The following is a 115,343-nucleotide window of genomic DNA, read 5'->3' on the forward strand; positions in this document are numbered from 1 at the left end:
AGTGAGCGAATACGTCGTTTCCGCCTTCAACTTCGATAAATCCAAAACCTTTTTCTGCGTTAAACCATTTTACTGTACCTTGTGTCATTTAAATGACCTCCATTATTCGTATTAATAAGATCATAATTCCTCAAAAAAGAAAAAAATTCACATATTACAAAAAGTATTAAATAAAACACGAATACTCTTTGTAATAGGTGAATTTATTAATGTATTGTAATCCGTCTTATTAACCATAGTATATAACAAATATTTAGTAATGTCCAGTACAGAGTTTACTAAGTGAAATATCTTACAACGGATTGCTGTTATCATTTAATGTTCTTTATCAAAAAGAGACCATAAAGTGATGGTCTCTTTACCTATGCACTCGTTTGATTAACATACTACCTCTTTGAACTATCGGTAGAATTTTTCAGTTCTAATTTTTATTAACTTCCCGATCATTTAATGGCTGTACTGGTCGATGATTATCTGGGAAGATTTGCTGGAATGCTTGTATCTGTTCTTTTGACATTTCAATTGGCTGTTCAAAAACGATCCATTTTACCTCTTCTGTACAAGGAGGTGTCGTTAAGGATCCTGCATAATGGAAAGACATTTGATTTTCAGGTAACAAAGCCTGTAAATCAATTAGATAGTCTTCCGAATTTCCTTCTTTGGTTTCTTCCGCTGGTAATCCACCCCAAACAGATGCAAGAATTTCATTTTCCTTTCCTTCCTGAATCATCAATCCAAGGACAGCCAGGTTTCCATTCTTATCACTATGTACTAAATGTAGCTCCATCTCATAACTTTGACCATTAAACTGATGCTCACTTGGCGTATGGAAATGGAATTGTAAAAGCTTATATTCATTTCCCTCAACAATCATGCTGTTGCTTTCTGTTGTGGCATTAGCCTGTACGGTATGACCGTTGTTTATGAGTGTAAAATTGGTTGGCTTATAGTTAATCTGATTTTCTGTTAATTTTTTATCTACTTTCACTTGGGAAAATTCCAGATTAATCGGTGATTGTTCGTCTCCGTTAACACATGCTAAGTTTTCACCGTTTAGTTCACCCCAGTATTCAGGTCCCGTAACATCATCATAAGACCATTCCTTTTGTTCCGTACTAGCTTTTTCATCTTCTTTTGGTTCAATAGTTTCTGTAGATTGTTCCGCACACGCTGCAAGAGACAAGTTTAAAAATACAGCTAAAGATAAATATCCGAGTTTTTTCATTAGTAAAACCTCCTTTTTCAATACATTATCTAGGTTACTAAAAATCTGATGAGGAATCGCAGAAATATACTTAAAATTAGAAATTCAGTAAATAAATACTATCACTTTATCCATATAAAGCATCATAAAAAACTTAATATTCAACCAATTTATAATACATTTTGTGCATACTCTACAGTTTCATTTAAAAAAGGTAAAATGATATTGAAAATACAAAAAAACATTAAAAGATATGAGGGATTCCTATGAACGCATATTTTCTATTGGCAGTTGCCATTGTTAGTGAAGTGTTTGGAAGTACAATGCTTAAAGCGTCAAGCGGCTTCAAAAAATTATTACCTGTCATTGGAATAGCTATTGGTTATGCCATCGCTTTTTATGCTTTATCGTTATCACTAAAGACACTTCCTCTTGGGTTGGCATATGCGATCTGGTCTGGAGTAGGGACAGCTTTAACTGCATTAATCGGAATTATCATTTTTAAAGAGGGCTGGAACAGCAAAAAGCTTTTAGGATTAGGGTTAATTATTGGAGGCGTTGTTATTTTGAATATTGGCTAACCCTACTATCTTAAAGAAAAGAGGATAAAAATATGAAAGCATACTTTTTATTAACAATATCAATAATTTGCGAGGTATTCGCTACAACGATGCTAAAAATATCAGATGGTTTCACATTACCTTTACCCTCAGCAGCAGTCGTTCTCGGATATGGACTTTCATTCCTTTTTCTAGGGTTAACTTTGAAAACATTACCCTTAAGCTTGACCTATGCAATATGGGCTGGAGTCGGAACCTTATTAACACTCTTTGTAAGTGTTGTATTATGGGATGAAGTTCTAAGTATCCTTAAAGTAACTGGCATAATATTAATTATAGGCGGAGTCGCAGTATTAAACGCCGCATCCAATAACAAAGCGGCAGAACCAACAAACTAAGGCACAGCCGCTTTAATCTCAATCCTAAAAGCACATTTATGCAATTTATAATATTTTCATATAAACCCCTATTATCCCCATTCCTATCAAAGTCCAAAGTAAGACTTTAAACGTTGACGATTTGATTAATGCCGGGAATAAAATTTCCGATACAGTAACCATAAAAATGATTCCTAAAGTTAAGCCAATTAAGATGGTATTGATTGACTGGTGTACAAATCCTAAAAAATCACCAATAAAGACGCCTAGAGTAACTGGTATCGATACAATAAAGGTAATTAAAAATACAATAAAAAGATTCATTCGCGTTCCTGCCAAAATCAAAGGGGTAAACAAAATAATACCTTCGGGGATACTATGGAATAACAATGTCTGCAACAATGCCATTGTAAATTCAGAATCTTGATTCGCCCCTAAAATAATTCCCATTGGTATATTGTGAATCGATAGACTGAATATTAATAATAAACTTGTACGAATATACAAATTATCTTTTTCAATATTTTTTTTACTTTCGTTACTATGTACACTATTATGCAATACTGCAAAAATAATCATCCCGAATGTAAACCCTAAAAACGTACTTGCCCAGCCGCCTAATTCAACTGCCTCCGGAAAAATTTCAAAACTAATTAAGCCAAAAATTATACCTGCACAGAGCCCGTAAAAAATATCTACTCTCTGATGCAGTCCTTTGAAAAGCCATGCTATTAGACCACCAATAAATAAGCCTAAAAAAGTACATAAAAAACCTAATAACCACATGCCGTATTATCACCTTTCCATCAGTATAATAAGTGGTATGGTTTATCAGGGTGATTTATGAAAAATCCTTAAAATAAATACTTATTCATACTGAAAAAAGCGAATCCTCTATGGAAACGCTCCTTCAAAAAATAAAAATTATGCAATCAGACTTCGGCATGCTTCTGCACATTTAAAACAAGCCTCCGCACATTTTTGGCAGTGTTCATGATGGTGATTTTTACATTCATTACCGCATGCTTCACAAATTTGCGCACATACTTGGGCCAGTTCAGAAATAAATGGTGTTCCTCTACTGATTGCCTGTTCAAAGTAAGCACAAATATCTGCACACTCTCTATCAAGACGAATACAGCCCACCATCATTTTTACATCTTCTTCTTTCAAACAAGCATCATAACAATGATTGCAAGCAGCCATGCATTCATAAAGTGCCTCTATTACTGACTGATAATGTTCATGTGTCATTAACTTTGCCTCCTTTAACTTATTATTTACTCTGATACCCCGCCATTGCATCCTAAAACATACTTTTAACCAAGCACCTATATACTAAAATTAATTTATATCACCTAAATAAGTTGCAGCTTTCTCCCCGTTAAAATAAGAAATCAACTGGGGTTTCATTGCTTGCGGGTATAATCTAAAGTTCAATAATTCCTTAATCGGTAACCATTCTGTACCTAATTGTCCATTGTCGGGGTTACTTCCGCTATCAAAGGTATCCTGATGTACTCGACACAAAAACATAAATTCCGTTTGCTGTGCATGAGCATGTCTAGCAGAGAATTCATGGTTTTTTCCAATGTATTCACGTACAAAGATCAACTCTCCAATTTCCACTTTGGCACCTATTTCTTCCATGCACTCTCTTTCTAATGCTTGATGCAGATTTTCACCATGCTCTTGACCACCGCCCGGTAAAGTATAGTATGTACTATTATTTTCCTGTAATTTTATAGCTAATAACTTCCCGTCCTTTACGATAACTGCTTTTGCTGAATTTCTTATTTCCATTTTCATTACTCCCCCTTACTACTTAGTTCTAATAATGAACTCCCACCTCAACATTTTACTGTATTTTACAATTTTTACACTAAAAAAAGCGAAAGGTCCATATAAACCCTTTCGCCCCACTCTATTATTCAAACGGCCAGCTAGGCAGCATACAGCGCAGTTTTTTATCGTTGCGTTTCCCGAGTACATAATCAGCTTGCATAATTGTATGAATTTCCCGCGTTCCTTCATATATAACAGGTGCTTTTGAATTTCGCAAATAGCGAGCTACTGGATACTCATCGGAATAACCATATGCCCCATGAATTTGTACAGCGTCATCTGCTGCTTTATTTGCAAAATCACATGCTTGCCATTTTGCGAGAGAAGTCTCACGGGTATTCCGCACGCCTTTGTTTTTCAGCTCACCAACCCTGTATACAAGAAGTTTACTCATTTCATAGCCTGCTTCCATCTTTGCAAGCATTTGACCGACTAACTGATGCTCACCGATTGGCTTTCCAAAAGTTTCACGTTCCTTGCAGTACTTCACACTGGCCTCGATACAAGCCTGAATTAGACCAACTGCACCTGCTGCTACAGTAAAGCGTCCATTATCAAGGGCGGACATGGCAATTTTAAACCCTTCCCCTTCTTCACCTAATAAATTGGCAACCGGAATTTTCACATCATCAAAAAACAGCTCGCCTGTATTGCCTGCCCGAATGCCGTACTTTCCTTTAATCGCCTTTGAGCTAAAGCCAGCCCATTCCCGCTCCACGATAAAAGCGGAAATACCGTGATGCGCCTTTTCCTTGTCTGTATACGCAAAAACGATGAAGTGATCCGCAATATCACATAAAGAAATCCATGTTTTTTGCCCATTCAAAATATAATAGTCCCCGTCCCGTTTGGCAAAGGAGTTCATCGCAGCCACATCAGACCCTGCACCAGGTTCTGTTAAGCCAAATGCACCAATTTTCTCACCCTTTGCCTGGGGTATTAAATATTTTTCCTTTTGGGTATTTGTTCCCCATTGCATAAGCGTCATGCTGTTGAGACCTGTATGCACAGAAACAGCCGTACGAAAAGCTGTATCCCCCCGCTCCAACTCTTCACATACTATCGCAAGCGAGTTATAATCCATTCCAGCCCCGCCGTATTTTTCAGGAACACAAACTCCCATCAGCCCAAGCTCAGCTAGACGCTCCCATACTTTAGGATCAAATCCACCATTTATATCCCAATCTGCAATATATGGGATAATTTCATTGTCGACAAATTGCCGCACTGTTTTACGTAAAAGTGTTTGCTCTTCAGTAAACTCGAAGTTCATAAAATCACTCCTACCATTTAACAATCATTGAAGAACGATGTGATGTTTCTTTAATGTCGACACCACGCTTTGCCATTTCCTTAATGAATTCACGGCCTGGTACTACTGATTCTGGAGCAATTACACCACGCTCTGTAATCATCCCATTGCCAACCATTTGCGCCACGACTGAAATTGTATTGGCTGTCGCACGTGCCATTGCCGTTACATTTTTCTCTAAATCTTTGCGTACTACCATTTCATACTCGTACGTAATTTGTTCTTCTGACTTTTCCCCTGAAATAATCGCACGCAACAATACAGCGTCCGTTTTCTTGCCTAAATCCAATTTTTTCTTCAATACTTCTTTTGTTACTTCTCGAACATTTACTTCCTGCCCACCAGCTTCTACAGTATTGTTTTTATCTAGGAAACCTAACTCGGCTAGTAATTTGAACTTTTCAGCATGACCTTTATAGCGGATTGTTTTGTATTCTAATGTCTTTACATTCGGGAAGGTTTTGTATAAAGTCGAAATTCCCCCCGATGTATAAAACGCCTCAAGTACACCAAACTCATCAAAGTAGATTGGCTCAATGCCTGTTAAAGATTCCACCTCAGCTAAAATGCCTTTTTGAATCATTTTAGATGGCTCTGTATAGTGGTCGAATACACCATCCAAAGAAAATACACGAGTATAATGCAGCGGTGGCTTCGGCTCTGTTGGAATGCCACCTACGTATAATTTGATTGAGTCTACCGTATCAAGCTTCGTTGCACCATATCCTGCTAGAATATTTACCATTCCGGGTGCTACTCCTAAATCCGGAATAATTGTCACACCTTTTTCAGCAGCCAAATTATTTAACTGAAAAATCGATTCAGTAATGCCGCCTATATGACCGCCTAAATCAACCGAATGAACCCCTACATCAATTGCAGCCTTTGCTACGCGTTCGTTGAATGTATAGAACAATGCATTAATAACTACATTTCCACGCCCCATTACCTCACGCAAATCTTCATCACAATCTGCGTCCAGCTGTACAACCTCTACTTTTTTTGTATTTAAAGTATCGACGAATTCTTTCGCATTTTCGATTGATAAATCTGCTAAATATACTGTTTCTACTTCTTTACTATCGACTAAATCGCGTGCAATTTCTTTCCCCATCAAACCAGCACCCAGCACTACTACTTTCATGTAAACATCCCCTTTGTTTGTATAGTCAATTACACTTCAGCATAATTGCGTTCTTTGACATCCTCCGGAAGCTATCTCATTCAGGAACTGCTTGAATGAAGATAAAGTAATATATGACGATTCGCGCTATGCGAAAAGTCACGCGTTATTATCGATTTGAGCACGTTGCAGCTTTCCACTGTAATCAACGTAAATGCTCTTCCATTCCGTATAGACATCAAGTGCGGCTTGCCCTGAATCACGATGTCCATTTCCAGTACCTTTAGTACCTCCAAACGGCAAGTGGATTTCAGCTCCTGTTGTTCCAGCATTTACATACACAATACCTGTATCAAGTAATTGCTGTGCTTTGAATATTTTATTTACATCCTGTGAGAATATTGAGCTTGATAAGCCAAACTTCACATTGTTGTTAACTTCAATTGCTTCTTCTAAACTACTAACCTCAATGATGCTAACGACAGGACCAAATATCTCCTCCTGTGCCAATATACTCGTTGCCTCCACATCGGTGAAAATCGTAGGTGCATAATAGTAGCCTTTCGCCAAGTCACCGTCAGTTAATATTTCTCCACCTATAAGTAAGTTTGCCCCTTGCTGCTTGCCTATTTGGACGTAATGGTTAATTTTTTCGAGTGCTGCCTTATTAATGACTGGTCCTATTTTGATTGTTGGATCCAGTCCGTCACCAATTGTCAGTTGCTTAGTTGCCTCCACAAGACGTTGCTCTAACTCCTGTTTTACATCTTTATGCACGATAACGCGGCTACATGCTGTACAACGCTGACCGGCCGTGCCAAACGCACTCCATAAAATGCCTTCCAATGCTAAGTCTAAGTTTGCATCATCCATCACGATGACTGCATTTTTCCCGCCCATTTCAAGCGATACTTTTTTCAAATGTTTTCCGCCAAGCTCCGCTACTTTGCTTCCTGTGGTTGTAGAGCCCGTAAAGGAAATAATGCGTATGTCCGGATGCTCAACCATTGCAGTACCGACTGTAGGTCCAGAGCCAAATACTACGTTTACAACGCCTGGCGGTAACCCTACCTCTTCAAAGATTTTAGCTAATTCATATGCCATAAAAGGCGTTTCGTTTGAAGGCTTCCATACAACCGTATTGCCTGCCACAAGAGCTGGGAAAGCCTTCCATGTTGCAATCGCAATAGGGAAATTCCACGGTGTAATCAGCCCCGCTACCCCAATTGGTGCACGCACACTCATCGCAAATTTATTTGGCAACTCCGAAGGAACAGTTTCACCAAACAAACGTCTCCCTTCAGCCGCCATATACAGTGCCATATCAATACCTTCCTGTACTTCGCCACGTGCTTCTTCGATTACTTTGCCCATCTCTTTTGTCAGCGTTTGTGCCAGATGTTCTTTTTTCTCTTTTAATTTAAATGCAATTTCATATAAATAATCGGCACGCTTTGGTGCTGGGACAAGTGCCCACTCTTTTTGTGCCTCTTTCGCCTTTTGTGCAGCTAATTCGACTTGAAATTTTGTCGAAAGTGGTATTGTTCCTAACTGTTCACCATTTGCAGGATTTATCACAGACATTGTTTGCAATGAAGTATCTTCCATCCACTCTCCACCAATAAAATTTAACAGTTTCATTACCCCACCTCACAAATTCTAGTTTTCCCTTTATATGATTCGACATTTTCTACTTTATACCCTTTTTTTCTACGAAAGAATATACATAAAATTCCGACAAATGCTAGGGTAGATGAATCAAAATGAGACAACCTATCAATCCCGTTAATTATTAATTTGCTTAAAAATTTGCCCAATATATTTCCGTTACTTTGAAACTTTTGAAACTTATAAGCGTATGTATGTTGTAAATAAATTTAGTTTATTAAGGGGATATGTATATGAAAAACCACGAAATTGATTATGTATTACATGGAGATGACATGCAGTTTGTAGAAGTAGAGCTCGACCCTCAGGAAACGGTTGTGGCTGAAGCAGGAAGTTTAATGATGATGGAAGATCAGATTCAAATGGAAACTGTATTTGGCGATGGATCTGCAAACCAAGGTTCTGGTCTTATGGGGAAATTACTAGGTGCAGGAAAACGATTAATCACAGGCGAAAGTTTGTTCATGACGATGTTTACGAACAATGGCTCCAGTAAACGTAAAGTTTATTTCGCCTCACCATATCCAGGTAAAATTATTCCAATGGATTTAAGCCAATTAGACGGCAAAATTATTTGTCAAAAGGATGCATTTTTAGCTGCAGCAAAAGGTGTTTCAGTAGGCGTAGAATTCCAGCGAAAATTAGGAACTGGCTTCTTCGGTGGAGAAGGTTTCATCATGCAGAAACTTGAAGGAGATGGGATGGCTTTCGTCCACGCAGGTGGAACGATTTATGAACGCAAACTTCAGCCAGGCGAAACATTGCGTATTGATACAGGATGTTTAGTTGCGATGACACAAGACGTCCGTTACGATATCGAAATGGTACGCGGTATTAAAACAGCGCTTTTCGGTGGAGAAGGTTTATTCTTCGCCACACTATCTGGTCCAGGAACAGTCTGGGTGCAGTCATTGCCATTTAGCCGTTTAGCTAGCCGCGTGTTCGCAGCTGCCCCAGTTTCTCAAGGCGGTGGCGGTAAAGATGCTGGAGAAGGCGGCATCGGCGGATTATTTGATATGTTCAATAAATAGCATAAACAAGGCATATTCTGAACCCTCTTTCAGAATATGCCCCAATTGCATTTAAAATGTTTGAATCGTTTTCCTAATTCACTCCATTTAAATTACTTAATATCACACCTCAAAATTCGACAAAAAGACGCCAAATTATTACAAATATTTGACGTCCATGGAATTATTATATAGATAGAATAAAAATTAAAACTAAAGCCAATACAATTCGATATACTGCAAAGGGTGTGAGCTTTACCTTGGAAATTAGCTTCAGAAAGAACTTTATCGAAATAAGGGCAAATATAAATGCGCTTATAAAGCCTACTGCATAAAAGGAAAAGTGATCGGCATTAATTTGATCCCAGTTTTTCACAAGTGACAAACCACTTGCCCCAGCCATTATTGGTACCGCCATAATAAATGTAAAATCTGCAGCTGTTTTATGATCTAGCCCAAGTAAGACGCCTCCTGAAATGGTCGATCCCGAACGCGAAAACCCTGGCCAAAGCGACAAACATTGAATAACCCCAATTTTGAAGGCTTTACTGTAAGATATATTGTCTAAAGAAGTAATTGCAGGTTTTTTAGGTCCAAATTTATCAGCAATAATCATAAATATTGCTCCGATTATCAGCCCAATGATTACTGTTTTAATGCTGAACAAATTTTCGTCTATAAAATCTTCAAATAACAGACCAAAAACTCCTGCTGGAATAATACCGATTAGCACATGCCCTAAATTAAACCGGGTCGATTGCTGCCCTTCCATTTTATATAGTCCGACTAAGCTCAAAATGCGTTTCCACATTACAAAAACTACTGCCAATATCGACCCTAGCTGAATTACAATTTTAAACGTATTGGCAGAACCCGACCCTAAAAATTCCTTCGTCTGCAGCCACATATCATCAACAATAATCATATGTCCTGTTGAAGAAACTGGCGCAAACTCAGTCATTCCTTCCACAAACCCTAAGATTAAAGCTTTTAATAGCTCTATCCATTCCATATACTTGCTCCTTTTACAAACGATTATTCGCTAAATTTCACATCAATTACCCATAGTTCGGATTGACTCCCTAAACGTGTAGGGGGCCCCCAGAATCCAAAGCCACTTGAGACAAGCGCATGCATTTGTTCCTTTTGACGATGACCATAATCCAATTCAAAGATACGTTCCGTTATGAAATGATTTGGCCACATCTGTCCTCGATGGGTATGTCCAGATACGTGAAAATCTACACCTAAATTAGCTGGCTCATCCAAATCCATTGGCGTATGATTCATAACAAACCAAGGAAGTTCCTGATTTTCTGGCTGTAGCTCATTTAATGCCAACCGATTCTTATTTGTTAAATCTTCACGTCCTGTTAAATAAAAACGATTATCCACCAAAATTGTTTCATCCATTAAAATACGAACATCCGATTCAGCCATTGCTTGTTTAAATTCAGGAATTTCATTGCCATAATACTCATGATTTCCCGGTACTCCATAAACACCATATGTTGCCTGAAGATTTTTCATCACTTCCCCCATGCCTTTATTAATAAAGCGCTGTGGACTGTCATCAACAAGATCTCCCGGTAATAGCACTAAATCCGGTTTTTGTTCATTGGAGAGCTTAACAAATTTTTCTAAATGTCCTGTCCCGGATAACAGACCGAGGTGGAAATCCGATGCCATAACAATGCGCATATCTTCTCCAGGCTTATTTATCTCAATAGTAGCATTCCGTACTACTGGAGAGTATGCAAAATATGTACCTGCAATCAATAAAATGACTAGTAAACCTACAACACCTGTTCCAACCATTTTCGTCGAAAGAGGTGAAAACTTAATTATCAGATTAGCTATAATACATAGAATCAGCCCATACTGCAAAAAGAACATCCAATAACTACCTAGTACTGTTAAAGGCGTCAATAATGGGTGGAGCTTTCCTATAAAATAACCGTAAGAAACAAAAAATAAAAATGTCCAATAAACTATTGGCCAGCGGAATTGCTGAATGGACAGTAGCCATGCCCTTAAATTCCAACCGAGATAAAACGTAATACCACTATATATTGCTATCGCCAAGATGCCGAATAATATTCGCATTATACTTAAACCCCTCACATATTTAATGTTGCTATTTTACTACATTTCAACATTTTAACGTTAGTAAAGAAGATTATTTGTATAAAAATCATTCCAAGCCTAGGCTTTTCTACTATATTTAATTATCTTCCAATATCGCTGTGAGCTGTTCTATATGTTACTTATTTCTTTTAAAATATTACTGAACTCTTCAAATATCCTTTCCATATTTTCTAATATCTCACCCTACTGCAAAAAAACTGCAGCAAGGTTTATCCCCTCACCGCAGTTTCTTCTGTTTATTTTTCTGTTTGAACACTAACCGTTACTTTAAAAAGATCTCCATCTACAGCTATTTCCAACTGCCCACCATGAAGGTCAACAATTGACTGTGCAATCGCAAGGCCTAGCCCCGAGCCTTCTGTATGACGCGATGTATCTGCACGTTTAAAGCGTTCAATTAATTGTGATGCCTCTTCATATAGCTCATACTTTGCAACATTTTTAACCGTTAACTCTGCGTTTCCGTCAACTAATTTTAAATTTACGTAAACGCGTGTACCTTCTAATGAATACTTACGAGCATTGACGATTAAATTATCGATTACACGCCACCACTTTTGCCCATCCACATAAGCATAGATTGGCTGCTCCGAAATATTTACACGTAAATCTAAATTTGCTGTCGCGAAATCTTCCCCATGCTCACCAGCCGCCTGCTGCAACAGTTGGGCTAAATCGATGCGCTGCTTGGAAATTTCTATATTGCCACTCGCCATTTTCGATACTTCAAACAAATCCTCTATCAATGTTTTTAAACGATTCGATTTTGCATCTAAAATTCCAATATACTTACTGCGTTCTTCCTCGGAAATCGATGGATTTTTCAGTAAATCCGTGTACGTAATAATAGAAGTTAACGGTGTACGCAGATCATGGCTTACATTCGTAATCAGTTCTGTTTTCATTTGTTCACTTTTAGCCTGCTCATTCATACTAGTACGAACACCTTCACGCAGACCATTTAAATTTCGTGCATGACTTGCTAATGGAGATTTCCCCTTCACTTTCAGATCCTTTGTTAAGCGTCCATTTGCCATATCTTCTGTATGCTTCATAATACGGTTTAGGTAGCCCATACGGCGCATGAAAATATAAAGTGTTGGCAAAAAGAACACTACAAATAAAAACATATAAAAGAAAAATACTCCTCCACTTGCTGTTGCCATCACAACTGCAAGTCCAAATCCTCCAAGGAACACAACAGTAAGTAAGATTAGCGACTGCATCCCTACAGATCGATTCTCAAACATTGATTTTGCAGCGTCTACTACTTGCGAAGAAAAAGTTTGAGGCCAAATTTTTTCTAAATCTCGCTCGTTCTTTAAACTTTCCACAATCGAAACTATCATAAAAATAACTGCGGCAATAAACACAAAACTGATTATTCCCGTTATGAATAAATCAATAATCTGACTATAACGACCGGTTATATAAACTTGTGACTGAATAGATCTTATAAACATCTCATTCGTAATAATCGCGAAGTAAGCAACAATAACCATTGCTACAATACGGATATCAATCGGTAAGCGTTCAAATTGATCACGCAGTGGGAATTTCCGGTTGAAGTGCTCCCGCGTTGGTTCTAAATAAGTCATTAATAATACAAAGCTAATAATTCCTGCAAGAACAATTCCATAATATATATATTTAATAATATTAAATGCTTTCTTGTCTGTTCCTAAATACGAGTTATCAAACCAGGATTTTGGAACCGTCACAACACCCGAAATACTTTTTAAATCCCGGTCAAGCGTATAACTGTCTCTAATAATACCTAGATTATCATGGTCCGAAAAATGAATCGTATAATTACTATTGAAATCTTTCCCTACATTATTAAACGTATTCTCAAAGACCGCCTGCTCATCGACATCGCCATTACGGTAAACTTCTCCCGTTTTTTCATCTGTAAATTCGTAAGCGAAGTGACTATATTGACTTAATGTATTTTTTCTTTCGCTGTTAATGTTTTTCAGCTCTTCTTGTATCGCTTTTTTCTTTATTGCGATTATTTTTGACTTTACATAGTCATCGTCTTCGAAATTTTTCCTAATATCCTCGATTTTTGAATCACGCTCTTGCTCAAGTACTTCAATAACATCCGAGTCTTGTGCTACCTCTATGTCACCTTTATATTGCTCTTTAATATTTTGAATTTGCTCCGCCAGGGAACCGTAATGTGTACGATAACTATAAATTTCTTCTTCCGAAACGGTTAAGGCTCCTTCAAAATCTTGTTCTGTCGGTACATTAAATAAGTTTTGTGAAAGCTCGGATACTAATCGTTCCGAATCACGCTTAAAATCTTGTGATTCATTAAATGTTTTCCCAAAATAACTACTACCACTTGTAAAAATTAAAATGACTGCGGTCGCCACCACAAACATAAGAAAAAGCTGGAGGTAAATTTTATTGTTCTTCATTCGTTATTCCTCCTAATGGAATGAACATCTACCCATCATTCAGCAAATGTTCTTTTTTATATTGATAAAAAATATAAAATCTGTTTGACTAAAGGGACAAACCGCCCTGTATAATAATCAAAAAAATACGTTCCGAGATAATAAAATCCGACTACCGCGCTCATTGCCCCAATACATGTAAAAACTTTACTTTTCAATTTTATACCCTAAGCCCCATACAACTTTTAAATAGCGGGGATTTTTAGGATCAGCTTCAATTTTTTCACGGATTTTACGGATATGGACTGCTACAATATTTTCAGCGTTGTATGCAGGTTCATTCCAAACCATTTCGTAAATTTCACTAATCGAAAAAACACGTCCTGCATTTTTTAATAATAGCTCGGTGATTTTATACTCCGTCGGCGTTAGTTTGACAGGCTCCCCGTCAACTCTTACTTCCCTTGCTGCCGCATCAAGCTCAAGTCCTTCGACTAGCGGAGTTGTTTCCCCAAGTCCAAGTGTTCCGAAATTGACATAGCGTCGAAGCTGAGATTTTACACGTGCCAACAATTCTAGCGGGTGGAAAGGTTTCGTAATGTAATCATCCGCCCCAACTGAAAGGCCGTGGATTTTATCTGTCTGTTCCGCCTTTGCACTAAGCATAATAATTGGAATATTACGCTCTGCACGAATTTTGAACGTTGCGGTAATTCCATCCATATTCGGCATCATCACGTCCAAAATTATACAATGCACTTCATTTTGTTTCAGCAGCTCGATTGCCTCATTCCCGTCTGCTGCCTTCAACACCCTATATCCTTCATTTTTTAAATAAATTTCTATACCGTCCCGTATATCCTGATCGTCATCAGTCACGAGCACCGTCAGTTGATCCATCCTACTCACCTCACAACTTTTTCTTATAACTTTATAATAAATGGAACTTCTTAACATCTACCTACTCAAAATCTGAAGAATTTCTTAAGATTATCTTTAGTCTTTGATCATACAGAAAAAAGCTACCTCTTATGAAGCAGCTTTTTTTGCACCTATTGTTAATACTACAATTCCACCTAATAATAAACCAACGCCAATCCAAGCTACAAATGTTAAATGCTCGCCTACTAAAAATACGCCAAGTAATGCTGCTGTTAAAGGTTCGGCCAAGCTTAATGTCACTGCAGCGGACGAACTGATTTTCTTTAATCCGCCTAAAAATAATATGTACGCCAAACTCGTTGCAGCAAGCGCCATAAATAGCATTGCCCAAAGGTTTACGCCTTCTGTTACCCAACTGAAACCATCCTTCGCTGCCAATGGCAATAAAAATAATGCGCAAAGTATAAAGGTCATCGCAACCGCGGGTAACGTTTCCTCGCGTTTCATCAGCTGCTTACTTACATTCGTATACAGGGCAAACATGAAGCCTGCTGCCAGCGCCAATGCAATTCCAACAGGGTTTATCGTTGTATCTCCCTGATTCATAAACAACAGTAAGCAGCCGACAATCGCCAACACGGTGGCAATTGCCCAAACAAGTGTTGGGCGTACTTTCCAAAAGGCCCATTCGATTATTCCTGCAAATACTGGTGAGCTTCCTATTGTCACAACAGTCCCTACCGCCACACCTGTAAAACGGACAGATGTGAAAAACAAGCTTTGAAATAAAGCAATCGCAATCGCAGCCAGAATAGTCCACTTCCATGACCATTGACGAAACGAAATTTTCTTCATAATAATAACTGCGATCAGTAAAACTCCCCCGCCAATTGCTGAACGAATACCAGCAACTGCGAATGAGGAAATACCTTCTGTTAAAAATGTTTGTGTCGTACCGACTGTCCCCCAAAGCATCGCAGCCAATAAAACAAATATGTACGGTAAAATATTCACTATTACACCCCGCTTTTATAACCATTATGCTATCATACGTTGAATAGCCAATCGAGATGAACTTTCTCTAAATTATATTTATAATAGAATTAACCCAAAATTAAAAGGAGGCATCATGATGTATAAATCAGTCGAACAAACTGCAAATGATATAGGCATGCCGGAGCACCAGATTCTACAATACATTTATGCTGGTCGTATTAAAGCAGTGCATGATGGTGAAAACTTTTTAATTAACAGTGCGCAATTTGAAACGTACCATCAGCAGCTTGAGCGAATAAAAGAGGAAATCGAGATTTGGAAAAACACTCCTATCCCAGAAGATGTGGATATTAAGGATGAGGACTAAAGAAAAATGCAAAATCTACTCTTAGAAAAGAGCCTCGGACATAAGCCAAAAACGCCATTTTTCTCCCTGAGAAAAATGGCGTTTTTTTGCTGGCGTAAAATATCCGTTTCTTAATAAGAGTCTTTTCCTTATCCAAGCTCTTTTCGTAATTTAATTTATCTAATTCTAAGAAGCTTACTTAACCAATTTATGTTAATATTAAGTATTATTTACATAAAAATAACTAGGTGGAATTCTAATTTACATTAAAAGCTCTATAAGGGGGATTGTAATGAGAAAGTTTTTATTAGGAGCAGTATGCTTTGCAGGTATACTGAGTGGATGCACTCAATCAAATACAGATCAGACTAAAGAGATACATGATTTAAAAAAACAAGTGGACCAGATGTCACTAGAAAATGAGGCTCTCAGAAAAACGATAACGGATGAAAGAGAAGCACTCGAGGTAGCAATGAATGAACAAGCAAACAGTGATTATTCAACTATTTCATCAAAAAATATCGAAAAGTATCCCCAGACTCTTTATAAGAAAAAAAGCTTAGATATTGATGAAGATGGTGAAGAGGAAATTATTGAATTGTACGTAAATGCAGGAAAAATGGAGAATGGATTATTCGCTTGGGACGATGGTCAGAACTGGTTGTTGTTAGTGCAAGATGGTGAAAATTCTTACCCGCTATTTGATGATTATATTCAACTAGGCTCCCTGGATTTTAGTACCGCAACTTTTGATGGAAAGCCGGGAATTGTGATGCATATGACGCAGCACAGTAATATCATTATCCAAAAAATCACTTACGATCAAAAGGTAAAGGGACTTCAAAAGGAAACCTTTTATAAAAAAGAGAATATGAACGATTATTATAATCCACCCGCTTCCTATGCTCTTTTTAAAGATGCTTATGAACTTATGGGCATAGCCTTTGAGAAAACGGTCCCAATACAAGAAGCCAGTGAAAATACCCTTCAGGACCCTCAGGAGATATGGTATATCATAGAGCCGGTCTTACAGGAATTTAGAAATGCTCAACATCTGTTCGAGCTAGCCTTTACCTTGAATCCTGAACTAAATGTTTCTTTAAACGGTCCCATTACCTTTCTTAACGAAATGATTATCAACACACCAACAGCCGTTCAAGTGGATCAGTTAAAAACGATTTATAGGATGATAAAAGAGAGTGAGATACAAGAGTTAATTATAGAAGAAAACAATCAACTACACCCATCTGTTAGAGACCTGTTTCAAAAATTTGATTCTACCCTTAATGTACAGCAGAGTTCGTAACAGCAACCTAAAGACACCATTGTTTCTAAAGAGGAACAATGGTGTCTTATACTTCATGGATAATATTTAATTCATTAAGTGAGATAGCTTCTCTTTTGTTAAATTGTTACTGTAAAACCTGCCCGTTTGCCAATAATCTCCGCATAATCTTCTACCATGACACTTGCTGTCGGATACATACCTGCTCCTGGTCCGATTACGGATAATGTGCCGATATAGTCTGTTTCCATCGTTACGGCATTAAAGACATCATCTACCGGATAAAGTGGATGTTCATTATTTACTAAGAGCGGTGCAACTTTTGCATGAATTGTACCATCTTCCAGCTTTTCAACTTCTGCCACATGACGGTATCGTAGCCCTTGCGCTTTCGCATCGGCTACTTGCTCGGCTGATATTGTATCAATGCCAATCACTTCTACATCTGCCCAGTTTGGTTGTTCTCCAAATGCTAAGCTTGATAAAATCATCAGCTTTTTAAAGGCATCTTGACCCGAAATATCATTAAATGGATCTGCTTCTGCATATCCTAATTGCTGTGCTTCATTTAATGCCTTTTCAAAGCTCCAGCCCTCCGCACGCATTTTCGTTAAGATGTAGTTTGTTGTTCCGTTCAAGATTCCCTGTACGCATCTTACTTCATTTACAAGCAGGATATTTTTCATCGTTTTTATAATAGGTACACCACCTGCTACAGTTGCCTCAAAGCCAATGAATACACCATTTAACTTTGCTAATGCTTCAAGCTCTTCGCCCCGTTTAGCAAGCATGACTTTATTTGCTGTAATGACATGACATTTAGCCTCAACAGCTCGTTTTAAGTAAGTGAATGCAGGTTCTTCATTTACAATCGCTTCAAATACAACTTGCAGGCCACTTTCCTCCAGTACGTTATCCATCGATTCGGTCATTAAATGCATCGTTCCCGGTACACGCTCGCGACTAGCATCAGTCACTAAAATCTTCGCGACCTCCAGTTCTACACCCAGCTTTTCGCGAAGCTCCTGCCTCTTCTCATTTAAAATATGGTAAATTCCCTGACCTACTGTGCCAAATCCTAAGATCGCTGCCTTGATTGTTGCCATTGCCTTTCTCCTCCAAATTCTTAACACATATATATTGACGAATAATTCAAATAATTTATCTTAAAGAAATTCTATCCTATATAATACATGAAAACAAGGAGAATCTCTCCTAGAAGGACATTTGTTTACTGTAAACGGTCAAATTTCATTTAAATTCTATTGTTTAATAGCTAAATTGGGTAAACAAAAACACTAGCAGAAATTCTCTGGCTAGTGTTTAAAGTTATTTTATACTGCTACATTTACGGAATTATATACGCGCAAACGATGCGCATTTAAAATTTTTGTCATAACAAGTTCTTCTTTTACGGAGTAATTTGGCACCGCATATGGACGTTGCACTAACTGGAACTCGCCGTATTTTAAAAACCATTCGCGTGCAGGAGTTAAAATATGTGCACTTCCATGAATGTTATACTCCTCATCCACTTCCTTTATGACATAGCCTGTTGTTTCTAGATTGTGAGTTTGTTCTGAGAAAGCACTATGCCCAAAAACCTTTTGCCACATGACATTTACATCCGCTAAAATTTGCTGAATTGCACAAGCGTTTATATATTCCTTTACTTCGTTTAATTCATAAATAATATAGGCTGCTACATTTTGTGCACTGTATACTTTCCCCATGTCGAACAACTCCTTTTCTTTCAATAATGCTGCAACATTATTTCAAATATTTTGGTTGGTAGTTTTATTATTCCAATTGTATTACTAGGTATTAACTTTGTCAATAAAACTTATATAAATAGTAGGGATTAATTTTCTAAAAATTGCTTAGCTTCTCGAATGGGAAAAGCTAAGCCTTTTTTAAAGTTTTATGCGTTTGTTTCTGCGCCTACTTCAGCCGCAACTTTCGCTAATGCCTGTTCTAAATCCGCGATAATATCTTCTGCTGCCTCTAAACCGATTGATAAGCGAATGAGCTCCTCTGAAACACCGGCTACTTTTAATTCTTCTGCAGATAATTGTTGGTGTGTTGTACTAGCAGGATGGATAATTAATGAACGGGCATCCCCAACGTTTGCTACATGCGAGAACAATTCCACGTTATCAATTACTTGGCGACCTGCTTCACGTCCGCCTTTAATGCCGAACGTAATAATCGATCCAAAGCCGTTTTTCAAATATTTCTTCGCCAAATCATGTGTTGCAAAATCTTCAAAGCCGTTGTAATTTACATATTCCACAAATGGGTGGTTTCTTAAATACTCTGCAACTTTTTGTGTATTTTCGTTATGTCGGACAATACGCAAATGAAGCGTTTCTAGTCCTTGTAGGAAATTAAATGCCGCGTCAGCAGATAATGTTGGACCAAAATCACGCAATAGTTGAACACGAAGCTTTGTCGCAAATGCAGCGCCTGCTGTGTCAATCCCGTAGCGTAGGCCATGGTAAGAAGTATCCGGTTCCGTAAATCCTGGATGTCTTCCTTGCGTCCAGTCGAATTTCCCGGCATCAACGACAATCCCGCCAATCGTCGTTCCATGACCGCCAATCCATTTTGTTGCAGAATGAATGACAACATCCGCGCCGAATTCAATCGGATTACTTCCATATGGGGAAGCAAATGTGCTGTCGATTAATAAAGGAAGACCATTGTCATGAGCGATGTTTGCTACCGCTTCAATATCCAGTACTTTCAAGCTTGGATTTCCGATAATTTCAGCAAAGATTGCTTTCGTCTTATCAGTAATTGCCGCTAGGAAATTTTCCGGATTTGATTCGTCTACAAACTTGACCGTAATGCCGTAGCGTGGCAATGTTGTTGCGAATAAATTGTATGTCCCTCCGTAAAGAGAACCTGCTGCGACAATTTCATCTCCTGCACCGGCTACATTTAAAATGGAGAATGCCACTGCTGCTGCGCCAGATGATAGCCCTACTGCAGCTGTGCCACCCTCAAGTAAAGCAACACGTTCTTCAAATGCCCCAACTGTCGGATTCATAATACGAGAATAAATATTGCCCGTTTCCTGTAATGCAAATAGACGTTGCGCATGAGCAGTGTCATTGAATGCATAGGCAGTTGTACGATATACGGGAACTGCAATTGCCCCCGTCACAGGATCTGGCTTTTGCCCCCCGTGCAATAATAAAGTTTCTGGTCTTAAATTCGTCACTCTAATAACCTCCTAAAAATTATTCGATGGTGAAATCGGTGTTTTTGAGGAGGATTTTTTAAATGAAAAAAACCCCCTTCAGTTAAGAAGAGGGTTTTGCGTATGAGCAAGTTTGCCTCCTCTTATCTTTCAAAATGACTGTCCATTTTGTAGGATGTAGCACCTTAGTCAGTTGATCACTCACTGGTTGCCGGGCATCTCAGGGCCTATTCCCTCCGCCGCTCTTGATAAGAGATATGTGATTTATGTTCCATCGTTGATTTTCAGTATAAAACAGAGTAATTCTATAAGTCAACCAAAAAATTAAAATTTTCTGATTTTAATTTTATTCTCAAAAATGGTTTATCTCCCTACACTAAAATAATTATACTCTTCTATACAATTTCTGCTTAAAACAAGATTTTTCTCAAGATATTTATTCACCAAATATTAACATTAATCATTTTTCGGAAGTGCTATAATCATAATTGTTAAAGGATTTCCCCTACAATTGGAAATAAAGAATACGTTTGACTTTTAGAAAAATGGGTATATTTTTTCTTATTAATTTATTATTTAACTAAAACTTTAAATGAAGTGAGGCGTTACGTATGGCAACAGAAGCGACAAGTAAACGAAATTTAAAACCTGTATGGATAGTTTTAGCGTTTGCAGCACTCATTACAATTGTTTTACTTCCAAATAGTGGTGGAGATCTTCCCGTTGTTGGACAACGAGCATTAGCTATTTTAGCATTTGCCGTTATATTATGGGTAACCGAAGCCGTAGCCTATCCGGTTAGTTCTGCAATGATTTTGGCATCCATCGCTGTTTTATTGGGTTTGGCTCCGAGTATGGAAGATCCTTCTGTACAAATGGGTACAAATGAAGCATTAAAATTAGCATTAGGTGGATTTAGTAGCTCCTCCGTTGCATTAGTCGGAGCCGCATTATTTTTAGCGGCAGCGATGCAAATTACAAACTTACATAAGCGTATTGCACTGTGGGTTTTATCGTTGGTTGGAACAAAAACGAAAGCATTAGTAGTTGGCGCAATTTTAGTAGCAATTGTATTAGCCTTTGTTGTACCAAGCGCGACCGCTCGTGCTGGTGCAGTTGTACCCATTCTATTAGGGGTTGTCGCTGCATTTGGTTTATCAAAAGAAAGTAGACTTGCGGCGTTGTTAGTTATTACCGCTACTCAAGCTGTTTCAATTTGGAATGTGGGGATTAAAACTGCTGCTGCGCAAAACTTAGTAGCACTTGGTTTTATTAACTCTGAATTTGGAGTCGATATTTCCTGGGGCAGGTGGTTTATGTATGCTGCGCCGTTTTCTATTATCATGTCATTTGTATTATTCTTCGTTATGATTAAATTAATAAAACCAGAAACGGATAATATCGCTGGCGGAAAAGAAATTATCGGTGTGCAATTACAAGAGCTAGGTCCATTAAAACGCAAAGAAATCACGTTAATCATTACATCTATTTTATTATTATTCTTCTGGTCTACAGAAGGAAAATTGCATCCATTTGATACAACAACAATCACCATATTGGCAATTGCCTTTTTACTGACACCTAAAATTGGTGTATTCAATTGGAAAGAAGCTTCTAGCCGTATTGATTGGGGTACATTGATTGTTTTTGCAGTTGGTATTTCACTCGGAACGACGCTTTTAAGTACAAAAGGTGCCGCATGGCTGTCCGATACGATTTTCGGTTCTCTTGGATTAGATACAATGCCTATTTTAGCTACCATTGCATTAGTTACTGTTTTCAACATTGTCATTCATTTAGGTTTTGCATCTGCGACGAGCTTGGCTTCCGCACTAATTCCCGTATTTATTGCATTGGCTATTAGTTTACCGATGCCTGTAGAAAACCAAATTGGATTTGTGTTAATCCAGCAATTTGTTATTTGTTTCGGATTCCTATTACCAGTAAGCGCGCCACAAAACATGCTTGCTTATGGTACAGGCGCATTTACAACAAAGGATTTTTTGAAGTCAGGTATTCCGCTAACAATCGTTGGCTATATTTTAATACTTCTTCTTAGTGCAACCTACTGGAAATGGATTGGGCTATTATAATCGACTTCACATAGAAAATTGACTAAAATAAGCTTAAAGGGATCGTTCCTTTAAGCTTTTCTAATACATACAAAGGGAGATGTTCATGTGGAAACGAGAGAATTGTTACGTAGTCACTCATCTGTTCGGAAATATACAGGTGAAGTAATTTCAAAAGATACGGTCATTGATTTAATCGAAACGGCCCAAATGGCAGCAAGCTCACACTTTGTTCAAGCATATAGTGTTATATGGGTAACGGATGAAGAAAAGAAAGCAAAATTAGGTGAGCTATCGAAGAATGAATTCCAATTCCAAACAGCTGGTGCCTCATTTCTATTTTGCGTAGACTTCAAGCGATTACAAGCAGCAGGTCAAAAGCACGGTGTTAACATCGTCACAGACTCAGCGGAAAACTTACTTGTAGGGGTTGCAGATGTTTCACTATTTGCTCAAAACTTCGTTGTTGCAGCAGAAGCAATGGGCTACGGTATTTGCTATATTGGCGGTGCACGTACAAATCCAAATGAGATTAGCGACCTATTCAACTTGCCGGAAAATGTATTCCCACTATTTGCAATGACAATCGGGACACCTACAAAACGAAACGAAACAAAACCACGTTTACCAGTAGATGCCGTGTTACACGAAAACAGCTATAACGTTGAAAAGTATGAAACTCTTTTAGATGAATACGATGCAACAATGGAAAGCTATTACGCAAGCCGTTCTTCCAATCAAAAAATAGCTACATGGACGAAGCAAATGGCTGACTATTTAATTGAACAAAAACGACCGCATATTAAGAATTTCTTAGCTTCTAAAGGATTTAACTGGAAGTAATAGAAAGTTTAAAGAGGCTGGAACAAAATCAAAAACATCATTTTTCTCTGAGAGAAAAATGATGTTTTTTTGCTGTACACACAATTGATTCCCATTCCGGGGACGCTTTCCACGGGCGTGGCCAGAGCCTGTAGCCTCAGGCATCACGCTACTCCCGCAGGAAGCTTTGCTTGTAGCGAAAGGTGATAGCCGTCAGCTACACTCGCCCCTCCAATCAATTTTATTAAATATCCATTTCTTAGTGAGGGTTTTCTTCTTATTCTATGAGATTTCTACTTATGTCCTACCCTCTTTTTATTTTTCTACAACGCTAACATTGGTTTCCATTATACTAGTGGATTTTTTCTCGTTAGTTCTTTCTATATAAGCATAATGGAAATTAATTTTATTGCCGCAGTTAATTCGATCTTTAATACCTAAGATTTTTATACTAAGTTTTGTTAAAATAATGTTACCTCTTTAATAAAAGGAAGGAATTAAAATGACCTCTAGCCTTGTAGCAAAATCCTTGGAACATCAACATTTAAAAACAGTGCGCAAACATTTATTGCAAATAATTGATATTAACACTGCACTAAGAGATCTCCACAATCAGATTGAATCACATATTAATAAAGAAAAATATGAAGCAATAACTGCTTATGTAAATCAATATATCTCCTATACACATATTTGGCAGATTAAATTTGTTTGCAATTTGGAAGACCCGGAAGTGGCCCTATTGCAAATTTTCCACTTACATTATATTCTCGAACGTGAACAAGGAGAGAAATTTGCGAAATTGCGTGAAATTTTAAAAGAACAAAACGAAAAATTCATGTCAATTACACTTTATTCGGATAATCATATTGAAGAACGTTATAAAAAAATGCTGCATTTTATTCAAGAGTATTAGATGCAGCAAATTGTTAAAAATATGTTTTACCTAAAGAATAAAGGAGCGTGCCGAAACTAACGGCATACTCCTTTATTTTTATTATAATCCTACAATCTGCAGTGCTTTTACAGGTTGGAAATCTTCCCCTGTTTTTGCATATGTCAGCACTACTTTATCGCCTTCCTGCAAGTAAATCGCAAAAGGTGCTGTTTCTGAGCTTACAATAAAGCTTTCACCAGTTTTTGTTAAGAACGATACAATTGTGAAATCCCCTACACGTTCTTTATAAACACGGACAACTTCTGATGCCAACTGTGCTTCCTCGGCATTCGAAGAGCCATCTACCGTACTTCCACCCCTGCTGAGGGCTGTTTTATATAGTCTTAGCGCTTCGTTAGGTGTTGTACCGAATGCTGAAATTTCCGGATTAGCCGCGGAAACGATGAAATAGTTTTGTAAGAAGCCATTTGCATCTAAAACAGCCGATAGCCAGCTTGCTTCTCCGTAAAAATTATAAAGAATCGGCATTTCACCGTTCCATTCTTTTTCGATGAATTTTTTCTCAATTATATCTAGAGCCCCTTGTGAATCCATGTAGGACTCTTCCAAATTCCCCGTATAATAAGTTGCTTCACCTGAACGTGCATGTGTTAATGCATAGCCAAGCATTGAATCAACGCCCTCTTTAGGACTAGTGAAATCAGTGAAATAATACATTTCTCCATCTTCCATAAAGATTGGGCTTACATTTGCTTCTGTACCTTCATCACTCGGTAATTTTACATCCTTTTTACCGACAAGACTATTCCAAAAGCCATGGACATAGTTTCCGTAGTAACTGTTCTGTAAGCTTACTGTCTCTGGAGATACTGCGCCATCAATAAATTCCGGAACATCCGCCGTCGCAATCATTTCAGATTGACCTGTTTTTGCATCGACAAGTACAATACCTTTTACGTCAAAGCCGTTACGCGCAGAAATAAATTCCCCAAATGATCGAATGTAATAAGGATGACCATCTTCGTCGATTTCCAATTGAGGATCACCGTAAAAAATCAACGTAGGATAATTTAATCGAATGTGGCGTTCCAGATTTTTATTAAAGTAGGCCGATGGAACATAGCTCATTTCCGATTTAATAAATTTCGGATTATCACTGGAATCCGTCGCACTCATTGTGAAATAACCTGGTGTCGTTTTTCCATTGAACCATTTAAATACACCGGAAAATTCCACAGGTGCAATATACACATACTTATCATTTACTTTTTGAATTTGTAAGCTTCCTAATTCATAGTAGCTTGTGTTTGGTACTTGACCAAAGGCTTTTTTCATTTTGTTTCTTACGAATTGTGGTGGCACACTCGCCGGTGTTTTCTTCTCATCAAACGGCGAAATTTCTGTTTGCTCTTTCATTTGAGCAGATTCATATTTCTCATCAGCATTAAAAAATGGTGCACTTACTAAATAGCCTATTCCGATTATCCCACCAAGCACGATAGCCGATTTTATTTTTTGTTCAACACCGACTGCAAATATTGCCCCTGCAATCGCCACTACGGGTAATACATATAAGAATATTGTCCAGCTCAGATCAATTTTAGATATATAAACCGTTAAAAACACAGAAATAAAACTTAAAATAAATGTTGTAATCGCTAGTATGGAAAATGTTTTTGTTGATAGCTCATTATTTTTAACTTGTTTTGTTAGCGGTACTAAAAGTAATGTTATTAAAAGTGAACCAATTGCCGTTATTAGCAATAACTGTCCCATATTACTCACCTCTCTCTGTTCTATTTACGAATAAGTAAAAAAAAAGATTCATAAACATTAGGAAAAATTCATTACAGTAATAAAAAAACTATATATTACGTTTTTTGTTTGGTAAATTATTCAATAAATAGATTTATATACTATAATACGAGTGTAGTGCTATTATTCATAATCATTATTGTTTTGCCCTTTTTAATATTCTTTTAGGAGGTAAATGGATGGCTCGTAAAATACTAATTATTTTGTTCTTTGGTCTAGGTCTTTATTACGTTTTTCTTTTTCAGACGATTGATAGTTCGTTGAAGATGGTATTTAAACTGTTGCCAATGCTTTTATTAATAGCGTTGGCGTATTTAACAAAAGCTCCTGTTAAATCCCGTTATTACTGGCTTATATTAATTGGATTAATCTTCTGCGCGATTGGTGATTATACATTACAATGGTTCATCATCGGGCTGAGCTTTTTCCTAACGGGACATATTTTTTATATTTTTGCTTTCCGTTCTGCGAATAAAGCAAAAACACCGCTTTATGTGAAAATTGTTTTAGGTTTATATGGAGCTGCCATGATGATTTGGATTGCGGGGAGTCTATTCCAAAAAGGGGATACGATTTTGGCAATTGCTGTAACGGCATATATTTTAGTTATTTTGACAATGGGCTGGACTTCGTTTCGCACAGGGAGTGCATTTGCAATTATCGGTGCATTCTTATTTATTGCGTCCGATTCCATTTTGGCAATCAACCGCTTTATGTTTGATGTTGCCTATGCACATGAGCTTATTATGTTCACTTATTACGCTGCCCAGTTTTTCTTGATGCTCAGCATTGCACAATACTTCAAAATTAGTTCAAAAACCGAAATAAAGAGTGTACAATAAAAGCAATATGTATTTAGGAGGTCTTTTTCATATGAAAGAAAAAGTAATTGAACGTTTAGTACGCTATGTAAAAATCGATACACAATCAGATTTCAACTCAGACACCACACCTTCTACAATGAAGCAGTTTGATTTATTAAATGTATTAAAGGACGAATTAGCGGAGATTGGCTTAACAGAGATTACATTAGATGAAAACGGCTACCTTTTCGCAACATTGGAATCAAACACAGATAAAGAAGTCCCGACGCTTGGCTTTTTAGCACATGTTGATACAACATCCGACTATACAGGGACAAATGTACAGCCACAGCGTATCGATAACTACGATGGTGAAGCAATTACATTGAAAAATGGCTTGGTGATGGAACCAGACTACTTCCCGAATTTAAAAAACTATGTAGGCCAAACATTAATTACGACAGATGGAAATACATTACTAGGTGCAGACGATAAAGCCGGCATCGCAGAAATTATGACGGCGATGGAATACTTAGTTAACAACCCTGAAATTAAGCACGGTAAAATTCGTGTTGCCTTCACACCTGACGAAGAAATCGGGCGTGGTCCACATAAGTTCGACGTGGAAAAGTTCGGCGCAGATTATGCCTATACAATGGACGGCGGACCTTTAGGAGAATTACAATACGAAAGCTTTAATGCTGCTGGTGTAAAAGTAACGACGAGCGGCACGAATATCCATCCAGGCTCAGCAAAAAATAAAATGGTCAACTCGATTACAATGGCCATCGAGTTCCAGAACGAAATGCCAAAAGATGCCGTTCCTGAAAAAACAGACGGCTACGAAGGCTTTATTCATTTAATGCACTTTAATGGTGGCATTGAAGAATCATCGATGTCATATATTATCCGTGACCATGACCGCGCAAAATTCGAAGAGAAAAAAGCGTATATGGCAAAAGTAGGGCAAGAGATGCAAGCAAAGTATGGCAAAGAGGCAATCACTGTAGCAATTGAAGACCAATACTACAATATGGGTGAAAAAATTGAGCCCGTAATGGAAATTGTCGATATCGTAAAAGATGCCTTTGCTAAATTCGATATTACTCCAATTGTAGAACCAATTCGTGGTGGTACAGATGGTTCGCAGCTATCATACATGGGCTTGCCAACGCCAAATATTTTTGCAGGTGGAGAAAATATGCACGGAAAATATGAATTCGTATCTGCAGAAACGATGGAAAAGGCTGCTGAAGTCATTATTGAAATCGTTCAGCTGTTTGAACAACGCAACTAAAATTAATGGAGCGATTGAATTCGCTCCATTTTTTGTACACTTAATAGACGGAAAATTATAACTATTCAGGTGGTGTGAAATGAAGGAGATATTCATTGGCATTTTAGCTTCATTATTTTTTGCTGTTACGTTTATTTTAAACCGTTCCATGGAACTGGAAGGGGGCAGCTGGCTTTGGAGCTCTTCCCTTCGTTACTTCTTTATGGTCCCCTTTTTAATAGCAATCGTGGCTATTCGAGGAAAAAATGGATTTCGTATTTTATCAACTGAAATGAAGGAAAGCCCCGTTGCATGGGTTGGATGGAGCTTTATAGGCTTTGTACTATTTTATGCCCCTCTTACATTTGCTGCTGCGTATGGACCCGGGTGGCTCGTATCGGGTACATGGCAATTTACCATTGTAGCTGGTCTACTTCTTGCACCACTTTTCCTTTCCACCATTGCCGGAAAGATAGTACGGGCAAAAATACCACTGATATCGTTAAGTATTTCGGGTATTATTTTAATCGGTATTTTTATGATACAAATTCCACAATCACAAACGGTTTCAACGAAAAGCCTTCTTCTTGGAACAATCCCTGTCATTATAGCAGCCTTTGCTTATCCACTTGGCAATCGAAAAATGATGGCACTTTGTGGCGGAAGAGTTGATCCATTCCAACGTGTGCTCGGTATGACAATTGCTTCTTTACCGATTTGGGTGCTACTCGCAGTTTATGCTTTCTTTACAGTTGGTTTACCATCTGCCAGTCAACTATACCAATCGCTTCTTGTGGCGGTATCATCCGGTGTAATTGCTACTGTATTATTCTTTATCGCTACTGACCGCGTACGACATGATCAAGGGAAACTTGCCGCTGTGGAAGCAACCCAATCCATCCAAGTACTCTTTGTTGTGATTGGTGAAATGATGTTGCTTAATGTCCCGTTACCAAAGCCACTCGCTTTAGCAGGTTTAACTGTCATCATCGTCGGATTGCTGTTACATAGTTATCATACAGTACTAGTAAATAGAAAAAGATTGCAGCTGAAAAACGAAAATGGGTAGCGACAGTTTTTGTCACTACCCATTTTTTATAATCCCCATTGCCATACGCCTGTCTGATCTTTATACATTTTAAATACATATTCCCCTACCCCTTCACGACCATATTGGTAGCGAATTTCTACTTCTGTGTCGGATAGATACGTAACACTGCGGTAAGATGCCTCTAAAAACAGCTCCCCTAAGCGATTGGCATGCGGAAATGCACTATCTTGGGCTGACAACCTTTCACTCATTGTTCCTTCTCCAAAAATCTGGTCATATAAATATAAATCGAAATATTGGTCCGGTGTATAGTCATTTGACAACTCAAAATAAATGGAATCCGTCTTATTTTGCTGTGCCAACCCTACTACTTCCCCATAAATTTTATGCACAGCGGTAATCGTTCCTGCCTGCAAAGTATTTTCAGCTGGGAAATGGTTTACTAAAAAATATTCTCGTGCATTTAATAATTGGTCATAGCCGCCTGCAATCGTATTGCCGTTTTCCTCATACAATGCCATTAGTTCCGATTGGACAGGCTTACCATTCACTGTTAGCTTGCCGTTCTGCAAAACGACCCGGTCTCCCGGCACAGCGATCACTTCATAGTAGGCATTTTCATAAATAGGCAAATGACTGCTCGTATTTGTCATCGTTCGAACAATATCGCCTGCTTTATATACAACTTCATCAAATAAATTAGATTTTCGTTCAATAACCGTATGATAAAGTTCCTCTTTCCCTGCAATTGAAAAGGAATCCTTATCGATATATTGTAAATCTGTTAATTCTTCAAGCACTGGTAGCTGTGCGAAAGCATCATAATCAATTGTTGAAAGTTGCTTTGATTTTTGAAGGGTAGCGATTTGCGCCAAATCATCAAGCGGATCATAAGGGACACCCCGCCCTTCATTTGCTGAATTTTGGGTAAAAGGAGCTGCTGTCATAAATAGGAATACCGCAACCGCTGCAACCGCTGCTGTCACCACTTGCACATGCCATGAACGCTTTGTCTTTGGTGTCGTTAAATCTTTTTTCACACGCTGTTTTATTCGGCTTTCCTGCAAGTTTGTATCACCCATCATGTCTTCCAGCTGCTTTTTAAATGGATCCATGCATCATCCCTCCATTTCCTCTTCGTTAAAAAACTCTTTTAATTGCTGCTTTGCTCGACGCAGACGCGTTTTCACCGTATTTTCATTAAGCTCTAAAAATAAGGCAATTTCCACAATCGACTGCTCGTTATAATAATATAAAATGAGTGGCTCACGGTATTTCAGTGGTAGCTGGAATAACTTTTGTTCGAGAGAAGCGAGCTGCTGTTTTTGTATAACTTCTTCATCTGCACCCTTTGTCTGTGCAAAAACCGTATCGAAGAAAACATCCTTTTTATGTTTCCACGAACGTAAATAGTCTTTTGCCCGGTTGGCAGTCATTTTAGTTAAATACGTTTTCAACGATGATTCGTTGCGAAATTGATCGCTCTTTTGATAGTATGTCAAAAATACTTCCTGTACGATATCCTCTGCGGTAGCCCAATTTTTCACGTACAAATATGCGATGCGCACTAAATAACGCGTATGCTCATCTAATATGGCGTCAAAATCTTTCATATTAGCTATTAACACCTTCTATCTTTCTATTTTCAGAACACCCCCTTTACATAAGAAGTGAACTGTTCATATGTTTTCTTTTCTGTTACCCCAAAACGATTTACTTCATAATTTGATTGCTCAATATTTGCATAGCCTTCATTTGTCGTAAAGCCGATCAATAGCCCGACTTCCTTCATCGCTTTAACCATCTCTTCATTATAATGACCGAACGGATACGCTAACGATGTCGCATTTTTAAGCGTCGCAACATTTCGTTTTAAGTCGTCTGCAATTTCAGAAGCCGACAGTTCAAGTGCTACACCAAGCCCTGTTTCACTATTGAGGCGATGCAAATCTTCTGTATGTGCTTCATAATAAAACACATCTGCTAATTGTTCCATCTCATATTCCGTAAAAAACTGAAGCGGTCCTTCACTATTAAAAACCTGCTCGCCTTCAAAACGATTCGTTCGAGAGGAGATAATATGCTGTACCGCTGTAAACCCATGTTTCTTTAAAATTGGGTAGGCATATTCCTTAGTCGATAATAAGCCATCATCAAAAGTAATAAGTACCGAATTGGTCGATAGAATCTGGCGACCTTCCAAATAATCATAAAGCTGTGCTGTTGTAATCGTTTCAAAATTCTCCTCGGCCAAAAAGACCATTTGCTGCTCAAATGATTCAACCGAAACAGTACTCACCTCTGTCACCATCTCATCTTGCGGTAAAATATGATGATACACTAAAACCGGAATACCTTCATCTATTTCAACTGATTGACTATGTATATAACCCGCACGCTCGCCAATTTTTAGAATAAACCAATCCCCTATTTCTCCCACTATCGGAAAGCGGAACCCTTGTGCAAGCTGGAGCATAACCGCGCTATCAAAGCTTGTTTCTTCATAGACAGCCACTCTTTCATCTGCCTTGACTGAACCTGTCACCTCTTTATTGACTAATGCTTGAATTTCCCGTTTTTCAACGGTTGCACTTCCCTTTTTTATAAATGCCGTTATTTTACCGAACCGCAATTCATAAAAAAGCTCATCTTCCCCTGCAATGGCAAAAGATGCACCTGGCTGCACAGTTCCAATTTCAACAAGCGCCTTCCCTTTCATATAAATTGGCTGTGCTTCTTCTATAAGAAGCACTTTTTCAAACAGATGTGTCGCTTGTTCAATTTGTAATTCATTATCCACTTGAACAACATCGTTTTCATTGGCGACAGCCCGTTCGATATTTTGACCAAAACTTTTATATTGAATTGCTATCAATAATACACAAGCAGCAAATACCCCTACAGTAATAACCTTTTTCATAATTTCCTCCGTTAGCTTTTCTTTTAAAGCAACGTACAGACGGAGAAATTCAAAATTAGTTTCAAAAAATTTTTATTTTTTTTTACAATAAAAATACCCGTATCAATTTGCTGATACGGGTAACGGGTCTTCCAAAAAGGAAGTAAACTAGATGAAAAAACAAAGGGTGAAAAACTCAGAGTCTGACACACAGTCAAACTTACATTCTAAATGAGGGGGTTTAGAATAATATTTTCTGAGCTAACTAGCTCCTGGAGAAAGCGGTTAGCTCAGACTTACTTGTACTGTATTACAAATAAGCTCTTGCTACATTTATAATGATAATGATTATCACTATCATTGTCAATATAATTCAAAAACTTTTTAAGTATTTCTAATAGAACGACGGTATTGGAACTGTTTCCATTGAAAATGAATAAAGCAACCTATACAAAATCCTAAAATCGCAATAAATGATGCGAGCGCGACCATAATTGTAAAGCTATAAGCGACGACCGGCATTTGAAAGACAAATCCTAATAATCCGCCTGCCAAACAAATGCTTGCAATCGTTGAGTTAAACTTTTGCTGAGCAACATCTTCCGGGATATAAGATTTCACATCTTTCGTTAAAAATAATTTGGCCAATCGCATAATCGGGTTAAATCCCGTAAAGATCCCAAGCAAATTTGCTACTAAAGGAATTGCCAAAAGCCAATATTGTCCCGTCACCCACGTTAATATGACGGAGAGAAAAATAGTCCACTGATTCACTCGAACTAACGGTCTAGGAATAGAAATAGGTTTTGCCATAAAAACCAACCTTTCTTATATGTTTAGTTTATCGTAGCGTTTTTCCACTCGTTTGTGAAGAGAAATGTTATAGTAAAGGTAAACAATTTTTAAGAAAAGGTGATTGAAATGCCTGCACTTTCATACGATCAAGTTCGTCAATTAAATTCTTACAGTATTTTTACGGAAGAACCAGACCGTCCATTATTTACATTGGCCAATCTTCATAAAGACTTTTATTTAACGGACTTTCGTAATTTAATGATGGGGATAACGAATGCTGCAACAGAAACTGCGGCCATTTCTCACTTTGGTCGTCGCTATGGCATGTTTGTGGCAATGCAGTTTTATATGCTGACAACTTATGATGAAATCTGGGATGGCAAGCCAGAAAATTTAAGATTCGCCATTGTTCAGGAATATGGGATACATACACTCGGTATGTATATCAACCCGAATGATTTTCGCTATGTGGAAGATGATGAGCGCGAGCGTGTGATGACGGATATTTTATATAAAACATCTGTTATTATTGGTCAATTACGTAAAACGACGTCGATTTCCCCACTTATTTTATGGGAGAACATCTTCGGGTATATGCTATGGCACTATCATACATTACTCGAGAATCCGGCACTTGCCGACCGTGCCTTTGAGGACTTAGAATTGCTTGAAGGTAAAGAGGTTTGGCGCTATTTCTCGGATAAATCCCTGTTTTTAAATTACACAGGCGGGAAAAGTCCTTCTGCACTAATTAATCAGCCAGTTAGGAAAAGCTGTTGCTTCTCGAAAGACATTCCGGGGCTAATCGCTTGCGGATTCTGCCCGATAAAATAATTTCCAATTTAAGTGTCGTTCAATAACGGCACTTTTTTAATTTAGGGTGTTGGAGCGTAGATGTTTTCTAATAAGTGAATTGCTTTTTCTAATAAAATCTGAAAAGTTCTAATAAATTTCTGAGTTGCTAATAAACTTTGCCTATGTGCTAATAAAGTGGTCAAAAGTTCAAATAAATACTAAGTACCTTCTAATAAACATTCCAAGTTTTCTAATAACCGCTTCAACTTTTCTAATATCCGTAGCAAGCACTCCCTCCTGCTTCTTCCAAACAAAAACGATGCTACATTTCATAGCATCGCTTCAAATCATTATTCATTTGCGCAATTTTTTAACGTCGTGGCAATTACTTTCACTCCATCAATTAATGCCTTTTCATCAAACGACATTTTCGGATGATGAAGACCCGGTCCAAGATTTGCACCGACACCAATCATCGTAGCCTTCAATTGTGGATTTTTTATCGTATAAAAGTGGAAGTCATCGCTACCCGGTGTGACGACGGCCTGGGCCAAACTTTGTTTTCCAAGCGCCTCAATAATTGAACGCTCTGCCAAAGCAGCCGCCTCCTTAGATACTTCTGCACCCGGTGTGACATCTAACCAGTCCGAAGCAACATCAATATCGAACATTTCTGCGATTTGCTTTAAACCTTTTTCCACATAGTTTTGCACTTTTGTCAGGACTTCATTTTTTTGAGCGCGCACATCAATCGAAAAGCTTGCATTGCCCGGAATAATATTCACACTTCCGCCATCCGCTACAATCTTCGTTAGCTTAGCGGAATACACTTCAAATGGATCAATATGAATATTTTTCAGCATGTGCTGAATCGCTACAATTACATCTATCGCATTTTTCCCTTGATGGGGACGAGCACCATGTGCATCAATTCCAGTAATTGTTCCGGATAAAAATGCAGCAGCCCCATGATAAATGGCCGGAGCAACTTTTCCTAAAGGGAGCTCTTCCATTGGACGTAAATGCACTCCAAATAAATGTGTTACATCTTCTATAACACCACGCTCAATCATTGCTAGCGCCCCACCACCTGTTTCTTCTGCAGGTTGGAAAATAAATCGAATTTTCTTCTTTAACGATTCATTCTTTAATGCATAGAGCGCCCCTAAAACGATTGATATATTTGCATCATGTCCACAAGAATGGTTCGCCTGCATCACGCCGTCTACTTCTTGCCAAAGTGCATCAATATCTGCACGAACCGCGACTGTCTCGTCACCTTGCCCGATTTCTGCGACAAGCCCTGTCACATCGTCAAACCTTTTATAGTTTACGCCCATCTCATCTAGTATTTCAGCTATTTTAGCTGTCGTATTATCTTCCTTCCAGCTTATTTCAGGATTTGCATGGAAATACTGAAACCAATCAAAAATCATTTGTTCCGTTGAATTTACTGCTAACATGAAACGCACCTCAAATATTATTTAGTATCCCTATTATACAGTACAAAATTTATATTCTACATTATTACTGCCCAATAAAGTGAAACTTCAACTGCCAAAGTTTCAAGAATCGCATAAAATTAAAAATGGCATCTATCCCAATTGCTTAATTGGATAGACACCGATAAGTTCTGAAAAAAGTATGCATATCAAAAATTATATTATAGGCTTGAGAAAAATCCATTTGGATATTGAGTACGCTCTTCATTTTCAGACACCTCTTGTTGCTCCGATGATTCGAAATCCATTTCTTCATCGAACAAATATGTCTCAAGCATTGATTTTAAAATTGTTGTCATCCACATCCACCTCTTTTAATTATTAGAATTTTTAGTTAATTTAAATAATATAATGGATTTTTAATAAAATCAACTATTATTAGCTGTTTATGCATAATTAGTATTAAATCCATCTTGTTTTGAGATAAATTAAAAGAGCGCCTGAATTTAGTATTCAAGCGCTCTTCCATATTTTAAGAAACCGCTACTTTTGATGTGGTCTCTTTATTTTTTGTCATCCATTGAATAACAAACATAATTCCAAAGGCAATCAAGCCTAATGTATCAGACATTGATTCTGGGTAAATCATTGCTAGACCTGCAGCCAATAAAACAATGCGTTCCATCCAATTTACCGGACGATACCAATAGCCGATAACCCCAACACCGATTGCAATCATACCCATTAATGCCGTAAATACTACCCAACCAATTTGCCAAACTGTTACGTCAATCATAAGCAATGCCGGTGAGAAAATGATCATATATGGAATAATGAAAGCTGCAATTGCCAGTTTAGCAGAGTTCACACCTGTACGAATCGGATCTCCACCTGAGATACCGGATGCTGCAAAGGCGGCGAGTGCGACTGGCGGTGTTATATCTGCGATAATTCCGAAATAGAATACGAAGAAATGCGCTGATAAAACTACAATAATTGGCGCTGCACTTGCTGGTACATCCGGTGCCAATAATGCAATAATAGCCGGAGCCGCAATTGTTGATGTAATAACATAGTTTGCTGTCGTCGGTGCACCCATACCTAAAATTAACGATGCAATCATTACGAAGAATAGCGTAATAATAATGCTGCCACCTGCCAGCTTAACTAAACTGTTTGCTAGTGATAGTCCTAATCCAGTCTTTACAACAACCCCTACAATGATACCCGCACATGCAGTTGCAGCTGCTACTGCCAATGCTGAACGTGCACCATCGACCAAACCGTCAACAATTTCCTTGAAACCGAATTTCACATCAGGATTAATAAACCCTACAATTATACATGCTAATATTCCGTAAAGTGCAGAATGAATAACTGGTACACCCGACATCATCAGAACAATGATTAACACGATTGGAACAAGTAAATAAATTTTCTTTAATACATTCGAACGGTCCGGCATCTCCTCATCCGTTAAACCGCGTAAGCCTAATCGTTTCGCTTCAAAATGCGTCATAATCCAGATACCAGCAAAGTATAAGACTGCCGGGATAGCAGCTGCTTTGGCGATATCCCAATACGTTACTCCACGGCCAATAAATTCAACCATTAAGAACGCGGCCGCTCCCATAATCGGAGGCATCAACTGACCACCTGTTGATGCTGAAGCTTCTACAGCACCGGCGAAGTTTTTATTGTACCCAAGACGTTTCATCATAGGGATTGTATACGCGCCCGACGTAACAACGTTTGCTACGGAGCTTCCTGAAATCGTCCCTTGCAATGCAGATGAGAATATCGCTACCTTCGCAGGACCCCCAACTAACTTTCCCGCAACTGAAATTGCCAAGTCATTGAAGTATTCCCCTACACCTGTTTTTACAAGAAACGCTCCGAATAAAAGGAACGCAAAAATAAACGTTGACGACACTGCCAATGGTGTACCTAAAATCCCATCTGTAGAGAAAAACATTAAATTAACAATGCTATCTAAGCTTTGACCACGGTGTGCCATAAATTCCGGCATATAAGGGCCATAAAATGCGTAAAGTAAAAACATTCCTGCAATAATGGCGATTGGTAATCCTACCGCTCGACGTGCCCCTTCCAATACTATAATAATTGCCAAAAGTCCCACTATGAAATCCAATGTTTCCAACTGTCCTAAACTTTGAACAAGTCGCTCATAATTCAATACCCAATAGCTACCTACAAAGATGGCAAAAAGCGCCAAAATGTAATCGTAAAATGGAATAGAGCTTTTTGATAGCTTACGACTTGCTGGGAATAATAAAAATACAAAGGTTAAGGCAAATCCTATATGCACTGTACGCTGAATTTGCGCTGGAAATTGTCCGAAAATGGCTGTATAAACTTGGAACAATGTAAATGCCAGCAAACCAAAATAGATGAAATGCTTCATTATATTTTGCGGGTTACGCTGATTCGATTCAATATCGTATTTTTCCAATAGCTGCTGTTGCTGTTCTAAAGTAAGTGCTTCATGTAGGTTTTCTGAATTTGCCGCCACTGTTTTATTAGTCATCCAATTCGACTCCTTTCATTTTGTCATATAAAGACAAGCTTTTAAGTTTTACTAAATAGGATTTCCCCGGTATTAAAAGCTCCTTTAAAGGTATAATTCTACCTTTATGCTGGAGATTCAATTTATAGTCGACATCCCCAATATGTAGCGTGAATTCTTTTAATTTAGCATCCGTATATTTAAGTTTATAGATGCCATTTTCGTAGTGAAGGGTTTGCCCTTCTTCTGCATAACTCGGCATTCCAATAGCCACATCCGAATACTCCATTGAAAGCAATTGAAATTCGTCTGTTGGAAGTGCTTGATAGCTCTCTTTTACATCTGTTAAGTGAATGGAATGCGTAAAGATCAAATGGAATACATCCTCATTTTTTAACGGCAAATAAAACGGCACCGGTTTTTCAGTTCGCGTTTCATAAAAAGTTAGGCTACGGTCAAAAGGAACAAACAAAAGAGCAATACCGAGCAAAGCAAGGATTATAAACAACCATTTTCTCATCTACATCCCTCGCTTCAAAACTCCTTTTACATTAAATAGGGGTATATATACAAAAGACCTCTGAAGCATTTTTTTGCAACAGAGGCCCTAGTTTCTCGTTACTACTTAACTTCGTCAAAGTATTTTTGAGCACCTGGGTGAACTTCAATACCGATTCCGTCTAAGCCTGTTTCAGCTTTAATGAACTCGCCTTTAGCATGACCAATTTTATCCGTGTTGTCATAAATAGCTTTAGTCATGGCATACACTAGTTCTTCCGAAAGGTCTTTATTAACTGCTAACATCGCACCTACTGATACAGCTGGAACGTCAGATTCCAAACCATATGTTCCTGAAGGGATCTTATCCACTGCATAATAAGGGTATTTCGCGATTAATTCTTTTGCTTTATCTGCTTCAACCGGTATAATAGTTACACCATTTGTTGCATTTAATGCTTCTACAGCACCGGTTGGGTAACCAGCTGTGATGAATGCTGCATCAATTTGACCTGATTGAATACCGTCAGTTGATTCACCGAAGTCTAAATTTTGCGCTTGGATATCATCTTTAATTGATAAGCCATGGATTTCTAATAATTGCTCAGCGTTTGCATAAGTACCTGAACCTGGTGCACCTACAGAAACTTTTTTACCTTTTAAGTCTGCAAATGATTTAATCCCTGAATCTGCTAATGTTACTAATTGAACTGTTTCCGGATATAAAGCACCTAATGCTACTACAGAGTCGATTTTTTGCCCTTCAAACATTAAAGTACCTTGTGTTGCATAGTATGCGATATCTGTCTGAACGAAGGCAATTTCTCCCTTGCCACCAGCTAACGCCGTCATATTAGCAGCAGAAGCCTGTGATACTTCCGCAGTTGTTTTTACCCCAGTCTCAGTTGTGATTAAGTCCGCAAATGTACCGCCTAATGGATAGTAAGTCCCTTGCGTACCACCTGTTAAAATACTTAAGTAATCAACACCATAATCTACCTCTGTATTTGAATCTCCAGTGTTAGAACCAGTATCCGTAGATGTCTCTTCATCATCACTGCCACAAGCAGCTAGCACTAACATAAATACACTTAGTACTAATACAAATAGCATATTTTTAGATTTGAACATAAAAATTCCCCCTTTACACCTAATATGGATACATTTTACATAGAATAATATTCAAAAGTCAATTAATATTTCAAAAGTCTCATTATTCCGATAATTATATTTTTCTAAAAAAACCGTAAAAATGCTGTTAAATGTAGTTTTTCACTCGAGGTATTTTTACTAATAAACTATTTCATGTTTATATTAAGTAAATTTGTCCCATAAAAAAATATCATGTACGAGTTGGCACATGATATATCTTTATATAGAATTTCAGATTATTTATTCGACGACCCCGCAAACTATACGGGCTCCCGAATTACCGGCTGGATCTGTTTTATAGTCATCTGCTTTTTCATGAATGACGACAGACGTGCCATCTTCATCAAATAAAGAATTTTTCTCACCTTTTTTTAGTGTGAAATCAGCTGTTATAAAGTTTAAATGTACTTCACCTGATTCATCCGCAGTTATATTCGGCAAATCACCAACATGTGGCCCTGAAGGATTCTCCACCCCATGCTTTTTATCGGTCGGATTAAAGTGTGCTCCCGCTGATTCGAATTTAGGAGGTTCACATTTACCAAACTCATGTAAATGGATTCCGTGGTCACCTGGAGGCAAACTGTTTAAAATAGCTGTTAGTTCCACTCCTTTAGTTGTCTCCGTAAAAACAATTTCACCAACTAACTTTTCATTCATATCATACATAATTGCCTTTGCCGACAATGCTTCAGGTGCACTTACAGGTATCTTTTCTTTTTGAAAGAAGTTACATCCGCCTAACATGAGTACACTTAAAAATAAGATTATAATTCGCACAATATCTCCTCCTTGAAGCTAGTATTTCAAAAAAGGAGGGTAAATATACAAAAAGCCACCCAAAAGTGAGTGGCTCATTCAGTATTAATCTAAAACTTTTATCGTTACTGTACGACGTCCCCATTCATAGGCATTGTTTAGGTTTGGGATAAATACATCGATTTTATTGCCTTTAATTGCTCCACCTGTATCGGCAGCAATGGCTTCACCATAACCTTCCACCCAAACCTTTGTCCCTAATGGTATAATGCGTGGGTCTACCGCTATTACTTTTAAATGGGGATTTGCACGTAAGTTTGTACCATTTGCGGTTGTGCCCGAACAGCCCTCACAATATGCAGTATATGCTGTTGCTTCAACAGTCATTGTTTTTCCTTCACTAGGTGCTTCACCTGAATATGTCGGCGTCTCTATTTCTGGCGGTGTCCAACTCTCTTCTCCTGATGCACTTTTAACTTCACTAGCCGCCACTTCCTCTTCCAAAGGTCCGGAAACAGCGAGTGTATCGCCCGCATAAATCATATTTGAATTGAGACCATTCCATTCCTGTAATTGGTCCACCGTAATATCATGTTCTAATGCAATTCTATATAATGTATCCCCTTGTTCAATTGTATATAGGGGATCTTCTATTGTAACATCCATTGTATCACCAACATATATTACATCATTCGGGTAATTATTAATTTCTTTTAAAGCGGCGACGGACGTCTCGAATTGTTGACTAATACTATAAAGCGTATCATCCGATTCAATTGTGTAAGCAGCTGCTCCATTTGTAAAAACTCCACTTGAAGCAATTACTCCAGCCAATAAAAATACTAATAGGTTTTTATGTCTCAAATCTTTTTTCCCTCCATATTCTTTGCAACTAAGTTTACTCATTTTCACCCTGCTCCAAATTTACCGCAAATACATTGCAATTTTATGTCGCTTCCATGAACCCTCCATTACAAGCATATTTCAGAGCTTTTGGATAATTATTACTAATATTGAAGGGAATTATACATAGAGTTATCATTTTTTTGTGGAGTAACAACAAAGATGAATATAGAAGTTGCCATTTTGTTTTCAAGCATGTTACAAATACTTCAATCAACTCAACATTTTTAAATTCCGTCGATAATAAAGAAAAGGAGGGGTTACTTTGGAAATCAGCTCTATGATGGCAGCTCAAGTTGCATCTTTACAGCAAACGGTGCAATTGAGCATTCTTGACAAAGCGATGAATACGGGGGCAGCCACTGTTGTTGAGATGATGGAATCACTACCCCAAGCTCAGACAGTTCCAGCAGCCCATCCTTATAAAGGACAATCGATTGACGTCCAAGTTTAGGCTGGAAAGAAAAAACGCTCTTGAATTTTTTTCAATGAGCGCTTTTTCTATTTTGCTTGCCATATTAATATATTTTTACATACCATTTGCTTATCTTTTATCTGTAAACATCATGTTAAAGTTTCATAAATTACTTTTATAAATTCATTTTTCGGGTATAACTAATAGTACAATTAAAGTATCAACTAAAAGGAGTGATTCTTATAGGAATCCATACGTTTTTTACAAGTTTAAATGATTTAGAACGCATCATTCGTTGTCCCGGTCGGTTTAAATTTGAAGAACATAACGTAGCGGCACATTCATGGAAGGTATCTCAGTATGCCATGTTTTTTGCAACATTGGAGGAACGTGCAGGCAGTAAAATTGACTGGAAATCTTTATATGAGAAAACAATCAATCATGATTTCGCTGAAGTATTTATTGGGGATATAAAAACACCAGTCAAGCATGCGAGTGTCGAGTTAAAACAAATGCTTGCCCATGTCGAAGAAAAAATGATGGAAAAGTTTATACTAGAAGAAATACCATCTGATTTGCAAGAAGTATTCTTTGACCGAATGAAAGAAGGTAAAGATCAGACGATAGAAGGTCGTTTACTTGAATTCTCTGATAAGCTTGATCAGTTTTATGAATCATTTTCAGAACTTAAGCGTGGAAACACCGATAAGGAATTTGTCTATATGTATGAAAGTGCGTTAAGTAAGCTCCTATTAATAAATTTACCGGTATCTGTTGCTTACTTCCGCAATGAAATTTTATCAGATGTTGTGACGGAAAAAACTGTGATTGATATTGCTTTATTAACAGAAAATATTCTACAGCAGCATACTGACTAACGACAGAAGGCTTCCGAATTATAAGGAAGGCTTTTTTTTTTTGGACTCACCACTCGAATTGTGTAATGAGGTAAATAGAGGAATGAATTTCCCTTATTTCGAAAATAAAATAAAAAATAGTAAAAATAAGGGAAGGGATTTCCGTTATTGACCTAAAAAACATAAAATTTCGGGATTTTATTTAAAATAACGGTAAAATGTTCCCTTATTTATTCAAAAATAAGCGCCATCATTCAAATAACGGTAAAATCTCCCCTTATTTAATGAGGGCATGTTCCCCACTAGTTCTTGGAAATGGTGAGGCTCTTTTTTTTTCTTTTTTGTAACGAATTCAATTTTGAAGGTACTATAATAATAAACCATCATTTTGTGAGGTGAACTGGGTGGATGCGCTAGAACAAATATACCGGGAGCTGCAACCGAAAATATACGCTTATTTTTATATTAAAACATCCAATTCAGCCATCGCTGAAGATCTTACACAGGATGTTTTTTACGAAGCAGCAAAATCGATCCATACATATCGCGGTGAAGCGGCACTATCGACATGGCTTTTTCATATTGCAAATAACTTATTAAAAAAGTATTACCGTAAAAAAAGTTATGAAAAGAGCTTAGCATCCAAAATAGAGGCACAACCTTCGATAACATTATTTACTACCGAACAAATTATTGAACTAAAAGATGAATCCAAACGGCTCCTGTCAAAGATTGAACAGCTCGGTCCTCCATTTAAGGATATTGTATTGCTTCGAATTATTGGTGAACTAAGTTTTAAGGAAATTGGTGAGCTGCTGGAGCTAAGCGAAAACTATGTACGTGTTAATTTTCACCGGCAAAAAATTAAGCTACAACGAGAGGAGGAATTGTTATGAATTCATGTAAAATTACCGAGGACTTATTGCCTTTATATGAAGAAAATCTTGTCCAGCCTGAAACAAAACAATGGATTGAGCAACATTTAGCCAGTTGTCCAACTTGCCAAAAGCTTACTTCCGCCACAATGGGAGAATTACCAGCGCTACCGTCACCTAAAAAGGCAGCTTCGAAAATGATAAAGCACACTCATTTAAAACTTACTGTTTATCAGCTTTTATTCGTCATTCTTTCTTTTGTCTTTGCCATAAACACTTCCTTATTAAATGAAAGCTTAACATTTATTTTGTCTTATTTTATTTTAGGGATTGTAACATTTTACTTTTATCGTCATACAATTCTTACACTATTGTTGGCATTCGTCCCTGTGTTTATTTGGTCAATTTATACGACAATCGATTCTTTCGGCTCCTATTCGAATTGGTATGCCAACCAAATCATATACCACTCCTCTACCCTTTCACTTTTATGGGAAATTACTTTGGGAGGTCTATTTACTGCTTTTATTCACACTATCTTTACTGTTCTGGGAATTCTCGTGGTCAAATTACTTATTCAAGCTTTTAAAAAGGAGGATGCGATATGAAAAAGTGGCTCTCAATTCTACTGGCCCTCGTTATTACAGGTTCCGTACTGTTCGGTTATAGCGAATTTAACGGCAATTTCATTTCAAAACAAATTGCTAAGTCTACGTTAAAGGCATACTTAACCGAACATTATCCAAATACCAGTTTTCGAGTAGAAAAAGGCTCCTTTAATTTTAAATTTAATACCTATGATTTTGATGTAACTTTCAACGAAGAACCTAATTATTGGAACTATACATTTGAAGTAGGTCCTAAATATGTACCAACTACGATTGAAGCTAAGATGATGCATTATGATTCAAGGGATGAAACAAAATCGAATGACTGGAGCGATCAAGGTTCACAATATGTAAAAAACTTATTAGAAACATTCCCGGTTGGTAACATATTTTACTCTATCGACGTCCCGAATCAATTTTCTCAAACGAAGTGGACTCCTACTGTAAATGTTATCGTTCCACCTTCGATTACAATGGAGTTTCCTTTATATAAAGGTGAAACAGAAGAGGAATTTATTAAAATTGTTCAAGAAATTCAATCTGTGTTAGACGCAGATAATATTAAGTATGATACTGTATTTATTTATATGGATGAAAAAATTGATAACCGTGACGGCAAAAAAGAGGGCTATGCATCCATTTATTATGAACGAAAGTACAATGTAGAGTTTCAGGCGAATGTACCCGTTACGATAGATGATATTCATTAAGACGGTTCAAATCATTTGACTTTTTTTATGAAACGTACTTTCTTGCACATAGCAAAAAGTTGTTATATTATATGAATAAGGCTACGTTGTACGTACGAATATTAAGTTTTAACCTTTATACTTATACAGGGAGTTTTACATCGATGTTGGAATGGCGTGCCTGGACTCTTTTGACTTCAGGATAGACAGGATAGCATTTGCGAACACCCACTTTGAGGAGTGGTGGTTTAAAACTTTCTATAATAACTACGGCAATGTGGCTGCTTACATAAGTAGCGTCATATCAAGGTTTATACAGCATCTTAACCAAATTGGTTGAGGTGCTTTTTTCATTTTATTTAAAAAATAAAAAAAGGCCTTATTAACCCAAAAATATTACATTTAATTTATGTCGCGTATCATCATCGATTAAATTGTAAAATTCCATGTGTTCACAGCCTTTTATGCATAATAAAAAGCCACACCCGATTGGTTGTGACTTCGAATATCACTTTACTTCTTCTATGGAAACAATGTGGTTTGTAAATATTAGTTCTGATTGCTCTTCTTTTCCATTATTTAAAACGAATCTTATATAACCATAATGAAAGTAACCGTCATCCTTTAAATACATTTCTTCAAATTCCTCAAGACTTGCTTTCATCTCTATCTTTTCACCATTACTTAATCGTAAAATTAAACTCATAACTATACCTCCATTCACAGTAATCATAATACAAATGGAAATTATTGTCGCTAATATATCTTAAATAATAAAAAGCCGTCAGCAAATAGGTCACATCAAGCATATTCTCATTTAATGCGAATATGCTTTTTTGTTTTCTTAACATGAAATAGGGTAAATATTTACAATTGATATTCATCTATGACAAAATTTATAAAATGACATCATTTTGGAGGAACCGATATGAAGAAAATTTTATGTATTGGCGAGCTATTAATCGACTTTTTTACAACTCAAACCGAGCAATCAATAATAGAAGCAACTACATTTGAAAAACAAGCAGGCGGAGCTCCAGCTAATGTCGCAACTGCTATTGCCAAGCTCGGGGGACAGGCGTATTTTTGCGGAAAAGTTGGTGACGATGCATTTGGTCACTTTCTGAAACAAACTTTAGAGCATGCAGGTGTTCATACAGACCAGCTTATATTTGATTCAACTACATCCACTACTTTAGCTTTCGTATCCAGACAGGCGGATGGCGAACGGGATTTTATCTTTAACCGAGGCGCTGATGAGTTGCTTCGCATTGAAGACCTCAATCTCCAACATTTAATGTCCATTGATATGATCCATTTCGGTTCAGCAACAGCTCTATTAAGTGAACCCTTTAGCAGAACTTACGAACAGTTAATGCAAACTTTATTATTACAAAATCATTTTATTTCATTCGATCCAAATTACCGTGCTGACTTATGGAAACACGATACTGAACAGTTTATTCAAAAATGCGAACCGTTTATCGAAGCAGCTTACTTCATTAAAATGAGTAATGAAGAATTAATGTTATTGTCCCGGGCAGAGAGCTTTGAACAAGCAATTGAATGGCTGAATCAGTTTACCGACAAAACAATTGCCATTACACAAGGAGCTGACGGGACATTCCTCGTACAAAACGGAAAAATAACAACTGTACCGGCAAATCCAGTAAACTGTATCGATTCAACAGGGGCTGGCGATGCTTTTGTTGGTGCCGTTTTATATGAGCTGAGTAAACGTGATGAAATGAACCTTTCTTTTAATGAGTGGGTGAACATTATTGGATTTGCCAACTTTGTCGCTTCAAAAGTTTGTGAAAAAGTCGGTGCAATTGATGCACTTTTAGCATTAGAAGACTTACAAAAATAAAGAAAAAGAAGGTATGCTAAAATTTTTTCCTTTAACATACCTTCTATACCAGCTAATTAGGAAGTATTATTTCTACTTTTGTTCCCTTCCCTAGCTTGCTCTCTATATTAAATTGCCCTTCATGACGTTTTACAATTTCCGTGACAATTGCCAAACCAAGACCACTGCTTTGGCTTGAGCGCGATGGGTCAACGCGGTAAAAACGTTCCTTTACCTTTTCCAGTGCTTCCTCAGGAATTCCAATGCCGTAATCCTGTATAACAACGATTATGGCATCGTCTTTTTTACTGCAGGTTACAATAATTTTCCCCTTATCTTCACTATATCGAATTGCATTTGACAATAAGTTATCCCACACTTGCTCAAATAATTGCTCATCAGCAAATACTTCAATTGGTTCCAGCTCATATACAAGCTCCATCTGCTTATCATCCAGCTTCCAGCGTTTTGAAAACAGACGTTCCTTTAATTGTTTTTCCAACGAATAACGCTTTTTTTCAATCGGCAGGTTTTTCTGATCCAATGAGCTCAACAGCAGCAACTGCTTTGTCAATGCTGAAAGACGCTTCGTTTCCTGCTCAATTATTTCTAAATACTGCACACGTTCTTCTTCAGTATTCTCCGCATCTTTCAAGACATTTGCGTACCCTTGAATATTAAGTAACGGCGATTGAAAATCATGCGATACATTGTTTATAAAATCCTTCTTAATCTGATCGTTTTCCGCTAAACGATTTGCCATCTTTTGAAACTGTGTTGCAAGTTGGCCGAGTTCATCGTTCCGATCAATTTCCAAATGAATATCATAGTCTTCCTGTGCAATTTGCTCGGTTGCTTCTTGCAGTTGTTTTAACGGTCTTACAAGCTGGCGTGCGAGTAAAATCATTGTCAAAAGAATTACAACTGCAGTAATAATAATAAAACTGACGAGTAATAAATGCATTTCAGAAAAGAGCGTTGCGTTAGCTGGCCGAATGAAAAATGCATAATTTTCATTATTAAGGCTAAAGGCCAACCCAACTGTATTTTGAATATCATTCGCAAAATGATCCATAAATAAAGAAGATCCTTTATACTCCTGAATTCCGTGATATACATTATCAGAACCAATAATATTCAGCATGTTATCGTTTAATTTGACCTTGTTGAAATTATTTCCGTATATTGACACACTTCCCGACTGATCAACCACTGCAATTTGATAGCCAAGCTTGGCAACCGCTTCAAAATAGGCTTCATAGCTTTCACTCGGCATCGTCGTTACAATATTTTTTACTTCCTGTGCTACCTCATAATTTTTAGCATCCGTATTCGGCCGAATTTGTGATTGATAAATTTGACCAATCAACAACATAGACATAGTAATACTTACAACAATTACGGCCAAAGTTACAACAATATATTGCTTATACAATGTTTTCATTTTAATTCCTCTATTTTATAGCCAATGCCTCGTACTGTTTGAATTTTTACGTGTGCATTTACTTCTTCCAATCGACTTCGTAAACGTTTAATATGGGTTGTCAGCGTGAAGTCATCCCCATCATAATCATAGCCCCATACTTGCTCCATAAGCTGGTCACGCGTAAACACCACTTCCGGCCTCGTAGTTAAAATGCTTAGCAGTTCAAATTCCTTTAAAGGTAATAATAATACTTGCTCCCCTACTTTAACTTCAAATGTCTGGCGGTCAATTAGCATATTAGAAATTTTTGTTTGACTACGTTCAAGTTTTTGAAAACGCCGTAAAATTGCACGCACTCTAAATAAAAGTTCTTTCGGTTCAAATGGCTTTACCATATAATCATCCGCACCTGCCAAAAAACCTTTTTCCTTATCTTCCAGCGTTGTCTTAGCGGTTAACATTAATACCGGAACACCAACTTCAGTTAAGCGCTTCGTCAAAGAAATGCCATCCATTTTCGGCATCATCACATCTACAATCGCCAAATCCACTAATTCCTGCTGTAAAATAGTCAATGCCTCTAAGCCATTACTCGCAAATAATGCTTCGTAGCCTTCTTTTTTCAGATGAATACCAATTAATTTCCGTATAAATCCATCATCATCTACAACTAAAATCCGCATTAATTACACCGCCTTCTTATACTAAAAAGAGACACCGAATTACTCGATGCCTCCCTTTTATCTATTACGCCTTACTTTTTGTCTTTTTCAAACGTTAAGATCAGCATTGGTAATAGCATACCACGTACTAGGAATGTATCAATAATAATCCCTACAGATACGATAAAGCCAAAGACGAACAAATCGGCAATCGGCATTGTCATTAATGCCGCAAAAGTTGCTGCTAAAATAATACCTGCTGATGAAATTACGCCACCCGTATTACGGATTGCAATTTCAAGCGCCTCTTTCACATTCATACGTTTGCGCTCTTCAAGGAATCGGGATACTAAAATAATATTGTAGTCGATTCCTAAAGCTACTAAGAATATGAAGGCATACACTGGTACTCGTGTACTGATGGCATCATATCCAAATAATGCATCAACTAAGAATATACCTAGTCCTAGTGCCGATAAATAAGACACTAAAATTGTTGCCATCATATAAATCGGCATTCTCCAAGATTTCGTTAATACGAATAACAGAACTAAAATTAAGATTGTTTCTAAAACAACAATTTTAATGATGTCATCGTTATTCACATTTCGCTCATCTACTAATTTTGCTGTCGTACCCGCAAAAAGTAATTCCCCATTAATACCAGCTGCAGCTAAATAATCTGCGCTGTTTTCACGCATATCTTCAAGCTTTTCAATCGCTTCTGGTGAATATGGACTTACATCAAATGCCATCGATAATTTCATTTTAGTTTCATCATCTGATACAGCAGATGTACGAACAGATGCAATATTTTCTTCTGTTGATAACGCTTCAGTTAAAGCTTGTTTTTGTTCCTCTGTTAATGGTTGCTCGCTTTCAACGAATAGTGAAGTCGGTGCAAGTTCCCCTTTATCAAAGCGCGACTCAACAATTTCATAACCAACACGTGACGGCAATTCTTCCGGGAATGATTTTACCGTATCATACTCATATTCTAAGTTGAGTACGTTAAACGAAGTAATTAACATGAAGATTAATACTAATCCACCTGATAGGTAAGGTTTGTTTACAACAAACTTTGCAATCGGTCCCCAAATACCATGTTTTACTTCTTTTGCTTGACCGTATTTCGGAACTTTTGGCCAGAATGCTTTACGTCCAAATAACGCAAATAACGCTGGCACTAATGTAATCGATCCAATCATGATCACAAATACAGCCGTACCAAAAATTGGTGCGAAGTTTTGATAGTCACGGAAGTCCGCGAAGAATAAAACAAGCATAGCTGCAAGCACTGTTCCACCTGCAAAGAATACCGGCTCACCAGTTGCACGCATTGCGTATTTCATTGCTTCATATTTATCTTCATAATGATTTAATTCTTCACGGTAACGTGAGAATACGAATAACGAATAATCGATTACAGCTGCAAATAATAAAATACTCATAATCGATGTTGTTGAATTATTAATTTCTAGACCAGCTGCACCCATTAAAGCAACCGACTGATTTACTACTTGATAAACAATCACCGTTGCAAGTAATGGAATAATTGCTAATAGCGGTGAACGATAAATAATAATTAATAAAACTAAAATAATTCCGATTGTCGCGAATAACAATTGTAAGTCTGCTTGCTCAAACAGCTTTACTGTATCTCCAGCAATCCCCGCAGGACCTGTAATATAAAACTGTGTATCTCCAGTTTTTTCAGCTGCTTCATTCCCAATTTCAGATGCAAAATCGTTAATTTCCGCATAATCAGCATTACCAAGACCTTTTTCCAACGTCATTGGCACGATCATTGTCGTTTTGTCTTCAGACGTGAAACCTGCTAAAGCTTGCGGCGGTAATTGCGAGATGTCGATAATTTGATCGATACCTTCAATATTTTCCGTAATCATTGCATTTAAAATCTCTTTTACACTGTCTACATTAATTTCCCCATCTTCATTATGGAAAACTAGTATACCTGGGGTACCTTCATCGTTCGGGAAGTACTCGCTTAATTTATTTTCAGCGATAATCGACTGTGCATCATCCGGCAGCGATTGGAAGTTTGATACTTTGTATTCACTTAGCATTGGACCGGCGCTTAAACCAATCATTAACACAAGCCATACAATAAGCGTAATCCATGCTCCGCGTTTCGTTGATACCCAATCTGTTATTGGCCTTAATAGCTTGTTCATTGTATTCCTCCTTTTTTCACACTTCTGCATTGTAAAACAACTATATGAACTCTATATAAACTCAAATGAATTTATCCTTTAGTTCGGAAGATATTACAAAGACCGAAATGTTGAATTAACAGCATTCCGGTCTTTGTAATATCTTGTATTTAGTTAGTTTATACAATATTTTGTTTTTTTATTAATATATATTCGACGAGCTGCTTTTTGTCGATTTTCCCGACGGCTGTTTTCGGTAATTCCTGCAGAAAATGAATTTGCTTCGGGACTTTGTAATTAGCCAGTTGTTCTTTACAATACTGGAAAAGTTGGTGTTGAAGCTGTTCTGAAGGATTTTCCACAATTATAAATGCCACAACACATTCGCCCCACTTTTCATTCGGAACACCAATAACTGATACCTCCTGTACTGCTTCATGGGCGATTAGGCATTGTTCGACTTCCTGGGGGTAAACATTTTCCCCCCCCGATATAATCATTTCTTTTTTCCGACCTACGATATAATAATCGCCGTCTTTATCAATTTTCGCCAAATCCCCTGTTTTTAACCAGCCCTCATCAAAAGTATTAGCCGTTGCTTCTTTATCATTCCAGTAATGTTTAAAAACATGACTGCCTTTTAAATATAGTTCGCCAACTTTACCTAGCGCGCATCGCTTTCCTTCCTTATCTATAATTTTCACTTCATTGAAAAGCATACTTTTTCCGATGGCTCCCTTTTTCTTCATTGCAACTTCTGCATCAATGAAAAAGTTATTCGGTCCTGCTTCCGTTAAACCGTATCCCTCTTTAAATAACAGCCCTTTCCTTTGAAAGCATTCATAAATTGGTTTTGGACAAGGTGCCCCTCCCGATAAAAATACTCTCACTGTAGGAAAATCGGATTTCTTAAAGTATTCGGTTTCAATCATAAGCTGATACATTGTCGGCACAAATAACGAGAGGGTTGTTTTATATTCATCCACCGCACGAACCGCTTTTTCCGGATCAAATTTTTGACCGATTATTACCATTCCACCTGCCAGAAGAATGGGTAATGCAAGTGCATTAATGCCGCCAGTATGAAAAAGAGGCATATAATTTAATGTACAATCTTTGTCATTTAACCCCCAACTAATGACAGTATTCATCGCATTCACAGTAACCGCTTCATACGAGAGTACAACACCTTTTGGTTTTCCTGTTGTTCCTCCGGTATAAATTATCATCCACGGTAGCTGCGGATCATCATGCCAGCTGTATGTAGGAGGCTCAACTAACTCCGAGCTACCGCATGTTAGGAGCTTGGCTGGCGAAAGCAGTTCTGCGCGGTCACTATGTGCATTATCAGCAATGAATAAAGCCGGCGTGCAATCGGATAAAACCGCCTGTAATTCTGATATAGATAACTTTGTATTTAATGGTACATAGATTAATTCGTTTAATCGGCAAGCAATTAAAATAGCAAAGCTTTCGATTGAATTTTCCATTAATGTTGCTACCCGATCCCCCTGCTGCAACTGCTGTTTGGAAAATATATTGCTCCACCAGCCTGCATGCTGCATCAGCTCTTTATACGTCCACGCTTCACCCGTTTCAATTTGAATTAAAGCTGTTTTATCGGGTGTTTGGGACGCTCGTTTTGCAATCCAAAAATCTAGCTGTTGCATAAGCCATCCCACCTTCTACATCATAATACCGCCATCAACTTGAAGAACATGACCTGTAATATAACTTGCCTCATCCGAAGCTAAAAATAAATACGCATTTGCGATATCTTCTGGTTTTCCTAAACGCTGCAGGCTTGTAATACCTTGCATTTGCTGTAATACCTTTTCCGGCATTTTTTCTACCATAGGCGTCGCTGTAAATCCAGGAGCTACAGCATTTACGTTGATTCCTTTGCGTCCAAGCTCCTTTGCCCACGTTTTCGTCATACCGATAATCGCTGCTTTAGTTGCAGCATAGTTTGTTTGACCAAAATTACCGTAAACCCCACTTACTGATGAAGTACTGATAATTTTGCCTGACCCTTGTGCAATCATATGCGGAGCTACCGACTGTGTGCAGTAATAAACCCCGTTTAGATTAATTTGAATCACTTTTTCAAAATCCTCTTCACTCATCTTTACAAGCGTTGCATCACGCGTAATACCCGCATTATTTACCAAGATATCGATTTTGCCAAAATGAGCAACAACTTGTTCAACCATTTGCTTAACTTCAGTCAGTTTGGAAACATCTACTGCAAAAAAGGCAACGTTTTCGCCTAAATCTGCTGCTATTTTTTCTCCCTGTTCTTTGTCGTAATCAACAACGGCCACTTTTGCTCCTTCTTTCAAAAAACGCTTTACGGCTGCATAGCCAATTCCTCCGGCACCGCCTGTAATGATTGCTACTTTATTTTCTAAACGCATTTCTCCACGACCCCTTTTACGATAAAATAAATGTTTCAATTGCATCTTTTGTTTCACCTAAACAATCAACTAGAGGTGAATGTCCACAGTTTGCTAGTTTCATGATTTGAGCACGGCCCTCAAAATCTTCAATAATTTCATTTGTCATTGCTTCAATCACTACAAAATCACGGTCACCGTATAAAATGAATATCGGTATTTGAATATCTTTCACTTGGTTTGTGCTTTCAGTCACTTCATTATCGACCGCACTTATATTAAATGTATTTAATGCATGGTACACATCTGCCAAATTGCGCTGTGTTAGCATATCATCCACATATTGTTCATAGCGTGCCTCATCCGGTTGATTGTGCGTATAAATCGCACTGTTCCAAACAAACTTTAGACCGTCACGATTTTTTGTATCATACATTTGCTGCATCGGTATTGTTTTGACAGGATCTTGCTCGATTTGTTCAATCGTCGTTAATCGATTTGAAAAATCCGGTGTACCATCTGCATTTGAACTATAAAACGGGTAGCCACGCGTAGATCCAGATGCGAATAGCACAAGCTTTTTACTGTAATCCGGATAATCCGCACAAAACTGCATCGCTACATTACCACCTGTTGACCAGCCAATGATTGTAAAATCCTTCAACCCGATTACATCAACAAAAAGCTTAATATCATCACTAAAATCTTTAATCGACGTAATCCGTTCATTATAGGTTGATCCCCCAAAGCCGCGCATATCCACCGCATAAATTGTGAATCGTTCATCCATTGATTCCATCAGTAAATCCCAATGCTTTGAACTTGTCATATTGCCATGCACTAATAAAACCAGTTCATCGCCACCTTCACGCTTACGATACGATAATGTTTCACCATTTGATAATTCCACTTTCGCCAAAACGTCCAGCTTATTCATATTAAGCCCCCCACTTTACTGTAATAGCACCCCATGCATAGCCTATACCTGCACTAACTAATGAAACAATTTGACCTTCCTGAAGCTTGCCTTCTTTTCGGGCAAGACAAAGCGATAAAATTTGATCGATTTGTCCAATATGACCGTAATGTGACAAATAGATTGAATTCCCTTCTAAAAGACCAAGCTCTTTTAATACATAATCATGTGCGGATTTTTTCATATGGAGCATCGCAACGTAATGTAAATTTTCTTGACTATATCCACTTTTCTGCAATGATTGACGAATTACCTTTAAAAAATTGCTTAATGATTTTTGTTCCAACCGAAGCTTCATGCCTTCTGGATCAAGTACATCCAATATAAAACGCCCTGCTTGAAGATGCTCAATTGTTAGCGGCTCCTTTGTACCGCCTACCGGGACCACAACATCCTCAGAAAATGAGCCGTCTGTAATAAGGGCTGCTTCAAGTACTTCATGCCCGCCCGCATTTTTTTGCAAAATCATTGCACCTGCACCTGCACCTAAATTGAACATAAAGCGAGTCCGCTCATTTTCATAATCGATGAAATCATGGTTCCGGTACCCCCCAGCTAATAGCACTGTCTTGATGGAATCATCCGATAACATTAAGCTTTTTGCCACTTTCATCGCCATAATCGCTGTACCACAACGAAGCTGCACATCAAAAGCCCATGCATTTACTGCACCTATTTCTTCCTGAATTTTTATGGCAGCTGTCCATAAAGGGTACTCTTTATGTTCTTCCCCAATATAGATCACAACATCAATCTCCTTGGCATCCACTTGCGCTTCGGCGAGGGCTTCCTTTGCTGCTTTCACACTCATTTCGACTGGATGATCATTCTGTCCGGCTACAACTTTTTCAATAATACCCATTTTCTTTTCAACAACCGCTACTGGAATATTTGCTTTCACTGCAATCTGAGCACCAGTCATTCTTCCTTCAGGTAAGTACATTCCTAGTCCTGTTATTCCTATCATCGCTGTATCTCCTTTTCACGAAGCTTTACAGATGCCTTTGTTTTTTGCCCTTTTTTCAGTTTCCATTCATGGTAGCGCAAAGAAACTGTACCTACGATGCCTCGAGGGAAGAAAATAACAGCTAAAATATATAAAATACCGAAGAAAATAATCCATCGTTCAAAAATCGGGTACTCTCTTGCAAGACCTGATAAGTAATGTTGGGCAAATTCAATGACCCCTGCACCAATAATTGGCCCAATTAATGTCCCAACTCCACCAATAATTGTCATCATCAGTGCATCCAGTGTAATATCCATCGTCATGACACTCGTATTTACGAATCGTAACGAAATAGCATAAAGCGACCCTGCCAAACTCGCAACTGCACCCGCTATTACTGAAGCAATAATTTTATACCCTAGCGTTTTATAGCCCAATGAACGAGTGCGTTGTTCATTTTCCCGAATCGCTACAAGCACTTTTCCAAATGGAGATGCAACAATACGTTTCAGTAAAATGAAAACTACAACTAAACAAATGAGCACAAGAAAGTAAAAATACAACCGCTCCCGAAACAATTCCGGAGCACGAAAGGTAAATCCATCATTTCCTTTCGTTACCGTACGCCATTTTTCAGCTAACACTAAAAACAAACCCGAAATGGCTAGAGTAAACATTGCATAAAAGTGACTTTTTAACCTTAATGTCAGTGCACCGCTAATCACACTAATAATGGCCGACAGTACAATCCCAACAACAATAGAAACAGCAAAGATTCCAATTGACGGACCGTAATCACTAAGCATAATCGCTGTCGTATAGGCGCCAATCCCAAAAAACATTGCATGACCAAATGAAATGATACCCGTGTAACCTAGTAAAATATCGTAACTCATTGCAAGTATTGCAAAAATACAAAACTGTGTTAATAAAATCGTCATTGTTCGAGAATCCAGTACAAACGGTAATACGGCCATGACCCCGACAACTATTGCATACACAACATTCACTTTTGATAATAATAATGGCTGTTTAATCATCGAATCACCCCTTCGCAACCGTAAATAAGCCTTGTGGACGGAAAATTAGTACACTTGCCATTAAAATCATATTGACTGCAACGGATAAAAACGGGACATAGTACGCCATGAAACTTCCAGCAAGCCCTACTAAAATTGCTGCCATTAACGAACCTTGGAAGCTCCCCATTCCGCCGATTACTACAACGATAAATCCTAAAATCGCATATTCCATTCCCATTTCCGCATATACAACCCCTGAATACGGAGCCATCAGCATTCCGCCCAACGCCGCCAATGCCGCACCACACATAAAGACAATTAAAAATACGCGTTTAATATTAATACCTAACGCCTGTGTCATTTCCCGATTCATAACACCAGCCCGAACGACCAGGCCTATTTTGGTACGATTTAAAATGAAATACAAAACCCCAAATAAAGCAAAGCCTACTACGATAATAAAAATCCGGTATTTAATAATTGTTAAATCGCCAATTTGCCAGCTGCCTGCCAAGTAAGAAGGAACTTTAACAGGGACACCATTTGGACCGAACACAACTTTAATCATTTCCTGGAGCACGAGCATAAATCCAAGTGTGATTAAAATTTGCTGTACGTGATTTCCATAAACTGGTTTAATAATGAGCTTTTCCGTAATAAATCCTAGAACAAGACCCGTAAGAATCGCGACAATAATTCCAACTAGAAAACTATTGCTCCATGCATAAGTAAAAACACCGGTATATGCGCCCCATACGAACAGTCCACCATGGGCAAAATTCAGCACATCCATCAAACCGAAAATAAGGGTTAATCCAGCAGCCAATAGGAAAATAAGCATTCCTGTTGCGAGCCCGTTAATTGTTAAACTGATTAATAATTCCATCTGATTCCCCTCCTTACCCTATACCTAAATATTTGCGTTTCAGCTGTTCGTCTTCGATTAAATTTTGCATTTCCCCTGACTGTACGGTCCGCCCGTCATCAATTAATGTGAATGTATCTCCGATTTTACTGGCCATCATGAAGTTCTGTTCGACTAGCACAATCGAAGTATGCTTTTTCATTTCCGTAATGGCCTCCATCACTTTCTCAATGACAATCGGTGCAAGGCCTTTTGATGGTTCATCGATTAAAAGCAGCTTGCTGTCATTGACAAACGCTCTTGCCATTGCAAGCATTTGCTTTTGACCACCTGATAAATTACCGCCCTGTTTTTTCCAGAATTTTTTTAAATCCGGGAATAACTCTAAAATGTATGTCTGCTTTTGCATTGTTGCATCGGTTTCTTTTCGGATTGCCACTTTCATATTTTCTTCTACTGTTAGCTGTCCGAAAATCCCTTGATCCTCAGGCACATAGCCAATTCCACTATTTGCGATATCATAGGGTGCCATTTTCGTAATATCTTTCCCATCGAAATGAATCGTACCTTTCGATGCAGGTGTTAAACCCATAATCGTCCGAAGTGTCGTCGTTTTCCCGGCACCGTTTCGCCCTAATAAAACAGATACTTCTCCCGCTTTCGCTTCAAAATCGATACCTTGCAAAATATGATATTGTGAAATAAACGTTTCCACACGCTCCAAGGTTAAAATATTAGTCATATGCAAGGCCTCCTAAATACGCTTGTTGTACCGTTTCATTGTTCATAATCTCTTCAGGTGTTCCATCAGCTAACAGTGCACCATTGAACAGCACCATAATCGAATCGGACAAATCGATAATCATATCCATTTTGTGCTCGATTAATAGAATCGTTTTATCACCGCGCTCCTTAATTGAACGAATAACATCTAAAATTGCAGGTACTTCTTCCAGTGACATGCCTGCTGTCGGCTCATCCAGTAATAAAATTTCAGTATCAAGTGCCAGTAACATACCTATTTCAAGCTTTCTTTTTTCGCCATGCGACAGCTGATTCGCTACTTGATGCATTTTGTCGGTTAATAGCACTTGTTCTAAAATTCCAATCGCTTCATTCGTAATCTCTTTATATTTCAGAAAGTGGTTGAGCATATGAAAGCGCACTTTCCGCTTTGACTGAACTGCAAGGCGTACGTTTTCCAGAACCGTTAAATTCGGAAATACATTCGTAATTTGAAATGATCGTCCTATACCTAAACGAGTTCGCTCAACAGAGGACTTTTTCCGAAGAGATAGTCCTTTAAAAAACACATCTCCTTCTGTTGGCTCCAGTTCACCACTGATCAAATTAAAGAAAGTTGTTTTTCCTGCACCATTAGGTCCAATAATGGATTTAAAATGCTTAGCTGACATTTCAAAGTTAATGTTATCTACCGCTTTATGCTCGCCAAACTTAATCGATAAATTCCTTGTTTTTATAATCGGTTCCATCATCTCACCCTCTCTTAGTTGATTTCCATTACGGGTCGGACGCTTTCCGCGGGCAAGAAACAAAGTCAAACTTGTTTGTCTTTGTTTCTTTGCGCCGAGGATGGTGGCAATTTATTGCGACCACCGCAGAAGCAACAACCACTTGGAAATGAAGGAAGTTTTTTAACTGCCTCCCCTCCATTCCATTTCGTATAAACTCCATGGAAACCCTTATAACAAAAGGCTGTCTTGAAAGTTCTTCACTTTTTAGACAGCCTCACTTATTTACTAATTTAAAATAGGAGGTTCGGTTTCTTCAGGAAGTAGTTCGCGTATTAATACCGGTACTGGATAATCAAATTCACTTACCTTTTCAAGTCGGATAGCGTACATCGTTTGCAATGCCTGGTGGTCTTCTTTACGGAATGTCATCGTTCCTTTTGGCGTTTCAAATGACATACCTTCCATTAAAGGAATGAGTGCATTTCCATCTGCATCCCCACCTGATTTTTTCAGTGCTTCTACAATCGCAACCGCCGCTGTAAATCCTCCAGGTGTGAACAAATCAGGTACCTCTCCGTTGAATCTTGCTTTATGCTCTTCTACTAACCAATCGTTCACTTCATTGTTTGGTAATGTATGGTGGTATACCGAGAATCCTTCCATACCTACTAAAGGTTCCATAAATTGAAGCGCAATAATGTCAGGTGCACCAGTTGAGATTTTAATCCCTTTTTCCTGTAGCTTTAAATCTGCAATCTGGTTCCAAGGAGAGTTAGCCCCTGCCCATACAACGAATAGAAACTCTGGTTTCGCTTCTATAATTTTTTGTAAATTGGACGTGAAGTCAGTTGCTGCTGGATCTGCATATTCTTCCAATACGATGTCAGCTCCTAATTTTTCAGCCGCTGCTTTAAACGCCGATACCCCATCCCAGCCGAATGAATAGTCAGGTGCAAATGTCGCGATTTTTACACCTTCTCCTGCAATTGCCGCTGCCGCTGCATAAGCATCCTGCGATGAATTTCGCGCTGTTCGAAAGATGTAAGGGTTAAACTCTGAACCTGTAATACTATCTGCTACTGCTGGTTCAACAATCATAATCTTTTCATACTCTTCTGCTAATGGAAGTACTGCCAATGTGTCACCTGAACTTGAAGAGCCGACTAAAAAATCTACCGCGTCATCTTCCAATAGCTTCGTTGCCTTTTGCACCGCTACTTCCGGCTTTGTTTCTGTATCTTCCCAAACGACTTCGATTTTACGTCCTTCCACTTCCATCGTGCCGTCTGTTGCATATTCAAGTCCTAATTCGAAGCCATTTCTCGTTTGCTTGCCGTACGATTCTAGTGCTCCTGTTAATGATGCAAGTACACCAACTTTAATCGGATCTGATGAAGCAGCCGTTTCTTTTGTACTGCTCTCACCTTGCTCAGCTGAAGTAGTTGTAGTTGATGAATCATCACTGTCTGCTGAATCACTGTTACATGCAACTAATAAGAAAACCGATAACACCGCAAAAATTAACCATAAACGCTTTTTCATTCAATGTCCCTCCCAGCAATATTTTCAGCATAGCTATCTGCTTAATCGTAATGTAACATCGCCAAGTTACAAATGAGTTACATTCAATAAACGGGATGGGAATAAAGGGGGAATTCCGTAGAGAATTTGAGTCGCTATGCCATTGCCCAACCTAAGAGATATCCAATAAACAGCGCATTGCTCTTCTAAAAATTAATTTGTTCTAATAAAAGTTGATATCTTCTAATAAAAATTAATTTGATCTAATATAATTTCGATTTTCTAATATATAGTTCGGTTGTGCTAATATCGCTTTGTATTGTTCTAAAATCGGTTCTCAATCTTCTAATACCGCTCCGCCTTTTTCTAATAACCGGCTCGTTTGTTCTAATAAAACGCTCTTCACGCCCCCTCCTCCTAAGCCCGCAAAATACCCCTCTTACTAACTCGCACTCGCTCCTGCCTTTCCAATAAAAAAAGCTATGTCGAAATTATATTTTCAACATAGCTCTCAATCTATTTACATTTTTAATACAAGTTCGTACAATTGCTCGGTCGGGTCCATCGGTGTAATTTTGTATTGTTCATCAAGTACATTTACACAGCGCTCATACTGTTTTAGTGCTTCTCGGCGATTCCCTAGATAATAATGAGCAAGCATTAACAATCGGTACCCCTCTTCATGACCGTCATCCAATGCAATAATGCGCTCTGCCCAACGAATGACTTTATCAAATTGCTGAAGCCGGACATAGTTTTGTGCGACACGCTCCAGAATTTTCAGTATTTGCTCATTGTAATGAGCCTGAATCGATCCAATCCACTCACGTTCAATATCCGAACAAAACTGACCATCCACCAACCTCATTGCAAGCTTTAGCCATTCATTTGAAAGCTTGGCTGTCTTTTCTTCCATTCCGCGCTGCGCATAATACGTAAAGTGCGCTACATCACTTTGAATCCAGCGATCCTCCAGTTTATATAAATGCTGGCGACGCGTTATAAAGTGGCTTTCCTCACGTGCAGAACGGGTCGGCTCCAACGTTTTTAGCATCGCATTAAAAACTACTTTAAAATCACGTTGCATCGCTTCTTCATCCTGTTGCCAAATTGCTTCACAAATTTGCTGGCGCGATACGAATTGCTCACGGTGAATATATAAATATAAAAACAGTTCCTTCGCTTTCATTCGTTTCCACTCTTTTTCTTGAATAACATTATAATCCCGTCGAATCTGGATAGGGCCGAATAAAGTCAGAGATAGCTCTGTACTGGGTGCATCCTGTATTTTTAATTGGCCAAATACGGGCACGTCATGCTGCAACTGTTTAGCGAGCTGTACAAATAAGATTAAATGCTGCGGTCCGAAAAGTGTTTTCTTCTCAATAAAAAACGGATAATCATTCACACATAAATTCCAGAAATGCAGATAGTTTTCAGATGCGTTTTGTTGATCATCCACTTTTGAAAAACAGTACGCAAGCCAAAAAGAACAGACCATTTGTCCATACGAATCTTCACTACGTTCATAATAGGATAAAGCTTGTTTTGCCGTATCGATTGCCTCTTCAAAATGACTATTTTCGGCCAACACTTTCGTTAATGCTGTCAGTAATAATGCAGACATCCAAAAGTCCTGTACTTTGTTTGTTTCCCTTAAACCGATTTGAGCATGGCGTTTCGCCTCAATGACATTACTGCGGTAATATAAAATGAGCCCCATATAACACTCGGCTTTAATACGCTTAACGTGTATTTGATTTAATAGCTCAAGTGTCTCATCAAAGCATGCTTTTGCACGCTCAAAATCTTTCATTTCCATATTTAAAAGTGCAAGCCCTTTACGTAGCTTTGTAAGTGCAAGCGTATATGGCATATCAACGAGCTCTTCTTTGCCACCTTCAATAATACGGCTATAGGCCTGTACATTTTCACCCATTAATATATCAATCAAAACGAGCAGTAGATCTGTCGTACGGTGTGCTTCCTCCCATTGAAACGGTTTCGAAACACGTGCATTTAACAACTCTTTCGCTATTTCCAATTGACCATGCCGTAAATAAAGCCGCGCATCTATATTATTAATACTTAACTGTAAATTTTGTGACTTACTCCAACGAAGAGCCTCTCCCGCTTTCCCTAAATTAATGAGGTTTTCCGTATATAGGCTATTAATAAGATGGCGTTCTGTATCGCTAATTTTAACTTCATTTAATAATGCAATAGCCTGCTGCAAGTGATGTTCCGCGAAAACTGGCTGAAGGGTATCTAAATAAATGTTGGCAAGACCAAATTGGGAGCGCATTAAAAATAATTGATCTTGCTGCAATTGGGCTTTTATAAAACATTCATTGTATGCATTTTTCGCCCTTTCATATTGTGCGCGGTACCGTTGACATTCCCCTTCATAATATAGAAGCTGATACGGCTTTTGATCAATTGAAAAATCTTTCAACCTTTCCAAAAGAAATTCAAATTGACCAGCTTCAATAAAGTGGGGAGCGAATTGCAATAATAATGTGATATAGTAATGTGGATTTTTTAGCTGTGCCGCATGTGTGACCGCCAGTACACCTAAATTTTGATAAGCATAATACTCGGCTGCCTGTTCATGAAACTCCTCATATAAGTCCGGGTAGTATTCACTCAACCGCTGCTGCAGGAATTGTTGGAACAATGCATGGAAACGATATTTTGTACCTCCTGCTAATGGTGTAATAAATGCAAGCTCATCTAATTTCGGCTTTACTTGTTCAATCCATTCAGGTCCATATAACTCTGTAATTACCTCAAGCGAAATAACTTGATGAATACCAAGCTTTAAAAGCTGAAGCTGAAGCTGCTCGTCTAGTTTGTCGAACACTTCTGCAGATAGATAGGCAAAAAAATTACCGACTGTTCCTTCTGCAATATCAACGAGCTGTTCGTGACTATACTTAGCCTTATAGCCAAGCAGCATAATTGCCATCGCCCAGCCTTCCGTCATCTGCATAATAAATTCACATTGTTCATCAGTTAATTGCCGTTCAAAAAAGGCCTCAAATAAATATTGAACATCATCTTCAGAAAATATAAACTCCTGCTCTAAACATTCGATTAACTGATTATTCATCCGAAGCGTTAATAAACAGCTCCACTCCGGCATTTTCCTCGTTGCGACAATAATATGAAGATTGCCAGGTAAATATTGAAGTATTTGATTCATAACATAATTAATCGGAAATACATGTGAGACATGGTGATAATCGTCCAGCACAATTAAAAATGGTTCTTTAATATCGTACAGCGCATTGGCAATTTGCTTTGAAAGCTGCAATAACTCTTCCATGTTATGAAACTTTACCGTGACATCCCATCCCTTTAGCTTTTCACCAAATGAAGGGAAGTGCTGCTGGATACTAAAAATGAAATGGCGTAAGAACGGAAATATTGAATCATCATCTGATGTTATTTGGTACCAGGCGCATTTTGTTTTTTGATCATTTATAAATTGACTAATAAGCGATGTTTTTCCATACCCTGCGCTACTATGTAAGATGGTACATTTTGCATGTGGCCAATCAGAAAGCTTTTTCATTAATTTTGCTCTTCTTAAATAGTTATTCGCCGGTGTCGGAGATATAAGTTTCGAGACAAAAATATGTTGCTCCATCCTTTCCACCCCATCTACAATTAATTACAAATATATTAACATAAAGCAGAAAAATATTCTTTTTAGTACAAAATTTTACACATAATAATTCTATACCAATAAGTTTATTAATAGAATGTGCTGAATATTATAGATGTTTAAGAAAAAAGCTATTTCTACGGATAGACTAGAATATTTTATCTAGAATTATTAATAAAATAAGTAAAGTTGCAGCAACAGTCATAAAGCTGATTAAAATATAACCAATGATACGGATGGGCTTTGGCATTTGCTTCATATTATAGGAGCTTGGTGTACCCATATGTTTTTGATTGTACTCATCTACATCATTAAATGGTTTTTTCTCCAATAAACTCACTCCATTTCTTTTTCTGTATCTACAGCTTTCAAGCAAAGAAAGTTTCAAAATCCCACTCCCTAAAATGTATGAAAATATGTATGAAAATATATTATTAAACATATTAATTTAAGATATGAAAGCGGAAACAGGCGCTGCAAATATATATTTAACAGCGTTTTATGAACCCCTATTCAATAAAAATACATAAATTTAAACTTTACTTAATTTTCTGAATAATGTATAGTTATAAAAAGGAGCTGATAATATGATCAACTACACTTATTTAGCGACAGATGACAATGACGTATCCTACTTATTCGAAGACAATAATGATTTCTTCGATTTAGACAGCTTTGATGACAATGATTTTTAAAGAACATCCATATGATTTGTGTTTGAATATATCGAAAAAGGATGTGGCGGACCATTAATTTCCCGCCACATCCTTTTTTATTTTACATATTGAATAAACCATTCGTCCTGGTGTTTCTTCATTGAAATGCCAATATAACCTTGTTGGAGAAGCTGTTGTTGAGCATTTGTCTCAATCATTGAAACAAATCGTTCTTCAGCCCATTGACGCTCTACTTCCAGCAGCTTTTTCATAAATACATAGCGCAATTTCCCACCGTACTTCAGCTTTAATGCAGCTATATGCATATTTTGTGAGAACTTGTCCTTCATACTCGCAATATTACCAGGCATCACTGTTGCACAGACAACATTATATTTTGCCGAATCTACTTGCTGCATAATAATGTCTGCCATTGTCCGTTGTAATCCAAAGCCTCTATATTGCGGATGTACATTTGAAATTTCCTGATAAAGCACCTTTTTGAGTTCGTCTTCTGTTTTTAAACCGATATCATACCCTAAATGTTCTTCGTCAATGACCGGTTCAAGCAATGCCCTAAATGCAATTAGTTTCCCTTCGACGAAAACCCCAATCATAAGGCCATTTCCCTTTAATATAAAGACTAATTCTCCTTCATCAAGCGGCTGTAAAATTGCTTTATCCGGCAATGCCTCTACAACTTGTTGCTGTAGGTCCATTAACTGAGGTATATAGGATTCATTTAGTAATTTCACTTTAAATTCATCTCTGCCTAAAAATCCTGTCGCAATCATTATCGCACCACACATTTTTCACGTGTCAGTTCAGCCAAAATAGCCTCATCCACATCCACGCCTAATCCTGCTCGTTCATTTAACTGGATAAACGGTACATTATATTGAAGGTTCCCAATATCTTTAGAAAACTTTAATGGTCCTGTTAATTCAACACTTGTAAATACTTTATTTGAAAATGCTACATGGAATCCTGCAGCTGATCCGACTGATGATTCAACCATTGAGCCGATTTGACATTCAATGCCTGCCATTTCCGCCATATGAGCAAGCTTCATTGCAGGATACATCCCGCCACACTTCATTAATTTTATATTTACTTTATCCGCAGCACGTTTTGCTATGATTTCCCGCATCTCTCGGACACCGCGTAATCCTTCATCAATCATGACAGGGATGGATGTTTTTGATTTAATTTCAACCATGCCATCAATATCATCAGCACGTACCGGCTGCTCCAGCCAATCAATTTTTAAATGTTCAAGTTCGCGTACTGCCTGCATTGTTGTTGAGCTATTTATCCACCCTTGGTTAACGTCCACTCGAATTGCAATATCGTTGCCGACTTTCTCACGGACCGCTTTAATACGCGCTACATCACTAGCTACATCACGACCTACTTTCATTTTGAATGAGTTATACCCTTCATTAACGCGCTCAGCTGCTTCAGTCGCCATCTTTTCAGGGGTACCGATACTTAGTACATGCGTAATTGGGAACTTTTCATAATAGCGGCCACCTGTTAATTGATACGCCGGCACACCCAGCTTCTTCCCTACTAAATCAAAGCACGCAATATCAATAGCTGCCTTTGCTGCTGGTGCACTATAAATCAATGCATCCATTTTGGCATGGACCTTTTCAAAATTCATCGGATTTCTCCCGATCATTGCAGGAGCTAATGTATTTTTTAATACTGCAAAAGTACCTTCCAATGTTTCACCCGTAACATGTTCATCTGGTACCGCTTCTCCCCAGCCTACTAATCCGCATTCTGTCGTCATCTTTACAATAATCGATGGCATATTTGGATATGTACCGTAGCTTACGATAAATGGTTCGATTAATGGTAATTCAATATTAAATAATTCAATGCTTTTAATTTTCAACATATATTTTCCTCCTATATATTCCTCGGTGTAATTGCATTTGAATTCGGCAAGTGTTTCAACACCTCATGAATGAAGTTAAAGCGGACGCTTAATTGTGAATTGCTCACCGATTTTCGCATAATCATTACCAGCTAAACGACTTATAGCAGCTAGCTCTTGTGGATCGATCCGGCCATTTTCATAGATACTTTCTTCTATATGATAATACACAACTTTTCCAATAATCAGGTCACAGCCTGGGTTATTTTCTCCCCCACCAAGCTCTAATGAGGTTTCTAATTCGCATTCGAAGCGAACTTTGGCCTCTTTTACTCCAGGAACACCGATTTTTGTACTTTCAACCAATGTCATCCCTGCGATCTCCACTTCACTTTCCTCTGGAGGTAAGCTCGCTGCCGTTTTATTTACCTTTTCAACATTGTCTGTATCGACTATATGCACAACAAATTGACGGTTGGCTAGAATGTTTCTTGCAGTATCCTTCATTTCCCCTTGCTTACGCTGAACGCTTACCGAAATCATCGGGGGATTTGAAGATACAATATTAAAAAAGCTAAACGGTGCTGCATTGACCACACCTTCTTCTGTTACCGAAGTCACAAAGGCAATTGGTCTCGGGATAATCGAACCAATTAAAAATTTATAATTTTCACGTTCTGATAATTGTTGGGGATCTATTTTTCTCATAATAATTTCGCCTCTTTTCTAATCACTATTTTGACTTTAGAGAACAGTTCGTGGCTCGTCAAATAATTTTATTTCTATTCAAAAAGAGTATCAGTATTTTTATACAAACTCATTTTCAGCATTATTTCGAACCGTTATTCAGTAAAATAATGTAAAAAACCACTAAGAAATCCGAAAAGTAACTACCTCCTTTGTTAAATTTATTTCTTTTTTAACCCAAAATCTTTAGCGAAACGTCCTATATTCTATCTTTTTCAAACTGTTATAAACAGTTGCATAATTAGTATCTATTATAAGAGAAAAGCTATTTGTTTTTAAATCCCCCCCTCTAAAACGTTGATTTATCAATGCATAAAGCCATTGGGTGTCTCCCCGTTGTGTATTAGTCACTGTTATAATATAAAATTTAAAAATTCAGCACCTAACATAACCAAAACAATTAGTAGAATTTTGATGCATAAGTTAGCTAATTTAGTTGTTTAATTAGAAGATTCATTAACTTACAATATTATCCTTCTCTCCAAGCCCGTTAGTAACCATCATTATTCTACAACTAACAAAACCTTGATTTATCAAGGTTATGATGTGTTTTTCCGCAGTAAAAATTATTGCATCAAGTACGATTTTACTACCGAAAAGAGAAATATATGTTTTTTCAAGATAATTTTATTTTATATATTTCACTTGCACAAAATAATAAATTAATGTTAAGTTTATGTACATGAACGTTCAAACATTTGACACATCTACTTTAAGTAGAAAATTATCGTAAAATCGATATTTTAATAGGTGTGAGGGGGAAATTATATGAAAAAAAATCGTTGGTTAATTGCAGCATCTGCCATTGCTATCCACCTTTCAATCGGTGGTGCGTATGCATATAGTGTGTATAAAAATCCAATCGCAACAGAACTCGGTTGGGATGCATCACAAATCACTATTGCTTTTACAATTATGATGGGACTAGCTGGTTTTGCTGCAGCATTATTTGGTAGCACAGTAGAAAAGTTAGGACCGAGAAAAGCAGCGATGGTTGCGGCGGTACTATTCGGTTTAGGACAAGGTGGCGCAGGTATTGCGATTGCTATGGATTCAGTTGTTTTATATTGGCTAACATACGGGTTACTAAGCGGTCTCGGGATGGGGATTGGTTATATTGCTCCGGTATCAACGCTTGTTAAATGGTTCCCTAATCGTCGTGGTTTAGCGACAGGGATGGCTGTATTAGGATTTGGATCTGGTGCATTAATCACCGCGCCAGTCGCTGCAAACTTAATGCAGGCTGTAGGGATTTCAAATACGTATTATATTTTAGGGATAAGTTATTTTCTATTAATGATTGCAGGGGCACTTTATATTGCTCCACCTAAACCAGGTGAAGTAGAAGACATGGTTGCTACAGGAAAAGCAAAATCACAAGAAATTGCACAAATGTCTGCTCGTGAAGCAGTTCGTACAAAGCAATTCTGGATGCTTTGGTCTATGCACTTAATTAACGTAACTTCTGGTTTAATGATGATTTCAGTAGCTTCTCCAATGGCACAGGAAATTGCTGGGCTGTCAGTAGCTGCTGCTGCAACTATGGTTGGTTTGATGGGACTATTTAATGGTGGTGGTCGCTTACTTTGGGCAGCTGGGTCAGATTATATCGGACGCTCCAATGTGTTTGTTATTTTCTTCACGATTCAGTTAATTGCTTTTATTACATTACCGTTTACGACAAACGCTATTCTATTGCAGGTATTCATATTCTTAGTAGTTAGTTGTTATGGCGGTGGTTTCTCGAACTTACCGGCATTCGCAAGTGATTTATTCGGCACGAAGCAACTTGGGGTTATTCATGGCTATTTATTAACTACATGGTCACTTGGTGGTATTTTTGGTCCGATTATCGTATCAACAATTCACGAAGCGACAAACAGTTATATTCCAGTATTCTATCTATTCAGCTTCTTAATCGCTATTTCATTAGGTATTTCTTTACTATTACGTTCTGATTTAAACAAATTGAAAAAACAGCGTGTAAAAGAAGAGGAACAAAGCAAACACAAAGGGAAACAGGGAGCAGCTGCTCATTCATAAGGGGTTTTAATAGAGATGATTCGGAAGTCACAAACTTCCGAATCATCTTTTTTTCATGGTATGATTGTTTCAATAAAACTCGAGCGAGGGATGAAATTGCTTTTTACAATTACGCTTTATTTACATATTTTAAGTGTCATCGTTGCTACTGGCCCACTGTTCGCAATTTTTCCCATATTAAAACGCATGGAAAAGGCACAAACCCAAGATCTTTCTAGCTATATTACAGCGTTGCAAGGTTTGCTAAGAGCTGTTGCAAACGGTGGACATTTCATTGTGCCAACCGGGTTAGTTTTAATTTACTTTAGTGGGTGGTCCTGGACATCCCCTTGGCTTATTGTGACGTATATCGTTATGGGCTTTTCTTTATATTTTATGGCCCTCGCTTTTAAGCCTGCCTTGAATTTTGCCAACAGTGCAGAGTTTAAAAAAGAACAGTTTATTCATATGATGAAAAGCGCTACATGGAAATATATCTTTTTAATGGGATTCTTTCTTTGGCTTATGGTCGCAAAACCTGACTTTTGGTGATATAGTCGGGTTTTTTCTCGTTTTTACGGGGATTACCTCTATTAATCTTGAAAATAAGAGTGGTACAATCACTAAAAAGATATGCTTTTTTAGGGAGGGATTTTCATAAATCGTCAACATATAAGTGTAATTTTAGGGGGAATTCTATTTTTAGCTGTTGCTATGGGTATTAGCCGCTTTGCTTTCACGCCGATTTTACCATTCATGCGGGTCGATGAAAATTTGTCCTTCACACAAGGCGGCTGGCTCGCTTCAAGCAATTATATTGGCTATTTTATCGGGGCATTATGGGCCGGCTTTATTTATAAATCAAAAAAGAACTTTCTAGTATTAAATGTTATCATGAATGTTACTTCGATTCTTTTAATGGGATTAATAGATTCATACATCATTTGGATCATGTTACGTTTTATCGCTGGCTTAACGAGCGGCTTTATCTTTGTTCTGACATTAAGCATCGTGATGGATTATTTGGCAGCTCATTTACTAACGCGCTGGAGTGGTTATTTATTTAGTGGGATCGGCATTGGCATTGCGTTATCGGGACTTTTAGTACCATTCTTTGAAACAAGTTTCCGCTGGCAAGGTTCTTGGCTTGGACTCGGTTTGTTATCCGCATTGTTTTTAGCGACGACACAATTTTTATGGCGTCATTTACAAGTACTTAATCACGTAAAGGCACCAAAATCCGAGGATAGCAATATTTGGCGCGGCTTCATGCCATGGCTGATTATTGCATATGGCTTAGAAGGATTGGGTTATATTATCACAGGGACTTTTCTTGTGGACATTATATATAATATCGAGGCACTTAGTGCATATGCAGGCTATAGTTGGGTATTGGCTGGACTGGCTGCCATTCCATCTGCACCGATTTGGATGAAATTGATGTCCCGTTTTTCAACGATTTCTATGCTGGCTTTAGCCTATGCATTGCAAATAATCGGTATCCTGCTTCCTGTTCTTTCACAATCTGTTTGGAGCGTATTGTTGTCGGCCATTTCATTTGGTTTTACATTTGTTGGACTCGTTACTATGTCAACAGCATACGCAAGACAGTTATATCCAAAGCAAAGTGCCTACGTTGTTTCCATACTGACAACCTTTTATGCCATCGGACAAATAATAGGTCCTGTTATTGCGGGTCGTTTGGAAACTTATTTCCTAACATATAAAGCACCCCTCCTTTTTGCTGGAGGAACAGTCACATTAGCTCTTATAATATTACTGGCCGGGTATTTTTATAGTAGGAAAAAGCCTGTACCCGTTGGTAATGAAATGGTGCAACCCTAGTATTATAAAAAATGAAATGAGATGAAATAGTGAAACGTATTCGCATATTTTATATTTCGATGTTACTAGTATTGAATGTATTAAGCGGATGCAGTCAAAATGCTGACTCAAAAGCAGATATATTTCAATATAAAAATTCATATGTAGGTGACAACAGTGCGGTTGGAAATATTGTAAATCAATTAAACCACAGCAATGAACTAAAACAAATTTCCCTTCATACGAAAGAACAGCCATATGGCATTACTTTGGAATATAACGATATAACTGCAAAAAATGCAGATAAAGAAATGAAGAAAACTATTATAGCGAATGCCACATATCTTTTTGCTTTAATCCAAAATGTAGATTGGGTTACATTCAAATTTTCGACTAATGAATTCACTGTAACAAAAACAGAAGTTCAACATTGGTACAATAATAATCTGGACGGCTTAGAAAATGAAGAAGACTTGAAGAATCTAATAAAAGATTATTTAAATTCTGAGGACTCCGTAAATTAATTTTTTAGTAAGTAATCAATACTTTAATAGGAAAGTTTAAATCTGGAGGCAAACTACATATAAGTGTGTCTTCAGATTTTTTCATAGCTTCGTTTTCCTTCAAGCTCCCCCTCCCTACTAATTTACCCAACCCAACATTAATGCTACGATACCGTTAATAACGTATTTCGGAGGCTTATTATGGAAGAAAAACTTTACTCAATTGGAGAAGTATCGAAATTGGCAAATATATCAATACAAACACTCCGTTACTATGATCAAATCGGTTTATTCAAACCTTCACATGTCGATCCTAAAACAAATTACCGGTACTATAAAGACGCACAACTATACTATTTGGACATTATTAAATCACTGAAATATATTGGGGTTTCTTTAGAAGAAATTAAAGCGGCACAAGCATTTACCCCTGCAGAGTTATTATCCTTTTTACAGCAGCAGGAAAACGTAATTGAAAAACAGATTAATCGTATGTATGAAATTAAGCAATCCTTATATAAAACAAAAAAACAGATGGAGGAGCAGCTTGCGATTGATATGCTTGATACGGTTTATTTTAAAAATGAAGAAACAAACCGTATTTTATCAATCCATACAAACGAGCTAACACCATACTATATACCGAACACATACTACAGTTCACTGATCAAAACACTGGAAGTCGAAAATAGTCTGTTGAGTAACCGATACGGATGTATTTATCCTTATCAGCCATATAATAGCTTGGATGAGCTACATTATAGTCATATATTTACTCCGCTTATTACAGACCGGTATATTACACACTTAACCGCTGATATGGAAGTTAAAACAATTCATGCAGGTCGTTATGTATGTATTGCTTTTATTTTCGAACAGGATACGTACCTCGTTCATTACCAAAAGTTATATCACTATATAGAAGAAAACGCATTAAATGTCGTACCCATCGTTTATGAAATTTTTATGCCCATTAATTACTCCCCTAATAAAGCAGACGAATTTATTGTGGAATTAAAAATAAAAATTAAGTAATTATTTTTTCACAATAATTTAAATCCGTTTTATTGACTCTATAGTTACTATAGGGTTTATGTTAGATAGTGCGGATTATATTACTAGAGTCATTTCAACTAAATAAGGAGCAACAACTATGAGAGAATATAAAGTAACGTTAGGGCTACTGTTATTAAACTTATTCATCGCTTTTTTAGGAATCGGTTTAGTTATTCCAGTACTCCCAACATTAATGAATGAACTGCAAATAAGCGGAACCGTTGTCGGATATTTAACTGCAGCGTTTGCTATTGCACAACTTATTGTTTCACCCCTCGCTGGTAAAGCGGTTGATAAATATGGACGTAAAATTATGATTGTCCTTGGATTGTTTATTTTCGGTATTTCGGAATTTTTATTCGGGTTAGGGAAAACAATCGAAGTATTATTTATTTCCCGTGTATTAGGCGGGATTAGTGCCGCATTTATTATGCCTGCTGTTACAGCCTTTATCGCTGATATTACTACAATGGAAACACGTCCGAAAGCACTTGGATATATGAGTGCAGCGATTAGCACAGGGTTTATTATTGGTCCTGGCATCGGCGGATTTTTAGCAGATTTCGGTACTCGTGTGCCCTTCTACTTTGCGGGAGCGCTCGGTACAACTGCTGCCATTCTATCGATTATTTTACTGCGCGAACCAGAGCGCAATGAAGCAAACACTGAAAATGCACCGAATCAAACATCTGGATTTAAACGTATTTTGGAGCCAATGTACTTAATTGCCTTTATATTAATTTTTGTCGCATCATTTGGACTTGCGGCATTTGAATCGTTCTTCAGCCTATTCGTTGATCATAAATTTGGTTTTACCCCTACAGATATCGCCGTCATCATTACAGGTGGCGCAATTGTTGGAGCTGTGGCACAAGTCGCATTGTTCGACCGTTTAGCACAAAAATGGGGCGAAATTAAACTGATTCGCTATAGCTTAATATTATCGGGAATTTTAGTGTTTTTAATGACCGTTGTCAGCTCGTATTTTGCGATTTTACTCGTTACTTGTATCGTATTTGTCGGATTTGATTTATTCCGCCCTGCGGTAACAAGCTATTTATCAAAAATTGCGGGCAACGAGCAAGGTTTCGTTGGCGGAATGAACTCTATGTTTACGAGTTTAGCGAATATTTTCGGTCCTATTTTAGGCGGCATGCTATTTGATATTGATGTTAACTACCCATATTACTTTGCAACTGTTGTCATCTTCTTTGGTATTCTGTTAACATTAATATGGAAGAAACCTGCATCGTATATGTAGATTTTTCGTCTTATGTAATTGATTTCTCTGTTTAAAAAGTAAAATTTGCTTAAGGAGGATTTCATCATGACAACAAAATCAGAACAACTTATTTCAACTACAGAAAAATTCGGGGCGCATAATTACCATCCGCTGCCTATCGTTATCGAAAAAGCAGAAGGTGCATGGGTAACAGACCCTGAAGGAAACCGCTACCTAGATATGCTTTCGGCGTATTCAGCCTTAAACCAAGGACATCGTCACCCTAAAATTATTCAAGCGTTAAAGGATCAGGCAGATGCGGTAACATTAACTTCCCGTGCATTCCATAGCGCGACTTTAGGAGAATGGTACGAGAAAATGTGCCAACTTACGGGAAAAAATATGGTGCTCCCGATGAACACTGGGGCTGAGGCCGTTGAAACAGCGATTAAAATGGCTCGTCGCTGGGGTTATGAAGTAAAAGATATCCCTGTAAATCAGGCCAAAATTATTGGCTGTAACGGCAATTTCCACGGCCGTACGATGGGTGCTGTATCGTTATCCTCAGAGGAAGAGTATAAACGCGGCTTCGGTCCTATGCTGGAAGGCTTTACTTTAGTTCCATACGGTGATATTGAAGCTTTAAGAGCTACCATTACTCCCGATACAGTAGCATTTATTATAGAGCCGATTCAGGGTGAAGCAGGTATCATCATCCCGACGGAAGGCTTTTTAAAAGCTGCCTATGAATTATGTAAAGCAAATAATGTTCTGTTTATAGCAGATGAAATTCAAACTGGTTTATCACGTACGGGAAAACTTTTTGCTTGTGAATGGGAAGACGTTATTCCAGATGTATATATTTTAGGTAAAGCCCTAGGCGGTGGTGTTTATCCAATTTCTGCAGTTGTTGCGAATGATGATATTCTTGGCGTATTCAATCCTGGCTCGCACGGCTCAACATTCGGTGGAAATCCATTAGCATGTGCAGTTTCCATAGCTGCAATCGATGTTCTGTTGGATGAAAAATTGACGGAGCGTTCACTGGAGCTTGGCAATTACTTTAAAGAGCAACTACAGGCAATTGACAATGCGGTGATAAGGGAAGTACGGGGGCGCGGTCTCTTCATTGGTGTGGAGCTTCATGAATCGGCTCGTCCATATTGCGAAATGCTTGCAGAACGAAAAGTGCTGTGCAAAGAAACACATGACACAGTGATCCGTTTCGCCCCACCTTTAATCATTTCAAAAGAAGATTTAGACTGGGCCATCGAGCAAATTAAAGCTGTATTCAGTGAATAAATAGGTTTTAAGGGCACTGTGAATGCATAGTGCCCCATTTTTATTTTTTTCTAAGGAGCGATTTATAATGAAATCACTTTATATTACCGGGTACCGTCCACATGAGCTTGGCATTTTTAACGACAAGCATCAAGGTGTCCCTATTATTAAAGCTGCATTGGAAAACCAATTACGAACACTTATAGAGGATGGACTGGAATGGGTTGTAATCAGCGGACAGCCAGGTGTTGAAACATGGGCGGCCGAGGTTGTACTGGAACTAAAAAAAGAATATGCCACACTCAAATACTCAATTATAACCCCTTTTTTAGAGCAAGAGAAAAACTGGAATGAGCATAAACAAGCAGCCTATATGCAAATGGTAAATAATGCTGATTTTGTGACTAGCGTGACGAAGCGTCCATATGAAGCACCTTGGCAGTTTATCGAAAAGGATAAATTCATCATTGATAATACCGATGCGACATTGCTCGTTTATGATGAAGAAAACGAAGGCTCCCCTAAATATGTGCTCCGACTCATTCAAAAGTATAAAGAACAGCATGATGAATATGAATTGTTCATGATCAATGCCTACGATTTGCAGATGGTGGCCGAGGAAATGCAGCAAGGTGATGATTGGTAAAGATTCTATTAATTTTCTAAATTGATTAAAGATTCAGATTATAAAACTCTCTTTTGCGGTATAATATATTAAAGGAACTTTTATATCGAATTTCAAGGAGGCGCAACATTATGAATCAATTATCAATGATTAACGAAACAACACCAGTAAATATCCCACACCATACATATAAGCGTGAATGTCGTTATATGAGAGGTATAAATATCCCCCTTGGAGATATAGAAAAGATATTAAGTAAATTAGATTACGATGCACATATTTATTTCGAATTCCATAATCTCGCCAAAGAAATTAAGCAAGGTACTTTATTAAATGGCTATGCCGGACTCGCAAGTGCTATTTCAGACTATTATAAGCGCGAAAGAAATACGGAAATTCCAGAGTTAACGAACGGACAAGATTTTTATGTAAAAATTGTTTAACTACTATAAGGGGCTGACTCCTAAATGTATAACACACATAGCAACGTCTAAAGTATCGAGCCTAATTGATGCTTTAGACGTTGTTTTACATTTATCCGAATTAAATAATTTTTCTAAAAATTAATGAAACAATCTATTGACAATCTAATTGATAAAGATTATCATTATCATTGTAAGGCAGACAAGTTAGTTAAAGCATATTTTCGATACTGTTCCCCCCAGTTCAGATTCGAAACTCATTAATCACTTTACTCATATTTTGAAAGGATCTTTATCTTTTCTCCTGAAAAAATGGCAAATCCCCTCACACGATTTGCCATTTTTTCATCTAAATTTGGGTATACATATATTAAAGGAGATGATTTAATTGGAATTCCGTATTGAAAAAGACACTTTAGGTGAAATTCGTGTACCGGCAGATAAAATTTGGGGTGCGCAAACACAACGCAGTAAAGAAAATTTCCAAATTGGTACCGAAAGAATGCCCATTGAAGTTATCCGCGCGATGACAATTTTAAAAAAGGCAGCGGCACTCGCAAATAATAAATTAGGCAAGCTGTCTGATGTAAAAACAAAGGCTATTGTCGAAGCTGCAGACGAAATTCTGACAGGCAAATGGGATGATCACTTCCCTCTTGTTGTTTGGCAAACAGGCAGCGGAACACAGACAAACATGAATGTAAACGAAACAATCGCCTATTTAGCAAATAAAAAATTAGCTACCAGTGGTTCTGAAGAAAAAATCCATCCAAATGATGACGTGAATAAGTCACAAAGTTCAAATGATACTTTCCCTACTGCACTACATATTGCAGCAGTCGAAATTGTGGAAGGCTACTTAATGCCGCGCTTAAAATTACTACAGGCAACATTAAAAGAAAAAGCAATCGCATTCAACGATATTATTAAAATCGGCCGTACCCACTTACAGGATGCAACACCATTAACGCTCGGTCAGGAAATCGGCGGCTGGCACCATATGCTTTTAAAATGTGAAAAAATGATTATGGTAAACACACAATTCATGAAGGAACTGGCAATTGGGGGTACTGCAGTTGGTACCGGTATTAATGCTCATCCAGAATTCGGTGCACATACAGCAGCTGAAATCAGCAAGTTAACAGGCATTCATTTTACAACTGCTGAAAACAAATTCCATGCACTGACAAGTCATGATGAAATCGTTACAGCTCACGGTGCGCTAAAAGCATTGGCTGCAGATTTAATGAAAATCGCCAATGATGTTCGCTGGCTGGCAAGTGGTCCACGCTCTGGTATCGGTGAAATTACCATTCCGGAAAACGAACCGGGTTCATCCATTATGCCAGGTAAAGTAAACCCAACTCAAAGTGAAGCGATGACAATGGTCGTGACGCAAGTTGTAGGTAATGATGCAACAATTGCCTTTGCAGCATCACAAGGTAATTTCGAGCTGAATGTATTTAAACCCGTTATCATTTATAACTTCCTGCAATCAGCACGCTTATTGGCAGATTCGATGAAATCATTCAATGACAACTGTGCAATTGGCATTGAGCCGAATATGGAAGTATTGGAAGCGAACTTGAAAAATTCGTTAATGCTTGTCACGGCATTAAATCCGTATATTGGCTATGAAAATGCAGCCAAAATTGCTAAAACAGCTCATAAAGAAGGCTCAACATTAAAGGAAGCAGCGATTGCAACTGGTCTTTTAACTGAAGAAGAATTTGACCGTTATGTCGATCCAAAAACGATGATTTACCCAAATGCTGAATAATTTTTAACTATCCTACACAACCTTCCAACAAGTTTAGTCAATTACTTTCATCAGGTAATAAACTAATGTTGAGGAGGTTGTTTTTTATTGAAAAAAATCGAATTTATAAAGGATGGTTATGAAATCGTCGTAAATATTCTCAGGAATATACAGAACGAAAACACTAAATATGTTGAAGCAGATGCCTATTATAAAGACTTTGGCAAATACCGCATATTAGTTTTAGCAGATTCTGTGGATAAAGCGGTAGAACTAGCAACACATGAGCTACTGACGAATCACCCATTTGAGAAAATTATAATAGATTATTAAGTCATATTTAAAGGGATGCTCTAAAAATCGTATTAGAGCACCCCTTCTTTTTAATTTATAAAAGCAAATTTAAATACAAATCGATGATTTGCTCTCCGTAAAAGTACACGACAATCGAAGCAATTGCAATGGATGGTCCAAATGGAACCGGAGTTTTGCGCCCCTTACGTCGGACTTTTAAAATAACGATTCCAACAATCGTCCCAATAATAGACGCTAAAAATAATGTTAACAACGTATTGTAAGTTCCCAATACAAGACCGATTAATAAAAATAGCTTTATATCTCCGCCACCCATCCCGCCTTTTGAAATGATGGCAATTAATAATAACAGCGAAAACCCTAGCACTGCCCCAACAATACTATCCCACCAAGGCTCCAGTGGGGAAAGAATCCTTCCGACAATTAATAACGGCAGGAAAAATAGTAAAATTTTATCCGGAATGAGCATGTATGCAATATCCGAAACATTGATAATAACCAATAGAGAAATAAATAGGAGCGCTACTGCAAGTTCCCATGTAATACCAAGCTGCCATGTTGCAAATGCGAATAAAAGGCCTGTTACTAGCTCAGTAAATGCATAGATTGGAGATACTTTTACCCCGCATGTCCGACATTTCCCTCGTAAAAATACATAGGAAAAAACAGGTATGAGTTCAAAAGCGTGTAAACGGCGATTACAATTTACACAATGGGAAGGTGGTGTAACGATTGATTCCTTTTTCGGAATACGTAAACCTACTACGTTGTAAAAAGAACCGAAAACAAGTCCTAAAATCCCCGCAAAAATTGTATACATTATGTCCATGTTGAACGCTCCTTACTATTACCTGCTTAATTATTATTCGTAGTAGAATGTTGTAATTTGAATGTTGGCTGTAACGATTTCGGATGCCTCTTCTGTAAATTGGTCTTCTTCACCTGGAAGTTCATAATCAATAAGATCCATTCGCATTACACGGTCTTTCTTTTCTATTTCTTCTATAAACTGCATCAAGCTAACATCATTTGGTGATGCCACATTTATATTGAATGTTATTAACTTTAATGAAGGTGGTAATGTTTCTACTGCTATTGTAGAAACAGGCAATTCTTCCGGTGCATCTGTATCTTCAACTTGTTCCACGGATTCAGTAGCTTCCGTTTCAATGGACTCTGTTTGTTCCACTGGTTCCGTAGCTTGTCCTTCTTCTGTTCCAGAGTTGGCCGTTGGATCCTGTAAGCCTGAGCTCGATACGAGAGCATCATAGTTGTTGAAATCGATACTTTGAATACGAGAGCCTGTTAAGTATTCAATTTCCTCAATTGAAAGAATCAACGCATCGATTTCTCGGTTAGCCGGCACTTTCTTGCGTAGTACAAATTCATTTGCACTTGTTTGAGATAGCTGTGTATGGTGAAATGCGATTGTTTCCTCCAATGTCGAAATTTCCGTTTTCAAACTGCTCATTTCACTATGGATCGCCAGTTCCTCATCCTGTTTTGGTTTGACGACATAGTAATAAACAGCAAATAACAATGCCATCGCTAAAGCAATCACTAATAAAAGTGTCCCATTTTTACTACTTGAGATGGAATTCACTACTCGTCACCTCCAGCAGCTACATGTAATTGATTTACTAATAACATAAGCTCTACACTATACCGTGGTACTTCGCTAAATTGCTGCTCTGCACTTAACTCTTCTCCGGAAGGATTTACATCAAAGTTTTGAATCGTGCCTAGCTGAACATCATTGAAGTACGGGCTTTTTTCAAGATTACTCACATATGTTGAAATTGCATTTAACGTTTCAAAATCAACCGTCACTTGTACACCTGTTTCAGAAAATACATAAGCTCGCAAATATGTATTTAAAGGCAATAAATTTCGTGTTTCCTTAATAACCGGAGAAACTGGGAATGATACTCTTTCCACAAAAGCTACTGATTCTTCTAATGAGCCTTTATTCATCGTTTCAAATGAGGCGACTTCTGCACTCAATTGATCGCGCGTTAAAATTAATGAATCCCGCTCCGGTATTGCACTTGCGATTTCACTTTTCACACTGAAAAATGTCCATGCCATAAGTCCAAGTGTTACCAAAGATAATATGCCAACCAAATAAAATGCGAAATTTAAACTAGCCTCGCCCTTTTCAATTTTGGGCATGAGGTTAATATCTGGAATCATTCGTTAACCTCCTTTAGAGCAAGGCCTAACAATGTCGCATGCTTTGCTTTGCAGTTTGGAAAGTGCTCTTCTATAACAGCATCATCCACAATACTTATCGGTGTCGGTAAATTGTCGCGTAACAGTGCCTCTATAAGATGAAGTAATGGATGATCTCCCATCACAATGATTTCATCGACAACTTTTTCCCCTTTGTGGAGCGAGAATTTAAAGAAGTTCATCATACGGTCGATTTCCAACACTTGGTCTGTAGTCGCTCTACGAAAATCATCCAAATCACCCGTATAATGAAACTCAACTTCATCGTTTTCAAGAATATCTTGCTCCCATTTATCCGGGTCTGTATCAACTGTCTGGAAACGTAAAAACTCGACCTCTCCATTTGAGAAAATACAAATAGAAAATTCATTAATGGACCAATCAGTCACTAAATATGTACGATTTGAATCAATAAACTCAATATGCTCTAGCAAACGCAAATTACATAATGCTCGAATATCGGCTATTTGTGGATTTAAATGATTATCTAATAATAGACCAATCATTTTCCCAACTTCATCAGGAGGTGCAGCAAGCAACACCGCTTTCCCATCGCCTTCCACTGAATCATGAACATCAATAAGCGGTTCCTGGAACGGCAAATGAATAGAGTTCCCGAGCTCCATCTGCACAAATTCCTTTAGTTTTTTGCCGCTTACATCTGCAGGATGCTCAAAAGTTTTTAATAATACAGACGTATCCGGTACGAGGAAACGGACATTTTGCTTCTTGCCACCCCAGTTCGGGATATTTTCCTTTATTAATTCATATATCGCCATCTCGTCCATAATGGCGCCCTCGTGGACGGCATTTCTAGGTAATGGCGTTTCATAAATAACAGGTTGATCAAGTGTTGGCCCTTTGGAGACAAGTGCACGGATCACGTAGTCATTTAAGAGAATAGATGCATGTGATTTTCTTTTCATTGTAAACATTTAGGGACCCTCCCCTTTATACTTTGCCTCTATTTTTAGGGCAAGCTCATCTTCAAAGCTATTATACTAGCGAAATCATCGCCCAATGGAACACCCAATCGTTGTTGGGTTGGGTGTTCTTTGGGGGGTGATTATTGCCCCATAACAGTGTTAAGTTCACTTTCACTGAATCCATCTTTAATTAAGTCATTAAAAGTATCTTTATTTCTCCCTTTAAAAGTAATACCACTATCCAATGTTACAGTTATAGCTGGATTAGCTGGAGTGTTAGCAAATGAAACTGTTCCTCCCGTAACTTTTTCGCTACTAAAATCAACTTCATTTGTAGCACCACCATACTGACAAATATTATCCGTACCACAAGAACCATCTGCAAATGCAATTTTTGCTGAAGAAACTAAACCGGAAATATCAGCTAGCACTGCTTTATCGCGTTGATTATTAATAATATTTCCAATTGCAGGTATCGCAATGGCCGCTACAATACCTAAAATAACGATTACTGCTAAAAGCTCAACTAAAGATAAACCCTTTTCATTTTTAATACGTTTTTTTAATACTTCAAACATATTAAACCTCCTCTATATTTTATTGTATATTGTTTTTTGCACTGACGCTTTGTACCACTTTGATGCCTCCCTGCAAAACGCCCTATATTTTTTCAATTACATATTCTCGTAAAGACTAAACATCGGTAAGAAAATTGCTGCTACGATAATACCAACTGCACCTGCTAGTATGACAATCATTAAAGGTTCGATAAGAGACTTCAATGTATCTACTGTTCTCTCAACTTCCTCTTCATAAAAGTCAGCAACTTTCTCAAGCATATAATCAAGTGACCCAGTGGATTCCCCTATTCTCGTCATACTCGTCACCATAGGCGGGAATATCCAGCTTTTTTCAAATGGTTCTGTTAATGTACTTCCTTTTTCAAGGCTAGCTCGAGCATCTAGTACTACTTTTCCTACAACAGGGTTACCGGAAACTTTTTGGGAAATTGTCAATGCCTGTAAAATTGGAACTGCACTGCTAAATAATGACGATAAATTACGCGTTAATCTCGCAATCGCTGTTTTTTGTAAAAGCTGTCCAAATATTGGCATCTTCAGAAGCATATAATGTACAGTGTAATGAAATTGCTCATTGTTCCTGTATAGATATTGGAAAACCACCACACCTATGACAACAGCACCAACTGGCAACCACCAATATTGCCTTAACCATTCCCCTAACGCTACCGTTAATACTGTTAACATAGGAAGTTCTGCATCCATCGATTCAAACGATTCGACAAATGTTGGTACAATAAAAATTAACATGAAAAACACGACTACCACGATTAATACTAATAACATTGCTGGATACGTTAATGTTGATTGCACTTTTTTCATTAATCGAAACGACTTTTCATATGAATTTGCTAAACGTTCTAATGTGTCATCGATATTCCCCGTTGCTTCACCTGATTTCATCATATTGACGAATAGCTCAGGGAACACTTTTGGATGCTTTTGAACTGCATCCGAGAAGGGAATACCTGCTCGTACATCTTCTTCGACCTTCTCCAAAGCTTTCTTCAACGGCTTACTTGTCGCCTGTTTTGCTAAAATATTTGTTGCTTCAACGAGGGATACTCCGGCACGAATTAATGTGGCAAACTGACGGCAATAAATTACAAAATCCTGCGTTTTAATTTTTGCGCTTCCAAGGCTAATATCCATGTGCAATATGCTTTTCGATTCTTCTATTTCACGAGGATTAATCCCCTTTTCCCGAAGCTTCGTAATTGCTGTGGCCTTATTTGTTGCATCAATCGTTCCTTTTTGGGTGACTCCCATCTTTGTTCGCCCTACATATTTAAATACAGTCAACTGTAATCACCTACATTCAAATAAGTACGCACTTCCTCCACCGAAACTTCACCGGAAGAAACCAGTGCCTGTATTGATGTTTCCAATGTGTGCATTCCTAGCGCACGGCTTGTTTGCATGACACTTGGTATTTGATGTATTTTTTCATTTCGTATTAAGTTTGTTACAGCCGGAACACTTACTAAAATTTCAGTTGCTACAACACGTCCTTCTTTATCTTTCCGAATGAACAGTCGCTGTGAAATAATTCCCTGTAATACATTCGCTAATTGGATACGAATTTGCCCTTGCTGATGTGGCGGAAAAACATCGATAATTCGGTCAATTGTCGTCGGTGCACTTGATGTATGAAGTGTTGCAAATACTAGGTGTCCTGTTTCCGCTGCAGTAATTGCTGTAGAAATTGTCTCTAAATCTCGCATCTCACCGACTAGAATAATATCCGGATCTTGGCGAAGTGATGCACGCAATCCATTTGCGAACGAGGCTGTATCGACACCGATTTCCCTTTGATTAACCACTGACTTTTTATGAGAATGCAAATATTCAATCGGATCTTCGAGTGTAATAATATGCTTCGATTTTGTTTCATTAATATAATCAATCATCGCCGCTAATGTAGTAGACTTCCCTGAGCCTGTTGGACCTGTTACTAAAATAAGCCCTTGAGGTTTTTCGGCTAAATCATACACTACTTTTGGCAAATTCAGCGATTCAATTGTAGGGATCTTGCTCGAAATTAAACGTGCTGCAATTACCCCTGCATTTCGTTGATGATACGTATTTACACGGAAACGACATAGGCCTTTTAAGGAATAGTTAAAATCCGTTTCGCCCTTCTCCTCAAATTCCGCCACTTTATAGTCTGGTAGAAGATCTTGTACCATTTCGTTAACCATTTCTTCCGTAACGATAATATCGCCATACTGCTTCAATTGACCGTTTACACGGTAGACGGGAGGAATTCCGATTGTTACATGTAAGTCAGACGCTTTTTCATCATATGCATGCTGCAATAAGTCTTGAATTTTTAGTGTCATCTGCATCCCCTCACTAGTCAATTGTTGCAACTCGCAATACCTCTTCAGTAGTTGTGACGCCATTTATAACTTTTTGCAGACCATCTTGCAACAATGTGTAGTAGCCTGCTTTTTTCATATAGTCCCCAATTTCATTCCCGCTTGCCCGATTCAGAATTAAATCCTTTAGCTCTCGATCAATCGGTAATAGTTCATGAATGGCAAGTCGTCCACGGTAACCGGTATTTCCACAAGCCGAACAGCCTCTACCTTTTCGTACCTTTTCAGCACTGAATCCATTATTTGCGAAGATTTCCTTTTCCCTGCTTGTAGGCTCAACTTCTCCACTACAATCTCGACAAATTTGACGTACAAGTCGCTGGGCTAAAATTCCCACAAGCGAAGACGAAATCAAGAATGGCTCGATGCCCATATCCTGCAGACGCGAAACAGATTCGATTGCACTATTTGTATGCAGTGTACTTAATACAAGATGACCTGTCAGTGAAGCACGAATCGAAATCTGTGCTGTTTCTAAGTCCCGAATTTCCCCAATCATAATAATGTCCGGGTCTTGACGTAAAATCGAACGTAAACCTGCTGCAAATGTTAGCCCAACTTCTTCTTTCACCTGAATTTGATTTATGCCGTTTAGCTGATACTCGACCGGATCTTCCACCGTAATAATATTAACTTCCTCATCATTTAGATTTGAAAGTGCTGCATATAATGTAGAAGATTTGCCTGAACCAGTTGGGCCTGTTATTAGTACAATTCCGTTTGGTTTTTCAATCATCTTTTTGAACAAGATTTCATTTTTTCCAGTAAAACCTAGGTGTGCAATATCTGTTGCGGCATTGTTTACATCCAAAATACGCATAACAATTTTTTCACCGTATACAGTCGGCAATGTAGAAAGTCGAATATCAATGCTTTTAAACTCGATATTAACTTTAATTCGGCCATCTTGTGGGATTCGATTTTCTGTAATATTAAGTCCACCTATAATTTTCATACGAGCGGTCATCATATTTTGCATATGTTTTGGCAGAGATCGCTCTGTTTTTAACACACCATCAACACGGTAGCGCACTTTAAATTCAGTTTCCTGAGGATCAAAGTGAATATCAGAAGCACGTTGAGCTACCCCATTGGCAATAATCTGATTGACTAGACGGACAATAGGCGAATCTTCATCAGTAATCTCCTGCTGGACTTCTATTGTATTTGCTGCCATTTCGGACAATGCTGCGTCCATCGAAGCCTGCAAATCATAGTATTTTGTAATTGTTCTGTATAAATCATCTTTTGCTGCTATACTAGTTTCGATTTGACAACCTGTCGCCATCCGGACTTCTTCTATCGCAAAATAATCCATTGGGTCTGACATCGCGATTAATAGCTTATTTCTATCGCGACGTACCGGCATAATATTGGCACGCTTCGCCAATTCTCTTGGGACAAGCTGTAATAGTTCTGGGTCGATCGCATATTTATTTAATGTGATATGAGGAATACCTAACTGGAACTCCAATACCTCAATCAGCTGCTGTTCGGTGAGCACGTTTTCTTTTATTAAAAAATCGCCTAGCTTTTCATCACGGCTTTTATTTTGTAGCGCATAATTCAACTGCTGATCATTAATTACTCCAGCTTCTACCAATAAGTCCCCTAAACGTTTTCTCGCATTTGCCTTCATGTTGTTATCCTCCTATTCTACGGAGTTATTAAATTTCCACCTTTATCGTAATAGCTGCCTGGTGGAAGATTATCCTTTGACCCTTCTTCAATTCGTGATTCACTACTTAATTCATTTGAATTTGTGTTTTGCTGATTATTAATTGGTGAGTTTCCTCCACCTCCATCTTCATCTGGGAAGCCGTCACCATCTAAATCGATTGAATCATCTGTTGCGTTGTTCACATCAACTACTGAATCTTGTATTACCGGTTGCTGAGACGATTTAACAATGACACGGTTTACCGGTGGATAATAATCACGGCTCACAAGTTGCTGCTCTCCATACACTGTTCGATAAACCGAAATACGTAATCCCTCTACACCATCTTGCAATTGCTCTGTTTGTCCAATTGCCAAGTCCTCCGAGTAGCGTGTAATTGTACGTGGTTGAATTTCTTCATCGTTTGATACCGATACAGAAACCTCTATTTCCTTTGCAGGTGTATATACTTCTGTTTGCAGCTTTCCATCATTCATCGAAAGCTTTAATACAACCGGATTAGTGGATGTATTAATAAATTTTAAATCCTCGTTCGCTAAAACATCTACCTTTGCCTCTAACCCAGGCTTTAAATAGGAAGGGCGTTCATTTTGCGAATGACGTTCCAAAATTTCAGCATTAATATTAAGTGCAGCGTTATAAATATTTGATGCGATAAAATTAATCGCCTCACGGTTTGCAAGATTAATTGTTTCTCCTAAGTTCTCCAACATTGAAAATGGCATTTGCGGTTCGATTACAATGTCCTGCAATTCAAGGACAAGCTCATTCATACCCATCGCACCTTCAGGTATAGTTTCAACCAACAGCGAAATACGATCTATTTCCAGTATCGAAAAATCATTTACAACAGCTTCAACTTCATTCGTTCTTAAATAGGAAGCATTCAACTGTACTTTTTCATAAGTTAAATCTGCGTCCCATGCAGAAATATTACTAATCTCATTTTTAACAATATCACTTGGAAGAATATTCAAAGGAAGATGAACTGCTGCCTCATCTGCCCAAAATGCATACCATGGTTTGCGGTAATTATCTTCAAAGCTATTAACTGTGGCTTCAATATCAAATTGCAAGGTGGGAGAACTGACTTCAATTGAAGTCCCTCCGCCTGTAACAATTAGGTTTTTGGTATACCAGTCATTTACAGCATTCTGTAATCCTGCTTTTAATTCATCGCCCTTTAAATCCCCTACTTCCATTCCACCAATTGTGGAACCCCCTGAATTACCAGTAGGGGTTGCATTGGAACTTGCTATAAAATGTGGTACCCAAATAGCTAGTAACGCTACTATTAACACAAGAAGTGCAATTGACCTAAAGACTATTTTCATATATTCACCCCACTAAATTCCTTTTATATCAAATTCTATTAATTCTAATTATTCGTAAACTATCAACTATACTATCTTTATTTCCTCAAATTAAGGTAATACTAAGCTTAAGTTACTAATTCCCCACCCTATTTCACTTAAAATGAGTAATAGTAATTAAATATATCCAAAAATATTTAAGTTTTACCATAATTAGACTTTATGTTATTATCTATCATAATACACAAACGATTACTTTTTGACTATATATTTTATAAAACTAGAAAAACTTTTTTATCTTTAATTCATTTTACCTAACAAAATCCGATAAAATAAGTTCTTTTTCGCTATTTTTCTACATTTTTCTTTAGATGTGTTTCTAAAACAAGGGGGGACTTTAAAATGAAGGTCTTAAAAAAGGAGGAAGGTTTTACCTTAATAGAAGTAGTTAGTTCTATAGTAATTATCACAATTGTGCTTCTTAGTTTTTCACAACTGTTTATTCAATCGAATAAAACAGCTGCTTATAATAATGAAAAACTTGTTGCGATTAATATGGCAGAAGCAGAGCTTGAACGCCTTAAACTAATGCCCTTCGCAGAATACCTCCCCTCTATAGATTCAACAAAGCTATATAATTTTGAAACAATATCTGACATCGAGAAGAAACTATACTCTGACGGTGATAATTACCGCTTAAACATCAAAGCAACACAAACTTCCGAGGAAAAAAACAGAAAGCTTATTAATATCGTAATAACGGTAAAGTATAGGAATTCAAAAAGCACTGTAGAGGGGTACATTAGATATGAATAATCAAAAAGGATTATCTTTAGTAGAACTTCTGGCGGCGATTGTTATTTTTAGTCTTATAGCGATATTTGCAACTACAATTCTTTTAAGCTCCATAAAAACTTATGCAAAGATTAATTCAGATACAATCCTTCGAGATGAGGCAGATTTAGTAATGGCTAATTTAATTAAAGAAATATATATTTCTAAAGATTCAGAAATTATATTTACTGAAAATACCTCTAATCATAATTATTATATTAAACCTAAAATTCCTCCTATAGTGGGAACATCATCAGAGACAGGTTTTAAGGATAATAATATTGTAATCAAAGGCAAAAAAATAACACTTAATAATAGTACACTTGAAGTTATATGGGATGAAACAAATATTAAGATTATTGAAGGAACAAATAGCGACCGATCTTACCATATTACATTGACACTTAAAAATAAAAACAAAAATGTCAAAAAAACATTCAGATCGGAAGTACGTTCTATAAATGATCTAGAGAGAGAAGATGAAGAGGATGATTAATGTAATCAGGAAAACAATTCGAAACTCAAATGGTTATGCGTTATTGTTAACATTAGGCATACTTATTTTATTCACAGTTCTTGGACTATCTTTAATGACTCTAACAATGAGCGGCACCGCCAAAAACAGTACTCGTGAAGACGATACACAGGCACTAAATCTAGCAGAAAAAGGGTTAGATTTTATACTTAATGAAATTAATACACATTTAGCGGAATTCACAAAAGAGGGAAAATCCAGAGATGACTTTATAGGCGAGTTAGAAAAATTTAATCAAAATAATTTAAGATATAAATGTACTTTTGACTCAAAAGGTATCCTAATTAAGGGGCTAAAAATTACAACAAGTAACAGTCAAAATGATACATCGTTAGCTTGTATCAAATCCGTTCATGAAGTGAATGATGCAAATGGATTAAATGACTTAAAGAAAAAGTTAGAAATAATCAGCTTCGGCGAAGTAGATGGTAAAAACAAACAATTAATTACTTTTCTTGAAATAGGAGCAGATCACATACCTGAACAACTCAAATATACATTAACTTCCAATGGGAACATTCATTTAAATGGAGCTGTGCAAATCACAGGCGATTTAAGATATAAAGGTAATTTAACTACGTATAACAAAGCACATATTATTAAAGGAAGCCATTATTGGGTTGACAGCTTAAAACCCAGCATCAAGTCCACTAGTTCACGGAGTAATCCAAGAATAGTAGTTAGTAGGAATAGTAATTTTTACCATGTAAAAGACTCAAGTAATGCTAGTTCTCTATACACAGGTATTCATAATTTGAATACCTCTTATTTAACAATGGAAAGCGATATTTCAAAACTTTTTGATACGACTATTTTTGATAAAGTACCAACAGTTGTGACTACTGATTCTAATATTAATACAGTAGATGTGTCTGCTAAAAAAAATACTTACATCTTCACTAGAAATTCAGCTAATGATATTCTAACAAATAAAAATGAATACAGTATACCAAACGGTGTCTATAAAAATAGAAGTTTTTTAGTTCACTATTATAGCACTTGTAACAAATCCTCCTGTAATAAATACGATCCCGAAGATAAGAATAGCACCTTTGAGCTAAATGGAGATTATGAATTTGATCAGTTAGCGACTTCCGCAAGTTTAAAAATAACTAGTCAAAATAAGAGTACAACAAAAGTAAAAATAAAAAATACATTATACGTAGAAGGAGATTTGATAATCGATGGGAATGTTGAACTCTCTGGAAGTATTTTTGTAAATGGCAGATTAAAGATCCATGAATCAAATTTAAAAACAAACGCTTTAATTTATGTGAATAATCCCGACGGATATACTAGAAACGGTTGGGTTTATTATGAACCTGTGGACATTCAATATTCAACTATTAACAGTCTTCCTTACAAAAATGAAAAGAATGAAACTGCAAATGGAACGTTAGTTATTTTTTCTAGAGGAAAAGTAAAGTTATCTAATAACTCTACATCGAGCCTACACGATAAACCTAGCGAAATATATGGCTTTTTCTACTCTGGAAAGGAGCTTGAAATTTATGGTTCAGGTTCTAATATGAAGATTCATGGCGGGGTATATGGAAGTAGAATAACATTACATGCTACTAGAGGTAATACGCAAGAGACCGCCCCTTCTCGTAGTGATGCTACTAGTTACAACAACTATAATGGTTTGTACGTTTTCAAAGAGACAATACAGGATGATATTACCACTAGAAGTTCAAATCAGTTAGTCGGTGATTCTCGTTGTAATTTCCCTACTAAAAGCAACCAAAAGAAATGCTATGATTACCATTCACGATTACAAATTCATTATAACGAAGATGTAATTAACACTTATATTGAATTAAACAGAGAGGAAGAGTTAATTTATAAAGTCGATCCTCCTAAATTTGTAGAGAGAAATTAACTAATAGATTTCTTTCTTGCACCAGGTCATAAACCTTCAACTTATACAGAGCTTCTACGTAACGAAGAAGAAGAATATATTCAATCTCTTAGTGCACATGAAATAGTAGAACGCAAATAAGACTTCTACTTACAATAAAATTCAAAAAAGCACCTATCCAATTTAATATTGTAATAGGTGCTTTATTTTAGAATAATCTCTTTACTCTATTCCATCACATGCATTGGATCTCTTCGCTTCGGCCCAATCATATTAAACAACACATTTAAGAAAATCGCCGTTACAGACCCCGCAACAATCCCATTAGAAGTCAAAATCGACATCCATGATGGAAGGTTTTCGAAGATACCTGGTACAGTAGCAACACCAATCCCTAAACCAACACCAAGTGCTGCGACCATTGCGTTTTCCATTGATTTTGCAATTTCTGGTGCTAGCATTCTAACACCTTGCGTGATCACCATACCGAACATTGCTAGCATCGCTGCACCAAGTACTGGTGTTGGGATGATTGTAGTTAATGCCGCAAGTTTTGGCAGGAATCCAAGTGCAACTAGCATACCGCCTGTAATGAAGATTACTTTGCGGTCGCGTACGCCTGACATTTGAATTAATCCTACGTTTTGCGAGAATGTTGTGTACGGGAAGGCGTTGAAAATACCACCGATAATCGATGCTAATCCTTCTGCACGGTACCCTTTAGATAAATCTTTTGAAGTTAAATCTTTTTTAGTAATATCACTTAAAGCATAATAAACACCTGTTGATTCTACTAATGATACCATTGCTACTAATGTCATTGTTAAAATGGCAGAAGCGTTAAATGTCGGTGTTGCTAAGTAAAATGGCTGCATAATGTGTAACCAAGAAGCATCGGCTACTGGTGCGAAATCGACTTTGCCCATAAAAATACCGATAATTGTTCCTGTCACCATTCCTAGTAAAATCGCAATGGCACGAACGAAGCCAACTGTGAATCTATAAATCACTAAAATGATTAGTAACGTAATAAATGCTAAGGCTACGTTTGAACCTGATGCAAAGTCAGCTGCGCCTTGACCACCAGCCATATTATTGATTGCTACCGGTATTAGGCTAATCCCGATAATTGTTACGACAGAACCTGTTACAACAGGAGGGAAAAACGGAATTAATTTACCGAAAAGACCACCGATTAATACGATAATAATACCCGATGCGATAATGGCTCCATAAACATCGCCTAAACTGCCGCCAGAACCGATTGCAATAATCGGACTTACTGCTGTAAATGTACAACCGAGTACAACCGGTAAACCGATTCCGATAACTTTACCCTTCCAAACTTGCAGAAGTGTTGCCACACCGCACATGAAAATATCGATTGCTACTAAATATGTCATTTGTGCCGAACTGAACCCTAATGCCCCACCGATAATTAACGGTACTAAAATCGCTCCTGCATACATTGCCAGCAGATGCTGAATACCAAGCATCGTTGCTTTTGTGTTATTCATAAAAAGTTTTCCTCCAATTATAGATGCACTCTTAATATGTTAATTACATGATTTGAACTGTATTGTTTTAATGCTTAATCGTAGAATTCTACTTTGCCATTTGCCAGCGACTTAATATTTGCCAAAGATTCAATGCGTAATCCTTGTTCACGTAATGCTTTGCCACCCTGTTGGAAGCCTTTTTCGATTACAATTCCCGCACCAATAATTGTAGCGCCTGCTTGATTTACAATATCAATTAAACCTTTTAGCGCTTCACCATTAGCTAAGAAGTCATCAATAATAACAACATTATCATCAGCTGTTATGAACTTCTGCGATACCGAGATTTCGTTTGTCTCGTTTTTTGTAAAAGAATGTACTTTTGATGTATACAAATTATCCGTTAACGTAAGTGATTTGCGTTTACGTGCAAATACAACTGGTGCACCAAGCGTTAAACCCAAAAATGTTGCTGGAGCAATTCCTGATGATTCAATTGTCAGTACTTTCGTTATTATTTGGTCAGAATAACGCTTTGCAAATTCATCGCCAATTTCCTTCATTAAAAACGGGTCGATTTGGTGGTTTAGAAATGAATCTACTTTTAGTACCACGTCTGAAAGAACTTCGCCCTCTTGTTCAATTTTTTCTTTTAAAAGTTTCATATACAATTCCCCCTCTATTTTTGGATAAAAAAAATCGGCAGACCTGCTCCCTACAATGAGTGGAGCAAGACTTCCGAATACAGTTCAAAAGTAATAACAAATGAGGTGCACAAATAAATATTGGACGGGTCATTCGTTAACATGCTTCACTCATAGTCGATTCATTTACGGTAAATCGGTAGAAACTTGCAAGCCTTATCCTTGCGATTATATGAGTAAAGTTATTAAGTTTAATATTGAATGTCCCAATTATAATCATGTAAATCTTATATTGCAATAATCTCACAAAAGTAAAACTATTCTTATTTTTCGGAAATTTGAACAAAAAAGTGATAATACCGAAGTGAATGTTCGGCTTTAGGCTTTTACCAATAAATTCTTGGCTAAATTTTCTTTGAATCGTTCGAAATTTTTCCCCTCAGAGCCAAAATAGCTCATACTACGTGTTACAAAAACGAGGGTCTTCTTTCCATTACCATAACTCACCTCAGCAATTGCACCCATTTCCTCCAGAACTTGCACTTTCATCTCATCTTCATTGAAAATAACAATATTCTCTGCATATAGAGTTTTAAATTGATTGAAGGTAGCTGACCCTTGTAAAATAATGATTTCCGGCTGAAACTCTTCCATTACTTCTTTGAAAATTGTTTGCCCGCGTTCAAAATTAGCGGCATCTTCTTTTTTTGCATTTTTTGCATGATCTGTCAATTCTATTTGATACGTATTTAAAGAAGTATAAATAAGCGATTCGTTATAATGCTTTTTTAGCCATGCCTCAAATTGTAAAGAACCTTTAAATTCACGAGGGGCTCCCTTTATTTCACTCAAATAAAGCTCTTTTAAAAGCTCTCTATTTACTAATGACTCTGCAAAAATCTGTTCACTTCTATCTTCTACTTTAAAAAAGGGTACTGCGTTTGTGCTGATTAGGAAAATTCGTGATTTGTAGGGATTTCCATTTGTTAAAAACGGACGAAACGCTACAATTTTTCCATCTTCGCCCATTAACCATTGATGCATTTTCTTATATAAACCTGTTGAAATAGGCATTCCTAACACTTCCTTATAACTATAGAGATTTTTCATTTCTTCTATAATACCATTCCTTCCTTTTAAAGTATAAAAGTTAGGCTAAAGGGCATTTCATAATCGAGAGCAAAATTATTTTCACCGCTACATTTGCGATAATAGACACTTAAATACATATATTCGCCACCTACATGAACATTTTAGACACTCTGTTTCACTTAATAGACACTCTCCCTTACATATTCGTCACTTCGTTCTCCTTAATGTCCACTTTCAAAACTAATTAAATTAAACAGCACAAGCTCCATTCACTCCACAAAAAAAACGCAATGAAAGCTGATGCTAACATTACGTTTTAATCTTATTTATTTGATAAATCACAGTCCATTAAAGGAACGATTTTTGTTTTATGTTTTACCTTATAGAAAATCCATAATGAAGCAAATAACGGTAAGCCGATGTATGAAACAACAACGCCATACCAGTCAATTGTCCCGCCCATAAAGGCCATATAGTTTTGACCAAGTACAACAATCATACATAATGCAAAGGCAAACAGCGGGCCGAATGGGAAGAATTTTGATACATATGGTAAATCACTTAATGACTTTCCTTGTGCGACATATGCGCGACGGAAGCGATAATGACTAATCGCAATACCGAGCCATGCAATAAAGCCGGACATACCTGAAGCGTTCAATAACCAAATATATACGACACCATCGCCAAAGAATGAAGCTAAAAATGCTAGTGAACCTACTGCTAATGTAGCAAGTAAGGCATACATCGGAATGCCGCGCGTCGTTACTTTCATAAACAGTTTTGGTGCTTTGCCATCTACTGCTAATTGATAAAGCATACGACTTGCTGCATAAAGACCTGAGTTCCCTGCAGAAAGCATTGCTGTTAAAATAATCGCATTCATAACAGATGCTGCAAATGCGACACCTAAGTTTTCAAATACTAATGTAAATGGACTTGTCGCAATATCTTCTGATAAAAGGCGTGAATCTGTATATGGAATAAGTAATCCAATTGCGCCAATAGCGAAAATGTAAAACAGTAAAATACGCCAAAACACTGATTTTACCGCCTTTGGAATGTTTTTTCCTGGGTCGTCTGTTTCACCTGCTGTTACACCAAGCATTTCCGTACCTTGGAATGAGAAACCAGCTGCCAAGAAAATACCGAATAGTGCCAGGAAGCCCCCGTTAAATGGTGCATCTCCTGCAAAAAAGTTCGTGAAGCCCACCGGGTCATTCCCACCTAAAATTCCGAAAATCATTAAAAAGCTGACAATGATAAATACAATAACCGTTGCAACTTTAATCATCGCGAACCAATATTCTGCTTCACCAAAAGCTTTTACAGATAACAAGTTAAACGTTAATACGACCGCTATAAATAAAAGCGTCCATACAATCGACGAGCTGTCCGGGAACCAATATTTCATAATTAATGAAACGGCAGCAATTTCCGCCGCAATCGTAATTGCCCAGTTGTACCAATAGTTCCAACCAAGCGCAAATCCTAATGCCGGGTCTACAAATTTCGTTGCATACGTACTAAACGAACCTGATGTCGGCATATAAGCAGCCATTTCACCTAATGACGTCATTAGGAAATATACCATAACCCCGATTAATGCATATGCGAGCAATGCCCCACCAGGACCTGCCTGTGCAATGGCACCACCTGATGCTAAAAATAGTCCTGTACCAATCGTTCCACCTAACGAAATCATCGTAACATGGCGGCTTTTTAATCCTCTTTTCAGCTCGTTTTTATTGCCGAGCTGATCTATTTTAATTTCACTCATGATTATAAAACTCCCTTTTTGTTTTGTTCGGTGAAGTGTAAAAAGAAAAACCACCACAAGTTTTTGTGATGGTTATAATTACACCTCATCAAACTTGAAAGATAGCTCAACACATGCTTACACATGTGACAGTTCTGTTCCTTATCGGAGACAGCCCCAGCGTTATATTTAAGAAGAAAAATAACACTTCGGCAATCATTCCTTTCATAAAGCTTCACAGATTCTTCTCAATCTCCGCTATACTAATTTTAATGATTGCGACCTCTACCCCATACATTTACATGAGGTAATATATTTAATTGAAATAATGATTATTAGTCTAACATAATATTTTTTTGATGGCAACGCGTTGCTATTTTTCAGTTTTTTAAGATTATTCTCACTATTCAACGGCGTTGTTGCAGGAAAAGGAGCCTCATTCATGAATGAACAAAAAATAAACCAAAACAGCAAAAAAATACTATCGAATAAACCACTTCTCTTTTTTATGGTTGCTGTATTCCTATTCGCTACTACTTTACGTACACCAATTACTGTAGTAGGTCCAATCATTTCTTTTATTCGGGATGGCCTCGGCATCTCAAACGTTCTTGCAGGATTTTTAACAACTATTCCGTTAGTCGCGTTTGCTATTGTTTCTCCTTTTGCACCACGCATAGCACGTAAATGGGGTATGGAATGGACTTTATTTTATTCAGTAATTTTACTTTGTATCGGAATATTACTACGTTCAGTAGGTGAAACAACACTTCTGATTGGAGGAACAATTCTTATAGGGATTGCCATCGCTTTTGGAAATGTTCTTATTCCGAGTTATTTCAAATGGAAATTCCCGCTGCATATCGGCTTGTTAACAGGGGTGTATTCCGTATCGATGAATATTTCTTCCGGACTTGCAGCTGGCTTTAGTTTTCCGATTGCCACAAATGCAGGCTGGCAAATGGCTTTAGGCTTTTCGATTGTTTTAGGTGTTCTGACATTAGTTATATGGATACCGATTTTGCGAACACCAAAAGTGGACTTGCATATGTCGACATCACAGACAATGAAAACGCAGATGTGGAAATCACCGCTCGCTTGGGCAGTTGCAGGAGCAATGGGCTTTCAATCTTTTTTATTTTACTGCTCTTCTGCATGGCTGCCAGAAATTTTTGTTAGCCAAGGTTTGGATGCTACCGCGGCCGGTTGGATGGTTTCTGTTATGCAATTTGCACAAATTCCGATGACGTTTGTTATTCCAATTATTGCAGGGAAGCTCATTTCACAGCGTCCAATCGTCATTTTCTTTACGATTTGCTACTTAATTGGCTTTACTGGTGTGTTGATGGAATGGACAAGCCTTGCGATTTTATGGATGATCTTTTTAGGTTTTGCAGGCGGAGCTTCATTTGGTTTAGTATTGATGCTGTTTTCACTACGTACAGAAACTGCTTACGATGCAGCGGAGCTCTCCGGCTTTGCGCAATCAATTGGCTATTTAGTCGCAGCTGTCGGGCCTGTTCTATTCGGTTATGTACATGATTTGACGAATAGTTGGTCCATGCCTCTTCTGTTATTTATTTTGATTTCAGTTTTGTTATTTTTTGCTTCATTTATAAGCGCAAAGAATCAAACAATCTAGCCAAACGTATGTACCCTTTTATGCTATAATAAGGTGAGTAAATAAAAGGAGTACTGAACTATTGCGTAAAAAAAGAAGACGAAATAAAAAAAGGCTGCCGATTATTCCGTTATTTTTCATTACCTTAGCTGCTGCAGTTGGTTTTAATGCAACGAAAACTTTAGAAGGTATGGGTATTGGAATTATCACTTATTTCGTACTCTATATCGGTTTTATAATTTGGCTGAAAACACGAATAATAAGAAAGTTACGGAAATCCGGTATTCGAGAAGTCGACCAAATGAGCGGTGAAGATTTCGAAAAGTTTTTAGGAGAATTGTTTAAACGCCGCGGTTTTAAAGTGAGCTATACTGCAACGAGTGGCGATTATGGTGCGGACCTCATTTTGAAGGATGGGAAAGACATCATTGCCGTGCAGGCAAAACGGTATTCCAGCACGGTCGGTGTAAAGGCTGTACAGGAGATTATCGGTGCGGTGAAAATGTATGAGGCAACAGAAGCATGGGTTGTAACAAACAGTCATTTTACCCGGCAGGCCGAAAAACTTGCAGACATTAATGACGTTTATTTAATCGATCGTGATGAATTAATTCAAATCATCTTAAATAAAAGATAGAAGGGTTGTGTTCAGAGTCAATTTGATTTTGAACATAACCCTTTTTTGTAGTGCCGTCCCATTAATATGGCTGCAATTGATAAAAGTAATTTGGCTTTTTGATCGTATTCGCAATCGGCTCGTGATAAATGTCCGTTGTCGCCGGTGATAATGGTGGGATGAGCCATACCCAGTTTCCTGTTACATCACGGCCGCTTGTTTTTTCTTGCTGGCTAAAAAGTTGAAACTGCTGTGCTGCCGTATGATGATCAACTATACTCACTCCAGCAGTTTTATAAGAATGGAGTACCGCGATATTTAATTCTACGAGTGCCCGGTCTTTCCAAAGAGAGACATTTAGTGCTGTATCCAAATCCATTGCCTCGGCGATTTTCGGCAAGAAATTATAACGGTCCGTATCAGCCAAATTACGTGCTCCAATTTCTGTACCCATATACCATCCATTGAATGGCGCAGCTTGGTAGTCTTCTCCTGCAATATTAAAACGCATGCTCGAAATGATTGGGACTGCATACCATTGCATGTTTAGCCTAGAAAAATCATAGTCTGGATGTGTAATAGGCACCTCAAGCACTATTTCTTTTGGTAAATCAAAGAATATTGGCTCGCGGTCATCTACTTGAACTACAAGCGGTAATACATCATAATTTGTTTTTGCACCTTTCCAGCCGAGACTTTCGCAAGTTTTCGTAAACTTTATAGACGTGGAATCCCCAATTACTCCTTCATCGGTTTCATATCCTGCATAGCGAATGAGCTGATGATTCCAAATCCGTACACGATTCGGGTCAAATAAAGTGATTGCTGGCCGAATCTTACCGCTGTTTGTGGCAAATTCAATATGCTTTACAAGTGCTTCGTATATTTCGTATTCATTTAGCAATTGACGCTGATCAAAAACGGTTAAGCTATTCCAAAAAAGCCGGCCGATACACTTATTGCTGTTGCGCCATGCAACTCGCGCACCATAAGTAAGTTCCTCGGTCGTTAAAATAAATGCCGGATGCTTAGCTTCCTCTATACGTAACTTTAGCCAGTCATCCGATTGCTTCGTTTCTTGTTTATATAAAGTGAGAAATTCAATTCGTTCTTGTAATTCCTTCGTTGTAGTTGTCATCAGTTCATCTCCCTATTCCTTCATTTTGGCCCTTAAAATAAGGAAACTCAATGAAACAACAACTGATTAAAACATGTATTTTTCATACATGACTAAAAGTGTTCATAATGTCGAGTGTAGGATTATTAAAATCTATTTTTCGTAAGGTTACCGATTCACTTTCATATTCATTTAGTTAGGCGAATTAAAATTTCACCTTGATGTTTTCTACTTTCGATTAGACGATGTGCCCTCTGAATGCCTTCTAAATCTAATACACGTGCAATTGGAACAGTTAATTTGCCACTTCAAATAGTAAGATTATCCGCTCAACAACAGGAGCTAAGCGAGCAGGGTCTTCATTACGAGTTATTTAAAATAAAATAGCCGCCCAAATTCGGACGGCAACTTTTTATTTAAACACGAAATATACTCTAGTAGCTATAGCTCATCCTTCTTCATTAATAATTACATTTTTACCGCGCAACTTCATGAGAATCGGAATTAATATCCATAAAACGGCAATAACTAAAAAGATTAATGAGAGTGGTTTTGCTATGAAAATACTGAATTCCCCATTTGAAATCGTTAAAGCGCGACGCATGTTATTCTCAATCATTGGACCTAATACAAGCGCTAAAACTAAAGGAGCAACAGGAAAATCATTTTTTGCAAAGAAATAGCCTGCAATCCCGCAACCTAATAATAAGAATAAATCAAATGTCGTATATTGAACTGCGTATACACCGAAGATTGAAATAGCAATAATGATAGGTAACAAAAATCTTTTCGGTGTTTGAATAATTTTTGCGAAAACACGAACCAGTGGCATGTTTAATATAAGCAGCATTAAGTTTCCAAGGAACATACTGGCAATTAGGCCCCACGCTACGTCTGGGTGTTCCTCAAACAATAATGGACCCGGCTGAATGTTGTACATGATGAACGCACCCATTAAAATAGCTGTCGTCCCTGATCCCGGGATACCTAATGTTAGTAGTGGAATCATCGCACCACCCGATGCTGCATTATTTGCAGATTCCGGAGAAGCAACTCCGGCAATATTTCCTTTACCGAAAGATTCTGGATTTTTGCTAATCTTCTTTTCTGTAATATACGCAAAGAATGAAGCAAGTGTCGCTCCCGCACCTGGTAGTACCCCTAAGAAGAAGCCAAGGAATGAGCCACGTGCGATTGGTGCTGCACTGTCTTTTAAATCCTTTTTCGTGGGTAAAATACGATCAATTTTTGCGATAGGTTCATCGGCCCCATCCTTCTCAAAAATAGTTTTAAAAACTTCACCTAATGCAAATAAACCTACAGCGACTGTTAAGAACTCAATTCCACTAAATAAAACTGGCTGGTCATATGTAAATCGTGCAATTCCAGAAACGGCATCTATTCCAATCGTTCCTAATAATAAACCGAGAACCGTCATTATTAATGCCTTCGTAATTGATTTACCTGCTAAACCGCTTACCGCTGCCAATCCTAATAGCATAAGCGAAAAATATTCTGCAGGACCAAAATTTATTGCTACTTTAGATAATGGCCGAGCCAATAAAACCAATCCGATTAATGCAATAATGCCTGCAATAAACGAGCCGATTGCCGCAATGGATAAGGCTGCTCCAGCCCTTCCTTGCCTTGCCATTTGATACCCGTCTAACGTCGTAACAACTGAAGAAGATTCACCTGGCGTATTTAATAAAATAGATGTTGTAGATCCACCATACATTGCACCATAATATACTCCCGCTAGTAAGATGATTGAACTAGTTGCAGCCATCTCTATTGGTAACCCTGATGTTAATGTAGCCGTAACAGGAATTAATAGAGCGACCCCACTCATCGGGCCAATTCCCGGCAACACACCTACAGCTGTCCCAATAATTACACCTAATAATGCGAATAAAATATTATGCCATTGAAAAGCAATCGCAAATCCATCTAATAAGTACTGTATCGTTGACAAATCAGCTCCTCCTTTCTATTTAGAGTGGGAATTTAGGTAATGATCCGCCTAACACATTGACGAAGCCGAAGTAAATAATTGCCGAAAATGCTGCTGCCACTATGATAGAGCTAACCCATTTTCCTCGTTCAAGGGTTTGAAAAGAGATTAATAAAAATGCAAAGGTTGTAATTAAGTAACCTAGTTTTTCGAGCAAAAATGCATAAGCAACCGCTGAAATGAAAATAATTAGGAATCGCTTAAAGTTAGAGGATTTGCCCCCTTCTTGCTCCTGAACGATTTTGTACATCGCCTGATGACGAATTGTTTCGAAAAATAGTAAAATACTTAATCCAATTAAAACAATCCCTAATACAAATGGAAATGTACTCGGGCCAATTTGAGAGCCGTACGCACTTTCAGAAATTTTTTGGGATTCGATAATAATTAGTATTCCTAGCACTAAAAATACAATACTCGCAACACGGTCAAATTTTAAATTCATTCGTTGTACACCTCCTATCAACTACACCTCGGCGTAATTGAGGCTAGATTCCACTTTAGGCCCATATGATGTGGACCAATCAGTCGCTGTCGTACTATAAGATACTTTTAAGTACTCCTCTATCGAATCCGTGACATCCACCGGGGCTTTATATTCATTAAGCCGGAGTTTGGATTCCCGCTAAAGGAAGGAAAAGTAATGTAGGCAAATAAATGCCCACATCATGTAAAAATTATTTTTGCATACCTAAAGCTGTTAAAATTTCAGTAATTGTACCTTCTTGTTCTTCAAGGAATTTCGTGAAATCATCACCTGCACGGAAGTCTTGTGCCCAGCCGTTACGATCTAATTCTGCCTTCCATTCCTCTTTTTCATTTAACTCTGTTAACTTTTCAACCCAATATTCCTTAGCTGTATCGGACATATCTTTCGGTCCAAAAATACCACGCCAAATAGTAAACTCTGATTCAATGCCTAAATCATATAATGTTGGAATTTCTTCTAAGCCTTCAATAGTTAATTTCTCTGGTGCTGTAACTGCTAAAACTCGAACGTCTCCGCTTTTTACATAAGCCGTTACAGTTGAAATATCTGTTCCGATCGCATCCGCGTTATTCCCTAATAATGCTGCCATCGCTTCTCCGCCGCCATCATAAGACACGTATTTTACTGCTTTTGGATCAATGCCGTACTCGAATGCAGGTAAGATTGTAACTAAATGATCCATTGAACCTGGAGCAGAACCGCCAGCCATTGTAAGCGCTGTTGGATCTGCTTTAACAGCGTCTAATAAATCAGTTAACGATTCGTAAGGAGAGTCAGCACGAACAACGATAGCACCAAAATCCTTCGTTAACTGAGCTAAGGGTGTTGTATCTTTATATCCGTAAGGGCTGTTCCCTTCTGCCTTTAAGTTATTAATTAAAATTGGTGGTGATTTTACCATTAACATATAATCGTTTTTAGCTTCTTTTGTTGCGTATGTTGCCATGAATACGGCACCACCACCACCTGGTTTGTTTTCTACTGTTATTGGTTTTTCGATTAATTTTGTTTCATTCATAACTTTTGCAATCGAACGAGATGTTAAATCCCATCCCCCGCCAGCCCCTGATGGTGCTACGATTGTTAAGTTACTTGTTGGATAGTCTTTGTCGCCTGATGATGTCTCCTCACTATCATTACAAGCTGCTAATGTAAGTGTTAACGCTGCTGCTGAAAATAAAGTTAGTAGCTTTTTTTTCATTGTCATAAAAATAGTCCCCCTTCTGTTTCACGCGTTATGTAAGCGTTATCTTAATTAAAAAGGATATTTTGTCTTTTTTATATATAACGTAACTATTATCTTTTATTTTCATAGAGTCCATATTGTTCATATTGTTCACGACATAAAAAAAGAGCATGTCAACAATACGACATACTCCAGTTCGTTTATTTTTTTATAAAGTATCTGCGCTCGGGTCTGCCAACGTAACCGTAAATATGTTCAACAAAGATTACTTTTTCATGCATTAGATGCTCCAAATAACGCCTTGCCGTTGTTCTGCTTATCCCTATTTCATTGCCCAGCTTTTCAGCAGTAATTCCTTCATCGCAATTTTGAATATAGGTTACCACTTTTTCTTTTGTAACAGAATCAATGCCTTTAGGGTTGCTTCCCTTTTCCAGTTCACCAGCGTATGTAAGGTTATTCCACAGTTTTTTTATATCCTCAGCCTGTAAGCGATCGGTTGAGTTCAATATTGTTTTTTTCTCTTTGTATTTGAGAAGGCATTCGTTAAAACGCTGTAATGTTAAAGGTTTTAATAAAAAATCAATAACACCGCTCGCATATGCCTTCTTTACAATTTCAACCTCCGCTGCTGCCGTGATTAAAATAATATCGGTATCCATATCCTTCTTCCTAATATAATCAATTAGTTCTGTCCCCAAATTATCGGCAAAGTAAATATCCAGCAAAATCAAATCTGGTTTTATTGTATCCAGCCAAATTTTTGCTTCTTCAATTGTATGGGACATTCCTATCGTTTTAAAACCTTCAATTTGCTCTAAAAACTTTTCATGTATTTGAGCAATCCGCATATCATCTTCAACGATCAATACTTCAATTGTATTCCCCATACGGACTCACCCCTCTTTTGGAATTGAAAAAATGAATAGTGCCCCACCCAATTCTCCACTTTCAATTGCAATTGAACCATTTAGTTTTTTAAGGTTTTCATTGACAATATACAAGCCATAACCCCGAAGTTCTTTGTCTTTTGTTGATTGCTTTTTTTCAAATATACTGTTGATTACTTGTTGATCGATACCATTCCCTGAATCTTCAATTTCACAAACGACCTCTTTTTCATCTTCGTAAATATAAATTCGCACAATACGTTCTTCTTCATCTAAATGCTCCACTGCTTCAAAGGCATTCGTTACTAAATTCCCCAAAATCGAAATTAGTAGATGCTTTTCAATATGCTGTCCTAATTTCCCGCAAAAACTATCTTCATCTAGTAATAACGTAACCTTCAATTCCTTTGCTCTATTATAAAAACCAATGATTAGACCACAAATAAACGTATCTTGAATTTTTTCGTTTAAAAATGAGATTAATGCGTGATTCCCAAGCCTCTCAGAATGAATCAAGTAGAGAGCTTCATCATACTCCTTCAGTTGAATCAACCCTGAAATTGTATATAAAAAGTTATTGTATTCATGTGTTTGAGCTCGTAACGATTCTATATATTGCTTTACTTGTGACAGCTCATTTGCCACTAAATCTATTTCCTCAAATGGCCTGAAACTTGACACAGCACCGGTTACTTCGCCCTTATTAACAATCGGAACACGGTTTACTAATGTTTTAACGCCATTAATGGTCATCATTCGATCTAATTGTTCATGACCGGAATCCATCACTTTGATTAAGTGGGTATTCGGAATAACTTCACTAATATTCTTGCCTATTTCAGATTCCCCGCTCCTTAAAATTGCTTTCGCAGAGTGATTAATCAATGTAACGGTGCCCTCTCGATCAACCATGATAATTCCTTCTCGAATCGATTCTAATATAGCATTTCGCTCGGACAATATTTTAACGATTTCCTGAGGTTCGTAATCCAATAATTGTGCTTTTGTTTTATTGGAGAAATACTTAGAAAGAATAATTGATAAAACAATCGTAATGGCAAATATTATTATCAAATACTTGGAATAAACGATATTCGCCGAAAAGATATCGGAAAATAAAAAGCCGACTGAAACGACACCAATGATCTCCCCATTCTCATCCTTTACGGGGGCCTTGCCGCGCAACGCTTTACCTAATGTCCCCTCCGCATTTGAAATGTAAGCTTCCCCATCACTAAGCGCTTTGGCATTATCGTCCCCGACCATTTTTTCACCGATTCGTTCTTTTACTGGATGAGCATACCTAACTTCATTCTCATCTCCAACAACCACATATTCGGCATTAATACTCTGTTGAATTTGCAGAGCAATTTTTTGAATTTCCTCAGTTGTTGAAGGTTGCTTCAGTCCCTCTATAATTACTGGGTGCTCCGAAGCGACTTGTGCAGCACCGAGTGCACGCTCACCAATTTCCTTTTCTACGATTTCCCCAATAACAAAATAAGATGAAGCTAAACTTATTACTAAAATCATTACAGCCAGAATGGTATTATACTTGAAAAAACGAAAATTTAATGAGCTTCTTTCCATATGCTATTACCCCTATTTTTGGCAATTATTACTTTAGATGATTATAGCATAAGAATTTTCCCTCAATTCTAATAATTCAACAACCCCACTGCAATTTATGCTAATGAGCTTAGCAGGATGCTTCCGAAAATGAATCAGCCGCTTAGCGCTGAATAATAAGCGGCACCAAGTGGCTAAATTGTCTTTTTTTGAAGTTATCTATTTAATAGAGTACGGCTTAATGCCCAGCCCATTATCTCTTCCATTTATCACTCGCTTTGAAATTATAAACAGGTGTTACACGCTTCTGTATTGTCACCGTTTCACCGATTTGCTCCACGATTTCCTGCATCGGCTTGTAGGCCATTGGTGCTTCATCCAATGTTTCCTCACTGACAGAGGTTGTCCAAATGCCTTTCATCGTTTCCTTGAAATCATCCATTGATAAATTTTTCATCGCTGCAGTTCTTGAATAAATACGACCTGCTCCATGTGGGGCAGATTCATTCCAATCAGCATTGCCTTTACCGATACAAATTAACGAGCCATCTCGCATATTCATTGGGATGACGAGCTTTTCATCCTTTGCAGCACGCACAGCTCCTTTACGCAAAATCATTGCATCAGTATCTATATAATTGTGTACAGAATCAAACTGCTCTGCAAAATCCCACTTCATATGCTCAGCGATCGTTTTCGCAATATGAATACGGTTTTCATTTGCAAAACGCTGTGCCAATTTCATGTCGGCAATGTAATCATCGAATTGATCCCCTTCCAGATAAGCTAAATCTTTTGGGACGAAGGGGTTTTCCTTCTTATACGCTTCTATCATTTTTTGAATTTCTTTGTACTGTCCCGCTTCTTTTAAAGCTTTAATTTTTTCTGTTAAATCTTCGCGCTGTAACGATTCAAATGCGCGCTTTTGATGCCAGTTTGCTACTTTTGCCCCGACATAGCGAGAACCTGTATGAATAAGTAAATAATAGATACCTTCATTATCTTTTGCCAGCTCAATAAAGTGATTACCCCCGCCTAATGTGCCAAGAGATCGGTTCGTATAATCATTTTGTAAGCCGCGTGCAATAAAGTTTTCGTTTGCAAAAAGCTCGTGACTTTCTGGAGTATCATCATGAATTTCATTGCCACTTGGAACGAAATGTCTAATCGTTGCATCGAGCTTGTTAAAGTCCACTGCCCCTGAACCAATTTCAGAAACGAGTACACCACATCCAACATCTACCCCGACCAAATTCGGTACGACATGTTTCTTCAGCTGTATCGTTGTACCGATTACGCAACCTTTACCCGCATGATAATCAGGCATAATACGTACTTTCGTTCCTTCCATAAACGATTGATTGACGAGCTCATTAATTTGCTGGATCGCTGTTTCTTGCGGTGTATTAGTATATATTTTTGCGTTCGTAAATTTCCCGGTAACTTCGATCAATTCTGTTCACGCCTTTCTTTTTTCAACATCAATAGAGCAAATAATATAAGTGTTACTAGCATATAGATTCCGATTAACATGATAGGCGACACCTGTATAATGAAACCGAATGCAACTTCAGATTGTAAAACGAAATCATCTGGCGCGAATTGAGGCCGGTATAAAAAAGTTTGAATAAGACCAAATATAAGTTGAGCTAGAATATAAAGAATAAATAGAAGTAGCGCACCTAGTAATGCGGAAATAAATTTACGTTTCAAGATATCACCCCCTTTTTATGAAACAATTGGTAGTATTTACGTGCTGAGAAGATAATAAGTTTCGTTAAACTTTAATGGTGAGGAAAAGTTTACCTGTTCAATTTATTCTAAGTAATTGAGCGATATTAGAACTTTTTGGCTGATATTAGAAGGTTCGGAGCCATTTTAGAAGTTCGAGCACTGATACTAGAAAGTTTCAGAGGTTTTTTAAAAACTATGAAGCATTTATTAGAAAGCATAGCCGAACTCGGCATAAAGTTCAGAATACTCAATTATACCCTTGCCAATAAACCCACTATTCTTATAGACTTTATAAAAAGGGGCGGGTAAATTTGAATATAGATCATATTGAGTCTTTTATATACGTGGTGGAGTACAAAAGTGTCCATAAAGCTGCGAATGTATTGTTTCTTTCACAACCTACTATTTCGGCACGTATCAAATCACTTGAAGAAAGTCTAAATGTGAAATTGTTTATTCGTTCTGGACGTAGTTTAACCTTATCAAAAGAAGGAAAGCACTTTTTAACTTACGCCCGAGAAATTGTTTCACTTTACCGTAAAAGCCAAATAGAAATTCAGAAACTTTAACTTTTAAACATCATTTTTTAAATGGTGTTTTTTATTGGCCTAAAAATCCCTCCATGCACCAGTATGTTCCTATTTACTGATAGAATTTTTCTATCAGTACCCCCTTGTAATAATTATCTGAATAATGTTACGATTCATTCATCAAATACAAGTAATTCAATAGGAATTAAAGGAGATGGCGTCATGGTGAAGAAACAGGTACATTTCGGTGCAATGATACATGGTGTAGGAGGCCATATTTCAAGCTGGCGACATCCTGAAGTAAATCCAAAGCAAAGTGTTGACCTACAATTTTATACACAACAAGCTCAAATTGCAGAACGAGGAAAGTTTGATGTTGTCTTTATCGCAGATGGGCTTTTTATAAATGAAAAATCTATTCCACATTTCTTAAATCGTTTTGAACCGGTAACTATCTTATCAGCTCTTGCTGCAGTTACAAATCAGGTTGGTTTAGTTGGAACAATTTCAACTTCCTACAGTGAACCTTTCAATGTCGCTCGACAGCTTGCATCACTTGATTTGATTAGTAACGGGCGTGCTGGATGGAATGTCGTAACTACTCCACTTGAAAGTACGGCACTAAATTTCAATAAAAAAATTGAGGATCACCCATCACATCCTGAGCGCTATGAGATTGCGAAGGAATATTTGGATGTTGTAAAAGGACTCTGGGATTCTTGGGAAGACGATGCTTTTATTGCAAATATTGAAAAGGATTTGTTTTTCGATAAAGAAAAGCTTCATGTGCTTGACTACAAAGGGAAATACTTCAACGTTCGTGGTCCTTTGAATATTCAGCGTTCTATCCAAGGTCAACCTGTTATTTTCCAGGCTGGTTCATCTCCTGCAGGAATTGAGCTTGCAGCACGTGATGCAGATGCCGTATTTTCAGCACCTAAATCACTTGAAGAAAGCCAGCAATTCAAACAAAAACTAGCAGATGCTTCTTTAAATGTAGGGCGTAATACGGAGCTGAAGCTGTTCCCGGGCATCTCCCCTATTGTTGGAGATACAGCCGAAGAGGCGGAAAAGCGTTATTGGGAAGTTGCCGAGCTTGTATCGGATGAAAAAGCACTTGCCTATTTAGGTCGCTATTTCGATCATCACGACTTCAGTCAATATGATATTGATGCCCCGTTCCCTGAACTTGGTGACCTAGGACGAAACAGTTTCCAGGCGTTTACGGATCGCATTAAGCAATATGCAAAAGAAGAAAAACTAACATTGCGTGAAGTCGCACTTCGTGAAGCTACACCGCGCTCGAATTTCATTGGTACACCGGAGCATATTGCAGATGAGATCATTCGCTGGATTGATGCAGATGCTGCAGACGGCTTTATTATTACAACGGTTGCACCACATACATTGGAAGATTTCGTTGAAAAAGTTGTACCGATTTTACAAGAAAAGGGGTATTACCGTGAAGACTACCCTGCTTCGACTTTACGTGAGAACTTAGGATTACCAATTAAAGAAAACCGTTATTCGAAGCAGCTTATTAAATAACTTAAGGAGGAGCCACCAAATGATCAAGCTAGAAAATATTCATAAAAGCTTTGGCAAAATGGACGTTTTAAAAGGGATTGACCTTGAAGTAAACAAGGGAGATATTATTTCAATTCTTGGTCCAAGTGGCTCAGGAAAAACAACGTTACTCCGTTGCATCAACTTTTTGGAAAAGGCAAATGAAGGAACTATCACAATTGATAATCTATCGCTCAATGTGAAAACTGCAGCTAAAAAGGACATTATTGCATTACGCAAAAAGACAGCGATGGTTTTCCAGAGCTATAACCTCTTTCAGCATAAAACGGTTTTGCAAAATATAACTGAAGGCTTGCTCGTTGTTCAAAAGAAACCTGTGAAGGAAGCAAAAGAAATTGCATTAGAGCTATTAAAAAAAGTAGGTCTTGAACATAAAGCGGATGCTTACCCAAGCGAGTTATCAGGGGGTCAACAGCAGCGAGTCGGTATTGCGAGAGCATTGGCGTTAAATCCCGAGGTCATTTTATTTGATGAGCCGACTTCTGCTTTAGATCCGGAGCTTGTCGGTGAAGTGCTGGATGTCATTCGGAAAATCGCAAAATCAGGTATTACGATGATTATTGTCACACATGAAATGAATTTTGCCCGAGAAGTATCAAGCCGTATTGTGTTTATGGATGGTGGCGTTGTGTTGGAAGAAGCAGAACCTCAGATCATTTTTAATACGCCAAAACATGAGCGGACAAAACAATTTTTAAAACGGTTAACGCCAGAGCTTACATTTGATATTTAAGGAGAGAAAAAAATGGGTTATCACTTATCTATTTTAGATCAGGCTCCTGTTATAGAAGACGCTTCAAACGCGCTAACCCTTCAACGAACAGTAGAGCTTGCCCAGCTTGCAGAACAGCTAGGGTATAAACGATTTTGGGTTTCTGAACATCATCATTCACATGAAGTAGCGAGCTCCTCTCCAGAAGTGCTCGTCAGTTATATTCTTGCTAAAACAAATAAGATTCGGGTAGGTTCTGGTGGTGTAATGCTTTCTCACTATAGCCCTTATAAAGTGGCCGAGAACTTTCAAGTTTTAACGAACTTGGCAGGAGATCGTGTGGACCTCGGTGTTGGGAAAGCACCAGGTGGACTTCCTTTAGCTACGGCAGCTTTACAATATGGCGTAGCTGAAGCAAGTAACGATTTCAATGAACGTCTACGTTTACTAAAGGGTTTTATTGAAAACAAGCTTCCTGAGGACGATCCTTTTGCAAAGCTGGAAGTAACGCCAACTAGTGAAGTCGCTCCAGAGATCATTTTACTGGGTGGTAGTGTTGCAAGTGCCGAATATGCTGGTCAGTTAGGGTTTACTTATGTGTTTGCCCAATTTATTAATAGCGATAAGCAAGTGCTTATTGATGCAATTGCTGCATATAAAAAGCATTCTCCAAACGGGAAATTCGGCGTCGCATTTGCTGTTATTGCAGCGAAGAATGAGGCAACTGCACACGCTTATGCAGAAGGTCATGAAATTTATAAAGTGCATTTAGCAAGTGGCCGTACACTCACACTTCATACAAAAGAAGCTGCAGAAGAATTCGGGCAGCAATCCGGTGAATCGTATGAGGTCAAACGGTATGAAGCAAACATTTTAAGCGGTACACCCGAACAAATTAAAGAAACACTTGATCAATATTATGCATTAGGTGTAACAGAATTCATTTTTCATACACCCATTAAAAATCACGAAGCACGTCGCACATCTTATGAGCTACTTAGTCCAAAACATTTGCTTGCGGCAGTGACGGTATAAATAGGAGGAAAAAGAAATGACACAAGTAATTGTTTGGTCTAAAGATGGTTGTTCTTATTGTGAGGAAGTAAAAACGTATTTACAGCAAAACCAAATTGACTATCGCGTAGTCGATGTGACAAATAATGATTCCTACCGGGATATTTTAGATATTAAATATGGTATTCGCTATGTACCGGTTGTTGAAATCGGTCAGGATAATTCATATGTAGGGGTTACAGAGCTTGGAATTGAGCATTTAGAAAAAGCATTGAAAGCATATGAAGAGGTGAAAGCATAATGAAAAAACGATTACTATCTGCTATTTTATTGGCCGGAGCATTACTATCAGCATGTGGCAGTGATTCGGATGTAGCTTCAACGAATGCAAATAACAATGAGGATGCAAAAAAGGTTGTTATCGGTACTGGGTCCCAGTTTATTAATATTTGTTTTTATGATGAGGATGGCAATTTAACTGGATATGATATCGAATTGTTAAAGGAAATCGATCAGCGCCTGCCACAATATGAATTTGATTTTGAGGTAATGGATTTCTCGAATTTACTTCTTAGTTTAGAGACGAAGAAAATTGATGTAATCGCACATAATATGGCTAAAAACCCTGAGCGTGAGGAAAAGTTCCTATTCAATTCACAGCCATATAATGCAGTACCTACTCATGTCGTTGTTAATGAAAAAAATACTGATATTCAATCAATTGATGATTTAAACGGGAAAACAGTTGGTCTTGCACCAACAAGTAATGCGGCACTCTTTGTTGAAGATTACGTAGCGAAAAACAACATGGATACTAAGCTAACGTACATTACATCTACACCGGATATTTTAAATCAATTAAAAACAGATCGCATTCAGGCGATTTTCCAGTTCCCCTTCTCAGTGGAAATATTTAACCGTGAATCTGATGCACAGTTGAAATTAGTTGGCGAGCCACTAATCTTCTCTGAAATCTTCTTCATGCTAAATAAGCAAGATGAACAATTAGCTGCAGATATCGATGAAGTATTAGTCGAGTTGATTGACGATGGTACTGTTAAGGAATTAAGTGAAAAATGGCTTGGTGCCGACTTCTCGGTTGAACTATAAAAAGGAGGTAATGATGCATGTCGAGCTTCTTCGATATTGGCTATGTATTTGAAGCCATTCCAAAACTACTAAGCTATTTACACATAACAATCGAAATATTAGTGTTATCGATTTTCTTTGGGCTCATTCTGGGCATCATCATTGCCGTTCCACGCCTTTATAAAATCCCTATCCTTAAACAAATCGCTACACTTTATATTTCATTTATTCGTGGGACACCAATTTTAATTCAATTATTTTTAATTTTTTATGGGCTACCGTTTATTGTAGGGATGGTCGGGATTGATATTACGCGAATGGATGCTTTCATCTTTGTCGTTATTACATATACACTCAGCAATGCAGCAGCTTTTGCAGAAATATTCCGTGCAGCAATTCAATCGGTTGATTACGGGCAAGCTGAAGCTGCTCAATCAATCGGTATGACAAGTTGGCAAACTTTCTCGCGTATTGTGTTTCCACAAGCATTGCGCGTAGCTTTCCCAAACATTGCGAGCACGTCCATTAGCTCATTAAAAGATACCTCGCTTGCCTTCTCAATCGGAGTAATGGATATGATGGGGCGAGGCGATACACTCATTACAGCTACGATGAATGCGCTCGAAGTATATGTAGCACTCGCTATTATTTATTATGTTATTGTTCTGCTGCTGGAGTACGGCTATAAATTTATTGAACGTTATTTAAATCGCTATCTTGTAAAAGAGGCAATATAGGGGGAATACGATGCAGTTGGATTTCAATTTTATTATGTATGCGCTAAAAGAACTCAGCAAAGTCATTCCTTTTACATTGTTTTTAGCCTTTACCCCAATTATTTTAGGGTTTGTAATTGGTCTAATCGTTGCCTTTATTCGCATGAGTGATTTAAAAATTATAAAAGCATGTGCAAACTTCTATGTTTCCTTTTACCGTGGAACCCCAGTAATTATGCATATTTTCATTATTTATTTCGGTTTTACAAATTTGGCCCAGGAAGTGCTCAACGTATCCCTTAATGGCATCCCTCTTTATGTGTTCGTATTAATTGCGTTAACTTTAAATGCAGGAGCATTTTTATCTGAAATTATACGTAGTGGTATTTTAAGTGTTTCAAAGGGGCAGATTGAAGCAGCCCAATCCATTGGAATGACGATGAGCCAAACATTTAGACGTATCATTTTTCCACAGGCAATTGTTGCGGCGATCCCTAATTTAACAAATATATGTACTGCATTTTTACATGCCACATCGATCGCCTTTTTAATTTCTGTGACTGAAATAACAGGTACAGCCAATATTATTGCGGCAAGCAATTTAAAATTTTTGGAAGCCTTTATCGCGGCGGCGGTTATTTATTGGGTCATTTCCATTTTAATCGAAGTTCTTTCGGCAAAAATGGAAAAGAAAGTTACAAAGCATATCCGAAGTGGCGTTGTACAAAATACATGAAATGAAGCGTTCCTATTTGGGACGCTTTTTTATTTAAGAAATCGAGCGATATTAGAAGTTTCAGAGGTTTTTTAGAAACTCCTCATACTTATTAGAAAACCAAAGTTGTTCCGGTTCAGCGGATACAAAAAACCGAATTTCCCTATCTATGAAAGGAAATTCGGTTAATCTTCATTTCAAATGCACAAACCGCGAGACCATCATCGTTAAAAATGCATAGGCTCCCGCTTTTACTGTTTGGAGTTCACTTGTATCTCGGTGCGGATCTAAACATACGAAGTCCATACCGCGGACGATCTCGTACTTCCCTACTTCATGCAGCAAATCAAAAAGCTCATCTGTTCGCATTCCGCCTGGTGTTGAAGCAGGTACTCCGGGTGCGTATGCAATATCGAGTACATCCATATCGACAGTCACGTAAACAAGATCCACTTTTTCAGCAAGCTGCTGCATGACATCCGTTATAACTGTAGCCGCTCCATGACGCCGGAAATCCTTTAATGTAATACGGTTTACCCCATAGTGATCAGCAGCACGGATAAGGCTTGAGGCATTGTAAAAGCCGTGCAGTCCGATATTGTAAACATCTTCACCACGCACAACACCCGCATCTAGTAGCTGGCGAATCGGTGTACCATTTGTCGGGCCATCAGAATCCGTTGCACGTAAATCAAGGTGGGTATCAAATTGCAAAATGCCAATACGCTTCCCTGAATGCTTTGCAAATGCTCGGACAATGGGTGCTGTAATCGAGTGATCGCCGCCGATTTGCACGTAAAAGCTATTCGGGCAACCTTCCATTACATCCGTCATCGCCTGTTCAATATTTTCATGACACTGCAAAATATTTGTCCCGTGCAATTTTACATCGCCTAAATCGGCAACACGGAGCGCTCGGAAGTCAACGTTTTCATCAATTGAATATGTCGTGAAATAATTCCAGCTTTTACGGAAATAATCGGGATACTCCGAAGCTGCAGATGCACTAATCGAAGAACGAGATAACGGAACGCCTGTTATGACTACATCATAATCATCTGAACATTCCCCGTAGCTTGGTTCAATCCAGTCCTTCACCTTCATATCTTCATGCTCAGTACGATTCCAAGTAGTGGCTGGGCTTACTAATAACGATTTCACAGTAAGCTGCCACCTTTCACGACTACTTTCCCTGCTTTAATAACGGTATCCGTATGATTCATACCATAGAAATATTGAAGTTGCTTATAGTTTGGCACGTCCAAAATAAGGACATCTGCCAGCTTCCCTTTTTCAAGCGTCCCAACATTATCAGCTCGATTAATTGCATGAGCCGCATTAATTGTAGTTGCACAAAGCACTTCTTCCATCGTCATCCCCATGTTCATACATGCCAGATTTTGAATAAATGGTAGGCTAATTGTGGGAGATGAACCCGGATTAAAGTCTGTGGAAATCGCTACCGGCACTCCGCTATCCACCATCAGACGCCCTCTTGCATAAGGGGCACGCAAGAAAAAGGCTGTTCCCGGTAATAGCACTGCAATCGTTCCTGCTTTTGCCATAGCAGCAATCCCTTCATCAGATGCAACAAGTAAATGTTCCGCTGAAATGGCACCAACTTCCGCAGCAAGCTCGGCTCCTTCGTATGGTTCAATTTCATCTGCGTGAATTTTCGGTGTTAGCCCATAAGCTTTCCCTGCTTCTAAAATTAGGCGAGACTGTGCAGGCGTGAATACGCCTTTCTCGCAAAATACATCATTAAATTCAGCAAGTCCAAGCTCAGCCACCTTTGGAATCATTTGCTCAATAATTATTTTCACAAATTCATCCTCATTACCCTTATATTCTTTTGGAACGGCATGAGCACCCATAAAGGTCGAAACAACATCCACTTGATGATTTTCCTGTATTTTTTTCGTTACATACAGTTGCTTCAGTTCGGTCTCCATGTCTAATCCGTAACCTGATTTAGCCTCCACCGTCGTAATACCATGACGTAAAAAATTATTTAAATGCTCATATGTTTTATCATATAGTTCGTCAAAGGACGCTTCACGCGTTTTTGTCGTCGTGTAATGAATACCGCCCCCGGCATTCATAATATCCATATATGATTTGCCGGCAAGGCGTATATTGAGTTCATGCTCCCTTGTTCCACCATGCACTAAATGTGTGTGGCAGTCGACTAGGCCTGGCATGACAATTTTGCCGCGCGCATCAATGACATCTGCGTTATTTACCAAATGCGGAAACTCGTTCTTAATCTCTTCAAGAGGGGCAATCATTGCGATACGATCGCCCTCAATTAGAATACTCACTTCTTTTTTTAAACCTAGCTCGCTCATCTGTTCACGGCGGCGAGGCAATTTTACCTCGCTCGCCAATGTTAATACTTCATTTGCATTGTTTATTAAAATAGCCAAAGTTCATCATCCTTTTAGCATCGGCATGTTAATACCTTTTTGTTTTGCTGTGCTGATTGCAATGTCATATCCTGCATCCGCATGACGTACAACACCCATTCCCGGGTCTGAAATAAGCACGCGGTTAATTTTATCTGCTGCGAGCTGTGTTCCGTCTGCTACCAATACTTGACCTGAATGCTGTGAATAGCCCATACCTACGCCTCCACCATGATGTAAGCTTACCCAGCTTGCGCCACCTGCTGTATTGACTAATGCATTCAGCAATGGCCAGTCGGATACTGCATCCGATCCATCCTTCATACCTTCTGTTTCGCGGTTTGGCGATGCCACAGAGCCTGAATCTAAATGGTCACGGCC

General features: G+C 37.8%; 113 protein-coding genes, 1 other RNA gene and 3 riboswitches (1 of these 117 running past the window's edge). Of the genes, 43 read left to right on the forward strand and 71 right to left on the reverse strand.

The window, feature by feature from the left end; genetic code table 11:
- Both SNE38_RS11770 and SNE38_RS11775 read right to left on the reverse strand, forming a co-directional pair.
- Nucleotides 1–88: cold-shock protein (locus SNE38_RS11770; RefSeq protein WP_336046590.1), on the reverse strand; the 88-nt coding region annotated here is incomplete at its 3' end.
- Nucleotides 89–421: 333 nt separating this feature from the next.
- Nucleotides 422–1,225, reverse strand: coding sequence for a carbonic anhydrase (locus SNE38_RS11775; RefSeq protein ID WP_336046543.1), 804 nt, complete (start codon nucleotides 1,223–1,225; stop codon nucleotides 422–424).
- A 245-nt stretch (nucleotides 1,226–1,470) separates the two neighbouring features.
- Here SNE38_RS11775 and SNE38_RS11780 point away from each other — a divergent pair, with 245 nt between their 5' ends.
- Together SNE38_RS11780 and SNE38_RS11785 are read left to right on the forward strand one after the other, a co-directional pair.
- Entirely contained in the window at nucleotides 1,471–1,785 is a 315-nt protein-coding gene (locus SNE38_RS11780; protein ID WP_191704648.1) for a DMT family transporter, read from the forward strand.
- A gap of 32 nt (nucleotides 1,786–1,817) precedes the next feature.
- Entirely contained in the window at nucleotides 1,818–2,162 is a 345-nt protein-coding gene (locus SNE38_RS11785; RefSeq protein WP_336046545.1) for a DMT family transporter, read from the forward strand.
- 45 nt (nucleotides 2,163–2,207) lie between these two features.
- Here SNE38_RS11785 and SNE38_RS11790 read toward each other — a convergent pair whose 3' ends face one another.
- From SNE38_RS11790 to SNE38_RS11815, 6 genes are all read right to left on the reverse strand, one after another.
- Nucleotides 2,208–2,927, reverse strand: coding sequence for a ZIP family metal transporter (locus SNE38_RS11790; RefSeq protein ID WP_336046546.1), 720 nt, complete (start codon nucleotides 2,925–2,927; stop codon nucleotides 2,208–2,210).
- Nucleotides 2,928–3,065: 138 nt separating this feature from the next.
- Nucleotides 3,066–3,395 (reverse strand): four-helix bundle copper-binding protein, encoded by a 330-nt coding sequence (locus SNE38_RS11795; protein ID WP_191704645.1) that lies wholly within the window; start codon nucleotides 3,393–3,395, stop codon nucleotides 3,066–3,068.
- Between the two features lie 90 nt (nucleotides 3,396–3,485).
- Nucleotides 3,486–3,950: an NUDIX domain-containing protein gene (locus tag SNE38_RS11800; protein WP_191704644.1), complete on the reverse strand. Its 465-nt coding sequence runs from the start codon at nucleotides 3,948–3,950 to the stop codon at nucleotides 3,486–3,488.
- A 118-nt stretch (nucleotides 3,951–4,068) separates the two neighbouring features.
- Entirely contained in the window at nucleotides 4,069–5,259 is a 1,191-nt protein-coding gene (locus SNE38_RS11805; protein ID WP_336046547.1) for an acyl-CoA dehydrogenase family protein, read from the reverse strand.
- A gap of 10 nt (nucleotides 5,260–5,269) precedes the next feature.
- Nucleotides 5,270–6,442 carry a saccharopine dehydrogenase family protein gene (locus SNE38_RS11810; RefSeq protein ID WP_191704642.1) on the reverse strand — a complete coding sequence of 391 codons (1,173 nt, stop codon included), beginning with the start codon at nucleotides 6,440–6,442 and terminating at the stop codon, nucleotides 5,270–5,272.
- 138 nt (nucleotides 6,443–6,580) lie between these two features.
- On the reverse strand, nucleotides 6,581–8,062 hold the full coding sequence (locus SNE38_RS11815) for an aldehyde dehydrogenase family protein (RefSeq protein WP_191704641.1): 1,482 nt from the start codon (nucleotides 8,060–8,062) through the stop codon (nucleotides 6,581–6,583).
- A 260-nt stretch (nucleotides 8,063–8,322) separates the two neighbouring features.
- Between SNE38_RS11815 and SNE38_RS11820 the strand changes: the two genes are divergently transcribed.
- The gene (locus SNE38_RS11820; RefSeq protein ID WP_191704640.1) at nucleotides 8,323–9,120 is read left to right on the forward strand and encodes a TIGR00266 family protein; all 798 of its coding nucleotides are present in this window, start codon (nucleotides 8,323–8,325) and stop codon (nucleotides 9,118–9,120) included.
- A gap of 166 nt (nucleotides 9,121–9,286) precedes the next feature.
- Here the strand turns inward: SNE38_RS11820 and SNE38_RS11825 are convergent, their stop codons facing one another.
- From SNE38_RS11825 to SNE38_RS11845, 5 genes are all read right to left on the reverse strand, one after another.
- A complete protein-coding gene (locus SNE38_RS11825) occupies nucleotides 9,287–10,111 on the reverse strand; it encodes an undecaprenyl-diphosphate phosphatase (protein ID WP_191704639.1) in 825 nt (274 codons plus the stop codon).
- 23 nt (nucleotides 10,112–10,134) lie between these two features.
- Nucleotides 10,135–11,205, reverse strand: coding sequence for a metallophosphoesterase (locus SNE38_RS11830; RefSeq protein ID WP_191704638.1), 1,071 nt, complete (start codon nucleotides 11,203–11,205; stop codon nucleotides 10,135–10,137).
- Nucleotides 11,206–11,483: 278 nt separating this feature from the next.
- Entirely contained in the window at nucleotides 11,484–13,673 is a 2,190-nt protein-coding gene (locus SNE38_RS11835; RefSeq protein WP_191704637.1) for a sensor histidine kinase, read from the reverse strand.
- 186 nt (nucleotides 13,674–13,859) lie between these two features.
- The gene (locus SNE38_RS11840; protein WP_191704636.1) at nucleotides 13,860–14,552 is read right to left on the reverse strand and encodes a response regulator transcription factor; all 693 of its coding nucleotides are present in this window, start codon (nucleotides 14,550–14,552) and stop codon (nucleotides 13,860–13,862) included.
- Between the two features lie 129 nt (nucleotides 14,553–14,681).
- A complete protein-coding gene (locus tag SNE38_RS11845) occupies nucleotides 14,682–15,548 on the reverse strand; it encodes an EamA family transporter (protein WP_191704635.1) in 867 nt (288 codons plus the stop codon).
- Between the two features lie 118 nt (nucleotides 15,549–15,666).
- On the opposite strand from SNE38_RS11845, the gene SNE38_RS11850 reads away from it, so the two are divergent.
- Both SNE38_RS11850 and SNE38_RS11855 read left to right on the forward strand, forming a co-directional pair.
- Nucleotides 15,667–15,897, forward strand: a complete 231-nt coding sequence (locus SNE38_RS11850) for a DNA-binding protein (RefSeq protein WP_191704634.1) — start codon at nucleotides 15,667–15,669, stop codon at nucleotides 15,895–15,897.
- Nucleotides 15,898–16,168: 271 nt separating this feature from the next.
- Nucleotides 16,169–17,182 (forward strand): hypothetical protein, encoded by a 1,014-nt coding sequence (locus SNE38_RS11855; protein ID WP_191704633.1) that lies wholly within the window; start codon nucleotides 16,169–16,171, stop codon nucleotides 17,180–17,182.
- A gap of 98 nt (nucleotides 17,183–17,280) precedes the next feature.
- Here SNE38_RS11855 and SNE38_RS11860 read toward each other — a convergent pair whose 3' ends face one another.
- From SNE38_RS11860 to SNE38_RS11870, 3 genes are all read right to left on the reverse strand, one after another.
- Nucleotides 17,281–18,267: a homoserine dehydrogenase gene (locus tag SNE38_RS11860; protein ID WP_191704632.1), complete on the reverse strand. Its 987-nt coding sequence runs from the start codon at nucleotides 18,265–18,267 to the stop codon at nucleotides 17,281–17,283.
- Nucleotides 18,268–18,495: 228 nt separating this feature from the next.
- Nucleotides 18,496–18,894: a hypothetical protein gene (locus SNE38_RS11865; protein ID WP_191704631.1), complete on the reverse strand. Its 399-nt coding sequence runs from the start codon at nucleotides 18,892–18,894 to the stop codon at nucleotides 18,496–18,498.
- Nucleotides 18,895–19,082: 188 nt separating this feature from the next.
- On the reverse strand, nucleotides 19,083–20,387 hold the full coding sequence (locus SNE38_RS11870) for an O-acetylhomoserine aminocarboxypropyltransferase/cysteine synthase family protein (RefSeq protein WP_336046549.1): 1,305 nt from the start codon (nucleotides 20,385–20,387) through the stop codon (nucleotides 19,083–19,085).
- A gap of 119 nt (nucleotides 20,388–20,506) precedes the next feature.
- A riboswitch (SAM riboswitch) is annotated at nucleotides 20,507–20,621 on the reverse strand.
- Between the two features lie 356 nt (nucleotides 20,622–20,977).
- Here SNE38_RS11870 and SNE38_RS11875 point away from each other — a divergent pair.
- The 3 genes from SNE38_RS11875 (at nucleotide 20,978) to SNE38_RS11885 (ending at nucleotide 24,176) form a co-directional block, all read left to right on the forward strand.
- On the forward strand, nucleotides 20,978–22,459 hold the full coding sequence (locus SNE38_RS11875) for a DASS family sodium-coupled anion symporter (RefSeq protein ID WP_191704629.1): 1,482 nt from the start codon (nucleotides 20,978–20,980) through the stop codon (nucleotides 22,457–22,459).
- 87 nt (nucleotides 22,460–22,546) lie between these two features.
- Nucleotides 22,547–23,281 carry an oxygen-insensitive NADPH nitroreductase gene (gene nfsA, locus SNE38_RS11880; protein WP_336046550.1) on the forward strand — a complete coding sequence of 245 codons (735 nt, stop codon included), beginning with the start codon at nucleotides 22,547–22,549 and terminating at the stop codon, nucleotides 23,279–23,281.
- A gap of 508 nt (nucleotides 23,282–23,789) precedes the next feature.
- Nucleotides 23,790–24,176, forward strand: coding sequence for a hypothetical protein (locus tag SNE38_RS11885; RefSeq protein WP_336046551.1), 387 nt, complete (start codon nucleotides 23,790–23,792; stop codon nucleotides 24,174–24,176).
- Between the two features lie 81 nt (nucleotides 24,177–24,257).
- Here the strand turns inward: SNE38_RS11885 and SNE38_RS11890 are convergent, their stop codons facing one another.
- On the reverse strand, nucleotides 24,258–25,934 hold the full coding sequence (locus SNE38_RS11890; protein WP_191704626.1) for a hypothetical protein: 1,677 nt from the start codon (nucleotides 25,932–25,934) through the stop codon (nucleotides 24,258–24,260).
- A gap of 218 nt (nucleotides 25,935–26,152) precedes the next feature.
- On the opposite strand from SNE38_RS11890, the gene SNE38_RS11895 reads away from it, so the two are divergent.
- The 3 genes from SNE38_RS11895 (at nucleotide 26,153) to SNE38_RS11905 (ending at nucleotide 29,121) form a co-directional block, all read left to right on the forward strand.
- Nucleotides 26,153–26,815: a lysoplasmalogenase gene (locus tag SNE38_RS11895; RefSeq protein ID WP_336046552.1), complete on the forward strand. Its 663-nt coding sequence runs from the start codon at nucleotides 26,153–26,155 to the stop codon at nucleotides 26,813–26,815.
- 31 nt (nucleotides 26,816–26,846) lie between these two features.
- Complete coding sequence (gene pepT / locus SNE38_RS11900) at nucleotides 26,847–28,073, forward strand: peptidase T (protein WP_191704624.1); 1,227 nt, start codon at nucleotides 26,847–26,849, stop codon at nucleotides 28,071–28,073.
- A 79-nt stretch (nucleotides 28,074–28,152) separates the two neighbouring features.
- Complete coding sequence (locus SNE38_RS11905; protein WP_191704623.1) at nucleotides 28,153–29,121, forward strand: DMT family transporter; 969 nt, start codon at nucleotides 28,153–28,155, stop codon at nucleotides 29,119–29,121.
- Between the two features lie 26 nt (nucleotides 29,122–29,147).
- Here the strand turns inward: SNE38_RS11905 and SNE38_RS11910 are convergent, their stop codons facing one another.
- From SNE38_RS11910 to SNE38_RS11925, 4 genes are all read right to left on the reverse strand, one after another.
- Complete coding sequence (locus SNE38_RS11910) at nucleotides 29,148–30,218, reverse strand: S26 family signal peptidase (protein WP_336046553.1); 1,071 nt, start codon at nucleotides 30,216–30,218, stop codon at nucleotides 29,148–29,150.
- Nucleotides 30,219–30,221: 3 nt separating this feature from the next.
- Entirely contained in the window at nucleotides 30,222–30,716 is a 495-nt protein-coding gene (locus SNE38_RS11915) for a sigma-70 family RNA polymerase sigma factor (protein WP_191704621.1), read from the reverse strand.
- A 32-nt stretch (nucleotides 30,717–30,748) separates the two neighbouring features.
- Nucleotides 30,749–32,023: a polysaccharide deacetylase family protein gene (locus SNE38_RS11920; RefSeq protein WP_191704620.1), complete on the reverse strand. Its 1,275-nt coding sequence runs from the start codon at nucleotides 32,021–32,023 to the stop codon at nucleotides 30,749–30,751.
- A gap of 363 nt (nucleotides 32,024–32,386) precedes the next feature.
- Nucleotides 32,387–32,815, reverse strand: a complete 429-nt coding sequence (locus SNE38_RS11925; RefSeq protein WP_191704619.1) for a DUF4395 domain-containing protein — start codon at nucleotides 32,813–32,815, stop codon at nucleotides 32,387–32,389.
- Between the two features lie 108 nt (nucleotides 32,816–32,923).
- Between SNE38_RS11925 and SNE38_RS11930 the strand changes: the two genes are divergently transcribed.
- Complete coding sequence (locus tag SNE38_RS11930) at nucleotides 32,924–33,631, forward strand: Fe-S oxidoreductase (RefSeq protein ID WP_191704618.1); 708 nt, start codon at nucleotides 32,924–32,926, stop codon at nucleotides 33,629–33,631.
- A 311-nt stretch (nucleotides 33,632–33,942) separates the two neighbouring features.
- Here SNE38_RS11930 and SNE38_RS11935 read toward each other — a convergent pair whose 3' ends face one another.
- The 7 genes from SNE38_RS11935 to SNE38_RS11965 all read right to left on the reverse strand — a co-directional run bounded on the left by SNE38_RS11935 (nucleotide 33,943) and on the right by SNE38_RS11965 (nucleotide 40,876).
- Nucleotides 33,943–35,055, reverse strand: a complete 1,113-nt coding sequence (locus SNE38_RS11935) for an amidohydrolase (RefSeq protein ID WP_191704617.1) — start codon at nucleotides 35,053–35,055, stop codon at nucleotides 33,943–33,945.
- A gap of 200 nt (nucleotides 35,056–35,255) precedes the next feature.
- Entirely contained in the window at nucleotides 35,256–35,393 is a 138-nt protein-coding gene (locus tag SNE38_RS11940; RefSeq protein ID WP_191704616.1) for a hypothetical protein, read from the reverse strand.
- 173 nt (nucleotides 35,394–35,566) lie between these two features.
- A complete protein-coding gene (locus SNE38_RS11945; RefSeq protein ID WP_191704615.1) occupies nucleotides 35,567–37,582 on the reverse strand; it encodes a TRAP transporter permease in 2,016 nt (671 codons plus the stop codon).
- A complete protein-coding gene (locus tag SNE38_RS11950) occupies nucleotides 37,575–38,081 on the reverse strand; it encodes a DUF1850 domain-containing protein (RefSeq protein ID WP_191704614.1) in 507 nt (168 codons plus the stop codon). Before SNE38_RS11950 ends, SNE38_RS11945 begins: the two co-directional genes overlap by 8 nt.
- Nucleotides 38,082–38,182: 101 nt before the next feature.
- Nucleotides 38,183–39,190 carry a TAXI family TRAP transporter solute-binding subunit gene (locus SNE38_RS11955; protein ID WP_191704613.1) on the reverse strand — a complete coding sequence of 336 codons (1,008 nt, stop codon included), beginning with the start codon at nucleotides 39,188–39,190 and terminating at the stop codon, nucleotides 38,183–38,185.
- 261 nt (nucleotides 39,191–39,451) lie between these two features.
- Nucleotides 39,452–39,991, reverse strand: coding sequence for a superoxide dismutase family protein (locus tag SNE38_RS11960; protein ID WP_408022379.1), 540 nt, complete (start codon nucleotides 39,989–39,991; stop codon nucleotides 39,452–39,454).
- 84 nt (nucleotides 39,992–40,075) lie between these two features.
- Nucleotides 40,076–40,876: a LysM peptidoglycan-binding domain-containing protein gene (locus SNE38_RS11965; protein WP_191704612.1), complete on the reverse strand. Its 801-nt coding sequence runs from the start codon at nucleotides 40,874–40,876 to the stop codon at nucleotides 40,076–40,078.
- Between the two features lie 280 nt (nucleotides 40,877–41,156).
- On the opposite strand from SNE38_RS11965, the gene SNE38_RS11970 reads away from it, so the two are divergent.
- The 6 genes from SNE38_RS11970 to ssrS all read left to right on the forward strand — a co-directional run bounded on the left by SNE38_RS11970 (nucleotide 41,157) and on the right by ssrS (nucleotide 44,605).
- Nucleotides 41,157–41,327, forward strand: a complete 171-nt coding sequence (locus tag SNE38_RS11970) for a YjfB family protein (RefSeq protein WP_336046592.1) — start codon at nucleotides 41,157–41,159, stop codon at nucleotides 41,325–41,327.
- 194 nt (nucleotides 41,328–41,521) lie between these two features.
- Nucleotides 41,522–42,166, forward strand: a complete 645-nt coding sequence (locus SNE38_RS11975) for a YfbR-like 5'-deoxynucleotidase (protein WP_191704610.1) — start codon at nucleotides 41,522–41,524, stop codon at nucleotides 42,164–42,166.
- Nucleotides 42,167–42,549: 383 nt separating this feature from the next.
- Nucleotides 42,550–43,041, forward strand: coding sequence for an RNA polymerase sigma factor (locus SNE38_RS11980; RefSeq protein ID WP_191704609.1), 492 nt, complete (start codon nucleotides 42,550–42,552; stop codon nucleotides 43,039–43,041).
- Nucleotides 43,038–43,628 carry a zf-HC2 domain-containing protein gene (locus SNE38_RS11985; protein WP_191704608.1) on the forward strand — a complete coding sequence of 197 codons (591 nt, stop codon included), beginning with the start codon at nucleotides 43,038–43,040 and terminating at the stop codon, nucleotides 43,626–43,628. Before SNE38_RS11980 ends, SNE38_RS11985 begins: the two co-directional genes overlap by 4 nt.
- A complete protein-coding gene (locus SNE38_RS11990) occupies nucleotides 43,625–44,338 on the forward strand; it encodes a YfjL-like protein (protein WP_191704607.1) in 714 nt (237 codons plus the stop codon). Before SNE38_RS11985 ends, SNE38_RS11990 begins: the two co-directional genes overlap by 4 nt.
- Before the next feature lie 75 nt (nucleotides 44,339–44,413).
- Nucleotides 44,414–44,605, forward strand: a non-coding RNA gene (gene ssrS, locus SNE38_RS11995) — 6S RNA.
- A gap of 220 nt (nucleotides 44,606–44,825) precedes the next feature.
- On the opposite strand, the gene SNE38_RS12000 is transcribed toward ssrS, so the two are convergent.
- Nucleotides 44,826–45,023: a hypothetical protein gene (locus SNE38_RS12000; RefSeq protein WP_191704606.1), complete on the reverse strand. Its 198-nt coding sequence runs from the start codon at nucleotides 45,021–45,023 to the stop codon at nucleotides 44,826–44,828.
- A 222-nt stretch (nucleotides 45,024–45,245) separates the two neighbouring features.
- Between SNE38_RS12000 and SNE38_RS12005 the strand changes: the two genes are divergently transcribed.
- The gene (locus tag SNE38_RS12005; RefSeq protein ID WP_336046554.1) at nucleotides 45,246–46,187 is read left to right on the forward strand and encodes a carbohydrate kinase family protein; all 942 of its coding nucleotides are present in this window, start codon (nucleotides 45,246–45,248) and stop codon (nucleotides 46,185–46,187) included.
- Between the two features lie 52 nt (nucleotides 46,188–46,239).
- Here the strand turns inward: SNE38_RS12005 and SNE38_RS12010 are convergent, their stop codons facing one another.
- From SNE38_RS12010 to SNE38_RS12090, 17 genes are all read right to left on the reverse strand, one after another.
- Nucleotides 46,240–47,610 carry a sensor histidine kinase gene (locus tag SNE38_RS12010; protein WP_336046555.1) on the reverse strand — a complete coding sequence of 457 codons (1,371 nt, stop codon included), beginning with the start codon at nucleotides 47,608–47,610 and terminating at the stop codon, nucleotides 46,240–46,242.
- Nucleotides 47,607–48,275: a response regulator transcription factor gene (locus SNE38_RS12015; RefSeq protein WP_191704603.1), complete on the reverse strand. Its 669-nt coding sequence runs from the start codon at nucleotides 48,273–48,275 to the stop codon at nucleotides 47,607–47,609. Before SNE38_RS12015 ends, SNE38_RS12010 begins: the two co-directional genes overlap by 4 nt.
- A 71-nt stretch (nucleotides 48,276–48,346) precedes the next feature.
- Entirely contained in the window at nucleotides 48,347–50,449 is a 2,103-nt protein-coding gene (locus tag SNE38_RS12020) for an MMPL family transporter (RefSeq protein WP_191704602.1), read from the reverse strand.
- Nucleotides 50,450–50,607: 158 nt separating this feature from the next.
- Nucleotides 50,608–52,098 carry a class I adenylate-forming enzyme family protein gene (locus tag SNE38_RS12025; RefSeq protein ID WP_336046556.1) on the reverse strand — a complete coding sequence of 497 codons (1,491 nt, stop codon included), beginning with the start codon at nucleotides 52,096–52,098 and terminating at the stop codon, nucleotides 50,608–50,610.
- Nucleotides 52,099–52,113: 15 nt separating this feature from the next.
- Entirely contained in the window at nucleotides 52,114–52,845 is a 732-nt protein-coding gene (gene fabG, locus SNE38_RS12030) for a 3-oxoacyl-ACP reductase FabG (RefSeq protein ID WP_191704600.1), read from the reverse strand.
- 16 nt (nucleotides 52,846–52,861) lie between these two features.
- Nucleotides 52,862–53,761 (reverse strand): intracellular short-chain-length polyhydroxyalkanoate depolymerase, encoded by a 900-nt coding sequence (gene phaZ, locus SNE38_RS12035; protein ID WP_191704599.1) that lies wholly within the window; start codon nucleotides 53,759–53,761, stop codon nucleotides 52,862–52,864.
- A 1-nt stretch (nucleotide 53,762) separates the two neighbouring features.
- Nucleotides 53,763–54,767 (reverse strand): 3-oxoacyl-ACP synthase, encoded by a 1,005-nt coding sequence (locus tag SNE38_RS12040; protein ID WP_191704598.1) that lies wholly within the window; start codon nucleotides 54,765–54,767, stop codon nucleotides 53,763–53,765.
- Complete coding sequence (locus SNE38_RS12045; RefSeq protein WP_191704597.1) at nucleotides 54,764–55,789, reverse strand: branched-chain amino acid ABC transporter permease; 1,026 nt, start codon at nucleotides 55,787–55,789, stop codon at nucleotides 54,764–54,766. The genes SNE38_RS12040 and SNE38_RS12045 overlap by 4 nt, the downstream gene beginning before the upstream one ends.
- A 4-nt stretch (nucleotides 55,790–55,793) precedes the next feature.
- Nucleotides 55,794–56,657, reverse strand: a complete 864-nt coding sequence (locus SNE38_RS12050) for a branched-chain amino acid ABC transporter permease (protein WP_336046557.1) — start codon at nucleotides 56,655–56,657, stop codon at nucleotides 55,794–55,796.
- Between the two features lie 13 nt (nucleotides 56,658–56,670).
- The gene (locus SNE38_RS12055) at nucleotides 56,671–57,378 is read right to left on the reverse strand and encodes an ABC transporter ATP-binding protein (RefSeq protein WP_191704595.1); all 708 of its coding nucleotides are present in this window, start codon (nucleotides 57,376–57,378) and stop codon (nucleotides 56,671–56,673) included.
- Nucleotides 57,371–58,129 (reverse strand): ABC transporter ATP-binding protein, encoded by a 759-nt coding sequence (locus SNE38_RS12060; RefSeq protein ID WP_336046558.1) that lies wholly within the window; start codon nucleotides 58,127–58,129, stop codon nucleotides 57,371–57,373. The genes SNE38_RS12055 and SNE38_RS12060 overlap by 8 nt, the downstream gene beginning before the upstream one ends.
- Before the next feature lie 267 nt (nucleotides 58,130–58,396).
- Nucleotides 58,397–59,653 (reverse strand): substrate-binding domain-containing protein, encoded by a 1,257-nt coding sequence (locus SNE38_RS12065; RefSeq protein ID WP_336046559.1) that lies wholly within the window; start codon nucleotides 59,651–59,653, stop codon nucleotides 58,397–58,399.
- A 499-nt stretch (nucleotides 59,654–60,152) separates the two neighbouring features.
- Nucleotides 60,153–63,284, reverse strand: coding sequence for a BTAD domain-containing putative transcriptional regulator (locus SNE38_RS12070; protein ID WP_336046560.1), 3,132 nt, complete (start codon nucleotides 63,282–63,284; stop codon nucleotides 60,153–60,155).
- A 166-nt stretch (nucleotides 63,285–63,450) separates the two neighbouring features.
- Nucleotides 63,451–63,642: an amino acid transporter gene (locus SNE38_RS12075; RefSeq protein WP_318247703.1), complete on the reverse strand. Its 192-nt coding sequence runs from the start codon at nucleotides 63,640–63,642 to the stop codon at nucleotides 63,451–63,453.
- Between the two features lie 432 nt (nucleotides 63,643–64,074).
- Nucleotides 64,075–64,752 (reverse strand): GNAT family N-acetyltransferase, encoded by a 678-nt coding sequence (locus tag SNE38_RS12080; RefSeq protein WP_191704591.1) that lies wholly within the window; start codon nucleotides 64,750–64,752, stop codon nucleotides 64,075–64,077.
- Entirely contained in the window at nucleotides 64,752–65,861 is a 1,110-nt protein-coding gene (locus SNE38_RS12085) for a mandelate racemase/muconate lactonizing enzyme family protein (RefSeq protein WP_191704686.1), read from the reverse strand. Before SNE38_RS12085 ends, SNE38_RS12080 begins: the two co-directional genes overlap by 1 nt.
- A gap of 78 nt (nucleotides 65,862–65,939) precedes the next feature.
- Nucleotides 65,940–66,551 (reverse strand): flavin reductase family protein, encoded by a 612-nt coding sequence (locus tag SNE38_RS12090; RefSeq protein ID WP_191704590.1) that lies wholly within the window; start codon nucleotides 66,549–66,551, stop codon nucleotides 65,940–65,942.
- 807 nt (nucleotides 66,552–67,358) lie between these two features.
- Between SNE38_RS12090 and SNE38_RS12095 the strand changes: the two genes are divergently transcribed.
- The 11 genes from SNE38_RS12095 to SNE38_RS12145 all read left to right on the forward strand — a co-directional run bounded on the left by SNE38_RS12095 (nucleotide 67,359) and on the right by SNE38_RS12145 (nucleotide 77,637).
- Nucleotides 67,359–68,633 carry an L-lactate MFS transporter gene (locus SNE38_RS12095; protein WP_191704589.1) on the forward strand — a complete coding sequence of 425 codons (1,275 nt, stop codon included), beginning with the start codon at nucleotides 67,359–67,361 and terminating at the stop codon, nucleotides 68,631–68,633.
- 15 nt (nucleotides 68,634–68,648) lie between these two features.
- Entirely contained in the window at nucleotides 68,649–69,164 is a 516-nt protein-coding gene (locus SNE38_RS12100) for a hypothetical protein (RefSeq protein WP_336046561.1), read from the forward strand.
- A 105-nt stretch (nucleotides 69,165–69,269) separates the two neighbouring features.
- Complete coding sequence (locus SNE38_RS12105; protein WP_336046593.1) at nucleotides 69,270–70,457, forward strand: YbfB/YjiJ family MFS transporter; 1,188 nt, start codon at nucleotides 69,270–69,272, stop codon at nucleotides 70,455–70,457.
- 59 nt (nucleotides 70,458–70,516) lie between these two features.
- The gene (locus SNE38_RS12110; protein WP_336046562.1) at nucleotides 70,517–70,960 is read left to right on the forward strand and encodes a DUF4825 domain-containing protein; all 444 of its coding nucleotides are present in this window, start codon (nucleotides 70,517–70,519) and stop codon (nucleotides 70,958–70,960) included.
- 180 nt (nucleotides 70,961–71,140) lie between these two features.
- Nucleotides 71,141–71,974: a MerR family transcriptional regulator gene (locus tag SNE38_RS12115; RefSeq protein WP_336046563.1), complete on the forward strand. Its 834-nt coding sequence runs from the start codon at nucleotides 71,141–71,143 to the stop codon at nucleotides 71,972–71,974.
- Nucleotides 71,975–72,092: 118 nt separating this feature from the next.
- Nucleotides 72,093–73,256, forward strand: coding sequence for an MFS transporter (locus SNE38_RS12120; protein ID WP_191705033.1), 1,164 nt, complete (start codon nucleotides 72,093–72,095; stop codon nucleotides 73,254–73,256).
- Nucleotides 73,257–73,322: 66 nt separating this feature from the next.
- Nucleotides 73,323–74,519, forward strand: a complete 1,197-nt coding sequence (locus tag SNE38_RS12125; protein WP_191705034.1) for an ornithine--oxo-acid transaminase — start codon at nucleotides 73,323–73,325, stop codon at nucleotides 74,517–74,519.
- A 67-nt stretch (nucleotides 74,520–74,586) separates the two neighbouring features.
- Nucleotides 74,587–75,144 carry a DUF1273 domain-containing protein gene (locus SNE38_RS12130; RefSeq protein WP_336046564.1) on the forward strand — a complete coding sequence of 186 codons (558 nt, stop codon included), beginning with the start codon at nucleotides 74,587–74,589 and terminating at the stop codon, nucleotides 75,142–75,144.
- A gap of 110 nt (nucleotides 75,145–75,254) precedes the next feature.
- Nucleotides 75,255–75,566, forward strand: coding sequence for a hypothetical protein (locus SNE38_RS12135; protein ID WP_191705036.1), 312 nt, complete (start codon nucleotides 75,255–75,257; stop codon nucleotides 75,564–75,566).
- 367 nt (nucleotides 75,567–75,933) lie between these two features.
- Nucleotides 75,934–77,325, forward strand: coding sequence for a class II fumarate hydratase (gene fumC, locus SNE38_RS12140; protein WP_191705037.1), 1,392 nt, complete (start codon nucleotides 75,934–75,936; stop codon nucleotides 77,323–77,325).
- A gap of 87 nt (nucleotides 77,326–77,412) precedes the next feature.
- Nucleotides 77,413–77,637, forward strand: a complete 225-nt coding sequence (locus tag SNE38_RS12145; RefSeq protein ID WP_191705038.1) for a hypothetical protein — start codon at nucleotides 77,413–77,415, stop codon at nucleotides 77,635–77,637.
- 55 nt (nucleotides 77,638–77,692) lie between these two features.
- On the opposite strand, the gene SNE38_RS12150 is transcribed toward SNE38_RS12145, so the two are convergent.
- The 9 genes from SNE38_RS12150 to SNE38_RS12190 all read right to left on the reverse strand — a co-directional run bounded on the left by SNE38_RS12150 (nucleotide 77,693) and on the right by SNE38_RS12190 (nucleotide 86,754).
- The gene (locus SNE38_RS12150) at nucleotides 77,693–78,448 is read right to left on the reverse strand and encodes a prepilin peptidase (protein ID WP_336046565.1); all 756 of its coding nucleotides are present in this window, start codon (nucleotides 78,446–78,448) and stop codon (nucleotides 77,693–77,695) included.
- A gap of 33 nt (nucleotides 78,449–78,481) precedes the next feature.
- Nucleotides 78,482–79,222 (reverse strand): potassium transporter, encoded by a 741-nt coding sequence (locus SNE38_RS12155; RefSeq protein WP_336046566.1) that lies wholly within the window; start codon nucleotides 79,220–79,222, stop codon nucleotides 78,482–78,484.
- Nucleotides 79,222–79,812 (reverse strand): PilN domain-containing protein, encoded by a 591-nt coding sequence (locus SNE38_RS12160; protein ID WP_191705041.1) that lies wholly within the window; start codon nucleotides 79,810–79,812, stop codon nucleotides 79,222–79,224. Before SNE38_RS12160 ends, SNE38_RS12155 begins: the two co-directional genes overlap by 1 nt.
- Entirely contained in the window at nucleotides 79,809–80,786 is a 978-nt protein-coding gene (gene pilM, locus SNE38_RS12165) for a type IV pilus biogenesis protein PilM (protein ID WP_336046567.1), read from the reverse strand. Before pilM ends, SNE38_RS12160 begins: the two co-directional genes overlap by 4 nt.
- Before the next feature lie 131 nt (nucleotides 80,787–80,917).
- Entirely contained in the window at nucleotides 80,918–81,355 is a 438-nt protein-coding gene (locus SNE38_RS12170; protein WP_336046568.1) for a type II secretion system protein, read from the reverse strand.
- Between the two features lie 96 nt (nucleotides 81,356–81,451).
- Nucleotides 81,452–82,660: a type II secretion system F family protein gene (locus SNE38_RS12175; protein WP_336046569.1), complete on the reverse strand. Its 1,209-nt coding sequence runs from the start codon at nucleotides 82,658–82,660 to the stop codon at nucleotides 81,452–81,454.
- A complete protein-coding gene (locus tag SNE38_RS12180) occupies nucleotides 82,657–83,700 on the reverse strand; it encodes a type IV pilus twitching motility protein PilT (protein ID WP_191705045.1) in 1,044 nt (347 codons plus the stop codon). The genes SNE38_RS12175 and SNE38_RS12180 overlap by 4 nt, the downstream gene beginning before the upstream one ends.
- Nucleotides 83,701–83,713: 13 nt before the next feature.
- Complete coding sequence (locus SNE38_RS12185; RefSeq protein WP_336046571.1) at nucleotides 83,714–85,378, reverse strand: GspE/PulE family protein; 1,665 nt, start codon at nucleotides 85,376–85,378, stop codon at nucleotides 83,714–83,716.
- A gap of 17 nt (nucleotides 85,379–85,395) precedes the next feature.
- Nucleotides 85,396–86,754: a VanW family protein gene (locus SNE38_RS12190; protein WP_336046572.1), complete on the reverse strand. Its 1,359-nt coding sequence runs from the start codon at nucleotides 86,752–86,754 to the stop codon at nucleotides 85,396–85,398.
- Between the two features lie 381 nt (nucleotides 86,755–87,135).
- Between SNE38_RS12190 and SNE38_RS12195 the strand changes: the two genes are divergently transcribed.
- From SNE38_RS12195 to SNE38_RS12205, 3 genes are read left to right on the forward strand one after another with little or no spacing between them, the layout of a single operon-like run.
- Nucleotides 87,136–87,549, forward strand: coding sequence for a type IV pilus modification PilV family protein (locus SNE38_RS12195; protein ID WP_191705048.1), 414 nt, complete (start codon nucleotides 87,136–87,138; stop codon nucleotides 87,547–87,549).
- The gene (locus SNE38_RS12200; RefSeq protein WP_191705049.1) at nucleotides 87,542–88,063 is read left to right on the forward strand and encodes a PilW family protein; all 522 of its coding nucleotides are present in this window, start codon (nucleotides 87,542–87,544) and stop codon (nucleotides 88,061–88,063) included. Before SNE38_RS12195 ends, SNE38_RS12200 begins: the two co-directional genes overlap by 8 nt.
- A complete protein-coding gene (locus SNE38_RS12205) occupies nucleotides 88,056–89,984 on the forward strand; it encodes a hypothetical protein (protein WP_191705050.1) in 1,929 nt (642 codons plus the stop codon). The genes SNE38_RS12200 and SNE38_RS12205 overlap by 8 nt, the downstream gene beginning before the upstream one ends.
- Before the next feature lie 206 nt (nucleotides 89,985–90,190).
- Here SNE38_RS12205 and SNE38_RS12210 read toward each other — a convergent pair whose 3' ends face one another.
- The 4 genes from SNE38_RS12210 to SNE38_RS12225 all read right to left on the reverse strand — a co-directional run bounded on the left by SNE38_RS12210 (nucleotide 90,191) and on the right by SNE38_RS12225 (nucleotide 94,978).
- Entirely contained in the window at nucleotides 90,191–91,480 is a 1,290-nt protein-coding gene (locus tag SNE38_RS12210) for a nucleobase:cation symporter-2 family protein (RefSeq protein ID WP_336046574.1), read from the reverse strand.
- A gap of 74 nt (nucleotides 91,481–91,554) precedes the next feature.
- Complete coding sequence (locus SNE38_RS12215; protein ID WP_191705052.1) at nucleotides 91,555–92,127, reverse strand: xanthine phosphoribosyltransferase; 573 nt, start codon at nucleotides 92,125–92,127, stop codon at nucleotides 91,555–91,557.
- A 133-nt stretch (nucleotides 92,128–92,260) separates the two neighbouring features.
- A riboswitch (purine riboswitch) is annotated at nucleotides 92,261–92,362 on the reverse strand.
- Between the two features lie 122 nt (nucleotides 92,363–92,484).
- Nucleotides 92,485–93,216 (reverse strand): RNA 2'-phosphotransferase, encoded by a 732-nt coding sequence (locus SNE38_RS12220; RefSeq protein ID WP_336046575.1) that lies wholly within the window; start codon nucleotides 93,214–93,216, stop codon nucleotides 92,485–92,487.
- A gap of 304 nt (nucleotides 93,217–93,520) precedes the next feature.
- Nucleotides 93,521–94,978 carry an amino acid permease gene (locus SNE38_RS12225; RefSeq protein WP_191705054.1) on the reverse strand — a complete coding sequence of 486 codons (1,458 nt, stop codon included), beginning with the start codon at nucleotides 94,976–94,978 and terminating at the stop codon, nucleotides 93,521–93,523.
- A 94-nt stretch (nucleotides 94,979–95,072) separates the two neighbouring features.
- Nucleotides 95,073–95,253, reverse strand: a riboswitch (Lysine riboswitch).
- 146 nt (nucleotides 95,254–95,399) lie between these two features.
- Between SNE38_RS12225 and SNE38_RS12230 the strand changes: the two genes are divergently transcribed.
- The gene (locus SNE38_RS12230) at nucleotides 95,400–96,599 is read left to right on the forward strand and encodes a CynX/NimT family MFS transporter (protein ID WP_191705055.1); all 1,200 of its coding nucleotides are present in this window, start codon (nucleotides 95,400–95,402) and stop codon (nucleotides 96,597–96,599) included.
- Nucleotides 96,600–96,660: 61 nt separating this feature from the next.
- Complete coding sequence (locus SNE38_RS12235; RefSeq protein ID WP_336046576.1) at nucleotides 96,661–97,215, forward strand: restriction endonuclease; 555 nt, start codon at nucleotides 96,661–96,663, stop codon at nucleotides 97,213–97,215.
- 61 nt (nucleotides 97,216–97,276) lie between these two features.
- On the opposite strand, the gene SNE38_RS12240 is transcribed toward SNE38_RS12235, so the two are convergent.
- From SNE38_RS12240 to SNE38_RS12275, 9 genes are all read right to left on the reverse strand, one after another.
- Nucleotides 97,277–98,332, reverse strand: a complete 1,056-nt coding sequence (locus tag SNE38_RS12240) for a nitric oxide synthase oxygenase (protein ID WP_336046577.1) — start codon at nucleotides 98,330–98,332, stop codon at nucleotides 97,277–97,279.
- Between the two features lie 167 nt (nucleotides 98,333–98,499).
- Nucleotides 98,500–98,598 carry a hypothetical protein gene (locus SNE38_RS19295; RefSeq protein WP_408022381.1) on the reverse strand — a complete coding sequence of 33 codons (99 nt, stop codon included), beginning with the start codon at nucleotides 98,596–98,598 and terminating at the stop codon, nucleotides 98,500–98,502.
- 161 nt (nucleotides 98,599–98,759) lie between these two features.
- Nucleotides 98,760–100,286, reverse strand: a complete 1,527-nt coding sequence (locus SNE38_RS12245; protein ID WP_191705058.1) for a tripartite tricarboxylate transporter permease — start codon at nucleotides 100,284–100,286, stop codon at nucleotides 98,760–98,762.
- 19 nt (nucleotides 100,287–100,305) lie between these two features.
- A complete protein-coding gene (locus SNE38_RS12250; protein ID WP_336046579.1) occupies nucleotides 100,306–100,770 on the reverse strand; it encodes a tripartite tricarboxylate transporter TctB family protein in 465 nt (154 codons plus the stop codon).
- A 232-nt stretch (nucleotides 100,771–101,002) separates the two neighbouring features.
- A complete protein-coding gene (locus tag SNE38_RS12255; protein ID WP_408022380.1) occupies nucleotides 101,003–102,022 on the reverse strand; it encodes a tripartite tricarboxylate transporter substrate binding protein in 1,020 nt (339 codons plus the stop codon).
- A gap of 179 nt (nucleotides 102,023–102,201) precedes the next feature.
- Entirely contained in the window at nucleotides 102,202–102,891 is a 690-nt protein-coding gene (locus tag SNE38_RS12260; protein ID WP_191705061.1) for a response regulator, read from the reverse strand.
- Between the two features lie 6 nt (nucleotides 102,892–102,897).
- Nucleotides 102,898–104,481: an ATP-binding protein gene (locus tag SNE38_RS12265; protein WP_191705062.1), complete on the reverse strand. Its 1,584-nt coding sequence runs from the start codon at nucleotides 104,479–104,481 to the stop codon at nucleotides 102,898–102,900.
- Nucleotides 104,482–104,713: 232 nt separating this feature from the next.
- Nucleotides 104,714–105,913, reverse strand: a complete 1,200-nt coding sequence (locus SNE38_RS12270) for an RtcB family protein (protein ID WP_191705063.1) — start codon at nucleotides 105,911–105,913, stop codon at nucleotides 104,714–104,716.
- The gene (locus SNE38_RS12275) at nucleotides 105,910–106,173 is read right to left on the reverse strand and encodes a hypothetical protein (protein ID WP_191705064.1); all 264 of its coding nucleotides are present in this window, start codon (nucleotides 106,171–106,173) and stop codon (nucleotides 105,910–105,912) included. Before SNE38_RS12275 ends, SNE38_RS12270 begins: the two co-directional genes overlap by 4 nt.
- Before the next feature lie 332 nt (nucleotides 106,174–106,505).
- Between SNE38_RS12275 and SNE38_RS12280 the strand changes: the two genes are divergently transcribed.
- From SNE38_RS12280 to SNE38_RS12315, 8 genes are all read left to right on the forward strand, one after another.
- A complete protein-coding gene (locus tag SNE38_RS12280) occupies nucleotides 106,506–106,763 on the forward strand; it encodes a LysR family transcriptional regulator (RefSeq protein ID WP_336046580.1) in 258 nt (85 codons plus the stop codon).
- Between the two features lie 183 nt (nucleotides 106,764–106,946).
- Entirely contained in the window at nucleotides 106,947–108,272 is a 1,326-nt protein-coding gene (locus SNE38_RS12285) for an LLM class flavin-dependent oxidoreductase (protein ID WP_336046581.1), read from the forward strand.
- 19 nt (nucleotides 108,273–108,291) lie between these two features.
- Complete coding sequence (locus SNE38_RS12290) at nucleotides 108,292–109,044, forward strand: amino acid ABC transporter ATP-binding protein (protein WP_191705067.1); 753 nt, start codon at nucleotides 108,292–108,294, stop codon at nucleotides 109,042–109,044.
- A 12-nt stretch (nucleotides 109,045–109,056) separates the two neighbouring features.
- On the forward strand, nucleotides 109,057–110,058 hold the full coding sequence (locus SNE38_RS12295; protein WP_191705068.1) for an LLM class flavin-dependent oxidoreductase: 1,002 nt from the start codon (nucleotides 109,057–109,059) through the stop codon (nucleotides 110,056–110,058).
- A 16-nt stretch (nucleotides 110,059–110,074) separates the two neighbouring features.
- Complete coding sequence (locus tag SNE38_RS12300) at nucleotides 110,075–110,338, forward strand: glutaredoxin family protein (protein WP_191705069.1); 264 nt, start codon at nucleotides 110,075–110,077, stop codon at nucleotides 110,336–110,338.
- On the forward strand, nucleotides 110,338–111,147 hold the full coding sequence (locus SNE38_RS12305) for a transporter substrate-binding domain-containing protein (RefSeq protein ID WP_191705070.1): 810 nt from the start codon (nucleotides 110,338–110,340) through the stop codon (nucleotides 111,145–111,147). The genes SNE38_RS12300 and SNE38_RS12305 overlap by 1 nt, the downstream gene beginning before the upstream one ends.
- A 17-nt stretch (nucleotides 111,148–111,164) precedes the next feature.
- Entirely contained in the window at nucleotides 111,165–111,863 is a 699-nt protein-coding gene (locus SNE38_RS12310) for an amino acid ABC transporter permease (RefSeq protein ID WP_191705071.1), read from the forward strand.
- Between the two features lie 10 nt (nucleotides 111,864–111,873).
- Nucleotides 111,874–112,578, forward strand: coding sequence for an amino acid ABC transporter permease (locus SNE38_RS12315; RefSeq protein ID WP_336046582.1), 705 nt, complete (start codon nucleotides 111,874–111,876; stop codon nucleotides 112,576–112,578).
- 171 nt (nucleotides 112,579–112,749) lie between these two features.
- Here the strand turns inward: SNE38_RS12315 and SNE38_RS12320 are convergent, their stop codons facing one another.
- The 3 genes in view from SNE38_RS12320 to hutU are tightly spaced (at most 6 nt apart) and all read right to left on the reverse strand, a layout consistent with a single transcriptional unit that may run on beyond the window.
- Nucleotides 112,750–113,718 (reverse strand): agmatinase family protein, encoded by a 969-nt coding sequence (locus SNE38_RS12320; protein ID WP_191705073.1) that lies wholly within the window; start codon nucleotides 113,716–113,718, stop codon nucleotides 112,750–112,752.
- The gene (hutI, locus tag SNE38_RS12325; RefSeq protein WP_336046583.1) at nucleotides 113,715–114,983 is read right to left on the reverse strand and encodes an imidazolonepropionase; all 1,269 of its coding nucleotides are present in this window, start codon (nucleotides 114,981–114,983) and stop codon (nucleotides 113,715–113,717) included. Before hutI ends, SNE38_RS12320 begins: the two co-directional genes overlap by 4 nt.
- Before the next feature lie 6 nt (nucleotides 114,984–114,989).
- Nucleotides 114,990–115,343 carry the end of a urocanate hydratase gene (gene hutU / locus SNE38_RS12330; protein ID WP_336046584.1) on the reverse strand. The gene runs 1,308 nt beyond the window's last position, so only the last 354 of its 1,662 coding nucleotides appear in the window; its start codon lies off the right edge, out of view; its stop codon occupies nucleotides 114,990–114,992.

Origin of the sequence: Solibacillus ferritrahens (assembly GCF_037027585.1) — a bacterium.
Taxonomy (GTDB): domain Bacteria; phylum Bacillota; class Bacilli; order Bacillales_A; family Planococcaceae; genus Solibacillus; species Solibacillus ferritrahens.

Bases quoted from the DNA above. Each gene is read 5' to 3' on its own strand.
- SNE38_RS12180 (WP_191705045.1), bottom strand. From the start codon at position 83,700: ATGACACTAAAAATTCAAGACTTATTGCAGCATGCATATGATGAAAAA.
- SNE38_RS11930 (WP_191704618.1), top strand. From the start codon at position 32,924: ATGCCTGCACTTTCATACGATCAAGTTCGTCAATTAAATTCTTACAGT.
- SNE38_RS12200 (WP_191705049.1), top strand. From the start codon at position 87,542: ATGAATAATCAAAAAGGATTATCTTTAGTAGAACTTCTGGCGGCGATT.
- SNE38_RS12095 (WP_191704589.1), top strand. From the start codon at position 67,359: ATGAAAAAAAATCGTTGGTTAATTGCAGCATCTGCCATTGCTATCCAC.
- SNE38_RS12060 (WP_336046558.1), bottom strand. From the start codon at position 58,129: ATGGAACCGATTATAAAAACAAGGAATTTATCGATTAAGTTTGGCGAG.
- SNE38_RS12070 (WP_336046560.1), bottom strand. From the start codon at position 63,284: ATGGAGCAACATATTTTTGTCTCGAAACTTATATCTCCGACACCGGCG.
- SNE38_RS12255 (WP_408022380.1), bottom strand. From the start codon at position 102,022: ATGACAATGAAAAAAAAGCTACTAACTTTATTTTCAGCAGCAGCGTTA.
- SNE38_RS12050 (WP_336046557.1), bottom strand. From the start codon at position 56,657: ATGGAATTATTAATCAGTTTAACAATTAACGGGCTCGCAACAGGAATG.
- SNE38_RS11990 (WP_191704607.1), top strand. From the start codon at position 43,625: ATGAAAAAGTGGCTCTCAATTCTACTGGCCCTCGTTATTACAGGTTCC.
- pepT (WP_191704624.1), top strand. From the start codon at position 26,847: ATGAAAGAAAAAGTAATTGAACGTTTAGTACGCTATGTAAAAATCGAT.
- SNE38_RS11825 (WP_191704639.1), bottom strand. From the start codon at position 10,111: ATGGAATGGATAGAGCTATTAAAAGCTTTAATCTTAGGGTTTGTGGAA.
- SNE38_RS12290 (WP_191705067.1), top strand. From the start codon at position 108,292: ATGATCAAGCTAGAAAATATTCATAAAAGCTTTGGCAAAATGGACGTT.
- SNE38_RS11835 (WP_191704637.1), bottom strand. From the start codon at position 13,673: ATGAAGAACAATAAAATTTACCTCCAGCTTTTTCTTATGTTTGTGGTG.
- SNE38_RS12190 (WP_336046572.1), bottom strand. From the start codon at position 86,754: ATGAAAATAGTCTTTAGGTCAATTGCACTTCTTGTGTTAATAGTAGCG.
- SNE38_RS11950 (WP_191704614.1), bottom strand. From the start codon at position 38,081: ATGAGAAAATGGTTGTTTATAATCCTTGCTTTGCTCGGTATTGCTCTT.
- SNE38_RS12020 (WP_191704602.1), bottom strand. From the start codon at position 50,449: ATGAACAAGCTATTAAGGCCAATAACAGATTGGGTATCAACGAAACGC.
- phaZ (WP_191704599.1), bottom strand. From the start codon at position 53,761: ATGAATAAGCTGGACGTTTTGGCGAAAGTGGAATTATCAAATGGTGAA.
- SNE38_RS12210 (WP_336046574.1), bottom strand. From the start codon at position 91,480: ATGAATAACACAAAAGCAACGATGCTTGGTATTCAGCATCTGCTGGCA.
- SNE38_RS12215 (WP_191705052.1), bottom strand. From the start codon at position 92,127: ATGAAACTTTTAAAAGAAAAAATTGAACAAGAGGGCGAAGTTCTTTCA.
- SNE38_RS11985 (WP_191704608.1), top strand. From the start codon at position 43,038: ATGAATTCATGTAAAATTACCGAGGACTTATTGCCTTTATATGAAGAA.
- SNE38_RS11910 (WP_336046553.1), bottom strand. From the start codon at position 30,218: ATGGATCCATTTAAAAAGCAGCTGGAAGACATGATGGGTGATACAAAC.
- SNE38_RS12125 (WP_191705034.1), top strand. From the start codon at position 73,323: ATGACAACAAAATCAGAACAACTTATTTCAACTACAGAAAAATTCGGG.
- SNE38_RS12295 (WP_191705068.1), top strand. From the start codon at position 109,057: ATGGGTTATCACTTATCTATTTTAGATCAGGCTCCTGTTATAGAAGAC.
- SNE38_RS12240 (WP_336046577.1), bottom strand. From the start codon at position 98,332: ATGACAACTACAACGAAGGAATTACAAGAACGAATTGAATTTCTCACT.
- SNE38_RS11780 (WP_191704648.1), top strand. From the start codon at position 1,471: ATGAACGCATATTTTCTATTGGCAGTTGCCATTGTTAGTGAAGTGTTT.
- SNE38_RS12045 (WP_191704597.1), bottom strand. From the start codon at position 55,789: ATGATTAAACAGCCATTATTATTATCAAAAGTGAATGTTGTGTATGCA.
- SNE38_RS11785 (WP_336046545.1), top strand. From the start codon at position 1,818: ATGAAAGCATACTTTTTATTAACAATATCAATAATTTGCGAGGTATTC.
- SNE38_RS11790 (WP_336046546.1), bottom strand. From the start codon at position 2,927: ATGTGGTTATTAGGTTTTTTATGTACTTTTTTAGGCTTATTTATTGGT.
- SNE38_RS12110 (WP_336046562.1), top strand. From the start codon at position 70,517: ATGTTACTAGTATTGAATGTATTAAGCGGATGCAGTCAAAATGCTGAC.
- SNE38_RS12205 (WP_191705050.1), top strand. From the start codon at position 88,056: ATGATTAATGTAATCAGGAAAACAATTCGAAACTCAAATGGTTATGCG.
- SNE38_RS12310 (WP_191705071.1), top strand. From the start codon at position 111,165: ATGTCGAGCTTCTTCGATATTGGCTATGTATTTGAAGCCATTCCAAAA.
- SNE38_RS12080 (WP_191704591.1), bottom strand. From the start codon at position 64,752: ATGATTGCGACAGGATTTTTAGGCAGAGATGAATTTAAAGTGAAATTA.
- SNE38_RS11945 (WP_191704615.1), bottom strand. From the start codon at position 37,582: ATGACTAATAAAACAGTGGCGGCAAATTCAGAAAACCTACATGAAGCA.
- SNE38_RS11935 (WP_191704617.1), bottom strand. From the start codon at position 35,055: ATGTTAGCAGTAAATTCAACGGAACAAATGATTTTTGATTGGTTTCAG.
- SNE38_RS12005 (WP_336046554.1), top strand. From the start codon at position 45,246: ATGAAGAAAATTTTATGTATTGGCGAGCTATTAATCGACTTTTTTACA.
- pilM (WP_336046567.1), bottom strand. From the start codon at position 80,786: ATGTTTACAATGAAAAGAAAATCACATGCATCTATTCTCTTAAATGAC.
- SNE38_RS12170 (WP_336046568.1), bottom strand. From the start codon at position 81,355: ATGTTTGAAGTATTAAAAAAACGTATTAAAAATGAAAAGGGTTTATCT.
- SNE38_RS12120 (WP_191705033.1), top strand. From the start codon at position 72,093: ATGAGAGAATATAAAGTAACGTTAGGGCTACTGTTATTAAACTTATTC.
- SNE38_RS12300 (WP_191705069.1), top strand. From the start codon at position 110,075: ATGACACAAGTAATTGTTTGGTCTAAAGATGGTTGTTCTTATTGTGAG.
- SNE38_RS11875 (WP_191704629.1), top strand. From the start codon at position 20,978: ATGGCAACAGAAGCGACAAGTAAACGAAATTTAAAACCTGTATGGATA.
- SNE38_RS12185 (WP_336046571.1), bottom strand. From the start codon at position 85,378: ATGAAGGCAAATGCGAGAAAACGTTTAGGGGACTTATTGGTAGAAGCT.
- SNE38_RS12195 (WP_191705048.1), top strand. From the start codon at position 87,136: ATGAAGGTCTTAAAAAAGGAGGAAGGTTTTACCTTAATAGAAGTAGTT.
- SNE38_RS11830 (WP_191704638.1), bottom strand. From the start codon at position 11,205: ATGCGAATATTATTCGGCATCTTGGCGATAGCAATATATAGTGGTATT.
- SNE38_RS12065 (WP_336046559.1), bottom strand. From the start codon at position 59,653: ATGAAAAAGCGTTTATGGTTAATTTTTGCGGTGTTATCGGTTTTCTTA.
- SNE38_RS11855 (WP_191704633.1), top strand. From the start codon at position 16,169: ATGAGAAAGTTTTTATTAGGAGCAGTATGCTTTGCAGGTATACTGAGT.
- SNE38_RS11905 (WP_191704623.1), top strand. From the start codon at position 28,153: ATGAAGGAGATATTCATTGGCATTTTAGCTTCATTATTTTTTGCTGTT.
- SNE38_RS12260 (WP_191705061.1), bottom strand. From the start codon at position 102,891: ATGGGGAATACAATTGAAGTATTGATCGTTGAAGATGATATGCGGATT.
- SNE38_RS12315 (WP_336046582.1), top strand. From the start codon at position 111,874: ATGCAGTTGGATTTCAATTTTATTATGTATGCGCTAAAAGAACTCAGC.
- SNE38_RS12040 (WP_191704598.1), bottom strand. From the start codon at position 54,767: ATGATAGGAATAACAGGACTAGGAATGTACTTACCTGAAGGAAGAATG.
- SNE38_RS12285 (WP_336046581.1), top strand. From the start codon at position 106,947: ATGGTGAAGAAACAGGTACATTTCGGTGCAATGATACATGGTGTAGGA.
- SNE38_RS11810 (WP_191704642.1), bottom strand. From the start codon at position 6,442: ATGAAAGTAGTAGTGCTGGGTGCTGGTTTGATGGGGAAAGAAATTGCA.
- SNE38_RS12135 (WP_191705036.1), top strand. From the start codon at position 75,255: ATGAATCAATTATCAATGATTAACGAAACAACACCAGTAAATATCCCA.
- SNE38_RS12000 (WP_191704606.1), bottom strand. From the start codon at position 45,023: ATGAGTTTAATTTTACGATTAAGTAATGGTGAAAAGATAGAGATGAAA.
- SNE38_RS12305 (WP_191705070.1), top strand. From the start codon at position 110,338: ATGAAAAAACGATTACTATCTGCTATTTTATTGGCCGGAGCATTACTA.
- fabG (WP_191704600.1), bottom strand. From the start codon at position 52,845: ATGCGTTTAGAAAATAAAGTAGCAATCATTACAGGCGGTGCCGGAGGA.
- SNE38_RS11965 (WP_191704612.1), bottom strand. From the start codon at position 40,876: ATGAGTAAACTTAGTTGCAAAGAATATGGAGGGAAAAAAGATTTGAGA.
- SNE38_RS11815 (WP_191704641.1), bottom strand. From the start codon at position 8,062: ATGAAACTGTTAAATTTTATTGGTGGAGAGTGGATGGAAGATACTTCA.
- SNE38_RS11940 (WP_191704616.1), bottom strand. From the start codon at position 35,393: ATGACAACAATTTTAAAATCAATGCTTGAGACATATTTGTTCGATGAA.
- SNE38_RS11970 (WP_336046592.1), top strand. From the start codon at position 41,157: ATGGCAGCTCAAGTTGCATCTTTACAGCAAACGGTGCAATTGAGCATT.
- SNE38_RS11890 (WP_191704626.1), bottom strand. From the start codon at position 25,934: ATGGGACAGTTATTGCTAATAACGGCAATTGGTTCACTTTTAATAACA.
- SNE38_RS12130 (WP_336046564.1), top strand. From the start codon at position 74,587: ATGAAATCACTTTATATTACCGGGTACCGTCCACATGAGCTTGGCATT.
- SNE38_RS11800 (WP_191704644.1), bottom strand. From the start codon at position 3,950: ATGAAAATGGAAATAAGAAATTCAGCAAAAGCAGTTATCGTAAAGGAC.
- SNE38_RS11795 (WP_191704645.1), bottom strand. From the start codon at position 3,395: ATGACACATGAACATTATCAGTCAGTAATAGAGGCACTTTATGAATGC.
- SNE38_RS11775 (WP_336046543.1), bottom strand. From the start codon at position 1,225: ATGAAAAAACTCGGATATTTATCTTTAGCTGTATTTTTAAACTTGTCT.
- SNE38_RS11820 (WP_191704640.1), top strand. From the start codon at position 8,323: ATGAAAAACCACGAAATTGATTATGTATTACATGGAGATGACATGCAG.
- SNE38_RS12265 (WP_191705062.1), bottom strand. From the start codon at position 104,481: ATGGAAAGAAGCTCATTAAATTTTCGTTTTTTCAAGTATAATACCATT.
- SNE38_RS12010 (WP_336046555.1), bottom strand. From the start codon at position 47,610: ATGAAAACATTGTATAAGCAATATATTGTTGTAACTTTGGCCGTAATT.
- SNE38_RS12015 (WP_191704603.1), bottom strand. From the start codon at position 48,275: ATGCGGATTTTAGTTGTAGATGATGATGGATTTATACGGAAATTAATT.
- SNE38_RS11895 (WP_336046552.1), top strand. From the start codon at position 26,153: ATGGCTCGTAAAATACTAATTATTTTGTTCTTTGGTCTAGGTCTTTAT.
- SNE38_RS11865 (WP_191704631.1), bottom strand. From the start codon at position 18,894: ATGGGGAAAGTATACAGTGCACAAAATGTAGCAGCCTATATTATTTAT.
- SNE38_RS12025 (WP_336046556.1), bottom strand. From the start codon at position 52,098: ATGCAACAGCTAGATTTTTGGATTGCAAAACGAGCGTCCCAAACACCC.
- SNE38_RS12115 (WP_336046563.1), top strand. From the start codon at position 71,141: ATGGAAGAAAAACTTTACTCAATTGGAGAAGTATCGAAATTGGCAAAT.
- SNE38_RS12150 (WP_336046565.1), bottom strand. From the start codon at position 78,448: ATGGACATAATGTATACAATTTTTGCGGGGATTTTAGGACTTGTTTTC.
- SNE38_RS11850 (WP_191704634.1), top strand. From the start codon at position 15,667: ATGTATAAATCAGTCGAACAAACTGCAAATGATATAGGCATGCCGGAG.
- SNE38_RS12055 (WP_191704595.1), bottom strand. From the start codon at position 57,378: ATGACTAATATTTTAACCTTGGAGCGTGTGGAAACGTTTATTTCACAA.
- SNE38_RS12160 (WP_191705041.1), bottom strand. From the start codon at position 79,812: ATGATTCCAGATATTAACCTCATGCCCAAAATTGAAAAGGGCGAGGCT.
- SNE38_RS12250 (WP_336046579.1), bottom strand. From the start codon at position 100,770: ATGAATTTAAAATTTGACCGTGTTGCGAGTATTGTATTTTTAGTGCTA.
- SNE38_RS11840 (WP_191704636.1), bottom strand. From the start codon at position 14,552: ATGGATCAACTGACGGTGCTCGTGACTGATGACGATCAGGATATACGG.
- SNE38_RS12220 (WP_336046575.1), bottom strand. From the start codon at position 93,216: ATGAAAAATCTCTATAGTTATAAGGAAGTGTTAGGAATGCCTATTTCA.
- SNE38_RS11955 (WP_191704613.1), bottom strand. From the start codon at position 39,190: ATGTTCAAATCTAAAAATATGCTATTTGTATTAGTACTAAGTGTATTT.
- SNE38_RS11915 (WP_191704621.1), bottom strand. From the start codon at position 30,716: ATGAAAGATTTTGACGCCATATTAGATGAGCATACGCGTTATTTAGTG.
- SNE38_RS11805 (WP_336046547.1), bottom strand. From the start codon at position 5,259: ATGAACTTCGAGTTTACTGAAGAGCAAACACTTTTACGTAAAACAGTG.
- SNE38_RS11920 (WP_191704620.1), bottom strand. From the start codon at position 32,023: ATGAAAAAGGTTATTACTGTAGGGGTATTTGCTGCTTGTGTATTATTG.
- SNE38_RS11925 (WP_191704619.1), bottom strand. From the start codon at position 32,815: ATGGCAAAACCTATTTCTATTCCTAGACCGTTAGTTCGAGTGAATCAG.
- SNE38_RS12230 (WP_191705055.1), top strand. From the start codon at position 95,400: ATGAATGAACAAAAAATAAACCAAAACAGCAAAAAAATACTATCGAAT.
- SNE38_RS12100 (WP_336046561.1), top strand. From the start codon at position 68,649: ATGATTCGGAAGTCACAAACTTCCGAATCATCTTTTTTTCATGGTATG.
- SNE38_RS12090 (WP_191704590.1), bottom strand. From the start codon at position 66,551: ATGAGAAAAATAGATCCCCAACAATTATCAGAACGTGAAAATTATAAA.
- SNE38_RS11860 (WP_191704632.1), bottom strand. From the start codon at position 18,267: ATGGCAACAATCAAGGCAGCGATCTTAGGATTTGGCACAGTAGGTCAG.
- SNE38_RS12225 (WP_191705054.1), bottom strand. From the start codon at position 94,978: ATGAGTGAAATTAAAATAGATCAGCTCGGCAATAAAAACGAGCTGAAA.